We start from the raw sequence: 115343 nt of genomic DNA, 5'->3' as shown, positions 1-115343 counted from the left end.
CCGAGAAGAGCTACCAGATCCGCATCCACGGCACGACCGTCGCTTCCAATGCGCTGCGCGTCGGCGAGGTTCTTGTGGTCACCGGGTCCGGCCGCAAGCCGAGCGTGCCGGGCGACGAGATCCGCGAGCCCGCCTTCGGCATGCCGGCCGTTTCGATCCTCGAAACCTTCACCGAGGACCTGAAGCGCGAAGGCTTCCACCCGATCGACAACGTATCGGTCGTGCTGACGCACCTGAGCGAGGTCATCCGCAACAACCTGCCGCAGCTTCTCTCCTACAAGGACGTGAAAATCCTCATCGATCGTCTCGACCCGGAATACAAGAAGCTTGCCGACGAGATATGCTCGTCGCACATGTCCTATTCCGGCCTGCAGGCGGTGCTGAAGCTGCTGCTTGCCGAACGTGTCTCGATCCGCAACCTTCATCTCATTCTCGAAGCCGTCGCCGAACTCGCACCCCATGTCCGCAAGACCGAGCAGATCGTCGAGCACGTCCGCGTCCGCATGGCCCAGCAGCTCTGCGGCGACCTGACCGACAACGGCGTCCTGCGCGTTCTGCGACTCGGCCCCAAGTGGGATCTCGTCTTCCACCAGGCGCTGAAGCGCGATCCGAAGGGCGAAATCGTCGAATTCGACATCGACCCGCGGGCGCTTGAGGAGTTTTCCGAGCAGGCAAGCAAGGTTATCCGTGAATTCATGGACCGCGGACTGCCCTTCGTGCTTGTCACGTCGCCGGAAACGCGCTCCTATGTGCGCATGATCATCGAGCGGTTGTTCGCGACCCTTCCGGTCCTGTCGCATGTCGAACTGGCCAAGGGCATCGAGATAAAGATTCTAGGCTCCATTTCATGATAAGCGACCCCGAGGGGACGGTTCTGGCCCTGTTCATCGCCTTCTGCCGGATCGGCGGATGCATGATGGCTTTGCCGGGTTTCTCCTCCGCCAGGTTGCCGATGCAGATCCGCTTCTTCGTTGCCTTCACCGTTTCGCTCGCGGTCCTGCCCGTGCTCTGGGATTCCATCTATCCCCGTGTCACGGGCGGCGATCCGACCGTCTACATGAAACTCGTCTTCGGCGAACTGATGATCGGCGTGATGTACGGTCTGATCGCCCGGCTCTATACGCTCGGTTTGCAGTTCACCGGCTCGATTCTGGCGATGTCGATCGGCTTTTCGGCGCCCGGCGGTGCCGACATCGTCGAAGACTCGGCCGAAAACCCGCTGACGAACACGATCACCTTTGCCGGTCTGATGGTCCTCTTCGTCCTGGATTTCCATCATATCGTCTTCAAGGCGCTGATCGATTCCTACACCGCCATGCCGCTCGGCGGCTTTCCCGATCCCCAGCGGCTGCTGATCACCATGACCGATACGCTGTCCGAGGTCTTCATGATCATGCTGCGGCTCGCCAGCCCGTTTCTCGTCTTCGGCCTGATGTTCAACGTCGCCGTGGGTCTCGTGAACAAGCTGGCGCCGCAGATACCGCTCTACTTCGTCTCCACCCCCTATCTGCTGATCGGGGGCATCTTCCTCCTTTACCTCTCGATCGCCGCGCTCCTCAGGCAGTTTGCCGACGGCTTCGCTGCGATCTTCATGGGCTGACGCGATGGCCGAAAAGAGCAAGTCAGACAAGCTGAAGCGCCTTGTGACGGTCCAACGCCATATCGAGCGCATGGCCGAAAGCGATCTCGCCGCCACCGCCCGTCAGCGCGTCGAGGTGGGCGAGGCGATGGATGTGGTCATGGATGCGATCGGCTCGCTCGATCCCGTGCACCGCCTGTTCGCGCAGAGCTACGCCGACCGGTTCGACAGGCTGGCAACCGCCGAAAAGCAACTCGCCGGCCTCCAGCAGGTTCAGGAGACCCGTGTCTTGCGGGAAGGCGCCAAGGCAGACCGGCTGGAAGACAATATGAAGGAAGCCCGTCTCGCCGAGCAGCGCGAAAAGGAGGACGAGGCCGTCTACGACGTCGTCGACATGCGCTTTGCCACGCCAGCCTCCGACAAGCTTCGGGAGCCATAGTCCTCGCATTCAATCAAAAGAGGATCATGTAAGTGGCTATCTCCCCTCCGAGCGATCTCGTTCTTGATGTGGTGCGTGCCGCCAATCCGCTGGAAGTCGCTGCTGCCCAGGAGAAGCTCCAGGCCAACCGTGCGGCTTTTGCCGCCACCAGCCTCGCCGAAAAGGGCGCCGGTTTTGAAACGGCCGTCGGCATTCTCAATGACGCGGCCTCTAAGGCCGGCCTCGGCAATGTGCAGCGTACCAGCACCTCGGAGATTCCCAAGGTCTATAAGCAGTTCGAATCCGTCGTGCTCAACACCTTCGTTAAGGAGATGATGCCGGAGGATACCGAGTCCGTTTACGGCAAGGGCAATGCCGGCGAGATCTGGAAGAGCATGATGGCCGAACAGATCGGCGAGGTCATTTCCGAGCGCGGCGGCATTGGCATCGCCGAGCAGATGTATTCCGACATGCTGGCGTTGAAGCGTCGCGAGGCGATGGTCAATCCGACCACAAACGAGGACGACCGCAATCGCGCCATCAGCATGATCACCGAGATCGAACGGCAGACCCTCGGTCTGTCGCCTGTAGACAATAAAGACATTTAAGCTTCGGGGTGGCAGCAATCATGGAAATCATTTCCAGCGACTATCGTATAAAGACGGTTCTCGGTCGGCTTGAGCGGATCATCGACGACGAGAACCAGCGGATCGGCCGCGATGCGGAATTCGATCTCAAGGTTTCAAACGCTCACAAGAGCCGTTGCCTCTATGAGTTGACGATGCTGTTCCGCGACACCGACACCAAGGAACTTGCCGCCGGCTATATCGAGCAGATGCACGAGCTCAAGAAGAAGCTGGCGCTCAACGCGCGGCGCGTCGAGGCGCATCTCTCGGCGGTTCGCGCCGTGGCCGACCTGCTGAAGAATGCGATGCAGCAGGCCGACGCCGACGGCACCTATTCCCAGGAACAATTCCTCTACTGCGAGTCCTGATGGTCAAGCTCCTGATCGCCGGCGTCTGGGTTTGCCTCGTGACGCTCGGTTCCGTCTATGTCGCGGTCTACATGGCGACGGCCCCTGTCGAGGTCAGCGAGGAGGAGGCGCGCAAGGCGCAGCTCCAGCTGGTTCGCGGCGAGTCCGTCACCATACCGTTGATTGCCGACGGCAAGGTGAAGGGCTACTTCCTCGGCCGTATCTCCTTTATGATGGACAAGGAGAAGATCAAGGATGTCGAACTGCCGATGACGGAGATGATGACCGACGAGTTGTTCACGCTTCTCGTCGGCAATCGCATGGTCGATATCGCCAATATCTCCGCCTTCGACGTCGAGGCCTTCCGGACCACGGTCAAGGAAGACTTGAACAAGCGTCTCGGCGACGCGATGATCGAGGAAGTCCTGGTCGAGCAGCTCGACTATCTCTCCAAGGAAGACGTCCGCGCCTCGAGCGAGGGCACGCCGACGGTCGCCAACACGCCCGTCAAGATCGTCGAAGGCGTCGCGGTCGAAGCGCCCGCAGCAAGCGCGGGCCACTGACGTTTCCGTCCCCGTTACCACCTTTTCCGACCCTTCCGCCACCAGGAAGGGTCTTTGCATTGGCGCATTATGGTAAAGCGAGCCTTACTCTCCCGCGTGCAACTTGAGCGTTTGGTTTAAGCGGGATGTGAGACTTCTCTGATAGACACTGTTCATCTGGTACTGAGTTGTGTTGCGTCATGCGAGTCTTGAACTGCATCCCCCCGTTCCGCGCTCCGTCGCGCCTAAGTCCCGTCGCCTGGACCGTCGGCTCGCCTGCTTACGGGAAAATGCGTCCGCTCCTGCCACCGACAAATGCCGTGGAGGAGGCTTGCGCATGAATAACACCCTGATCCTGCCGTTGATCGCGTCGCGCCGGTCGATTTTCGGGGTTCCGGTCTACGACCTCGGTTGGGAAAGCGCCTTGTCCTTCGTCTCCGACCTCGCGTCGCTGCCCGTCGGACAGGTCCACGTGTCCTTCCTCAACGCCAACAATGCCAACATTCTTCATTCGGATCGCCGCTACCGGGAAATCGTCCGGGACCACGTCATCCTGCCGGATGGCATAGGCATCGACATCGCCTCCTGGTTCCTGAACGGCAAGTCCTTCACCGCCAATCTGAACGGCACCGATTTCGTCCCGGCATTGCTCACCTACATGGCGAGCCCGAAGCGCATCGGTCTGATCGGCGCGCGACAGGACGTGCTGGATGCCGCGGTGGCCCGCTTTCGTCAGCATGCGCCATGGCACACCTTCGTGCCGGTATCCGACGGCTATTTCCAGCGTCGAGGCGTGGAGTCCGTCGTGACGGAACTCGCCGATCTCAAGCTCGATATCCTGATCGTCGGTATGGGCACGCCGCTCCAGGAAAAATGGATTGCCGAGCATATCCGCGAAGATCATGCTCGCCTGGTGATTGGCGTCGGTGCGCTTTTCGATTTCGTTGCCGGCGTTGTGCCGCGCGCGCCTGAAGCGGTGCGGCGCCTGCGATTCGAATGGGCGTACCGCCTGATTCTTGAGCCGCGCCGCCTTTGGCGTCGCTATCTCATCGGCATCCCGCTGTTCATGTGGCGCGTTCTGCAAAGCCGGCTTTCCGGTCACGACCGCGTCCGCACGCCTCCGCGCTTCGGCGCCAAGCCTCCCGCGAACGGCATCGGCCGCTTCTGACAGCTCGTCCCTACCTGTTGTTTTTGCTGTTGCATTGACCTGCTTTTGACACCATACGGCGGAAGCAGGCAATTTCCGGAATGGAGCTGGCGCTAGATTGCCGGCACTCGACAGCAAAACGCGGGGGAATGCGCATGACGACTGTAATCGACGGCAAGAAGGTGGCTGCCTCGGTCATCGACAAGGTGAAGGCGGCGGCGCAAGGCCTGGAGGAGGCGAAGGGCGTGAAGCCTGGTCTCGCCGTGGTGATCGTCGGAAACGACCCGGCAAGTCACGCTTATGTCGGGGCTAAGGGCAGGATGGCCAAGGAATGCGGCTTCAATTCCGTCCAGCACACCCTGCCCGAGGAGACCTCGCAGGAAGATTTGATGCGGCTCGTCGCTTCGCTTAACGACGATCCCTCTATCCACGGCATCCTCGTTCAACTGCCGCTTCCCAAACACCTCGATTCCGAGCCCGTCATCCAGTCCATCCTCCCGGAAAAGGATGTCGACGGCCTCCATGTCGTGAATGCCGGCAAAATTGCCGCCGGCGATCTCGAAACCGGGCTTTTGTCCTGCACGCCGGCCGGCTCCATGGTGCTGGTCCGTGAAATCCACGGCAAGGACTTGTCCGGCCTGAACGCGCTGGTGATCGGCCGCTCTAACCTGTTCGGCAAGCCTATGGCGCTGCTGCTGCTCGCGGCCAATGCCACCGTCACGGTGGCGCACTCGAAGACGAAGGACATCGCCGCGCTCGCCCGCAACGCCGACATCCTGGTTGCCGCCGTCGGTCGCGCCGAGATGGTCAAAGCCGGCTGGGTCAAGCCGGGCGCCACCGTCATCGACGTCGGCATCAACCGCGTTCCGGCCCCGGAAAAGGGTGAGGGCAAGTCGAAGCTGGTCGGCGATGTTGCCTATGCCGAATGCGCGCCCGTCGCCGGCGCCATCACACCGGTTCCCGGCGGTGTCGGTCCCATGACCATCGCCATGCTGATGGCCAATACTGTCATCGCCGCCAGCCGCAAGGCCGGCCATACGGTTCCGAGTTTCTGAAACTGGCGGCTATGGTCGCGGTGCCGGGCCTGTCGAGGCCCGCACCACCAGATCGGCCTGCCACAGTTCGCGCCGTGGCGGTTGCGGCTCGCTCTTCTTGATCTCGGCGATCAGCCGTTGCGCCACCCGGATGCCGGCAGCCCGCAGCGACGAGCGCGTCGTGGTCAGCGGAATCGTGAAGTTTTCGGGTTTCAGCATAGGCAGTTCGTCGTCATGCGCGATCAGCGAGATGTCGCGGCCGAGCGTCAGTCCCGCGCGCATGATCGCCCGAACGGCTCCGAGCGCCAGCACGGTGGAGGCGCAGAGCACCGCCGTTGGCGGATTGTCACCCTCCAGAAGCTCCACCATACCGCGATGGCCTTGCTCGTCGGTCATCAGCATGTGCCGGATATTCTTCGGATCCAGCGTGAGGCCCCGCTCCGCTAGAGCGGTCTCTACGCCCTGGCGACGCCTGATCGCGAAGTCGAGGTCCTCCGGGCCGTTCAGAAGGGCCAATCGCGTATGCCCGAGGTCGAGCAGCAGCCGCGCCGCATCGCGGAAGGCGCCCAGATTGTCGACGTCGAGATAGGGATAGTCGGCATCGATCCCGATCGATCGCCCGTGCACGATGAACGGCACGTCGAGCGACAGCGCCATGGCAATACGCGGATCGTTCTCGCGCAAATAGGCAAGGTAGTAGCCATCGACATTGCCACTCGCCACCATCCAGCAGATCGCCTGCTCCTCGTCGCGCGGATTGGCCGGCGTGATAACGAAATGGAAATCGTGGCGCAGCGCTTCCTCCGCCAGCCCCACCTGGAACTCCCCGAAGTGCACGTCCGAATACTGCCCGGCGGCGATCGGCATCACCAGTCCGATCGAGCCTGAGCGTCCGGTCGCCAGTCTCTGAGCGGCCCGGTTCGGCCGGTATCCGGTCTCCTTCGCCGCCTGCAGCACCCGCTGGCGCGTTTCCTCGTTCACCTCCGGATAGCCGTTCAGCGCGCGACTGATCGTCGTCTGCGACAACCCCAGAAGATGTGACAGTTGCTTTAGGTTCACGATACTGCAATCCTCCCCGTATCGCCCTGGCCAGACTCCGCCTCCCGGCCCAAAGCGTTTTGATTATTTCACAGGGCCGGCGCCCGAAACAATTGGAAAATGTGACAATCGGGGGCCATGATGCGGAACGACTATTCAGGGTGCGGCGTTTTTCGCCGCCGGGACAAAAGGACTTGACTCTTTTTCGCTCGGAATGGGAAGTAGACAGCTGTCAAAGCGCTTTGGGTTGCCCTACTTTCTCGGTCCCGGGCAAGCTGCTACGGTCAACAAATGTGATGGGAGGTAAATCACATGAAGAAGACGTTTCTACTGACGGTCGCCGCCGCCGCACTTCTCGCCGGCTCCGTTCACGCCGCCGAACTGAAGTTCGCGCCGGGCGAGGATTCCAAGTTCAACTGGGCAAGCTATGAGGAGCTGAAGAAGACTCAGCTCAACGGCGAGCAGATCACCATTTTCGGCCCCTGGCTCGGTCCGGACCAGGAGCTGGTCGAGAGCGTTCTCGCCTACTTCGCCGAAGCCACCGGCGCTGACGTCCGCTACACAGGTTCCGACAGCTTCGAACAGCAGATCGTCGTTGACCTGGAAGCCGGCTCCGCTCCGAACATCGCCATCTTCCCGCAGCCGGGCCTGGCGTCCGACATGGCCAAGCGCGGCTTCCTGACCGATCTCGGCACCGAGAACGCCGATTGGCTCAAGGAAAACTATGCTGCCGGCCAGTCCTGGGTCGATCTCGGGACCTATGCCGGCAAGGACGGCAACACCGCCTTCTACGGCTTCCCCTTCAAGACCGACCTGAAGTCGCTGGTCTGGTATTCGCCGGAGAACTTCGAGGATGCCGGCTATGAAGTGCCGAAGACCATGGAAGAGCTGAAGGCGCTGACGGAGAAGATCGTTGCCGATGGCGGCACTCCGTGGTGCATCGGTCTCGGCTCGGGCGCTGCCACCGGCTGGCCGGCCACCGACTGGGTCGAGGACATGATGCTGCGCACCACCTCGCCGGAAAACTACGACAAGTGGGTGACGAACGAGATGAAGTTCGACGATCCGGTCGTCGTCAATGCCATCGAGGAATTCGGCTGGTTCGCGAAAAACGACAAGTTCGTCGCTGGCGGCGCCGGTGCAGTTGCCTCGACCGACTTCCGCGACAGCCCGAAGGGCCTCTTCGCGTCGCCGCCGCAGTGCTACATGCACCGTCAGGCGTCGTTCATTCCGTCCTTCTTCCCAGAGGGCACGGTTGTCGGCGAGGACGCGGACTTCTTCTACTTCCCGTCCTACGCGGAGAAGGATCTCGGCAACCCGGTTCTCGGCGCCGGCACCACCTTCACGATCACCAAGGACAGCAAGGCCGCCCGCGCCTTCATCGAGTTCCTGAAGTCGCCGATCGCCCATGAGATCTGGATGGCCCAGAAGGGCTTCCTCACTCCTTACAAGGGCGTCAATCCGGAAGTCTTCACCGATCCGACCGTCCGCAAGATGAACGACATCCTGCTGCAGGCCACCACCTTCCGCTTCGATGGTTCCGACCTGATGCCGGGTGCCGTCGGTGCCGGCAGCTTCTGGACGGGTATGGTCGACTATGTCGGTGGCAAGTCCGCCGAGGAAGTCGCCAAGTCGATCCAGACCTCCTGGGATGGCCTGAAGTAAGCGATCGCCTTAAGGCATCGAATGATGATCGTCCGGGTCTCGCACCCGGACGGTCCCATAAAAAGAAAAGGCAGGCGGAGGGGACATCAACATGAATCCAGCATTGCAGGCCCTGATCACCATCATCGTCGGCGTCGGCGGATGTGTCGGTTATTTCTACCTGTCGAACATGTTCCTCGACAGGGTTCTGTTCCCTGCCTCCGGCCCCAATGCCGGCCGCAACATCAACCGGGCCAATATCGTTCGGCCGTGGCTCTTTCTGTTTCCCGCGATCTTCGCCCTCGGCCTCTATCTCGCCTATCCGGTGGTCGCCACGCTCTGGCTTTCGGTCAGCGACCGCAGCGCCGGCGGCGCCTTCGTCGGGCTTGCCAATTACGAGCGCATGGTCAGCGAGCCGAAGTTCTGGGAAGCGATCTACAACAACATGCTGTGGCTGATCGTCGTGCCGGCGGCCTCGACCGCGGTCGGGTTGCTGGCCGCCCAGCTCACCGACCGGATTTCCTGGGGCAGCATCGCCAAGTCGCTGATCTTCATGCCGATGGCGATCTCCTTCGTCGGCGCCTCGGTCATCTTCAAGCTGGTCTACGACACCCGCGCCGCGGATCAGCAGCAGATCGGCATCCTGAACGCGCTGTGGCTTTCCTTCGATGGCGGCTGGGAAACGGTCCTCGTTCTGCGCATTCTGCCGGCGCTGATCCTTCTTTCCTTCACGGCCTTCGTGCTCTACGGAATCTATCAGGCGCTGCACCCGCTCGTCTGGGGCGTCGGCCGCCGCGGCGGCAGCAGCGCTTGGGGCCTCGTGGTCCGCATCGTGCTGGCGCTCTTTGGCGTCTGGCTCTGCTATCTGTCGCTGCATTCCGTCTATTCGGTCTTCACCTTCGACTTCCCCTATGGCGAACCGCAGACCTGGCTTACCATTCCGTTCTGGAACAACTTCTTCCTGATGGTCGTGCTGATCTGGATCCAGACCGGGTTCGCCATGGTCATCCTTTCGGCCGCGCTGCGCGGCATTCCGGAAGAGACCATCGAGGCGGCCGTCATCGACGGCGCCAACGACTTCGAGATCTTCTTCAAGATCAAGGTACCGCAGATCATGGGAACGGTGGTCGTCGTCTGGACCACGATCACGCTCGTGGTGCTCAAGGTCTTCGACATCGTCTTCGCCATGACCAACGGCCAGTGGGAGACCCAGGTCCTCGCCAATTACATGTACGACAAGCTGTTCCGTTCCAACGACTGGGGCGTGGGCTCGGCGAGCGCCATGGTCATCATGCTGCTCGTCCTGCCGATCCTGGTCTGGAACGTCTACAACGCACGCAAAGAAATGCGCTGAGGGGAGGGCGGAAAAATGGCTACCATCGTCGGCAAGAAATCCGGTCTCGTCTGGGCGGTTCACATCTCCGTCGTGGCACTGGTTCTGCTGTGGCTCCTGCCCACGGCCGGCCTCTTCATCTCCTCGTTCCGCACGGCGGACCAGATCGCGACCAGCGGCTGGTGGACCGCGCTCTTCCCGCAGGAGCAGAACCTCGTCGTTCGCGCTGCCGCCCCTTCGACGCAGACGCAGGAGGGCAACCTCTTCGTCATCCAGGGCAATCTGCTGGCTGAGAACGGCAATGCCGCGGAAACCACGATCTCCGCCTGGGGAACCTCCTCGCAGGCGATCGGCGCCTACGCGCCGGGCGATACCGCCGACATGGGCGAGGACGGCCGCGTCACGGTCCAGGAAAACGGCGATTACCGACTTGAGAACAATGTCGAGTTCACCGGCAGTCGCGGTGAACGCCTGTTCGTCACGGCCACCGTCCCGCCGAAGTTCACGCTCGACAACTATTACACCGTGCTGTTCTCCGGCTCGACGACGGACTCGATGTCGAAGGCCTTCTTCAACACGCTGACGGTGACGATCCCCGCCACAGTGATCCCGATCCTGATCGCCGCCTTCGCGGCCTATGCGCTTGCCTGGATGGAATTTCCGGGACGCGCATTGCTGATCGCCGCAATCGTCGCGCTGCTGGTCGTGCCGCTGCAACTCGCGCTCATACCGCTGCTCCGGCTTCATCTCGCCATCGGCATCGGCAAGGGCTATCTCGGTGTCTGGCTTGCCCATACCGGGTTCGGCCTGCCGCTCGCGATCTATCTGCTGCGCAATTATATGGTCGGCCTGCCGCGCGACATCATCGAATGCGCTAAGGTCGATGGCGCCACCGATTTCCAGATATTTACCCGCATCATCCTGCCGCTCTCCTTCCCGGCGCTCGCCAGCTTCGCAATCTTCCAGTTCCTCTGGACCTGGAACGACCTGCTGGTCGCCAAGGTCTTCCTGATCGACGCGACAGGGGAGACCACGGTCATGACCAACCAGATCGTCGAACTGCTGGGCACGCGCGGCGGCAATTGGGAAATCCTCGCGACAGCCGCCTTCGTGTCGATCGCGCTGCCGCTTCTCGTCTTCTTCTTCATGCAGCGCTATCTCGTGCGCGGTCTGCTCGCCGGCTCCGTCAAGGGTGGATGACGGATCAGAAACTCAAGAATGCCAATAGGAATCTCTAAATGAATGCTGTTTCCCAGACCGTCATGAGCCCCGACAAGGACTGGTGGCGGGGCGCCGTCATCTACCAGATCTATCCTCGCTCCTACCAGGATTCGAATGGTGACGGCATCGGCGATCTCAAGGGCATCACCGCCCGTCTTCCGCATATCGCGGCCCTCGGCGCCGACGCCATCTGGATTTCGCCCTTCTTCAAGTCGCCGATGAAGGATTTCGGCTACGATGTCTCCGACTATCTGGACGTCGATCCGATGTTCGGCTCGCTCTCGGATTTCGACGGCGTCATCGCGGAGGCGCATCGTCTCGGCATCAAGGTGATGATCGATCTCGTCATCTCCCACACCTCCGACCAGCATGCCTGGTTCGTCGAAAGCCGGTCGAGCAGGACCAATCCCAAGTCCGACTGGTATGTCTGGTCCGACCCGAAGCCGGATGGCACGCCGCCCAACAACTGGCTGTCGATCTTTGGCGGCTCGGCCTGGCAGTGGGACCCGACCCGCATGCAGTATTATCTGCACAACTTCCTGACGTCGCAGCCTGACCTCAACCTCCACAATCCGGACGTTCAGGACACGCTGCTGGAGAGCGTTCGCTTCTGGCTGCGCCGCGGCGTCGATGGCTTCCGCCTCGACACGATCAACTTCTATTTCCACGACAAGGAATTGCGCGACAATCCGGCGCTCGCCCCGGAACGGCGCAACGCCTCGACGGCGCCGGCCGTCAATCCCTACAATTTCCAGGAACACATCTACGACAAGAACCGCCCGGAGAATATCGCGTTCCTGAAGCGCTTCCGCGCCGTGCTTGATGAGTTCCCGGCGATCGCAGCCGTCGGCGAGGTGGGTGACAGCCAGCGCGGTCTCGAGATCGTCGGCGAATACACCTCCGGCGACGACAAGATGCAGATGTGCTACGCCTTCGAATTCCTGGCGCCGGATGCGCTGACCCCGGCCCGCGTCGGCGAGGTGCAGCAGGCTTTCGCCGATGCCGCGCCGGAAGGTTGGGCTTGCTGGGCGTTCTCGAACCATGATGTCGTGCGCCATGTGAGCCGCTGGGGCCTCGATGTCGTCGATCGCGACGCCTTCGCCAAGCTGCTGGCTTCGATACTTCTCACCCAGCGCGGCTCGGTCTGCATCTACCAGGGCGAGGAACTCGGACTCACCGAGGCCGACATCGCCTTCGAGGATCTGCAGGACCCCTACGGCATCCAGTTCTGGCCGGAATTCAAGGGCCGCGACGGCTGCCGCACGCCGATGGTCTGGGACAGCCGCTCGCAGAATGCCGGTTTCTCGACCGCCGACAAGACATGGCTGCCGATCCCGGTCGAGCATGTGCTGAAGGCTGTCGACACCCAGGAAGGCAAGCCGGAGACGGTGCTGGAACACTATCGCCGCTTCCTCGCCTTCCGCCGCGAATTTCCCGCCTTTGCCAAGGGGGGTATCGCCTTCAATCCGGTAGAGGGCAGCGTCCTGACCTATCGTCGGACCATGGGCAACGAAACCATCCTCTGCATGTTCAACATGTCGGCCGAACCTGCCGTCGCTGGCATGCCGGAAGGGGAGTGGCAAACCTTGAGTGGCCACGGCTTTGACAGCACGATAGAAAACCAAAAGGTGCATCTGCCGGCCTGGAGCGCCTATTTCGCGCGCCACGCCTAAAGGGAGGAAAGAGCATGACGGGACTCGTTCTGAAGGACATCCGCAAGTCTTACGGCCAGGTGAAGGTCATTCACGGGGTCGATCTGGAGATCAGGCAGGGCGAGTTCGTCGTGTTCGTCGGCCCGTCGGGCTGCGGCAAGTCCACGCTGTTGCGCATGATCGCCGGCCTCGAGGACATCACTTCGGGTGAAATGTGGATCGACGGCCAGAAGGTCAACGACGTGCCGCCCTCGAAGCGCGGCATTGCAATGGTTTTCCAGTCCTACGCGCTCTATCCGCACATGACGGTCTACGACAACATGGCCTTCGGCATGCGCATCGCCGGCGAAAGCCGGGAAGAGATCGACCGCCGCGTCAAGTCGGCGGCCGCCATCCTGCAGCTTGAGCCCTATCTCGACCGTCTGCCGAAGGCACTCTCCGGCGGTCAGCGCCAGCGCGTCGCGATCGGTCGCGCCATCTGCCGCGACCCCAAGGTCTTCCTGTTCGACGAGCCGCTGTCCAACCTCGACGCGGCACTGCGCGTTGCAACCCGCATCGAGATCGCCAAGCTCAACGAGTCGATGCCCGACACGACGATGATCTACGTCACCCACGACCAGGTCGAGGCGATGACGCTTGCAGACCGGATCGTCGTGCTCTCCGCCGGCAAGATCGAACAGGTCGGCCCGCCGATCGAACTTTACGAGCGCCCTGCCAACCTCTTCGTCGCCCGCTTCATCGGCTCGCCGGCCATGAACATCATGCCGGCCACGATCGAAACCGCCGGCGCGAGCACCGCCATCACTCTGAAGGACGGCAGCCGGGTGATGGCCGATGTCGCGACGGAGGCGTCGGAAAAGGGCAAGAAGGCGAGCTTTGGCGTTCGCCCGGAAGACCTCACCATCGCCAAAGGCGACAACGCGCTGTTCGAGGGTACGGTGTCGATCGTCGAGCAGCTCGGCGAGGTCACGCTGCTCTATGTCGACGGCCCGGTCGAGGACGAGCCGATCGTCGTCAAGCTGCAGGGCATCGCGGATGTGAAGAAGGGTGAGAAGCTGCGCTTCGCAGCCGATCCTCATCGCCTGCACCTGTTTGACGAGGCGGGCCGAACCTATCGCCGGTGAATTCCGGTAACGGATTGTTATCCATGTTGGATTCTGCCGCGCCGCAAGGCGATTTCTGGCCGTATGCTCATACCAACTGTTAAATCTCATCCGCTATTTTGGCGGTGTGGTTCAACAAGAAATATGGGGCAAACACATGGCCACGGCGAATCGTCCGTCGACGACCTATCTGCAGCGCGAGGAGTCCTTCATGTACGACCGGGAGAACCGGTTCCGCATGGAAGACACGATGAACGCCGGCCGTCTCGAATACACCGAAAACGGCATGACCCACATGGCGGCCCGCCGTTGCGATGTTATCCGTATTTCCTTGAGCGGCGCGATCGTCGCCTTCATCACCAAGGTCGATCTGCCCAAACAGTTCTATTTCGACATCCCGGATGCCCGCATCAGCAAGGTCGGCGCCATCCTGATGAAGACCTTCGCCAACAACACTGCTGAGATCCGCTTCCTGCGCCTGCTGACGCAAAAGGAGCTCGACCGCATCTTCGTCTTCTCCACGCATCCGGCTCACAAGGACCGCGTGCTCGACGTCCGCAGCTGGTAAGCGCGTCCGACAGTCCATTCCGGTGAAGCCGGCGCGACGAACCGCGCCGGCTTCACTTTTTCTGACTCGACAATCCGCCACCCGGTCGAAATGATCGCGCTCTCAAATAAGCAGGGAGAATGCGGAATGTCGGATAAGGTCGCGATCGTTACGGCGGGTGGAAGCGGAATGGGCGCGGCATGCGCCAGGCGTCTTGCCGCCGACGGTTACAAGGTCGCGATCCTCTCGTCCTCCGGCAAGGGCGAGGCGCTGGCCGTCGAGCTCGGCGGTTTTGGCGTCACCGGCTCCAATCGCTCGCCCGAAGACCTCCAGCGTCTCGTCGACGGCACCATGGAGCGCTTCGGCCGCATCGATGTGCTCGTCAACAGCGCCGGCCACGGTCCGCGCGCCGCCATTCTCGATATCACCGACGAGCAGTGGGCGACCGGCATGGAGGTCTATCTCCTGAATGTCATCCGCCCGACCCGCCTCGTCACGCCCGTCATGCAGGCGCAAAAAGCCGGCACGATCATCAACATCTCCACCGCCTGGGCCTTCGAGCCGTCCTCGATGTTCCCGACCTCGGCCGTCTTCCGCTCGGGTCTTGCCGCCTTTACCAAGATCTTCGCCGACACCTATGCTGCCGACAATGTCCGCATGAACAATGTGCTGCCCGGCTGGATCGACAGCCTGCCGAAAACCGAGGAGCGGCGTGAGGGCGTGCCGATGAAGCGCTACGGCACCAGCGAGGAGATCGCCGCCACCGTCGCCTTCCTCGCGTCCGACGGTGCCGGCTACATCACCGGCCAGAACATTCGTGTCGACGGCGGCCTGACCCGCGCGGTCTGACCCAAGTCACTCCCCGTCGTTGAAGATGATCGTGGCATAGGCCCCACGGTCGGGCCTGTTGCCGACCTCCAGCCGCTCCGGCCATGTCTCCGGCCGGCGCGTGACCGTAACCACCAGCCTCGACCACGCTGCCCGATCACTTTCCTGCGACAATTTGGACGCAAAACGGCCATCGCGGCCGGGTATCCGCATCCCTAAATTAAGGTGGGATGCGTTTAGGACTTGGTTACCAAGTTCTTTCATACTTTAGAGCATCCGGTTTGGGGGCTCATGTCTTTCGATCATAACCGGAGCGGTTCGGGCGGTTGGAGTTCCAGCGTAACCCTCGGCCGAGTGACCTGTCTGGGTACGAGTGAGAGTATGGCGTCCTCGAAGAAGTCCAGCCGTGACGGTATTGCCGCCGGCCGTTCCGCACCCCTGTTGTCCCGCTTCACAGCCGGTGGCCTCGTGCTTGCCGCTGCCGCCTCCGGCGTCGTCGTTGTCGGCGCCGCCGTTCTGGCGCTCGGCACGTTTTCGGCACGCCCGCTCGACGGCAGCAGCACCGGACCGCTGGTCGCCGCCGTCGAACAGCGGCCGGCAGCTATCTCGTCCGGTCCGCAGAAGGCCGGACGCTATGTCGAGATCGCGGACGAGCATTCCTTCGAGGAAGCGCATGAGCGGATGATGGCCGCACTCGCCGTCACCGAGGATCCGGCGATCGCCGTGCTTCCCGGCGACCTGACGCTCGCATCCGTCGACAAATCCACCCGCCCGCAGCGCCCCAGCGTGATCGGCGACGAGACCGCTCTCGCGATCCTGAAGGAGGCGATGGAAGATGCGGCCGACCAGCGCACCGCGCGCCTGGCGCTGGCGAGCGAACTCGGCAAGCAGAATTTGAAACTTTCGAGCGAAGCGACAAGAATGGCCTCGCTGCGGACCGGTGGCGACGCGGATGCCGGTGAGACCGCCTCCGGCACCATGCTTGCCTACGCGCCTTCGCAATCCTCCGCCGACGTCATGAGCGATGCGGCCGAGGACGATCCGTTCAACCGCGTGCTGTCAGGTGTCGATGAGGCCGAGGCCGGACTCATCGAGGACATTCCGGTCCCGTTGACGAAACCCGAGATTCCGGCGCCGCGCAAGCTCGTGCCGAGTACGACGAAGCCGAGCAAGCTGGCGCTCGCCAAGCCGGACAGCCCGATCGTCGAGGAAGACGACAAGCGCCCGTCGCTCTTCGGTCGCAAGACAGCGAAGCTTCCCGGACGCGGCAGCCGCATCGCCGTCTATGACATCACCGCCGGCATCGTTTACATGCCGAACGGCGAGAAGATCCCGGCGTCGTCCGGTCGCGGCCAGTATCGTGACAATCCGAAATACGTCCACGTCAAGAACCGTGGTTCGACGCCGCCCAACGTCTACAAGCTGCGGATGCGCGAAAGCCTGTTCCACGGCGTCGAGGCGATCCGCATGCTGCCGGTCGGCGACGCCAAGATGTACGGCCGAGACGGCTTCCTGACCCACAGTTATCTGCTGCGCGTTCCCGGCGACTCGTCAGGCTGCGTCGTCTTCCCCGACTACAAGCGGTTCCTCAACGCCTTCAAGCGCGGCGAGGTCGCGACCCTGATCGTCGTGCCGCGCATGGCCGAACTGCCGCGCTACCTCGCGATGCTCTGACGAACCAGTCATGCATGACGCGATGAAGGAGCCTGCGGGCCCCTTTTTCATGCGCGGTTTCCTGGTTGGTTTGAAGGGTACGGCGGCGGGGCGCCAAAGCGTGCTGCGGCTGCTCCCAACTGGCTGGTGCTCCGGCCCGCTCTCCACACGCCTGGCGAAACGGTACCGGGCGAGATTGCCGCGACGTCGTTCCGCAGTCCGAAAATGAGAAGAGGCCGACTCCTAAGGGCCGGCCTCTTGCCTTGAGGAGGAAGAGAAAGTGTCGCGACGGGGAGGACGCCGCGGTTCACGCGGGCAGGTCAGAATTCCTGCCAGTCCTCCTGCTTGAGGGCAGTATTGCCGGCGACCGCCGGCCGGGCGCGCGGCGCGGCCGCGGCGGTTGCGACGACCGGGCGATCCTGTCCGGAGGAGGGGATGTCGAAGCGCGCCACCAGACCCCGGAGCCGTTCGGTTTCGCGGGCGAGCGTGGCGCTGGCGGCCGAGGCTTCTTCCACCATCGCCGCATTCTGTTGCGTCGTCTGGTCCATCTGGTTGACGGCGGAGTTGATCTCGGAGAGCCCCGTCGACTGTTCGCGCGCAGAACTCGCGATGGCGTCCATGTGGTTGTTCACCTCGACGATGTTTTCCTGGATCGTCTTCAGCGCCTCGCCGGTCTCGCTCACCAGCTTCACCCCCGTCTTGACCTCGTTCGAGGAGTTCTGGATCAGTTCCTTGATCTCCTTCGCCGCCTGGGCCGAGCGCTGGGCGAGTTCGCGGACTTCCTGCGCGACGACGGCAAAACCCTTGCCGGCTTCACCGGCACGCGCAGCCTCGACGCCGGCGTTGAGCGCCAGAAGGTTGGTCTGGAACGCGATCTCGTCGATCACGCCGATGATGTTGGAGATCTGGTGCGAGGATCCCTCGATCCGCGCCATGGCATCGACGGCCTCCGCCACAATCTGACCCGAGCGGATCGCGTTGGAATCGGCCGCCTGCGTCGCCTTGCGCGCCTCGTCCGTTCGCTGCGAGGCGTTCTTGACGTTGACGGTGATCTCGTCGAGCGCCGCCGCGGTTTCCTCGAGCGCCGCCGCCTGCTGTTCGGTGCGCTTGGCGAGATCATTGGAGCTGTGGCTGATCTCGCGCGAGCCGCTGTCGATCTGGTCGGTCGACCGCGACACGTCGGCCATGGCCTCGCCGAGCTTCTTGACCGCTTCGTTCATGTTGTTGCGCAGCGGTTCGAACTCCTTGGTGAAGGCCCGGTCGAGGTGAACGGTGAGATTGCCGCCGGCGAGTTCGACAAGCGCGTCGCCGATGGTGTTGACCGCCTGCACGCGACCGCTCACATCGGTGGCGAACTTCACGATTTTCACCACCTTGCCATGTTCGTCGGTGATTGGGTTGTAGGAGGCATTGAGAAAAATCTGCTGGCCATTCTTGTGATAGCGCACGATGTCGCCGATCCGCGGCTGGTTGTTGCGGAGATCAGCCCAAAGCTCGTCATACTCGGCATCGCCTTCCGGCCCCTTGGCGACGAAGATGCGGTGGTTCTTGCCGATGATCTCGGCGGTCGAATAGCCTGTTGTCTTCGTGAAATTCTCGTTGGCGGTCATGATCGTGCCATCGGTCTGAAATTCGATCACCGCCTGCGCCCGGCTGATCGCCTTGAGCTGGTTGCAGAAATCGAGATTGAGCAGGCGCTGGGCGGCATTCGCCCACTCCACCACGAAGCCCTCGATCTTGTCGCCCTTCTTGAGCGGGGTCACGATCAGGTCGAACGCATGATGGCCGACCCAGATGGTCGCCCTGTGCTGGTTTCTGAGCGCCGACAGCATGCCGCGCTGATGGGTGGGGTTTTTGTGGAAGATGTCGATATTGCTGCCGATCAGGGTTGCCGTGTCGAAGCGCGGCAGTTCCTTCTTGAGATCGGCCTCCGCCTCTTTCAGCAGAGTCCGGACGGCCGGATTCATGTAGGTGATATTGAGCTTGGCATCGGCGATCATGATGTTCGCCGACACGGTTTCGAGCGCCTCGAGCCGGGCGTTGGTAAGCTGAGATGAAAGGCCAAACATGGCAGTGTCGTCCTTCGTTGTGATCCAGATCGACGGTCTTGTGACCGTCGGGTGCGGACATCGCGCCTGGCCGAGGACAAATTTCGGTGGTAGCGGATTTCGCGTATAACGAGAGTAAAATATTAGTGATATACGAAGCGTTAATTTCCGATAGGGTGACACCGGATTTCACCTCCCCCTTTCGTACGGGACGCTTCGGCCTGTTGTCATCGCGCGCTGCCCCCCTCATCCGTCTGCCGCCACCCGGCCGGCCTTTCGCCAGAGCTCAAGGCGTTCGTTGCCGCCCTTTCTCCAGCCTCATGCTGAGGTGCGCCGCAGGCGCCTCGCAGCATCGGGGCTGGCCGCGTTAGTGCCGGTGTCGTGCCCCGCATGATCCTTCGAGGTCCTCGCGTTCGCGAGGGCACCTCAGGATGAGGGCGTGCCGGGTGGTGCTCCGCCAGCTTGGTCATCGCCCAGTGCCCCTCATCCGGCTGCCGCCACCTTCTCCCCGTGGGCACGGGGAGAAGGGACTCGTGGTACCGCCGGCGCTCCATCCTTCTTCTCCCCGCGAGCGGGGAGAAGGTGCCGGCAGGCGGATGAGGGGCATGCGCTGCCATCTCCAAGTGTCGCTGCATCATCCATCTCCTCAATCCATCCCCCTGCGAGACATTCGCCCCTTCAAGCTCGGCAAGGCGGCAGAACTCTAACCGTTGATCCACCACGGACTTCGTCTCCCAAGTCATCGCCACCTCCCAGAATCAATCCGGAAAGTGTCAGGCATGTCTATGAACACCTGTCAGCTATGTATCAGGGCCGAACATCAAGCCCGAGGATGACGGAGTGTGGGGTGGGTGTTGGTGCGACAAGAGAGGTTCCCGCAGATTAGAGGCCTCTTGTGGCACCGGTCGCCTCCTCATCCGGTCGTCATCCTCGTCCTCGGGTTAAACCCGAGGATGACCCGAGGATCCAGAGCCAAGCCAACCAACGTCGCTCAGGGCCAAGCCTCAAATTTTGCAAGAGAGGGCACCACCAGCGGCCAGCCTCGTGCTTCGAGGCGCCTTTGGCGCGCCTCAGCATGAGGCTGGAGGAAGATGGGCGTCCTCGGCTGACGGGAGGGGGCGCTGTGCCGGCCTTGGTATGGGCCCTCACGCCAAACCCTTACTCCGCCGCCGCCAATATCGAATCCCGCGTGGTCGAAAGATCGGTGATCAGGCGCTGTAGCGTCTCGGGGGAGAGGCCGGTGGCGGTGCCGATGCAGGGGGGGATGGATTTGGCTGTTTCCTTCAGCGCCTTGCCGCTGTCGGTGAGGCGGACGCGGACCTGGCGTTCGTCGACGGGGTCGCGCGTGCGGGTGACATAGCCCAGCCCTTCCAGTCGCTTCAAAAGCGGGGTCAGCGTGCTGGATTCCAGAAAGAGCGTCCGGCCGATTTCCTTCACCGTCACGTCATCCTGCTGCCATAGGGTGACCATGACAAGATACTGCGGATAGGTGAGGTCCAGCGCGTCCAGGAGCGGACGGTAGATCTGGTTGAAGGCATGGCCGGCGGAATAGACCGCGAAGCACAGGAACGTGTCGAGGTCGAGCGGCGTCTTTTCGGGTTCGGCGGTGGTGTCGGACATGGGCGGTTTTTGCTCGTTCATCATGTGACATATATAATCGTGCACGATTTAATCGCAAGCGCTTGACATCGGGAAAAACGGAGCTCATATAGATCGCACACGATTAGATCGTGAACGATTTAAATGCCGACCGGCCGGATGCCGGATTGAAACCGAAGGAGTTTTGCCATGACCGAGACTTTCGTGAAGACCGCAGACGGCGTCGACATCTTCTACAAGGACTGGGGCCCGAAGGACGCCCAGCCGATAGTGTTCCACCACGGCTGGCCGCTGTCGAGCGACGACTGGGATGCCCAGATGCTCTATTTCGTCGGCAAGGGCTACCGCGTGATTGCCCATGACCGCCGTGGCCATGGCCGCTCCGCCCAGGTTTCCGACGGCCACGACATGGACCACTATTCGGCCGACGTCTTAGCACTTACCGAAAAGCTGGACCTGCGGAACGCCATCCATGTCGGCCATTCGACTGGGGGTGGGGAAGCCGCCGCTTACGTTGCCCGTCATGGCGCCGGTCGCGTCGCCAAGCTGGTCATGGTCGGCGCTGTTCCTCCGATCATGCTGAAGACCGAAAACAACCCCGGCGGCCTGCCGATGGAAGTGTTCGACGGGTTCCGCTCCGCACTCGCCGCCAACCGCGCGCAATTCTATCTCGACGTGCCCTCGGGTCCGTTCTACGGCTTCAACCGTCCGGGCGCTCAAGTGTCCGAAGGGGCGATCCGCAACTGGTGGCGCCAGGGCATGATGGGCAGCGCCAAGGCCCATTACGAAGGCATCAAGGCCTTCTCCGAAACCGACTTCACCGACGACCTGAAGGCGATCGACGTGCCGACGCTTGTCATGCACGGCGACGACGACCAGATCGTGCCGATCGACAACACCGCCAAGCTCGCCGTCAAGCTTCTGAAGAACGGCGCACTGAAGGTCTACGAGGGCTATTCGCACGGCATGCTGACCGTCAATGCCGACGTGCTGAACGCCGACATGCTGGCCTTCTTCAAGGCCTGACACAAACCAGTCCGAAACGGGAAGGGCGCGGGATCGATCCGCGCCCTTTTTCCGTTCAGGCGCCGCGTGCGGCGGCAGCGGCGATCGCCAGCGTATCACGTCGTTCGCTCGCCAGCAGCCGGGAGCCGTCATCCGGCCCGCCGCCGAGCAGCCCTGCCGCACAGGAGGAATAGATCGACATCAGCATGGCCGGCTGGAACGGCAGGAGCGGGAGTGTCGACAGTCGCTGCCGCGCCTCGGCGAGCGTCGAGGGGCGATAGGCGACGCCGAGCTTGCCCGCCAGATCGGCCATCGTCCAGTCCGCCCGGCCGGGAAGATCATAAGTGACATTCCGGTGCGCCGGCGGATCCGAGAGAACGGCGACGGCGATATCGGCCAGATCCTCGCGTGCGATGCAGGGCAGGGGCGCTTCCCCGAATGGCGCCTGGATGATGCCGTCGACCGGCGCGGCCAGCGCGCCGACCAGCTCCGCGTAAAGCCCGTTGCGCAGGATGGTCCACGAGAGCGAAGCCTTGCCGAGCCGCCGCTCGGTCCAGCGATGCGCGAGCGCGAAGCCGAGATGGTCGCCGGTGCCGGTCAGGCTGGTATAGACCACGTGGCCCACGCCCTGGCGTTCCGCCGCGCCGATCACCGCATCGTGGCGCCGGATGACCACGTCGTCCTCGCCATAACCGGCGGAGACCAGGAGCAGGGTGTCGATACCGGTGAAATCGAGGCTGGCGGGATCGTCGAAATCGATCCATCGCCGGTCGGGATCGCCGGGGCCGGCCTTGTGGCTGCCGACGACGATGTCGAGACCGGCCGCCTTTGCCTTTTGGGTGACGAGGGTGGAGAGGTGGCCGCTGCCGCCTGTGATCAGAATCATATCTTGCGTCCTCCGTGTTGGGGCCGCATCTATCTATTGGGACAGGTCGCCGGGCGTAAGGAGGCACATCAATGTTCGCTGACAGAGAGATTGCGACGGGCGAGTTGGAACCGTGCGGACTGCCGGAGCACGAGGATTGCGGGCTGCGGCTGGTGCTCGACCGGCTTGGCGAGCGCTGGACGGTGATGACCGTGGCCGAGCTCTCCGCCGGACCCAGGCGATATCGCGAATTGCAGCGAGGTCTCGACGGCATCACGCAGCGGATGCTGACGCTGACGGTGCGGCGGCTGGAGCGCGACGGCTATGTCAGCCGCGTGGTCGAACCCACCAATCCGCCCTCCGTGACCTACGAGCTGACGCCGCGCGGGAAAAGTTTCGCGGCAATCGCCGGCCGCCTCGTCGACTGGGCGCGCGTGGAAAAGCCGTTCATCGAGGCGTCGAGGCGGGCGTTCGACAGCCGGAATTGATTCGATCTTCCGGGCAAGCGAACCGTCACAGTGTCGGCAGCATCGTGCGGATGTGCTGCGCGAACGCCCTTGTGATCGGCGAGGCGCGCTGGTCGTCCATGCGCACGGTAAGGCCGATGGTCGGCAGCTGGGGCAGGCCGTTGCCGGAGAGGATGGCGAGGTCGTCGGGCACGGCGGCGCGGGTCAGCACCGCGATCGCCTGGCCGGAGCGAACGACGGCGAGCAGGCCGGCGAGGCTGCCGCTCGCATAGGCGAGCTGGTAGGGTCGGCCGATCCGCTCCAGCGCGGCGATCGCGGCGCGATGGTCTAGCGTATCGGGATCGCCGAGCGCCAGCCGCAGCGGCCCGGAAGCATGGCCGCCGCCATCCCGCGCCCCAACCCAGACGATGTCTTCATGGCGCAGCACCGCGCGCTCCGGCGCGAGCGGCACGGAGGTCAGCGCGAGATCGAGGCTCTTGCGGTCGAACTGGGCCAGAAGCCGGGGTGTCGAGGCGCAGACCACCTCGATGAAGGCCTGCGGGTGCAGTTCCGCGAAGCTGCGCAGCAAGGGTGGCAGGAAGGCATCTGCATAATCGTCCGGGCAGCCGAAGCGCAGCGTGCCGGAGATGCTGCGGCCCGAAAGCTCGGCGAGCGCGTCGTCATGCGAGCGCAGAATGCGCCTCGCATGGGTGAGCAGACGTTCTCCGTGGACGGTGAGCGAGACGCCTCGGCCCGAGCGGTTGAGCAGGGTCTGGCCGACGACCTCCTCCAGCCGTTTCATCTGCATGCTGACGGCTGCCTGGCTGCGGCCGACGCGATCCGCCGCGCGGCTGAGCGTGCCCGTCTCGGCGATGATCGAGAAGCAACGCAGGAGATCGATATCGAGATGAATTGCCATAAGTTTTCCTGAAGCCCCGGTTCAGAACTATAAGCTACCATGGGGGATGTTCTGTCCATAGTCTGATTTGGATGTCACCAACCGGGATCAACTCCATGAGCAAGAACGCCGATGCCAATTTCTGGGCCAAGGCCGACAAGCACCTGATCCGCTATGGCGGAACCTTCGAGCGCATGATCGTGGAGCGGGCCGAGGGCAGCTTCGTCTACGACGCCGACGGCCGGCCGATCCTTGATTTCACCTCGGGCCAGATGAGCGCGATCCTGGGCCACGGGCATCCGGAAATTGTCGAGGTGGTCTCGCACCATGTCCGCAATCTCGACCATCTCTTCTCCGGCATGCTGAGCCGTCCCGTGGTGGAGCTGGCGGCCGAACTGGCGCGGGTCGCACCGGGAGGGCTGGAACGCACCATGCTGTTGACCACCGGCGGCGAGGCCAACGAGGCGGCGCTGCGCATGGCCAAGCTCGTGACCGGCGGCTGGGAAGTGGTGAGCTTCGCCCAGTCCTGGCACGGCATGACGGCGGCGGCGGCGTCCGCCACCTACAGCCACGGCCGCAAGGGCTACGGCCCGCCGACGGTGGGCTCCTTCGCCATTCCGGTACCGAACGCCTATCGCCCGGCCTTCGAGAAGAACGGTGCGCCGGACTGGCGGGCCGAGCTCGACTATGCCTTCGCGCTGATCGACCAGCAATCGACAGGCAATCTCGCCGCCTTCATCGCCGAGCCGATCCTGAGCTCCGGCGGCATTATCGAACTGCCCACAGGCTATCTGGCGGCGCTGAAGCAAAAGTGCGAGGAGCGCGGCATGCTGCTGATCCTCGACGAGGCACAGACGGGCGTCGGCCGCACCGGCCTGATGTTCGCCTGTGAGCGGGATGGCGTGACGCCCGATATCCTGACGCTGTCGAAGACGCTCGGCGCCGGACTGCCGCTCTCGGCCGTGATGACGACGGCGGAGATCGAGGCCCGCTGTCATGAGCGCAAGTTCCTGTTCTATACGACGCACGTCTCCGACCCGCTGCCGGCGGCCGTCGGGCTGAAGGTGCTGGAGATTGTCGAGCGGGACGGACTTGTAAACCGCGCGGTGGAGGCCGGCGCGCGGCTGGCCGACGGTTTGCGCGCGCTGCAGCAGCGCTTCGACTGCATCGGCGACGTGCGCGGGCGCGGTCTCCTTCTCGGCATGGAGATCGTCGCCGACCGGCAGACGAAGACACCGGCGCCGGAGCTCGGCGGGCGCATCACCAGCCGCTGCATGGAACTCGGCCTGTCGATGAACATCGTGCAGCTGCCAGGCATGGGCGGCGTCTTCCGCATCGCCCCGCCGCTGACGGTGAGCGATGCCGAGATCGACATGGGCGTCGAGATTCTGGGGCAGGCGATCGCCCAGTCCGTGTGAGGAAATTCAGGCGGCAGCCGCGGGCGTGCGGCTTGGCGGATGCCCGACCACGCGCTTGAAGGCGCGGCTGAAGGCGGCCTGCGAGCCGTAACCGAGCCGGAGCGCCGCCGTTTCCACCGGCACGCCATCGCGGGCGATCCACTGCGCGGCGAGCCGCATGCGCATTTCGGTCAGGTACCGCAGCGGCGGTATGCCGGTGGCGGCGACGAAACGTTCGGCGAAGACGGAGCGGGACACGCCCATCTGCCGGGCAAGCTCGGCAAGCGTCCAGGTGCGGCCGGGTTCCCGATGCAGCGCCACCAGCACGCGGCCGAGTTTCGGATCGCGAAGGGCGGCGATCCAGCCGGTGGCGTCGCCGCAGCCGCATTCCACCCAGGCCCGCACGATCGAGGCGGCGACCACGTCGGCGAGACGGGCGAGGATGCCGGCATAACCGGCCCGGCCATCGCGGGCTTCGCGCGCCATGGCCTCCAGCATCGGCAGGATCTCCGGATAGCGGTTGACCAGGGTGTCGACCCGCATCACCTCCGGCATCATCGAAATCAAGGGATGCATGCTGCCGAGATCGAAATCCATGCAGGCGGAGAACAGGAGCACCCGGTCGGCCGGCGGGCAGGCGAAGTCGTCGCAGGCCTTGATGTCGCTGACCAGCGTGCAGAGCGGTGACTTGCTGAGCTTGCCGAGATCGGCGCAGGGCTGGGAGAGGTGCTCCGACGAGCCGAGGAGATGCAGGCCACCGCGCGGCAAAAGCGCCGCGTCGCCCGCCGTCATCCTGTGCAGCACGCCTGACGGAGAGCGAAGAATGACCACGCCGCGCGCCACGAACAGGAATTTCGCCCGCGCATCGCCCTCGCCGAAGGCATAGGAGAAGGGCGGGGAGAGCTCGACGCGGCGGTAATCGACGCCGACGAGGCGCATGCCGAGCAGCAGCTCGCTCACCAGATCGGTGTCGAGCGGCGCGGACTGGGGAGCATTTCCGGACGGACGATCAAGCATGGAGGATTTTGTGACATAGAAAGTCCGGCCCGTCCAGTCTACTTGTTGTCTCGTCTTTTCCTCCCGATCCAAGGACAACACCGATGCTTTCCAACACCACGACAGCCGCCGACGAGAGCGCGGCGAAGGCGCCCGCCTGGGCCGCCGTCGCCTCGATGACGCTCGGCGCCTTCAGCCTGGTGGCGGCCGAATTCCTCCCCGCCAGCCTGCTCACCCCGATCGCCGCCGACCTCTCGATCAGCGAGGGCGCCGCCGGACAGGCCGTCACCATGACCGCCGTCTTCGGCTTCCTCGCCGGCCTGCTGATCGCCACCGCCGCCCGCACCGCCGATCGCCGGCACCTGTTGATGGGCTTTTCGCTGGCGCTCATCGTCTCCAACCTGCTCGTCGCCTTCGCGCCAAGCCTGCCGCTGCTGCTGCTCGGCCGCATGCTGCTGGGCGTCGCGCTCGGCAGCTTCTGGGCGCTCTCGACCGCCGTCACCATGCGGCTCGTGCCACAGGCTTTGGTGCCGAAGGCGATCGCGGTGCTGATGAGCGGCGTTTCGGCCGCGACCGTCTTCGCCGCCCCGCTCGGCAGTTTCCTCGGCGATATCGTCGGCTGGCGCGGCGTCTTCCTGCTCGCCTCGCTGCTGGGGCTCGTCGCCTTCGCCATGCAATGGCGCAGCCTGCCCTCCATGCGGCCCGCCTCCAGCGCCAAGCTCGGCACCATGGTCGAGGTGCTGATGCGGCCGGGTACCGGGCTCGGCATGGTCGCCGTGCTGCTGGTCTTTGCCGGCCACTTCATCTTCTTCACCTATCTGCGCGCCTATCTCGAAACCGGCAGCGGATTCTCAGTCGAGGCGATCTCGTCGATCCTGCTCGGCTTCGGCGTCGCCAATTTCCTCGGCACCTTCCTCGCCGGCCGCATGGTGGCGAAGAGCCTGCGGCTGACGCTGGTGCTCGTGCCGCTCCTGATGGGCACGCTGGGGCTCGTGATGGTCGGCATCGGTGCGTCGCCGGTTACGGATATCCTCGGCACGGTGCTCTGGGGCATGCTGTTCGGCGGCATCCCGGTCGCCTGGTCGAGCTGGATCGCCCGCAGCATTCCGGACGAGGCCGAAAGCGCCGGCGGCCTCTTCGTCGCCTCGATACAGCTTGCGATCGCGCTCGGCGCCGGCTTCGGCGGTCTCATCTTCGACCTCGCCGGCGGCACCGGCACGATCGCCGCCAGCGGCGCGGTGCTGCTGCTCGCCGCCGTCAGCATCATGCTCGGCGTGCGGACACGGGAGCCGGTGGCGGCCGCGGCCTGAGGCACGGCACGATAACGACGACATCGGGGGCGGGGGTTTCGACCTCCGCCTTTTTGCGTAGAGGGTGGCTCAAGACCGGTTGTCGAAGCGGGCCTGCGCCGTCTTGAGGTCGGCCTGATGATCGAGCGCCCAGTCGTAGAGCGCCAGGAACGGCTCCTGCAGGGTCCGGCCGAGCGGCGTGATGGAGTATTCGACCGCGATCGGCGAGGTGGTCGTCACCGTGCGCTCGATCAGGCCGTTGCGCTCCAGCCGCCTGAGCGCCTCCGTCAGCGCCTTCTGCGTGATCCCGTCCATCCGCCGCTTCAGCGCATTGAACCGCTTCGGCTCCTGGCAGAGGAAGGTGAGGATCAGGATCGACCACTTGTGCGCGATCTGCTCCAGAACCGGCCGCACCGACGGCAGCGTTTCGATGACTTGGTCTTCCGTGTAGGGCATGGCGGTTTCCTCGGCGATACCTGGGCTACTTCAAGTGCGTAATTGACACCTAGTACACAAGATATACCTCTTGTCCATGCTTTCCGTCATCAACCCCAGGAGATCGACATGACACAGCCCCGCCCCGCCACATCCGACCTGACATCCGCCTCGATACCGGGCACGGCCATCGTCACAGGCGCATCCTCCGGCATCGGCCGGGTCTATGCCGAAAGGCTCGCCGCGCGCGGCCATGACCTCATTCTCGTCGCCCGTCGCCGCGACCGGCTGGAGGAACTGGCCGGCGATCTGAGGGCACGGTTTTCGGTGAACGCCGAGGTGCTGGTCGCCGACCTCTCGACGCAGGAGGGGGTCGCCACGGTCGAACGCCGGCTTGCGACCGATGCCTCCGTCTCGCTGCTTGTCAACAATGCCGGCTTTTCGGCGCTGAAACTGCTGACCGAGACGCCGGACGAGACCATCGGCGGCATGATCGCCCTCAACATCACGGCGCTGACGGTGCTTTCCAAGGCGGCGCTCACCGCGTTCAGGCAGCGCGACGCGGGAACGCTCGTCAATATCGGCTCGGGTGCCGGCTTCAGCCCCTATCCCGGCATCCCCGTCTATGGCGCCACCAAGGCCTATGTCTTCCTCTTCACCCGCGCCTTGCAGCAGGAGGTGGCGGGAACGGCGGTGCGCGTCCAGCTTGTCCTGCCGGGCGCTGTGATCTCCGAAGGCTGGGAGGTCGCCGGCGGCGACGCGCTGGAAGCGCTGCCGGATAGTATCGTCATGACGACGGAAGACTGCGTCGACGCAGCCCTAGCGGGCCTAGACCAAGGCGAACCCATCACCGCCCCCTCGCTCCACGACGCCTCCCTGCTGGAGGAGTTTCTGGGGCTATCGGGGAGGATGCTGGAGTCGGTGTTCGATGCGCGGCCGGCGGGGCGGTATGGGGTGGGAGGGTGATGGGGGGGAAAGCAGGGCTCTTCGCTTGGCAACTGAAGTGCTCTCCTCAGCCGGGCGCCTCAATTAAAAAGAGTAGAGGAAAACGGCTGTTGTAAGCTGTTAAGCAATGGGTCGGAGAATAAAATAAAGATCGAGTCGTGAGCTGAAGGCTTAAAGGCTGTGTCAGACAATACCGCCGTCGAGGATAGGGTTATACAATTGGGCCCCGGCCTCTCGTCAATTCCAGAGCGTCTACTTCTCGCTCATGCGCGGGGAGACGTTCTCTTCATATGCGGCGCAGGCATATCGCAGCCCGCAGGGCTTCCGAATTTCCGTAGTCTTGTTCTCGAAGTTTACGCTACACTTGATGCTTCGACGCACAGTGTCTTAGTGCGATTGCCAACCGAGGCTTGCAGCCGGTGGGAAGCTGATTGCGCCGGTCTTACAGATCAGCAGGCAGCGGAAGTCAAAAGGTTCGTATTAGGTGATTACGATGTGGTTCTAGGTATGCTTGAGCGCAGACTAGATGACCAAACTCGTGGCGACAGCCAGGTCAGACGTGCAGTCTCCGCGATCCTGCGTGCAGGCGCGACCCCCGCCCCCATTCACAAGGCGCTAATTTCCCTTGCTGATCGCGGCGGAGCCAAGACCATTGTGACGACAAACTTCGATCTGTTACTTCAAACCGCCGCCCAAAGGCTTCGATCACCCTTAGAGACCTATTCTCTTGGCTCCATTCCGCGACCATCCCGTAACTCTGAATTCTCTGGGGTTCTTCACATACACGGGGCGCTGGACAAGAACCCGGAACGAAATTCTGAATTTGTTCTATCTGATCAGGATTTTGGGGAATTCTATCTTCGCCGTAGGGTAGTTCCGGATTTCATCTATGACGCTGCGCGACTTTATAACCTAGTACTTGTGGGCTATAGCGCCAACGATCCGCCTATGCGTTATCTGCTCAATGCGGTTGCAGCAGACGGCCGACGCTTTGACGACTTGAAGGAGCGATTTACATTTTTCGGCATGACCCGGCCTGACCCGGTCGTGCTTGCGGACTGGTATGGGCGCGGCATCACCCCGATCCACTATGACTCAGCGAATGAACACAACGCACTTCGGGCAACCTTGGAACGGTGGGCGACCTTATCTGCGATAAATGGTAACCAAGAAAATATCGATGCCGAACTCAGGCGAATTGTAAAAGTCGCGAGGTTCCAAGCGAGGGACTCGGACCGAGACCTTTTCGACCATTTCTTCCGTAGAAGTAATCCAGGGGAACGTGTTCGTCTTTCAGCTTTGGTTTCCGATGCCAAGGCAGAGGTTGGTTGGCTCGATGCAATTGTTCGCGTTTGCGCTGAAACCGAACGGGGACGGAGGCAGTGATCCGGCCGTGGGATGATCTATCGCTGCAAGACCGCGACTTGTTGAGAACCGTGGTCGGCTTCCTGAACAATAGGCTTGCGGAAAAAGACACGGTTGAATGGGCTTTGAAGCTAAAGCCGGGGCAGCGAATCGAACGGCTAGCGGTTGAGTACATACTGACAGGCCCCGGCGCGCGCTTCCTTCCAGAACCTTGGGCTTCGGCATGGCGGTTGATAGAAGAAAGCTGGGCTTCTTATCGTTCCGACCGACACGACGGCACAGCCCTCTATCACATTCAGCACCGGTTGAGATCGGGAGATCGATCTGGTGCAGCGGTCACCGCAATTTCTAATCGCGTAGCGCCACGACTTGAAGTTGAACCGATCGGTGAGTGGCGTTGGACCTTCATTAAGAAGCCCCGCAGGCCGAAGACTGTTGAGCACATACTTTCCGCCCGCTTGACGAGCGGAGACTTGATTGACCTGCAAGTACTCGAATTAGCTCGTCTTGATGATGTCGCTTTTCTGACCGCCTTGGCCAATGCGTTGGAGGCGGCCGTTAATCATGGTCTTGATACTGCTCGCAGGATAGGATGGGACGGCGAAAGGCGACTATGGCGACTCGGTGACTTAAATAGAGTTTACTACTTGTCTGACGCTCCAAGAGCGCGAGAGACTGGTGACCCAGATGCGTACCATCATGGTATAGCGCCGTCGGTGAAACTGCTGCACGCGGTCGTCGCAAGAATTTTAGAACTTGACGTAGGAACGGCGCGGACTTTCGTCCAACGCTGGAGGCTAAATAGTTCACCAGTGCATCTTCGTTTGTGGGCGGCGATGTCTCGGAACGAACAGGTCAGCTCTGCCAAAGCTGTTTTTACCTTCCTCGCTACACTTGATCAGGACCAGTTTTGGGATTTGCACAGCTACCCGGAAATCGCCGAGCTGCGGGCCGTCCGTTTTGGGGACATGGACGCAGAAGAGCAAACTCTTATTATCGCGAGGATCCAGAAAGGGCCCCCTCGCAACCATTGGCCGAAGAAGTTAAGCACTGCCGATGCAAAGGAAGCGCGGCTGTTTTGGTCCTTGCGAGAACTAAGGCGAATTGAAGTCGCCGGAGGTATGTTGCCAGAACGAGCAAAGGCTTGGTTTGAGTCGCGCCTGGCGCAATTTCCTGAGTTGCCTGACATGACCATCGATGAAGGGTTTTCTGAAGGTGTAACGGTCACTCGTGGCGAAATAGGACCGGACGCCAAATACGAAAATCTTTCCGGGGTAGAACGGCTGAAGGCGCTCGAAATAGCTTTAGGAACCGCGCGGGGCGGCTGGGATGACGACCCCGCAGAACGCGCAAACTCATGGATCCTCCAGCCAGGCAATGCCGACCGGGTGCTTGCTGACTTCGAGACCACCCATGACTGTGGCGACCAGTTCCCAAAAGTCTGGAACAGGTTTGGTTGGGCGCATAGACAGCGAGATCATGATGGAAACGCGAAAGACGAAGCGCATTTGGCCACACAGACTGGAAGGGTTTTGGGCCTGCTGACGCACTTATCCGATTCAACGCTTTCAAGTGCAATCGAAGGCATATGTTCATGGCTAGATGCTTGGGAGGAACAGGCCGTCAAAGACCCTATAATCTTGCCTATTTGGCTTCGCCTATGGCCGCTCGCTGTAGCGGCGACTGACCGTTCGCCGCACGAGAACGCTGACGAAGAAATGACGGTCATCACTAACGCGAGGGACGACGACCATGACCGCGATGGAAGCGCGGCGCTGAACACACCTGCTGGCAAACTGACGGGCGTTTTCTTTGCAGTTTGGCGTAGACACGTTGGGCCGAAGAAACCATTCCTTCGTGGAAGTGAGTTGCGCCAGATGCGCGACAAGTTAATCGCAACTGAAGGCCGGAGCGGATTGCTGGTCCGATACCGGATGATTGAATATCTTCCTTACTTTCTACACACTGATCCCGCTTGGGCACGTGAACACCTTATTGCACCTTTGCGCAACGATGACGGTACCGCCTTGGCGCTCTGGCGAGCTGTTGCAAGGCGCACTCTCTTCACCGAAGTGCTAAAAACGATCGGTGAGCCGATGGTGGATCGCGCAAATGATCGCCGACTTGGCCGGGAAACGCGTCGCAGGCTAGTTTTCAGCCTAGTGATAGAATCCCTTCACGCTTTCCGTGAAGGCCGTGAGCCTGCTGTGCCTAACCAACGAATAACGCAGATGCTGAGAACGCTGGATGATGAGGTGCGTGCATCGGCGGCGAACGCAGTTCAGCAATTCGTGCGCGACCTCTCTGCGAAGAAGGTGTCGAACACCAGAAAAGGTGACGTGGAGCAAGAAGATTTCGCAGCGGCAGCGACACTGTTCCGTTTAAGTGCCGCACCTTTTCTTCGAGAGGTATGGCCGCAAGAGCGGTCGCTGGCAACAGCCGGGGTTAGTAGTGCGCTCGCAGATTTACCGGCCACGTCAGGCGAGGCTTTCGCCGAAGCTGTCGACATAGTCGCCCGCTTCCTCGTGCCGTTCGAGTGCTGGTCCATGTTCGACTACGGCCTTTATGGTGACGAGGCCGGATTAAGGAAGCTTGCGATCATCAATGACGACGCGAAGGCAAGAGCTCTCCTGAAACTGCTCGATCTTACAGTTGGCACGTCAGAAGGCGCAGTCATTCCTCATGACCTTACCGACGCGCTGGATCAGATTGTGAGTGTCGATTCCTCACTTGCCAAAAACCCGGTATTCCGTCGACTCGCGACTGCAGCTAGGCGGTAGAGAAACGCCGGCCAAACTGTTGACGAATGTCGCTGGCTGATATTCTGGTTTGTAAGGATAGTATCCCCTCAATACAACACACTCGCCCCCTGATCCGCCGGCCCCGCCACGCGGCGCAAAGGCGCAAACAGCTCCCGTCCCATCCCGTATTCATTCCCCGAAAGGTCCGGCATAACCGCCGTCCGCTGGGCAAATTCCGTCGCGTCGACCATGACTTCCAGCGTGCCGCTGGTGGCGTCTAGGCGGATCATGTCGCCGTCCTTGATTTTGGCGATCGGGCCGCCGTCGACGGCTTCGGGCGTCAGGTGGATCGCCGCCGGGATCTTGCCAGAGGCGCCGGACATGCGGCCGTCGGTGACCAGCGCCACCTTGTGTCCGCGATCCTGCAGGACGCCGAGCGGCGTGGTCAGGCGGTGCAGTTCCGGCATGCCGTTCGACTTCGGGCCCTGGAAGCGCACGATCGCGACGAAATCGCGGTCGAGCTTGCCGGCCTTGAAGGCGGCCTGCAGCTCTTCCTGGTCGTGGAAGACGACGGCGGGCGCGACGATCTCGTGGCGCTCCGGCTTGACGGCGGAGATCTTGATGACGGCGCGGCCGAGATTGCCGGTCAGCATCTTGAGGCCCCCCGTCGGCTGGAAGGGCTCCTCGACCTTCGCCAGAACCTTCGGATTGCCGCTTTCCTCCGGCGCCGGGTCGCGCACCACGGTGCCGTCGTCGCCGAGCTTCGGATCGATGGCGTAGGCCTGGAGACCCTGGCCCCAGACGGTGCGCACGTCGTCGTGCACATAGCCGGCCTTCAGGAGCTGCTTGATCAGGAAGCCCATGCCGCCGGATGCGTGGAAATGGTTCACGTCGGCAAGCCCGTTCGGATAGACGCGGGCGAGCAGCGGCACCACGTCGGAGAGGTCGGAAATGTCCTGCCAGGTGAGCTGTATGCCGGCCGCGCGCGCCATGGCGACGAGGTGCAGCGTGTGGTTGGTCGAGCCGCCGGTGGCATGAAGGCCGACGACGCCGTTGACGAAGGAGCGCTCGTCGATCATCTCGCCGACGGGCGTGAACTCGTTGCCGTGCGCGGTGATGGCAAGCGCGCGCTTGGCCGCTTCCTTCGTCAGCGCGTCGCGCAGCGGCGTGTTCGGATTGATGAAGGAGGCGCCGGGCGTGTGCAGGCCCATGATCTCCATCAGCATCTGGTTGGAATTGGCGGTGCCGTAGAAGGTGCAGGTGCCGGGGCCGTGATAGGACTTGGATTCGGCCTCCAGAAGCTCGGCGCGGCCGACCTTGCCTTCGGCATAGAGCTGGCGCACGCGGGTCTTCTCGTCGTTCGGCAGGCCCGTGGTCATCGGACCGGCGGGGATGAAGATCGTCGGCAGGTGGCCGAAGGTCAGCGCTGCGATCACGAGGCCCGGCACGATCTTGTCGCAGACGCCGAGATAGACGGCCGCGTCGAACATGTTGTGGGAAAGGCCGATGCCGGCCGCCATGGCGATCACGTCGCGGGAGAAGAGCGAGAGCTCCATGCCCGGCTGGCCCTGGGTGACGCCGTCGCACATGGCCGGCACGCCGCCGGCGACCTGCGCCACGCCGCCGGCTTCCCGGGCCGCCTGACGGATCATCGCGGGATAGGTCTCGAACGGCTGGTGGGCCGAGAGCATGTCGTTATAGGAGGTGATGATGCCGAGGTTCGGGATGGTATCGCCCGAGAGCGCATCCTTCTCGGCGGGGGAACAGACCGCGAAGCCGTGCGCGAGGTTGCCGCAGGAGAGCACCGAGCGGTGCACGCCCTTGGACGCGGCGCGGCGCACGCGATCGAGATAGGGCTCGCGGGTGGGCTTGGAGCGCTCGACGATGCGGCGCGTGATCTCTTCGATGCGGCGGTCGGCGGCCATGTCCATGTCCTCCTTGGGATCTCACAGTTGGGCTCGCGGGGCATGCGCCCGGTGGCTCGGCCGGACGTTCCTCTCCGCGTTCTAATATACCGCAAAGCCTGCGGCAGGTCGCGGGCGCTTTAGGGCGCCCAGTAGATGTCGACCGGCGTCGCCGCCCGGTTGAGCGGCGCACGGACCGGCAGTTCGGATTCGTCGGTCCCGGCAAGGGCTGCGTCGAGAACGGTCTTCTTCTCCGCGCCCTCGATGTGGAGCGCCAGCAGCCGCGCGTCGGCGAGCGCCGAGAAGGAGAAGGTAAGCCGCGGTTCGCCGGCGCCCTCGGCCTCCATGGTCAGAACGCGGCGGGGCAGCGTCAGGTCCAGCGACTGCGCCAGATGATCGCCGCCGGGGAAGAACGAGGCCGTGTGGCCGTCGGTGCCCATGCCGAGAATGACGACGTCGAAGGGCAGCGCGAGCGACGCCATCTCGGCCGTCACGGCCTCCGCCGCCTCGCCGGCGGTCGCGGTGTCGCGGTAGAGCGGCAGGAAATTGGCCGCCGCCGCCTTGTTCTTGAGCAGATGGGTGGCGACCAGAAGGTGGTTCGACCGGGCATTGTCGGCCGGCACGAAGCGCTCGTCGACGAGGGTGATGGTCACCTTGTCCCAGGCAAGCTCCAGATCCGAAAGCGCCTCGAAGAAGCCCTTCGGCGTCGACCCGCCGGAGACGGCGAGCGTCGCCGTCCCCCGGGCCTGGATGCCGCTTCTCAGCGCCGCCGCGACGGTCTCGGCAAGCGTGCTGGCGAGGGTCGCCCGGTCGGAAAAGCTGTGGAAGCGGCTGGTCATCTTGGCCTCAGTCGTTTTCGTGCCAGGTGCGGCCATCCCGCTCGATCAGCGCGATGGCCTGGCTCGGTCCCCAGGTGCCTGACGTATAGCCCTGGGTCTTCTGCCCGGTCTCTTCCCAACCCTTCAGGATCGGGTCGATCCACTTCCACGCGGCCTCGACCTCGTCGCGGCGCATGAACAGCGTCTGGTTGGAGCGGATGACGTCCATCAAGAGCCGCTCGTAGGCATCCGGATTGCGCACGTCGAAGGCCTGGGCGAAGCTCATGTCGAGCGAGACGTGGCGAAGCCGCATGCCGCCCGGGCCCGGGTCCTTGATCATCAGCCACTGGCGCACGCCCTCGTCGGGCTGCAGGCGGATGACGAGCTGGTTGGCGACGACGCGGCCGGCAGCCTCGTCGAAGATCGAATGCGGGATCGGCTTGAACGAGACGACGATCTCCGACATGCGGCTCGCGAGACGCTTTCCGGTGCGGAGATAGAACGGTACGCCCGCCCAGCGCCAGTTGTTGATCTCGGCCTTGATGGCGACGAAGGTTTCGGTGTCCGAGGGACTGCCGAGCTCTTCCAGGTAGCCGCTGACGGGACCGCCGGCAGAGGCGCCGGCGCGGTACTGGCCGCGCACGGTGAGCTTTTCGACATCGCCGTCGACGATCGGCTTCAGCGAGCGCAGAACCTTGAGCTTCTCGTCGCGCACGGCTTCCGCCTCCATCGAGGCGGGCGGCTCCATGGCGACGAGGCAGAGCAACTGCAGAATATGGTTCTGCACCATGTCGCGCAGCGCGCCGGCCTTGTCGTAGTAGCTGACGCGGCCTTCGAGCCCGACCGATTCGGCCACCGTGATCTGCACGTGGTCGATATGGGCGGAGTTCCAAAGCGGCTCGTAGAGCGCGTTGGCGAACCTGAGCGCCATCAGGTTCTGCACCGTCTCCTTGCCGAGATAGTGGTCGATGCGGAAGATCTGCTCTTCCTTGAACACCTTGCCGATCGTGTCGTTCAAGGTCTGCGCCGAGGCGAGGTCGCGGCCGATCGGCTTCTCGACGACGATGCGGGTCGACTTGGTGATCAGCTTGTGGTCGCGGATCTTCTCGGCGATGTCGCCGAAGATCGACGGCGAGACGGCGAGGTAGAAGGCGCGCACCAGGTCCTTGCCGGTATCGAGCAGCTTCTTGAGCTCGTCCCAGCCCTTGTCGTCCTTGGCATCGACGGCGACATAGTGCAGGCGACCGGCAAAGGTGTTGATCTGGCCGTCGTCCCACTCGTCCTTCTTCAGGAATTCCTTCAGCGCCTTGCGCGCGAAATCCCTAAACTCCTCATCCGTCATCGGGGTGCGCGAGGCGCCGATGATCCGGGTCGGTTCCGTCAGTTGTCCCGCAAGCTGGCGATGATAGAGCGCCGGCAGGAGCTTGCGCTCTGCGAGGTCGCCCGTGGCTCCGAAGACCACGTAATCGAACGCCTCGACGGGAATGATCTGGCTGCTCATGACAGGCCTTTCCTTATCCGCAGTGTTGATGGGTGTTGTAATCTAATCGATTTAAAAAAGCCAGTGGGCAGCGCAGCAAAATGGCTGCGCCCACCCTCAGAGCCGATCTTTCAGCGCGTACCAGGTGAGCGCGAGAAACAGCAAAGGCTTGCGAAGGCTGGCGCCGCCGGGGAAGGCGGGAACCTTGAGGTCCTTGAGCAGGTCAAGCTCGGTCGAGCCGCCCAGGACGGCGTCGGCGTAGAGCTTTCCGCAGTAGTTGGAGAGCATCACGCCGTGGCCGGAATAGCCGCCGATCGCCGTGACGCCGGGCATCACCTCGCGGGCAAACGGCTTGCGCGGCAGGGTAATGCCGACGGAGCCACCCCAGCCGTGGCTGATCGTGATGTCCTTCAGCTCCGGGTAGATCTCGGTGATCTGCCGGCGGATATGCTCGGAAATGTCGCGCGGCGTGTCCGAGGTATAGGCCTCGCGGCCGCCGAACAGCAGCCGCCCGTCGCGCGTCTTGCGCCAGTAGCGCACGACGAAGCGCGAATCGGCGAGCGCCTCCGATCCGGGGATTACGCTTGGGAATTTGTCGAGCGGTTCGGTCGCGGCGATGAAGGAGCGGATCGGCATGACATGCGCCGCCATGACCGGCTCGAGGTTCTCGATATAGGCGTTGGTCGCGATCAGCACCCGGTCGGCGGTAATGGTGCCGGTGGCGGTCTCGATCATCGTCTTGCCGCCGGACTGGCGGATCGACTTCGCCTTAGTCATCTCGAAGATCTCGGCGCCGGCAGCCCTCGCTGCCTTCGCAAGGCCGACGACGAGCTTCAGCGGATGGATATGGCCGGTGCCTGTGTCGCGGGTGCCGAAATGGAAGCGCCGCGAGCCGACCCGCTCGGCCGTCTCTTCCCTGTCCATGAAGGTCATGTGCTGGTAGCCATAGCGGGTCGTGATCGCCTCGACGGACGCGCGGTACTCCTTCTCGTATCCAGCCTTGTGCGAGACGTTGAGCTGGCCCGGCAGGAAATCCATGTCGATGCCGTGCTCGGCCGAAAAGTCGAGCAGGTGCTTCTTGGCGTGTTCGGCGAGATCGAAGAGCGCCTTGGAGCGTTCGAAGCCGAGATCGTCTTCCAGTTCGTCGGGATACCAGCGCTGGCCGGTGCCGAGCTGGCCGCCATTGCGGCCCGAGGCGCCATCGCCGATGCGGCATCCCTCGATCACGACGACCGAGACGCCGGCCTTCGCCAGCCCATAGGCCGCCTGCAATCCGGTGAAGCCGCCGCCGATGATGGCGACGGACACCTGTTTCGACCCGTCGAGGGCCGGATAGTCCGGCCGCTCGCCAACAGAGTCCTGATACCAGGAAATTCCTGGCGCGATGGGGCTTTGCCAAGCCATGAGGGGATCTCCTTGAATGCGGTTCAGACGTTCAGAAGCAGGAATTCCCGCTCCCACGGGCTGATCACCTGCATGAAGGTCTCGAATTCCCCCCGTTTGACGCCGGCATAAAGGCCGATGAACTCCTTGCCGAAGACCTCGTTGAAATCCTCCTCGGCTTCCATCAGAGCGACGGCCTCCAGCAGCCCGCGCGGCAGATCGACCGATCCTTCGTTGGCCGAGCCCTCCGCCGCCGCCGTCGGTTCGATCTGCTTGATGATCCCCAGATAGCCACAGGCAAGCGAGGCTGCAAGGGCGAGATAGGGATTGGCATCCGAACTCGGCAACCGGTTCTCGACGCGCCGGGCCGCGGCATCCGACACCGGGACGCGGAAAGCCGTCGTGCGGTTGTCGTAGCCCCAGGCATTGTTGACGGGAGCGGCCATGTCCGGAGTCAGGCGGCGATAGGAATTAACGTACGGCGCCAGCATGACCAACGCGCCGGGGACATATTTCTGCATGCCGCCGATGAAGTGGAAAAACTCCTGCGAAGGCGAGCCGTCGGGATTGGAAAAGATGTTCTTCCCCGTTTTGGCATCGACCACCGACTGGTGGATGTGCATCGCCGATCCTGGCTGGCCCTGCATCGGCTTGGCCATGAAGGTGGCGTAGATGCCATGCTTCAGCGCGGCCTCGCGGATCGTGCGCTTGAACAGGAAGACCTGGTCGGCAAGCTCGATCGGATTGCCGTGACGCAGGTTGATTTCGAGCTGCGCCGGCCCTTCCTCGTGGATCAGGGTATCGATCTCGAGGCCCTGCTTTTCGGAGAAGTGGTAAATGTCGTCGATGAGCTCGTCGAATTCGTTGATGCCGGCGATCGAATAACCCTGTCCGCCGACGATCGAGCGGCCCGAACGGCCCTTCGGCGGATGCAGCGGGTAGTCAGGATCGTCGTTCATTGCGACGAGATAGAACTCGATTTCCGGCGCGACGACCGGCTTCCAGCCCTTTTCGTCGTAGAGGCGCAGCACGTTTTTCAGAACGTTGCGCGGCGTATAGGAGACGTTTTCGCCGTCGACATTGACGATGTCGCAGATGACCTGCGCCGTTGGATCGGTCTCCCAGGGAACGACCGACAGCGTCGAAAGGTCAGGCACGAGCTTCAGGTCGCTGTCGCGCGGTTCGTAGCGAAAGTTCTCGGTTTCATCAGGGTATTCGCCCGATATCGTGTGGCGATAGAGCGCCGAGGGCAGCGCCAGCGAGGTATTGGAGGTGAATTTCGACGACGGCATCATCTTGCCGCGCGGAACCCCGGCGAGGTCGGGGGTGATGCACTCGATGTCCTCGATGCCGCGGGCGCGAAGCCAGGTGGCGGCTTCCTTCCAGGTATTGACGCCACGGGTGTGCTGGATGTCTGGGGGGATGGATGCCTTCTTGGATGCCGCGCCTTTGGGTCTGAGCATATTCTTCTTTGGAGGCATGTCTCACCAGTTGGTTGTTGAATGGCCCATCATAGCCGGACTTTGCCGCTTGGCGAGGGGGGAGAGCCGATTGACTTTGCCGCAGCCATGAAAAAAGAAGGCGTGGAACAGTGCGAGACAGCTTCGTTGCAGACCTATGACGTGATTATTCTTGGCGCCGGTGCCGCGGGCATGATGTGCGCGATCGCCGCCGGACGGCGCGGCCGCCGGGTGCTTGTCATCGACCACGCGAAGGCTCCGGGCGAGAAGATCCGCATCTCAGGCGGCGGCCGGTGCAACTTCACCAATATCCATGCCGGGCCGAAGAATTACCTCTCGAACAACCCGCATTTCGCCCGCTCGGCGCTTGCCCGCTATACGCCCGCCGATTTCATCGCCTTGGTCGACAGCCACGGCATCGCCTGGCACGAGAAGACGCTGGGACAGCTGTTCTGTGACGTGAGCGCCAAGGACATCATCCGCATGCTGACCGACGAGATGAAGGCCGCTGGTGTGGCGCTCAGGCTCGGCGTCTCGGTAGATGCCGTGGAAAAGACTGCCGCCGGTTTCGAAGTGGTGACGTCTGAGGGGAAAATCCGGGCCGAAAGCCTTGTCGTGGCAACGGGCGGCAAGTCGATCCCGAAGATGGGCGCGACCGGTCTCGCTTACCGCATCGCCGAACAGTTCGGTCTCGCTGTTACGGAAACGCGGCCGGGCCTGGTGCCGCTGACGCTCGATCCCGCGCTTCTGTCGGAGCTCTCCGATCTGTCGGGGGTTGCCGTCGATGCGGAGGTCCGCCATGGCAGGACCGCCTTCCGCGAAGCCCTGCTACTCACCCATCGTGGGCTCTCGGGACCGTCGATCCTGCAGATATCGAGCTACTGGCGCGAAGGCGACGAAATCGCCGTGGCCGTCGAGCCCGACGTCGATTTCGCCGGCCTTCTGAAGACCGCCAAGCGCGACAACGGACGCCAGGCGGCGCAGACCGTTCTGGCGCAACACCTGCCGAAGCGGCTTGCGCAATACTGGACGGAGAAGCAGGCCGTGACGCGGCCGCTTGCCGACCTGCCGGACAAGGCGCTGGATGCGCTTGGCCACTCGCTGCGCGACTGGCGCATCAAGCCGGCGGGCTCGGAAGGATACCGGACCGCCGAGGTGACGCTGGGCGGCATCGACACCGACCATCTGGACCAGAAGACAATGGCGGCGAAGGCGGTTCAAGGCCTCTACTTCATCGGCGAATGCGTCGATGTGACCGGCTGGCTCGGCGGTTATAACTTCCAATGGGCCTGGGCATCGGGATACGTTGCCGGCCTTGCCGCCTGACCGTTCCGGCGCACTGGCGTGCCAACCCGGACGTGCGATATTTAATCAAATTTAATCGTTTTAAGCGAGCCTGCGACCTTTAGGAATTCCGGCTTTACAAATTTAGCATCCGGAAATGGGACGGAGGCCATATGTTTATCGACAAGCTGCTGTCGCGCTATTCTATCAGGACCAAGGTTCTGGCGCTCGTTGTGCCCTTCGTGGCCAGCATTTCCGCCGTCGGCGTTACCGGTCTCTATGCCTCGGGCATGTTGCAGCACCGGATGGATATCTCCAATGACACGATGCGGGCGCTAAGCGGTTTTCGCGATGTCGGCGAGGCCATGAACACCTATCTCGACGCCACCAGCGAAGAAAGCCGGGCAGCGGTCGTGACGCGCCTTCAGGAGCAGCAGGCCGATCTGGAGGAGAGCCTTTCTGCACTGGACGCCGCCGCCGTCGGTCGCGACAGCCTGGAACGGGCGCTCGCCGAAACGCGCGACGTTACGGCCCGCATCGACGAGATGTGGGCGCTGTTCCAGACCGAAGAGTCGTTGTCCCAGGCGCTGAACGAAAGCATCAAGGGCATGGTCTCCGCCCAGATCAAGCTGTCGGACGAAGCGCAGAAAATGCAGCGCGCCGTCGCCAACCAGGAAAACGATGCCAAGACCGCCTTCCGTGAGGCCGATCGTCTGGCATCCGGCGCGAGCTTCATCGAGACGGTCGCGGCTGCCTATCGCGCCGAGGTCTTCCCCGAGCAGCAGACCGCTGTTCTGGCCGACGCCATGCCGGAACTGGTGAAGACGCAGCGCCGCACCGGCACTGCCCTTCCGAAGGAACGTGCCCCCGTCGGCAAGGAGTTCCAGGCCATCAATTCCGATCTGTCCGCGCGCGTCAAATCCGGAGATGTCAGCCTCGAGAACATAGACGAGATCCGTCGTCTGGTGCTGAAACTCGAAGCCGTCGGCGCGGAACTGGCAGCCGGGGCGCGGGAAAAGAGCGCACTGTCGGTCGAGCGCTTCGGCGCCGTCGATACCGAGCTTGTGAAGACCAACGAAATTCTCGACCAGAGCCGCAAGCTCGTCTCGGACGTGTACGACCTGCGCATCAATGTCACCGCCTTCCTCGCCAACCGGACGGAAGAGGGGCGCTCGCCGCTCGTGCGCCAGGCCGATCTCATTGCTTCGAACATGGAAACGCTGGGTGCCTCGATCCAGAACGATGCGCTGTTCGGCGACCTGACAAAGCTGGTGACCCCGGCGCTGGCGGCACTGAAGACGGATAGCGCCGACCTCGTGGCGGCAAGCGAAAAGCGGACGGCGGGCTTCGCCGAGGCCGCTGCCGTGATCGATCGTGGCTGGGTGGCGCTCACCGAATTCGCCGAAGCCCAGCGGGACGCCGCCGGAACAGAAGGGCGCGAGGCCAATACGCTGTCGCTCGGCGCCACCACGCTCGGCATCCTGCTTGCCATCGTCGGCGGCGTGACGCTGATCCTCACGCTGCAACGTCCGATCGGCCAGATCACCGCCATCATGCGCCGGCTGGCCTCCGGCGACCTCGAAACCTCGATCGCCGGCGAGGCACGCGGCGACGAGATCGGCGCGATGGCGCGCGCGCTTGGCGTCTTCAAGGCCAATGCCCGCTCCAAGATCGAGATCGAGGCGGAAGGCGAGCGTGAACGCGCCCGCGCCGAGGAAGAACGTCGCCGCAACGACGCGGAGAAGCAGGCGCTCGACGCCGAGATCGACGAGGCGGTGACGCAGCTTGCCGCGGCGCTCGAACGTCTTGCATCGGGTGACATCTCCTTCCAGATCGAAGGGCGCTTTGCCGGACGGCTGGAGCGGCTGCGCACCGACTTCAACCTCTCCGTCTCCCGCCTGCGCGATACCATGACCCGGATCACCGACAATGTCGGCATGATCCAGAACAACGGTCGGCAGATGGCGCACTCGGCTGCGGCACTCTCAAAGCGTACGGAACAGCAGGCCGCCTCGCTGGAGGAAACCGCCGCTGCCGTCGAGGAGATCACCGCCACCGTCCGCGCCACCGCCGGGCGGGCCGAGGAGGTGAACGGGGTCGTCAGCGAAACCAAGCGCAATGCCGAACAGTCCGCCGTGGTGATGGGCGATGCCGTCTCGGCCATGGACCGGATCGAGGAGGCCTCGCGCAAGATCGAGCAGATCATCGAGGTCATCGACCAGATCGCCTTCCAGACGAATCTCCTGGCGCTGAACGCCGGGGTCGAGGCCGCCCGTGCCGGTGAGGCTGGCAAGGGCTTCGCGGTCGTGGCGCAGGAAGTGCGGGAGCTCGCGCAACGCTCGGCCACCGCCGCCAAGGACATCAAGGTGCTGATCCACGGATCGACCGAGGAAGTCGCCACCGGTGCGGCCCATGTAAAGGGCGCCGGCGAGGTGCTGTCGCGCATCGGCGGCCAGATCGGCACGATTAGTCAGTTGGTCGAGATGATCGTGACCGCGAGCCGCGAACAGTCCTCCGCGCTGCAGGAGATCAACGGCGCCGTCAACCAGATGGACCAGATGACCCAGCAGAACGCGGCGATGGTCGAGGAGGCGACGGCGGCAAGCCACGATCTCGCCGGCGAGACAGACGCGCTGGTCGAGCTCGTCCGCCAGTTCCGCCTTCAGTCCGCCTCTCCAGTCCGCGCCGACAGGGCCGCCTGAGCACACGATTTCACCGACAGGGGCGATTTTGTCGCAGGCTCACGTTTTCGTGAGCCTGTACCGTTCGCAACGAATCCGACATAATTTAGCTCTTGTTAACGGGCCTGAGTCACTCTGGTCCGATGCCGGGGTTCCGTCGTGGCGGAACCGGACATGACGTCGGACCGGACTACGCCTCAGGCATGATGAGATTTCGAACGGCCATTGCCAGGAAACCGTGATGAACAGAGACAATCGCAAGCCCCGTGCTATCGCCATCGCCAAGGCCCAGGAAGCGGACGCCGCCGCCTACCGGACCCTTGCCATCATCTGCGCAGGCGCTTGCATCGCCTTCGTTTCGCTTGCCTTCTCCCTGATCGGCTGATCGGGCGGCGGAAGGTCGAAGAACCCGCAAGGGTACCCGATGCGTCAGGCCGTGTGCCTGCACCCGTCGTGATGCCGGGACGGCATGTCCGCTTGCCCGGTTGCGATCCGCGCCTTGACGTGACGGATCAGCCGCGAGACCGCTGACAGCGGATCGCCCGCATATGCCTCGTAAAAATCATCCTCCGCTTTGGCCGGATCCGCCGGCGACTTGAGGTTTTTCCCATGCACCAACAGGGCTGCCGCGACTTCGTACATGATGGATCTCCGTCTCTTCGTTGAACCATCACACCATCTATACCTCCAAATCCGCTTCATGAAGCGACTGACACGCGCTATGTCTTTCAATTATGAAAAACGTAGCCTGGGATTCCTATCAGCTCTTTCTCGACGTCGCCCGTGGGGCCGGGCTGACCGGCGGCGCCGAAAGTTCGGGCCTCAGCCCGGCGACGCTCGGGCGGCGAATGCTCGATCTCGAGCAGCGACTGGGTGCGGTCCTCTTCGAGCGCAGCCAGACCGGCTACCGCCTGACGGGCGAGGGGCAGCGGCTGCTCGACATGCTGTCGGGCATGGAGGCCGCGGCGCGTGAGGTGGATGCCTGGCGCCAGGAACCCGCCGCTTCCGCGCTTGTCCGCATCGCCGCCGGCACCTGGAACGCCTGGCTGATCACCGAGAGCTTTCCGGCGATCCGGGGTCCGAGGGACGATTTCCGTATCGAGCTGACGGTCGCCGAGCAGCGGGCGCAGCTGGCCCACCGGGAAAACGACATCGGCATCCGTTCCTTCGAGCCGGAAGAGCGCAATCTCGCCGCCGTGCCGACGGGGGAGGTGGCCTATGCCGCCTATCGCGCCCGCCATTCCGGGCAGGCCGGCGCTGATCACTGGATCGCCGTCCACCGCGACGAGGCGATTTCCTCCTATCTGCGCTGGCCCCACGAACAGAAGGCGTCCTCGATCGTCGTGACGGTCACCCGCGCCCGCTCGCTGCGCGATCTGGCGCTCTCGGGCGCCGGTATCGCCGTGCTCCCCTGTTTCGTAGGCGATCTGGAGCCGCGTCTCGAACGCGTCGGCGCCGAAATCGCGGAACTTCGCCACCGGCAATGGGTGGTCATGAACAATGACGACCGTCATAGAAGGCCGGTACGCACGGTGGCCGACCGGCTGGTCAAGCTGATGAAGGGACACGCGGAGTTGTACGCAGGAAAACGGCCGGGTCGGTCGGTGTGATCCGGCGGGCGGTGGCGGGATCGACCACCTCGGGGTAAGGCACCATCCGAACGAAGACGGCACGGCAGGCAAGAGGGCGCGAACATGCAGGCGGACATCATACTCGAAACCGGGCGGCTCATCCTGCGCATGCCCGTCATCGGCGATTTCGAGACCTACGCGGCGCTGATGGCCTCATCTCGGTCCACCGGCATGGGCGGTCCCTTCGACAAGCGGGGCGCCTGGGGCCTGTTCTGCCACGACGTCGCGCAATGGCAGCTGCTCGGCCATGGCGCCCTGATGGTGGACCTGAAGGAGACAGGTGAGTGCGTCGGTCAGGTGGGGATCAACGGTGGCCCGCTGTTTCCCGAAAACGAGCTCGGCTGGCTTCTCTACGATGGCTTCGAAGGTCGTGGCATCGCCATGGAGGCAGCACTTGCGATGCGCGACTGGGGCCGTGACGTGCGCGGGTTGCCATCTCTTGTTAGTTATGTGAGCCCCGACAACCACGCCTCGATCGCAGTGGCGGAGCGCATTGGCGGCGTGCTTGACAACCATGCGGCTCGGCCTGAGCCGGATGATCTCGTCTTCCGCCACTTTGCCCGGTGATTGATCGCCAAACGCCGAAGGGCCCGGCTTGCGGCCGGGCCGGTTGATCGGCGAGGCGGGATCAGCGCGCCTGGGTAACGATCACGGGGATCAGGAGATCACCCCAGTTTCCCTCGCCGCCGTGATGGCGGGCGGAGCGGACGAGCTCGACGGACACGCCGGCATCGACGGCCTTCATGACCGACTGGTTGAGACGGTGCAGGTCGTTGGCGACCATGCGGATCGTCGCCTGCTGGTCGGGGCTCATGGCGGAGGACTGTTCTTCCGCGCGTTCCTTGACCCGGGTCTGGGGTGTCATGGCATTTCTCCTCTTCTATTCGGGGTTCTTGAATGGTTGATCTTCAGGGTGGTTCTGTCTGGCTGTCGCCCCTCATCCGGCTGGGGGATGAGGGGCAAGACCTTATTCCGCAGCCGGCTTGAACTGCTCGGTTTCGGTCGATTCCTTCATCGCGGTCGTCGAGGACTGGCCGGCGGTGATGGCGAGGGAGACGGCGTCGAAATAGCCGGTGCCGACCTCGCGCTGGTGCTTGGTCGCGGTGTAACCGTTGACCTCTGCCGCGAATTCCGCCTCCTGCAGCTCCGAATAGGCCGCCATCTGGCGATCCTTGTAGCCCCGGGCCAGTTCGAACATGCCGAAGTTCAACTGGTGGAAGCCGGCGAGCGTGATGAACTGGAACTTGTAGCCCATCGCGCCGAGCTCCCTCTGGAACTTGGCGATCGTCGCGTCGTCGAGGTTCTTCTTCCAGTTGAACGACGGCGAGCAGTTGTAGGCGAGCTTCTTGCCCGGATGCACCTTGTGCACGGCCTCGGCGAACTTGCGGGCCTGTTCGAGATCCGGCTTGCCTGTTTCCATCCAGATCATGTCGCAGTAGGGGGCGTAGGCGACGGCGCGGGCGATGCACGGATCGATGCCGTTCCTGACCTGGTAGAAGCCTTCCGCCGTGCGGCCGGCATCATAGTCGACGAAGGGCTGGTCGCGCTCGTCGATGTCGGAGGTCAGGAGCTTTGCCGCCTCCGCATCGGTGCGGGCGACGATCAGCGTCGGCGTACCCATGACGTCGGCGGCGAGCCGCGCTGCGGTCAGGTTGCGGATGTGGGCCGCCGTCGGGATCAGAACCTTGCCGCCGAGATGGCCGCACTTCTTTTCCGATGCCAGCTGGTCCTCGAAGTGAACGCCCGCGGCGCCGGCTTCGATGAAGGCCTTCATGATCTCGAAGGCGTTCAACGGTCCGCCAAAACCGGCTTCCGCGTCGGCGACGATCGGCGCGAACCAGGTGTCGACCGAAAGGCCCTTGCCTTCCTGGGTCTCGATCTGGTCGGCACGCTGGAGCGTGCGGTTGATGCGCTTGGCAAGCTCTGGTGCAGCATTGGCCGGATAGAGCGACTGGTCCGGATACATGGCGGACGCGGTGTTGGCGTCGGCGGCGACCTGCCATCCGGAGAGATAGATCGCCTTGAGGCCGGCGCGGACCATCTGCATGGCCTGGTTGCCGGAGAGCGCGCCGAGCGCGTTGACGAAGGGCTCCTCGTTGATCAGCTTCCAGAGCCGGTTCGCGCCCATTTCGGCCAGCGTATACTTGATCTCGACCGAGCCGCGCAGACGCTGGACGTCTTCCGCGGTATAGGGACGGTCGATGCCGTCGTAGCGGCCCTTCGGCGCATTCGGAACGAGATTGTAAAAATCAGTCATAGCAAACTCCCTGCTGGTCTGGAGGGCGGGAAGATCAGGTCGGGAACCGAAATCGTCGCGCCGTTGATGTGACTGAATTTACAGTGCGCCGCACAAACTGCCAGAATAAAAGCGATTTTTCAGAGTGGAAAGAGGTTAGGCTGTCTTGTCTTTCACAAATTCGGAATGTAAAAATGTAAATCTTGTAAAAGCGCAACTTGGTGCGCGGCGCGGACGTTTGTAAAAGGTCTGTCAAATGGCGGAAAGCAAGATCTTCGCGGGACCGAGGGTGCGGCGTATACGAAACGGGCTGGGTCTGACCCAGACGGCGATGGCTGAGGCGCTTGCCATCTCGCCCTCCTACCTCAATCTGATAGAGCGCAATCAGCGTCCCCTGACGGTGCAACTGCTGCTCAAGCTCGCCTCCGTCTACAAGGTCGATCTGGATGAACTGCAGGGTGAGGCAGGCGGCACGGCGAGCCAGCTGCGCGAGGTCTTCGCCGATCCGCTGCTGTCGGGAGAACTGCCGGGGGAGCAGGAGTTAATAGAAGTAGCCGAGGCCGCTCCCAACGCGGCAACCGGTATCGTCAAGCTCTACCGTGCCTACCGCGAACAGGCCGCTCGCCTCACCGATCTTGCCGAACTGCTGGCGCGCCAAGGCCATGAAACCTCGCTCTCCGGCGCCAGGCTGCCGAGCGACGAGGTGCGGGAGCGGTTCGAGAAGCGTCCGAACTTCTGTCCCGGCATAGAGGATGCAGCCGAAGCCTTTCACGCAAGCCTCGGTCTTTCGCCCGGCGACGATCTGGCGGTTTCACTCAAGACGTGGCTGCGCACGAAACACGGCATCGTCGTCCGCTCTCTGCCGGTGCATGCCATGCCCAACCTCCGTCGCCGATACGACCGGCACTCCATGCGGCTGTTCTTGTCCGAGCGGCTCTCGCCCTTCGACCAGTTGCGCGAAATCGCCATGGAAGCGGCGCTGCTGGCGCTGGGAGATGATATCGCCGCCGAACTCGAGGCGCTTGCGTTTGCGAGCGGCGAGGCAAACCGACTGGCGCGCTTCGAGCTCGCCCGCTACGCCGCCCATGCCCTGATGATGCCCTATGGAGCATTTCTGGCGGCGGCCCAGCGGGCGCGCTACGATATCGACGTGCTGCGAGCCCGCTTCAATGTGTCCTTCGAGCAGGTCGCCAATCGCTTGACGATGATGCAGCGGCCGGGCGCGGCTGGCGTTCCGTTCTTCATGCAGGAGACCGACATCGCCGGAAACCGGTTCCGACGTGCCGGCGCCCAAGGGTTTCCCCACGCGAAATTCGGCGGCGCCTGCCCCAAGCTCAATGTCCATGCGGCGTTCGCCCAGCCGGCGCAGGTGCTCGTCGAGGCGGTGGAAATGCCCGATGGCACCGGCTTCCTGACCATCGCACGCACGCTGGAAGGACCGCAGGCGGGGTTTTCGGAGCGGGTGCGCCGCACGGCGGTCCTGGTCGGGTGCGACATCGCCCTGAAGGATGAGATCGTCTATGGTCAGGCGCTCGCAGCCGTTCCTCCGGTGGCCATCGGTTCGGCCTGCCGGCTCTGCGAACGGCAGGGTTGTCTTGCCCGATCCGAGCCGCCGGTGACCCGTCCACTCGGCCTGGATGAAATGGTGACGGGCCTCTCCGCCTTCGATTTCCAGTGAGGCGAGGGCCTTTTTCATGATCGGGCGATCTGTGTGCGGTGCCCACATTTTGTCTTGTCGGGCGTCCAATTCCTTCTTAGTCTGTCAAAAAAAACAAAGGGAATAGGTGAAGGGCGTCCGCCCGCCTGATCAAGGAACAGGAGAAAACATGAAAGCCGATTTCATTCGCTGGGCTTCCGTGGCCGTGGCCGCGCTGGTCGTTGCCGGTGGTGCGAACGCGCAGGAACGCGTCGTCCACGTATACAACTGGTCGGACTATATCGATGAATCGGTGCTGGAGGACTTCACGAAGGAAACCGGCATCAAGGTCGTCTATGACGTGTTCGATTCCAACGAACTGCTTGAGACCAAGTTGCTCGCAGGCGGTTCGGGCTACGACGTCGTCGTGCCGACCGGTCCCTTCCTCGCCCGCCAGATCCAGGCCGGAGTCTTCCAGAAGCTCGACAAGTCCAAGCTGCCGAACCTCTCGAACATGTGGCCCGACATCATGGAGCGCCTGGCCAAATACGATCCGGGCAACGAATACGCCGTCAACTACATGTGGGGCACGACCGGCCTCGGCTACAACGTCGACAAGGTCAAGGCCGCGCTTGGCGACAGCTTCACGGTCGACAGTTGGGATGCGCTGTTCAAGCCCGAGAACGCCGAGAAGCTGCAGTCCTGCGGCATCAACATCCTCGACGCGTCCGACGAGACCTTCGCGATTGCCATGAACTACATCGGCAAGGACCCCGACAGCAAGGAACAGGCTGATCTGGAAGCCGGCGGCGACGTCTATATGAAGATCCGCCCGTTCGTGAAGACGTTCAATTCGTCGGCGTATATTGACGATCTCGCCAATGGCGATATCTGCGTGACGATCGGCTGGTCCGGCGACATCCTGCAGGCCAAGGCGCGTGCCGAGGAAGCCAACAATGGTGTGACCGTCGACTACGTGATCCCGAAGGAAGGCACCTATATGTGGTTCGACAACCTCGCGATCCCGGCGGACGCCAAGAATGTCGAGGAAGCCCACGAGTTCATCAACTACATGATGAAGCCGGAGGTGATCGCCAAGGCGTCGAACTATGTCCAGTATGCGAACGGCAACCTCGCCTCGCAGCAGTTCCTCGACGAGGAGGTTTTCAAGAACCCGTCCGTCTACCCGACCGAGGAGACGGTGAAGAAGCTCTTCACCATCTCGCCCTACGGCCCGAGGGAACAGCGCGTTCTCAACCGGGTCTGGACGCAGATCAAGACCGGCAGCTGATAGCAGGACATCAACACCGGGCGGACCTTCCGCCCGGTGTTTTCAAATCGGCATAACCGTAAAAATCATAACCGTACAATTGGGGATAACGGGTCGGGCAATGGCGAAATCACTTGGGCCGGTAAAGCGTAAATTCTCACCTTGGAACGATCCGGCCGCGCGCCCGTTCATCCGCTTCGAAAACGTCACCAAACGCTTCGGCGACTTCACCGCCGTGGAGAACCTGACGCTCGACATCTACGAGCGGGAGTTCTTCTCGCTCTTGGGACCGTCAGGCTGCGGCAAGACCACGCTGATGCGCATGCTGGCGGGCTTCGAGGACCCGACGGAAGGCCATATCCTGTTGCAGGGCAAGGACATCTCCGGCACGCCGCCCTACAAGCGGCCGACCAACATGATGTTCCAGTCCTACGCGCTCTTCCCGCACATGTCGGTCGAGAAGAACATCGCCTTCGGCCTCGAGCAGGACAACCTGCCGAAGGGCGAGATCGAGGCGCGCGTGCAGGAAATGCTGAAACTGGTAAAGCTCGAACAGTTCGCCAAGCGCAAGCCGAGCCAGCTTTCCGGCGGCCAGCGCCAGCGCGTGGCGCTCGCCCGTTCGCTCGCCAAGCGACCCAAGGTGCTGCTGCTCGACGAGCCGCTCGGCGCACTCGATCGCAAGCTGCGCGAGGAGACCCAGTTCGAGCTGATGGACATCCAGCAGAACCTCGGGCTGACCTTCCTCATCGTCACGCACGACCAGGAAGAGGCGATGACCGTGTCCGATCGCATCGCGGTCATGGACAAGGGCGTGATCGTCCAGGTCGCAACGCCCGCGGAAATCTACGAGGCACCCAACAGCCGCTACGTCGCCGACTTCATCGGCGACATCAACATCGTCGACGGCAAGCTTGAAAAGCGCGAGCAGCTTGGCGATGGCGAGATGGTCACGGTGGTCTGCGAGGGCGGCTTGAAGGTGCAGGTCGAGCAGCCGGTATGCGCCGCCGAGCCCGGCGCCGGGGTCGCCTTCGCCATCCGTCCGGAAAAGGTGCGCATCTCCGTCGACCCGCCGGCCGATACCTCGGTCAACGCGCTCCACGGCGAGGTCTGGGACATCGGCTATCTCGGCGACTTCTCGGTCTTCATCGTCAAGCTCGCCAACGGCACGATGTTCCGCGCCGCGCAGGCCAACGTCGCCCGCCTCGTCGATCGGCCGATCACCATAGACGACAAGGTGTGGCTTACCTGGACGCCGGATGCCGGCCTCGTCCTGACACGCTGAGGAGAGGGCGATGAGCGATACTGCGACAGCCCATTCCTCCTCGCCGAGCCGCTGGCTCGTCGTCCTGGTGCCCTATGTCTGGATGGGGCTCTTCTTCCTGGCGCCCTTCCTGATCATCGTGAAGATCTCGCTCTCCGACACCGCGATCGCGATGCCGCCGTATCTGCCCGTGTTCGACGGATTCGGCACGATCGGTGACTTCTTCTCCAAGCTGGATTTCGAGAACTACATCTTCCTGACGGAGGATTCGCTCTATTACAGCGCCTATCTGTCGTCGCTGCGGATCGCGGCGATCTCGACGCTGCTTCTGCTGTTGATCGGCTATCCGATGGCGCTCGCCATGGCGCGCGCCTCCGTCACCATCCGCCCGACCCTGCTGATGCTGGTGATCCTGCCGTTCTGGACCTCGTTCCTGATCCGCGTCTATGCGTGGATCGGCATCCTGAAGCCGGAAGGCCTGCTGACCATCGCCTTGCAGAGCATCGGCCTGATGGGGCCGGACGACCAGGTGCAGATCTTCCGCACCGAAACCGCGGTTTTCATCGGCATCGTCTATTCCTACCTGCCGTTCATGGTGCTGCCGCTCTATTCGGCGCTGGAAAAGCTTGATGGCACGCTTCTGGAGGCGGCGAGCGATCTCGGCTGCCCGCCCTGGAAGGCCTTCTGGCGCGTCACCTTCCCGCTGTCGATCCCCGGCGTGATCGCCGGCTCGATGATCTGCTTCATCCCGATCACCGGCGAGTTCGTGATCCCCGACCTGCTTGGCGGTCCCAACACGCTGATGATCGGCAAGACGCTCTGGACCGAATTCTTCGGCAACCGCGACTGGCCGCTCGCCTCCGCCGTCGCCGTGGTGCTCCTGCTCCTGCTCGTGGTGCCGATCATGATCTTCCAGAACCAGCAGCAGAAGGTGTGAGCGATGAAGCCCGGCAAGTTCGACGCGACCTTCCTGACCATCGGGTTCGCTTTCCTCTACATCCCGATCGTCATCCTGGTGATCTACTCCTTCAACGAGTCGAAGCTCGTGACCGTATGGGGTGGCTTTTCGCTCAAGTGGTATGCCTCGCTCTGGTCGAACCAGGGGCTGATGGACGCGGCCTGGATCACGGCGCAGGTAGGACTTCTCAGCGCCACGCTGGGTACGGTGCTCGGCACCATGGCGGCGCTGACGCTGGTCCGCTATGGCCGCTTTCCGGGACGCATGCTGTTTTCCGGCATGGTCTACGCCCCGCTGGTGATGCCGGAAGTCATTACCGGCCTGTCGCTGCTGCTGCTGTTCGTCGCCGTCGGCCTCGATCGCGGCCTGATGACGGTGATCATCGCCCACACCACCTTCACCATGTGTTATGTGGCGATCGTCGTGCAGTCGAGGCTGCTGACCTTCGACATGAGCCTGGAGGAGGCGGCGCAGGATCTCGGCTGCCCGCCGGTCAAGACCTTCTTCAAGATCACCCTGCCGCTGATCCTGCCCGCCGTCATCTCCGGCTGGATGCTGGCCTTCACGCTGTCGCTCGACGACCTCGTGATCGCCTCGTTCACCACGGGACCCGGCGCCACCACGCTGCCGATCAAGATCTACAGCCAGGTCCGTCTCGGGGTGACGCCGGAAATCAACGCGGTGTGTTCGATTCTGATCGGGTTCGTAACGATCGGCGTCATCATCGCCTCGATCACGACAAAACAGCGCGAACTGCAACGCCAGCGCGACGAGCACTACGCGGCGCAGACGCCATGAACGGGATCGTCCACACGGCTCAGTAGTCGCGCGGCGGCAGGAAAATCCAGGTCACCAGCCAGACAGGCAGGACGATGAAGGCGCCGAGCAGGACGTTCGGCGCCGCCCATGCGATAAAGCGCCGGCCAAGGTCGAGCATGCTGTCCGGGGTCTGTCCGATGAGGCCGAAGATCGTCTCCAGCGTGACGCCGAAGAAAGACAGGGCCGCGCCCGCCATCAGGGACGCGAGCAGGATCTTGAAGAGCACTGAGACGTAGTGGAACACCCAAAGCCCTCTCTGGTGATTCTTTCGACTACTCTAATGGATCGACCCGCGGCGCCGCCATCGGCGAGACGACCACATCCGGCCAGGACCCGCCGACGAACAGCCGGAGCGGTGGTTCCGCACGACTTTTTTGGTCATCATCTTCGACAGACAGCGCGAGCGCCAGGCTTCTGGTGGCAAGCGGGATGATGCCGTCGAGTGTCAGGCGGCCGGCATCGGTATCGGCAAAGGCCTCGGCGATGTCTGCGATGCCATCGTGAAGCTCCAGGTGAAGCGATGCGGCGGTGAAATCCAGTTCCCCGCCTGGTGCGTCGGCGAGGCGGAAGAACGGCCGCTCGCGGGCGAGCGCGGCGATGGCGGACAGATCGAACGGCCGGATTTCGCCTTCCGCCGCGCGGATCTGGAGGGAGCCGGAAAGATCCGCAAGGGTCATCGCGTCGACCGGGCGCGGCAGGGCGAGCACGATGTCGGCGGAGGCCCGCGTGTAGGGAAGCGGCCCAGAGAGCGCCAGGCGCCCGAACAGGGTCTCGAGATCGATGCCCGACAGCGTCGCCCGCAACTCTCCGGGCACGGACCCGCTTGCGTCGGTCAGCCGGGCGGTGACGCGACCGTTTTCGAGTGTTCCGTCCAGAAGGTCGAAGCGGCGGCTGTCGCCGACGACAACGATACTGGCGGCGAAGTCGTCGACCTGGATGGGTGCGAAAAGCGCCCTGTCAGCCGAAAGGGTCAGGTCGGTGTCCAGCCATCGCGTCAGCCCGGACGCCTTGCCATCCGGATCATGCGGGCCCGGCAGCAGGCGGAAGGCATCGAGCAGGTCGGCGAGATCGATGCGATCGAAGGCAAGCGTGCCGCTGAGACGTGCCTTGCGGTCGTCCGAGGGTGGGGTTAGCTCGATGATGCCGGTCGCATCGCTGCCGTCGAAAGATGCCTTCAGCCCATCCAGCCGGTAGCTGCCGCCGATCGTCGTCAGCTGACCTGAAACCCGCGCCTGGCGGATGTTCTCCGTGCCTCCGAGCTTGAGGCCGGACCACGTGATGAAGGCGGCGAGATCGCTCGCCTCGATTTGCAACGGCCCGTTCAGCAGATAGTCGCCCGAAAGGTTGGCGGTCCCTTCGAAACTGGTGGTGAGATTTTGCAGCCGCAGCGCCAGCCGCGTCTCCGCGTCCCTGCCGCCAAAGAGCTGGAGGGGCTGGCGCGACGCGAGGTCGAAGCCGAAGCGCCTGCCGCGGATGCTGGCGTCGGCGGACACCGTCATCGCCGAGGACAAACGTGGCCAGTCGAGCCGCGCGTCGATGTCGTCGAGCGAGAAGGATCGGCCCGTCACTGCGTCCTCGACCCGCAGGCGCCCGTCGATAACGGTCACATCGCCGATCGCTGCGTCGACGACGGCGGCCTCGCCCGTATCGGACGTGGCCGCGCCGATCGCCGTCGTCAGCCGGCCGTCGCCGTGCCAGTCGATGTTGCCCTCTTCGTCACGGCGAAGCCAGACCTCCGGCCGCAGGGCCACGAACTCGCCGAGCACCGGCCGGCCGAACATGCCGTCGATCAGCCCGAAGGAGGCCGACAGACGCTCGATGCGGGCGAGCACGACATCCTCGCCGCCCGCCCTCCTGCTGATCGTGACCGAGGGCAGGGCGATCTCGGGTTCGGGCCAGAAGGTCAGCTCCGGCGTTCCGCCGATGGTAGCCCGGTGACCACTCCACTCCGAGACGGCATCCTCCAGCGCTCCGCGCACGGCACTGGTCGAGACGAGAAGCGGCGCCAGGATGAGCAGAAGCAGATAGAGCAGGAGCGGCGCGACGACGACCAGCAGCATCGGACGCCGCCAAACGATCGCGCCGAAGCCGCGCCGACGGTCGTCGCGGTCCTGCTCGTGGATGGGAGGCTGTTCCGTCATGCGCATCGTCCACCGGCCGTGCTGCCGGTCCCTTTGGTAATCTGGCCTGCCGGATATAGGAAATGCCGCAATCTGGCAATTTCGAGGGCGTATCTGGCCGTTCGTCGCACTTCATATTGCACTGCAAGCTGCTATACAGCTTGCACGGTTTTTGGAGGATTGGAATGCATCAGGAACAGCCGCTCTGGTCGCCCTCGGAGGAATTTCGCCGCGCCACGCCGATGTACGCCTTCATGACGTGGTGCGAGGCGCGCGCCGGTCGGCCCTTCGCCACCTACGACGACTTCCACGCCTGGTCGATCGAGGATCGTGGTGCCTTCTGGTCCGCCGTCTGGGATTATTGCGACGTGAAAGGCGACAAGGGCGGGATCGCTCTTTCGAACGGCGATCGCATGCTCGAGGCCCGTTTCTTTCCGGAGGCAAGGCTCAACTTCGCGGAAAACATCCTGACCGGCGCCGGCGACGGCGATGCGCTGATTTTTCGTGGCGAGGACAAGGCCGAGGACCGCTGGTCCTGGGACCGCCTGACGCAGATGGTGTCCCGCCTGCAGCAGGCTTACCGCGCCATGGGCATCGGCGAAGGCGACCGCATCGCCGCGATGATGCCGAACATGCCGGAGACTGTCGCCTGCATGCTGGCCGCCACCTCGATCGGGGCGATCTGGTCGTCCTGCTCGCCGGATTTCGGCGAACAGGGCGTTCTCGACCGCTTCGGGCAGATCGGCCCCAAGCTGTTCATCTGCTGCGACGGCTACTGGTACAACGGCAAGAAGCAGGATGTCGCCGACAAGGTGCGCGCGGTCGTCGCAAGCCTCGGCGTGCCCGCTGTGATCGTGCCCTATGCCGGTGATGCCCCGGCGCTCGCCGCCTCGCTTCCCTCGGGCCGGACGCTTGAAGTCTTCGTCGCACCGTTCGAGCCGAAGGCGGTGGACTACGTTCGGCTGCCCTTCTCCCACCCGGTCTATATCCTGTTTTCGTCAGGCACCACCGGCGTGCCAAAATGCATCGTCCACGGCGCCGGCGGCACGCTGCTGCAGCACCTGAAGGAGCATCGCTTCCACTGCGGCCTGACGAAGGGCGAGCGGCTGTTCTACTTCACCACCTGCGGCTGGATGATGTGGAACTGGCTCGTCTCCGGCCTCGCCTGCGGCGCGACGCTCTGCCTGTTTGACGGCTCTCCCTTCGCGCCCGACGGCAATGTGTTGTTCGACTACGCAGCCGAGGAGAAGTTTGCCGTGTTCGGCACGTCGGCCAAGTACATCGACGCAGTGCGCAAGGGGGGGCTGACGCCACGGACGACGCATGATCTCTCCAACCTCCGCCTGATGACCTCCACCGGCTCGCCGCTGTCGCCGGAAGGCTTCTCCTTCGTCTATGAGGGCATCAAGCCGGATGTGCATCTGGCTTCCATCTCCGGCGGCACAGATATCGTCTCCTGCTTCGTGCTCGGCAATCCGCTGAAGGCGGTCTGGCGGGGCGAGATCCAGGGGCCGGGCCTGGGGCTCGCGGTGGACGTCTGGGACGACGAGGGCCAGCCGGTGCGCGGCGAGAAGGGCGAACTCGTCTGCTCGAAGGCCTTCCCGTCGATGCCGGTGATGTTCTGGAACGATCCTGATGGCGCCAAGTACCGCGCCGCCTATTTCGAGCGCTTCAACAATGTCTGGTGCCATGGCGACTTCGCCGAATGGACCGAACATGGCGGACTGGTGATCCATGGCCGTTCCGACGCGACGCTCAATCCGGGTGGGGTGCGCATCGGTACGGCCGAGATCTACAATCAGGTCGAACAGCTTCCGGAAATTGCCGAGGCACTCTGCATCGGCCAGGACTGGGACGACGACGTGCGCGTCGTGCTGTTCGTGCGGCTTGCCGCTGGCGTTACCTTCTCGGAGGATCTCGCAGGGACGATCAAGACGAAGATCCGCACCGGTGCCTCGCCCCGCCATGTCCCGGCCAGGATCGTTCCGGTGGCCGACATCCCGCGCACCAAGTCCGGCAAGATCGTCGAACTGGCCGTTCGGGAAGTCGTCCATGGTCGCCCGGTCAAGAACAAGGAGGCGCTTGCCAATCCGGAGGCGCTGGAACTGTTCCGCGATCTGCCCGAACTGTCGAAATAGCGAGATTTCGCACGCCAGATCTGGGGTGCCGTCCTGTCCCGCTCCGGGGCGGGTGCTAACCAAATATTAGGAAACCTTTGACATACGTTAATGCAACTTGGGTGCGCACGATGACCGTGACGCGGATCGCCATCTGGCGAAATCAAACATGATGTTGATCACTCGAGCTTCCGTTTGAACAGCATACCTCATCACGGGCGGCGCAAGCCGCCCTTTTTTTATCCGGTCGCCGGACGATCAGGACCGCCGGCGCTCGTCGAGCGTGCGTGACACGAGGAGGACCGGAACGAGACCGGCAAGGATGATGATGAGCGCTGCGACGGAGGCATCTTCCACCTGGGCCCGCGAGGCGTCCTCGTAGACCAGCGTCGCCAGCGTGTTGAAGTTGAAGGGTCTGAGCAGGATGGTCGCCGACAGCTCCTTCAGGGTTTCAATGAAGACGAGTAGCGCTGCTGTCAGCACGGCGGGGCGCAGGTTCGGCAGGAGGACGCTGGTCAGTGCCTGCCCGGTCGATCGGCCGAGCGTGCGGGCCGCCATGTCGAGATGCGGTGACAGCTTCTGGAAACCCGCGTCGATCGTTCCCTCGGCCATTGTCAGGAAGCGCGCGGTCGCGGCATAGACGATGGCAAAGCCGGTGCCGGACAGCAGAAGACCGGTCGAGATGCCGAGATTGGCCCTGAGGAATGCATCGAGCGCGTTGTCGAAAGTGGCAAGCGGTATCAGCACGCCGATCCCGAGAACCGTGCCCGGAACGCCGTAGCCAAGCGAGGCAAGCCGACCCGCCGCCTTTGTCGCAGGCGAGCGCGAGGCGCGGGCGGCATAGGCAAGCACGAAGGCGAGCACGACGGCGAGCATCGCCGCCGAGGAGGACACCACGATCGAATGTTCGAGTGCCTTCAGCAGCCGCGGTTCGGTGAAGTGGTCGAGCCGGCGGATCGCGAAGTCTCCGAGCACGAACACCGGGATTGCGAAGCCGACGATGACGGGCATCGCGCAAAATATGGTCGCGAGGAGTCCGCGAGCCGTTCCAAGCCGGGGGCGAACGATATCGTGGACGGCCGCCGTCGTCTTGTGGCTGGCGAAGCGCTGGCGCCGCCGCGCCCAGCGCTCCAGCGTCAGCAGGCCGACGACGAAGACGAGCAGCACGCAGGCAAGCTGCGCGGCACCGGCCAGGCTGCCACGGTTGAGCCAGGTGTCGTAGATCGAGAAGGTGAGCGTGTTGACGCCGAGGTATTCGACAGCGCCGATATCGTTCAGCGTTTCCATCATCACCAGCGTCAGGCCAACCGCAATCGCGGGCCGCGCCATCGGCACCTGCACCTCTAGAAAGACGCGGAGCGGACCGGCGCCAAGCGTGCGCGCGACGTCGGCGGCCGCGCGCCCCTGCATCAGGAACATCGACCGGCAGGCGAGGTAGACATAGGGATAGAGCACGGCGCTCATCACGAGCACCGCGCCGCCGAGCGAGCGCACATCGGGGAACCAATAGTCGCGCATCGACTGGTAGCCGAAGATCTGGCGGACGAGGGTCTGAAGCGGGCCGGTGAAATCGAAGAACTCGCCGAAAGCATAGGCGGCGAGATAGGAGGGAATGGCAAGCGGCAGTACCAGCGCGACCGAAAGGAAGCGACGCAGCGGAAAGTCGAAGGAGACGACCAGCCATGCTGTTGTGATACCGAACAACGCGGTCGTCAGGCAGGTGTAGAACAGCAGTTCGAGCGTCCGACCGGTCGCGCGGGGCATGACATTGCTGATGATATGCTGCCAGCTTCCGCCGTCCCCGGACAGGGCGATCCAGAGAATGGCGCCAATCGGCATGGCGACGACGGTCGCGACGAGGCACGCGGCGGCAACGAGGCCGTGCGATCGCTGACGGGCGACGGGCCGAGCGGTCAAGCCATCGGATGTGTGTGTCGACAAGCCGGTTCTCCCTCTCGCCTCTTGCCGACCCTCTAGCGCAAACGCCGCGGGAAGGAAACCGCGACGGTGGAAAGGCGATGTCAAGGGAGTCGGTGCATCGTGCTTTAAATCATATCAAAATATAATTGTTTACACTCAAAAGTAGAAGGCGGTGTCCTTCAAGGGACCAACATCGTCCGCCCGGCTGCGACAGGCCTCATGTTGACAGGAAGTCTGCTATTCTCACAAGAGAGCGCCCTGCAAACCTACACCTGCAGCTTGTAAACGGGAGAGCGGCTGGCATGGATGAACGTGCATGGATCATGGAGACGCCGGACGACCGCGAGGAACAATACTTCGACGGCGGCGGGGTGATGAATTTCGACCATGGTCCGTTTCGCGGCTTCATGGAGAAGCGGCTTCTGCGGCCGGGGATAAATCTCTACCGGGTTTCAGCAACATCCGACCGGGACTGGTCGATGACACCGGATGGCGATGCGCCTGCCGGGCATCTTGTTCTCGGAACCATGCTCAGTGGAGCCGGTACTCTCGAAGCGGCCGGCAACGAGCGCCGGATATGGCGAGGCGGTGGCCGACCGTTCGCCGTCAGCCTGGCCGAGCGTCAGATCACCTACAATGTCGGAGCCGGGGAGCAATGGTCTGCCGTCACCCTGCTGTTCGAACCCGCGACGCTGGAGGACCTGGTGTCGCGTGATGTCGTGCCGCCGCTGGTGCGGGCTGTTTTGAAGGATGGTCGACTGCCGGTTTCGGAGGTTCTCGATGCAGATCGGGCCTTGGCGCGGGCCGCCCAGGAGATATTCAACGCGCCGTATCGTGGAACGATGATGAACCTCTGGCGCGAAAGCAAGGCGCTTGAAATGCTTGCGTGCCATCTCGACCGGCTCGGTGGCGAGGAACCGCAGCGTGCCGCGCTGACGACGCGGGAATTGCAGCGGGTTCGCGAGGTCCATGAACTTCTGCTGTCGGATTTGCGGACCCCTCCCAGCCTGCAGGTTCTTGCAACTGCCGTCCGCATGTCGCCGCGTCGGCTGAACCAGTGTTTCCGTCTCGTGCATGGAGCAACGGTGTTCGAAGCGCTTCTGGAGGCGCGTATGCAGGCCGCTCGGCACATGGTGCGAGAGTGTCCGGAAGTGCCGCTGAAAACCTTGGCATGGCAGGTGGGCTACAACCAGCTCTCCAACTTCATCAACGCCTACCGCCGTCGCTTCGGCGTCTCGCCGGGCCAGCACCGACGGATGAGCGAATCGTGACCATCCGGGCACGGCGCTCTGAAGGATGCATCCCCCGGCACACCGAATCATTTTTTACCAGGCGGAAAAAAGTTATGCGCTGGCGCTCAAAGTTATGCAGATGCGCGCCAATCTGGACCGCAGCACTCAACCATAGATGGATGCCGCTGCGTTGAAGAATGTGCGAACGACGCCGCGAAAGCGGATACGTCTGTCGAAAAGTTATGCCCGACCGGCATTGATTATGCCTCGATCTCGGCCGTGTTGATCCAACCGGCGCCTCCCGCCAAGACATCGACGATCCGGCTTGGTCCGGAACCTGAGCGACACGGAGGTGACTATATGCAAGCCCTGATTCTCGCCGCGTTGATGCGTCTGGTGGTGCGGCCGATCCGCGTCATCAGCGGCAGGAAGGACACATGAAATCGTATCTCGTCATCGTCATGCTGGCGGTCTTGACCGGCTGCAGCCAGACGGGCGGTCAAGCCTCCGCCGACGCTTCGAAGAAGATGTCGGCGAATGCCGTTGAGCAGAGCCGGGACAAATCTGCGGCTTCGGCGTGCGAGGATGCCATCCGTCAGCAGACCAACTCTGCGATGATGGGGTCGGCACTCGGCATGGTCGGTAGTTTCGGAGGCTTTGGCGGACGTGGTGGCGCGGTTGCCGCCAACGTTGCTTCCTCCGCCGGGGGCATGGTCGCTCAGCAGCAGGCGGCGCGACACCAGCAGGACGTGGAACGGAACTGCTCCTTAGATTAGGACTGCGATCCCGGCATCGTCCGGTGATCTCGAGGCCCAGCCACTCGCGGCATTCGCAACGGCAGGGGATTCATCTCCCCCGCAATTTCCTGCCGCGCCGCGATGGCGGACGTGGAGCGACGGATCAAAGGCGCGTCCCGCCGGCGGACCCCGTCGCTCCACCGTTTCCTTTTTCATATCACTATCAGTCGGCGAGTACACGCGGTGAAGGGAAGGTAATTTCCACCAGCGTTCCCTCGTTCGGGGTCGACGAGATCGCGAAGGTCGCGCGGTTTGCATCCACCATCGCCTTGGTGAGCGGAAGCCCTAGACCGGTGCCATCGCCGCGATTGCGCGCGCCGGGCGACACCTGCCGGAACGGTTTCATCGCCTGCTCCAGCTCGGTTCGGCTCATGCCGATACCGGTATCGCGGATGCGCAGCACGACGCTGCCGTTCGCCTCATAAGCGGTGGATACGATGATCTGCCCGCCCGACGGCGTGAAGCGGATCGCATTCGCCAGGATGTTCAGCACGATCTGTTTGATCGATCGAAGATCGGCGACGACGCTCGGAACGGCTTGCGACAGGGCGGTCCGGATGATCACCCGCTGGCCATTGGCCTGCGGCTGCACGATCGCGACCGCCTGCGACACGGTCTCGTTGAGGCCGACGGCGGTGAAATCGAGGTCCATCTCGCCCGCCTCGATCTTCGAGATGTCGAGCAGGTCGTTGACGATGTCGAGCACGTGGCGGCCGGAGCGCACGATGTCGCTCGCATATTCGGCATAGCGCGGGTGACCCACGGGACCGAAATGCTCGTTCGCCATGATGTCGGCAAAGCCGATGATGGCATTGAGCGGCGTGCGGATCTCGTGGCTGACACGGGCGAGGAATTCGCTCTTGTGGGCGTTGGCCGTCTCGGCCGCGCGCTTGGCGCCGCGCAATTCTTCCTCTGTGCGCTTCCATTGCGTGATATCACGAATGACGGCGCAGTAGCCGTTCGAGGAGGTGAGGCGGCCGATCGTCATGAACAGGGGCAGGAAGCCGCCGGACGCCTCGCGGCCAATGACCTCGCGGCCATCGTTGAGGACGCTTGCGACGCCATGGCCGGCGAGCCCCGAGAGGTAGTCGAGGATCGCCCGCTGGCTTTCATGCGCGAAGAGCATGACGAAGGGTTTGCCCTTCAACTCCTCGCCGTCATAGTTGAACAGGGCCGACGCCGAGCGGTTCATCGAGCGGATCTCGCCCTCCGTACCGATGATCACCACGCCATCGGTAGCGGTTTCGAGGATCGACCGCATTTCCTCCGCTTCGACCCTGAGGCGTGACAGTTCGCTTGTCTCTTCCTCCACGATAGCGGGAGCAACGACGGTCTCGGGTGCCTCCACCGGTACGAGCGACAGCATCAGTGCGCTGCCGCCGGCCCAGCGGATCGACTGGAGCTTGGCGTTGACCGGAACGAGCCGGTCATCGGCACGCACCACCACGATCCGGCTACCCTTGCCTTCTGCCTCGTCGAGATCCTCGCGCTGCAGGAGCGCATCCAGCCCGCCGGCCGAGGCCAGCGCATCGAGGTCCGCATAGCCCGTGAGCTTCAGGAATTCCGGATTGCCGTGGATCAGTCTGTCCGCAACGTGGACCAAGAGGGCGACCGGCATCAGGTCGACAATATCTGCGGACAGACCGAGGTCCCGCTGCTGTGGCGTGAAGGCGGCGGCGTCGGGCACCGGGCGAAACACCGGCGGTTCCGGCGACCGGATCGCCGGTGACACGGGGGTGGGCGGTGTCGGCGCGGGCGGGATGGTGGTTGTCGCGACCGGTGTCTCCTGCACCGTTTCGTGTGTCGGCTCCGGATTGTCCTGGCTTGGCCGGATCGGGTCCAGCTTGCGGGCGATCTCGCGGAATGCCGCGGCCTCGCTGGCGCTCAGGCCGTCGCGATTGCGGGCGCGATGGTTCTCCAGCTGGATGATCTTGTCGGAGATCAGCGGAATGACGGTCGCGGCCTCTGTCTGAACGGATGCCCCGCCGTCCCCGGTCTTTGCCGTCTCGTCCTGTGCTTCCGCCTCGCCGGCATGGCCGGGATCGATCTCCGAGGCGCGTCTTGCCTGAGCTGTCATCGCATCGGCCTCGCTCAGGATATCAGGCAGCACCTCCGATGCCTCCGCATCCGGCGTCTCGTCGGAGACGGACGGTTCCTGCTCTTCGGCCGGTACGTCTGAGGACATCGATTGCGAGCCGAGCGTCAGACCGCTTTCCAGCGGATCCTCGACGGCGTCGGCCAGGCGCACGACGCCGAAGCCCCGGAAGCCATCGAATTCGCGGTTGCGGGTATAGGTGGGCAGTGCAGCAAGGTCGACGGGGACACGCAGGCTGGTGCCCTCGACCGGCCAGTAGACCGTCTTGCCGGACCATGTGTCGCGGCGGTTCAACAATTCCCCGAGCTTGCCGTCCGGATCGAGATGGAAGAGCGCGTCGATGTCGGTGAATGCCACGCCCTCGATGGCCGCGGCGCGCGGGCCGACGGCGGCGGCGAATTCGCGCGAGACGTCGGTAAACCTGCCCTCGGCGTCGATCTTCCAGACGAAGCGCGTCGCCCGGTTGGTCGGCTGAAAGACGAAGCCATCCTCCTCGGTGCTGGGCGCGGCGGGAGCGGTGTGGTTCGCCAATGGCGCGACCGGTTCATCCGCAGGTGCCGCGACGGGTTCGGCGCTCTCCGCGGCTGTAGCCTGCGGTGTCTCCGAAACCGGTTCCGGAGACGCGGGCGTCTCCATGGCCGGGGCAGCCTCTTCCTCTTCCATGTCGGACGGGGATGCCGCCGCGGGCTCCTCGTCAGCCGGGAACGATGCGCTTGGTTCCGCTGACGCGTTGATCGAATCTGCAGGAGCCTCTTCGGAGGAGATGGTGGCGGCCTCCGGCAGGGGCAGGGCCGCGACCGGTTCGGCGGGCGCCGACGCCACATCAGCGGTTGGGCTGGCGTCCGCGGGACGGAAGTCGCCGAGAATGGTTTCGACCGCCAGCAGCAGGTAAAGGTCCGGGGAGTCCGAGACCTTGCCGATCGCCGCCGGCAGATGGCCGCGAACAGTCGACAGCGGGCGCTTCAGAAGATGCGCCGGCTCGTTTTCGACCATGGTGATAAAACCGCGCGCCGAGGCCGCGCCGATGCCAAGCCCGGCAAACCCCGGCGAGGCCGCGACGATTTCGCCAGAGGAGTCGAGGACCGCCATATGCGTATCGGGATCGTCGAACCCGGTCAGCATCCGCTTTGCCAGCGCCTCGGTCGAGGTCGACTGGCCTGCCGCCGGAAGACAGAACAGCACAGCCCGCTCGCCGCGAATGTCGATGAGTTCGACCTCCGCCTGCACAGGAACGCTGCGGAAACCGGAGGCTATGCGGATGACCAGCGTCCGGCTGTCGCCGATTGCCGACAACTGGCCGGCGCTCGCCGCAAGCTGCCGGAACGAAAGCTCGCTCCGGTCCGGACCCTGGTCGAGGAAATCGTAGATCGATGCATTGCCGAAATGGGCTGCACCCGGTCCGTTGGCCCAGAGCACGGTCTGCATGTCGGCTGAAAACAGCACAAGCGCTTCGCCCCGCGCGAAGCGCGCCCGCACGGCATTGTGCACGGCGACATCTATGAACGGGTATTGAGCTGCGGGCATGTTTGACAACCTGTAGCGCCTGGCACCTTCATGGACCGGCAAATTAACAGAATTTTAATATCTGCGCACCGGTTTCGGGTCCAGCGTTGGGCGACGGTTTCGCCAATCAGGGTTAACCCTAGAATTTTAATTATTGTGCACCGCACAATGATATTGCAATGCACAATAAAATGCTCTATATAGAGTTCATCTAATGCACTCAGGGGCTGCAAGGCCCGAACCGAACAGGAGCATATCATGGCTGCAAAAACCGCCGACGTCTTTTCTTTCGCCGCCTTCGACCCGTCCAAGCTGTCGGAAGGTTTCCGTGAATTCGCCGAGAAGGGCGCTTCCCAGTCCAAGGAAGCCTACGCCAAGATGAAGGCTGCCGCCGAAGACGCGACCAAGACCATCGAGACCACGATGGAAACCGCCCAGGCCGGCACGGTCGAGCTCGGCCTCAAGGCCATCGACGCCCTTCGCACCAATGCCGACATGTCGCTTTCCCACATGGAAGCACTCCTCGGCGTCAAGTCGGTCGCCGAACTCGTCGAACTGCAGACCGCCTTCATCCGCAAGCAGGCCGAAATGACCGTCGAGCAGGCCAAGGCCATGCAGGACACCGTCAAGAAGGTCGCTGAGACCGTCGTAAAGCCGGGCAAGGACGCCGCCGAAAAGGCGATGTCGACCTTCAAGGCCGCCTAAGCAATCCTTTCCTCCCAAGGAAGACTGGGTCGGAACGTCACGTTCCGACCCTTTTTTGTGGGTCAGCAGAAAGGACTTGAAAAAAATCCCGTCTGCCCGTATTTGACCCCAACGCGGCGCATGGCGCTGCTTGTGCGGTTGTAGCTCAGTTGGTTAGAGCGCAGGTTTGTGGCACCTGAGGTCGTAGGTTCGATTCCCACCAACCGTACCATTTTCCCTTTGCAGGCTTATCCTCCGACAACCGGCAGTACTTCGCCGGTGATGTAGCTTGCCATTTGCGGCGAGGCGAGGAAGACATAGGCTGGTGCCAGTTCCTCCGGTTGCGCCGGTCGCTTCATTGGCACCTGGCTTCCGAATGTCGACACATCATCCGCCTCGCGATCCGAGGGGTTGAGCGGCGTCCAGACCGGCCCCGGCGCAACGGCGTTCACGCGAATGCCGCGCTCAATCAGGTTTGAGGCGAGCGCCTTGGTGAAGGCGTGGATGCCGCCCTTGGTCATCGAATAGTCGAGCAATTCCGGACTGCCCTTGAGGCCGACGACCGAGCCCGTATTGATGATCGAGGAGCCGTTGCGAAGATGCGGCAGTGCGGCCTTGGCCATGTTGAAATAGCCGTAGAGATTGGTCTTGATCGTTTCGTCGAAATGCTCCTCGCTCAGGTCTTCCAGTTTCTTCGTATGCACCTGGAAGGCGGCGTTGTTGACGAGGATGTCGAGCTTGCCGAATTCGTCGACCGTGTTCTGCACGAGCCTCTTGCAAAATAGCGGATCGCGCACGTCGCCCCGAACCACGAGGCAGCGGCGGCCTTCCTTCTCGATGCATTTGCGCGTCTCCTCGGCATCCTCCTCTTCCGCGAGATGAGCGATTGTGACATCGGCACCTTCCCGGGCAAAGAGGATGGCGACGGACCGGCCGATACCCGAATCGCCGCCGGTGATGAGCGCCACCATGCCTTCGAGCTTGCCGGAGCCCCTGTAGAACGGAGCGTCGTACATGGGCGCCGGATCGATGTCGGCTTCGTGGCCCGGTTTCGGATGATGCTGCTTCGGGAAAGGCGGCTCGGGGTATGCCCGCGCCCCCGCCTGCACGGCGCCCTTCTTGTCTCCGCCCTGCTGCTTCTGGTCGTTTTCGGCAACTTCCTTCTGGATGTCGCGCTGTTCCTCGACGGTCTTGTCGGGGCGGGATGATCCGTGGTCCATGGTTCGGCTCCTTGAGGTGAGTGACGCGTGGGTGGTTCACTCGTCCGAACGTGTCGCGGTCCCTTCCTGTTCCCGCTTTTTCCGGTCCTTGAGGTCCAGCCGGAATTCAACCCGTCGCAGCAGCGACAGCACGATCACCGCAGCAATGGTCGCGAGCGCCGCCACCTGCCAGAAGCCGAGGCCGCAGGCGAGCCCGATCGCACCGGCAAGCCACATGCCGGCACCAGTGGTCAGGCCGAGCACGCGGCCACGATTGAAGACGATCATGCCGGCGGCTAGGAACGCCACGCCGCTCGTCACCGCCTCGATCAGGCGGATCGGGTCGATCCGGATTTCGGTGCCGCCGAAGGTCGGCAGATGCGTGATCTCGATCGCCACCAGCGCGATCACAGCGGCCGCCATGCTGACCAGGATATGGGTTCTAAGCCCGGCCGCATGGCTCTTGTATTCGCGCTCGAACCCTACGACCGCACCGCAGACCAGCGCCAGCAGCATGCGGGCCGCCATGGCAAGCGGATCGAGAAAGGTGGGATGGGTAAAGTCGGCGATGAGTGCATCCATGGCGTGAAAACACGTGACTCTGCAAAGTGTTCCTGCCGCTTGCCTCAGCCGAAGATCGCCCGGCTTTCCAGCACCTCTTCCTGCAGGAAGGCGACGACGGCGCGCACGCGAGCAAGCTCTCGGGCGCTCTCGTGGAAGGTTGTCCAGTAGGAGCGCTGGATTGCGATCTCGGGCAGAACGCGGACCAGTTCCGGATACTGCCGGGCGATGTAGCTGTGCAGGATGCCGATGCCGGCACCGGATCGAACCGCCTCGGTCTGGCCGGTCGCCGAGGAAATCTCGAAGGCGGCGTCCCAGTTGCGCATCACCTCGCCGGTGAAATTGAGCGACGGGGAGAAGATCAGGTCCTCGACATAGCCGATACGGCGGTGGCCGGCGATATCCTCGATGGTCGCCGGCGTGCCGGCCTTTTCCAGGTAGGCGCGCGAAGCATAAAGCGCCAGCGTGTAGTCGGTGAGCCGGGACGAGACGAGTCGCCCCTGCTCAGGCCGCTCGATGGTGATCGCGATGTCGGCTTCGCGCTGCGACAGGGAAAAGGCTCGCGGCACGGGCACGAGCTGGATCTTCAGGTCCGGGTACCGCTCGGTCAGCCGGCCGAGCCTTGGTGCGAGGAAAGCGACACCGAAACCATCCGGGGCGCCGATGCGCACGGTCCCGGCGACGGCGCGGTCGATGCGGCCGATGTTCGACTGGGCGGCGAGCATCTCGCTCTCCATCCGCTCGGCGGCGTGCAGGAAGATCTCCCCCTCCGGGGTCAGTTCGCAACCGTTCGTCCGTCGCGTCAGCAGCTTCGTCTCAAGCGTTTCCTCGAGGGCGGTAACGCGGCGCGAGAGCGTCGCGTGGTTGACCCCGAGACGCCGCGCGGCGGCGAGGAACTGGCCGGAACGTGCGACGGCGAGAAAGATGCGAACGTCATCCCAGTTCATCGGCGGGGCTTTCAGCGATGGCGGGAGGGTAAACGGGTCCGAAGCGCATGGAGGTCAGTGGTTGAAATTGCACACACCAAGCGTAGCGGCATGAAGCTCGTTGTGCAAATTTCCCTCATCAAGTCTTGCGGCATTCCCCTGTATCCCGGTGCGGCGTAAGCCCAAGCTCCGTCATCTTGCGTTCGAAATCGTCGGCGATGTCGGAAAGTCGGATCGCTGAAAAGCGCGAGAGAATGAGCGCCTCCGCTTCGCGACGGGCGTTCTCGAGCGCCTCGTTGACGGCGATCTCGACGAGGCAATGGGCGTGGTCGGACGAGGGGACGAGGCAGAAAAGTTCCGGCCGGTCGAGTGCCTCGTAGACGTCGAAGAGGGTGATCTCGCTCAAAGGTCGCGAGAGCGTCCAGCCGCCGCCGTGACCCTTTTCCGAATGCACATAGCCGCGATCCCTCAGACCCGCCATCGTCCGGCGGACCACCACAGGATTGGTGCCAAGCATCTTGCCGATCATCTCTGAAGTCATAGGGCCGCCGCCGCGCTCCAGATGGATCAGAACGTGCAGCATCCGCGAAAGCCGGCTGTCACCGCGCATCGATTACCTCATTGGTTCCGGCAACAGCTATCACATGTCCACTCACGGAACAAATCATGTTGCGTGTGTTGACGGCGTCAAAGATTCGTAACATAAAAAGATACGTAAAACGTCTGGAGTATCGACATGGATGAAATTCGTGATGTGATCATTGTCGGCGGCAGCTTCGCCGGCTTGTCCGCTGCGATGCAATTGGTCCGCGCCCGACGTAGCGTCCTGCTCATCGACGCGGTTCGGCCGCGCAATCGCTTAGCGCAGGCCTCGCATGGATTCCTCGGCCAGGATGGCGTGGCGCCAGCGGAAATCAGGCGGCGGGCGCTAGAGCAGCTTGGCCGCTATCCGACCTTCGAACTGCTCGAGGAAACGGTGTCCGCCGTGGATAAACGGGAATGCGGGTTTGTCGTGGGGCTCGATTCCGGCAGGGCCGTTGCCGCCAAACGCGTGATACTCGCGGTCGGCGTCACCGATACGCTTCCAGAGGTCGAGGGACTGGCCGCGCTCTGGGGCAGAAGCGTCTTTCACTGCCCCTATTGCCACGGTTACGAGATCGGCGGCGGTCCGATCGGCATCCTCGCATCCATGTCGCTCGCGCATCATCAGGCGGCGATGCTGCCGGATTGGGGTGAGGTCACGCTGTTTACGGAGCCCGGCGTCACCTTCTCCGACGACGAGAGATGGATGATGGAGGGCAGGGGCGTTGCCATCGAGCCGTCACGGCTGGTGCGTTTGCTGGCCGACGGAGAACACTTGAAGGCCGGTGAATTGGCCGATGGCCGGCAGGTACCGCTAAAGGCCTTGTTTGTGCAGCCGAAGGTGAAACCGGCCTCGCCGCTGGCGGAAATGCTCGGAGCAGCGATGGAGGTGGGGCCGCAGGGGCCTTACGTGAAGGTCGACGACTGGGGCGCGACGAGCATTCGCGGCCTCTTCGCTGCCGGCGATGCCGCAAGCCCGGCTCACAACGCCACCTTCGCCAGCGCCGCCGGCGTCAAGGCCGGCGTCATGGCGCACCGGTCCCTGATGATGGGAGATTGAGAGCTCGCAATACGGATGCTGCCACGTTTTGGCGGGAGCGATGCTAGCGTGCCGACGTCACGGCGGAACAGGTCGCAGATGTGACGGGTTCCGGACCGGTGTCGATGCAACGGGAGGACATGCCATGCATATCGCCAAGAATACCATCTGCCTCTGGTACGAAAAAGGCGCCGAGGAGGCGGCCCGTTTCTATGCATCGCTCTTTCCGGACAGCGAGGTGACGTCGGTGTTTCACGCACCTTCCGATTTTCCCTCCGGCAAGGCAGGCGACGTACTGACGGTCAACTTTACGGTCGCCGGCATCCCCTGCATGGGGCTCAACGGCGGGCCAACATTTGTCCAAAGCGAGGCCTTTTCCTTCCAGATCGCCACCGACGACCAGGAGGAAACCGACCGCTACTGGGATGCCATCGTCAACAACGGTGGGCAGCCGAGCGCCTGCGGCTGGTGCAAGGACAAGTGGGGCGTCTCCTGGCAGATCACGCCGCGCGTGCTGACCGAAGCACTGGCGGCCGGTGGCGGCGAAGCCCAGCGCGCCTTCGAGGCAATGATGACGATGGGCAAGATCGACGTGGCGAAGATCGAAGCGGCGCGAAGGGGATGAGGTTGGGCCAGCAACTTCGTCACGGTCTATCAGCGGTGGTTTGTAGCGCTTGCGGCTGTCCGAAGCGAAGCAGACACACGATCACCGCCGCAATCGCGTAAAATACGATTACAAGCAGCCAGATGCCGCCCGGCCACTGGTTACGTATGGCAAGGTAGGCGGTGGAGAAAATGAGCGGTCCTACGATCGAAGCCAGACTGACGATAGAGGCGAGCACGCCTTGAAGCTGGCCCTGCCGGTCGTTGTCGACCTGGCGCGTGGCGAGCGATTGCAGTGTTGGCGCGCCGATACCGCCTAGCGCAAAGAGCGGCATCAGCGCAAAGACCATCCAGCCGTGGCTGGCGAGGGCCATCAGCAGCAACGCCACGCTGACGCCGAAAATCCCGAACAGGACCGTGCGGCGCTCGCCGAACCAGCGAATGGCCGGCCCCGGAAGAAAGGCCTGGGCCGCCGTCTGGCAGATGCCGAAGGTGCCGAGCGACAGGCCGATCCAAAGCCCGTTCCAGTGAAAGCTGTCCTGACCCCAAAGAGCCCAGCAGGTGCCATAGGCCTCACCGGTTGCGCTGAAGATGAAGAAGAGCAGCAGGAATGGCTTAAGATTCTTCTCGGCGATGGCCCATTCCAGGGGCCGCAATGGATTGAGCGACGCAAGCCGGATCGGTTGCGTGTCCTGAGCCCGGCTTTCCGGCAGGAACACGAAGGCGAGTAGCAGATTGATGCCGTTGAGCGCCGCGGCCGCGAGGAAAGGAAGACGCAGCCAGTGATCGCCGAGCGCGCCGCCAACAACCGGTCCGAGGATGAAGCCTGCCCCGAACATGGCGCTGACGACTCCAAAGCGCTTCGCACGTTCGCTTTCGGCGGAAACATCGACAATATAGGCGCCGGCAACCGCCATATTGGCGCTAGTCACACCGGCGATGGCGCGCCCGAGAAAGAGCATCCACAGGACGGGCGCGAAAGCGAGAAAGAGGTAGTTTATCACGGCTCCTGCCATCGATAGCAAGAGGATGGGCCGCCGGCCATAACGGTCACTGAGCATGCCCAGCAGCGGAGAGAAGAGGAATTGCATGGCTGCATAAAGCGCGGCCATGGTTCCGATGAGCGACGCGACCTCTGCGCTACCGGCGACACTTTTCAAGAGGGTGGGGAGAATTGGAAAGATCAGGCCGATGCCGATGGAGTCGAGCATGATGGCGGCATAGATGACTGTCAGGGATCGTTTCATGAGGTGGGCTCCTGCCGAACGCAGGTGCCGCCATCGCGCATAGTGCGAGATGCGACCAGCCTGCCCGGCTAACGGGTTCAAGTTTTCAGGGAGCGCTGGTCGGTCCCGCGCGAAAGCGAGGCCGACTTGTACTTGACCGCCTGGACGCCAATTCGTCCACCGTCTTACTCCGCCCGGGGGGCGGCTCATGGAAAGCGGTCGCTTTTCGCGACCGGAGAACGTTACGCCAGAGCGGGCGGGAGGGCAAGACCGAGTGGCGGTCGTGATGAACGCGGCTCGGTTGCGCTTTTCTCTTTGTCACGTTGAGGGTGAACAGGTGCACGCTGCATTGCAGACAATAACGATTTCTGCACAACCGATCCTCAAATCATCGCCTTGCGTTGTGCGTTGAAAAGCGGACATAGTGGTTTCATTCAAATCCTGGAGGAACACCCATGCGTCAGATCGGTCACTTCATCGGCGGCAAGCAGGTTGCCGGCACCTCGGGCCGCAAGCAGCCCGTCTACAATCCCGCAACCGGAGAAATCCAGGCAGAAGTGGCGCTGGCCAGCGACGCCGAGTTGAACGCCGCTGTCGAAAACGCCAAGGCCGCCCAGCCGAAATGGGCGGCAATGAACCCGCAGCGCCGCGCCCGCGTGTTCATGAAGTTCGTCGAGCTTCTGAACAAGAACATGGACGACCTGGCTGTCATGCTGTCGAAGGAGCATGGCAAGACCGTCGAGGACTCCAAGGGCGACATCGTTCGCGGTCTCGAAGTCTGCGAATTTGTCATCGGCATCCCGCACCTGTCGAAGAGCGAGTTCACCGAAGGCGCCGGTCCGAACATCGACATGTATTCGATCCGCCAGCCGGTCGGCATTGGCGCCGGCATCACGCCGTTCAACTTTCCGGCTATGATCCCGATGTGGATGTTCGCGCCGGCGATCGCCTGCGGCAACGCCTTCATCCTGAAGCCATCCGAGCGCGATCCGTCGGTTCCGATCCGCCTTGCCGAACTGATGATCGAGGCCGGCCTGCCGGAAGGCATCCTGAACGTCGTCAACGGCGACAAGTCGGCGGTCGACGGCCTGCTCACACATCCCGACATCGGCGCAATTTCCTTCGTTGGCTCAACGCCGATCGCCCGCTACGTCTACGGGACGGCGGCATCGAACGGCAAGCGCGCCCAGTGCTTCGGCGGCGCGAAGAACCACATGATCATCATGCCCGACGCCGATCTCGATCAGGCAGCCAATGCGCTGATGGGCGCAGGCTACGGCTCGGCCGGCGAGCGCTGCATGGCGATCTCTGTCGCCGTTCCGGTGGGCGAGGAAACCGCTAACCGCCTGATCGAGAAGCTGACCCCGATGGTCGAATCCTTGCGTATCGGTCCCTATACCGATGACAAGGCCGACATGGGCCCTGTTGTCACCAAGGAAGCCCAGGCCCGCATCAAGTCGCTGATCGACTCGGGCGTCGAAGCCGGCGCCAAGCTCGTGGTCGATGGCCGTGATTTCAAGCTGCAGGGCTACGAGGACGGCTATTTCGTCGGTGGCTGCCTGTTCGATCATGTCACGCCTGATATGGACATCTACAAGACCGAAATCTTCGGTCCGGTTCTCTCGGTCGTCCGTGCCAAGAACTACGAAGAAGCCCTCGATCTGCCGATGAAGCACGAATACGGCAATGGCGTTGCGATCTACACCCGCGACGGCGATGCCGCCCGTGACTTCGCAAGCCGCATCAACATCGGCATGGTCGGCATCAACGTGCCGATCCCCGTTCCGCTCGCCTACCACTCCTTCGGAGGCTGGAAGTCCTCCTCCTTCGGCGACCTGAACCAGCACGGCACCGACTCGATCAAGTTCTGGACGCGCACGAAGACTGTCACCAGCCGTTGGCCGTCCGGCATCAAGGACGGCGCCGAATTCGTCATGCCGACGATGAAGTAAGCGAATACGTTTCGCTGACGTCCGCGCCACCCTGCCGAACGGCGGGGTGGCGTTTTCTTTTGGGCGTATCGGCCGTAACGGCGCACCGCTTTTGCGCGTGAAGGCTTGAGGTTGGCGATCACTCGTGATCATTGTTGGCGGCGCCATGGGGATAGGCGCGCGGTATACGACCTAACGAGGGACACTTCATGCAGGAGACATCATTCGGACGCGCGTCCGCCCTGACGCGCGGCGAATTTCGCGGCAGCGCGTCGGAATATTTCGGCATCTGGATCGTCAACATCCTGCTGACGATCGTGACATTCGGCATTTACTCCGCCTGGGCCAAAGTGCGCCGCAACCGCTATTTCTACGGCAACACCTTCGTCGACGACCACTCCTTCGACTATCACGCGCGCGGGCTGCAGATCTTCATCGGCCGCGTCATCGTCCTCGTCATCCTCATTGTCATCAATCTTGTCACCACCTTCGTTCCACCGCTGGCGCTCGTCGCACCGGTGATTTTCATGATCGTCCTGCCCTTCCTGGTGGCGCGGGGCCTTAGATTTTCGGCCCGTGTGACCAGCTACCGCAATGTCCGCTTCGACTTCACCGGCACCACATGGGGCGCCTTCAAGTCGATTATCCTTGGCGGCCTCGTCGCGCTGTTTTCGCTCGGCATCCTGGCGCCGCTCGCGAGCCGATGGACCTATCGCTACATCTTCAACCATCTGCGATACGGGGATCGACCCTTCTCTGCCGATCCCCGCCTTGGAAAGCTCTACAGGGCCTGGTGGCCTGCCTTCGCGATGATGCTGATAGGCCTGCTGATCTCGATCGGCATCGGCATCATCATCTATATGGCCGCGACACCCGACCCCTCGGGAACGGTGGAGGACGAACAGCTGATGCAGCTTGCCGCGCTGTTTTACGGTTCGGTCATTCCGTTCGTGCTGCTCTATTCCATCGCCGCGATCGTTTACCGCGTCGGCGTGCGCAACGTGGTGATGAATGCCGCGGCTCTCGACGGGCGCCATCGCCTGTTCAGCGACATGGGCCGCCGGCGCTATCTCTGGATTGTCATCTCCAACCTGTTCGTCACGATGATCAGTCTCGGTCTGATGCGGCCTTGGGCGGCCGTGCGCGAGCGCCGCTACATGGTCGAGCATTCCGGCATCACCTTCGATGGCGATATCGGGGTGGTGCTGGCCTCGATGGAGGAAACAGGTTCGGCCGCGACGGCCGAATATCTCGACATGGAGGGCTTCGACTTTGGATTCTGATCATCGGAGCAACGCCCCGCAACTGATTGCGAAAGGACGTTGGCATCCCGCCGGCTCCAGCCAAAGCGAGGCGGCGACTCTCGTCCTCAGGGATCGCATGCTGACAGTCGGGCTGGACCAGCGACCGGGCGATCCTGTCGCCTTCAACGACCTCGGCACGGTCACGATCTCGGATCGTATCGGCCGGGTGCCGCGTCGCATCACCTTTGCCAACGGGTCGCTGTTCGAGACCGACGACAACGATGCGATCGATCGCCTGTTGCGGGGTCGCCGCGCAAATCGCACCGGCTGGATCCACGAAATGGAGCGATTTCATCCACGCCTGATCGTGGTGGTCCTGGCTGTCGTGCTGCTTGCCGGCGCAATCTACCGCTATGCCATCCCGGCCATGGTGGAGGTTGCGGTCCTCGTCACCCCACCGGCCGCCACACGGGCGCTCGCCGCCGGAACGCTGCAATCGCTCGACCAGGCTGTGTTCGAGGAAAGCGAGCTTCCCGAGGCTCGGCAGAAGGAGATCGATACGGCGTTTCGCGCGCTTGCCAGTCACGCGGAGCGCGGCCCGGATGGCTATTCGCTGAATTTCCGCAAGGGCGGACCGATCGGTCCCAACGCCTTCGCCCTGCCGGACGGCACCATCGTGCTGACCGACGAGCTGGTCGAACTGGCCGACAAGGATACCGACGCGATCCTCGGCGTGCTGGCCCACGAGATCGGCCATGTCGACAAGGAGCATTCGCTGCGCCAGCTCTATCGGGCAGCCGGAACGGCCGGCCTTATCATGCTGGTCGCTGGCGATATCGGCTCGGCGGGGGAAGAAATCCTTACCAATGGCGCGGCGCTGCTAACGCTGTCCTATTCCCGCTCGGCCGAAAGCGAGGCGGATCAGGTTTCCGTCACCCTGATGCGCAAGGCCGGCCGCGATCCGGCGGCGATAGGCAGGTTTTTCGCGCTGATCGAGGAGAAGTTCAAGCTTGAGGACGACGAGACCTCGTTCCTCTCCACCCATCCGGGACTCGGCGAGCGCCGCGAGCAGATCGACAGGCTGATCGAAGAGAGCAAATGAAAACGGGCGGCTTGGGAAAAGCCGCCCGCCGATTCTCACGATGTTGTGCCGAGGCTTACATCGACGGGCCTTCGTTGAGGCCGACCTTGTCGACGAGCTCGGACGCGATCTTGCGGTTCGCCGCGATGTCGGCGAGCGGAAGTGCGTCAGGCTTGATCTCGCCGAAGGCCTTGACGATGTCAGAGGGTTCGGCGCCGGGCATGACCGGGTATTCGAACACCTGCTCGGCATAGATCGTCTGGGCCTCGCCGGACGACAGGAATTCCATCAGCTTGACGGCATTGTCCTTGTTCGGGGCATTCTTGGCGAGCGCCATGCCGGAGATGTTGACGTGGGTGCCGCGGTCGGCGGTGTTCGGGAACAGGATCTTGATGGCGTTCGCCCACTCCTTCTGTTCCGGTTCCTTTTCGTTGGTCTGCATCAGGCCAACATAATAAGTGTTGCCGAGCGCCAGGTCGCATTCACCGGCCATGATCGACTTCGCCTGGCTGCGATCGTTGCCATCGGGCTTGCGGGCAAGGTTTTCCTTGAAGCCTTTCAACCAGGTTTCGGTGTATTCGGCACCGTGATGGGCAACCATCGAGGCAAACAGGCCGATGTTGTAGGAGTGCTGGCCGTCGCGAATGCAGATCTTGCCCTTCCACTTGGGATCGGCGAGTTCCTCGTAGGTGATCGTGTCCAGCGAGACGCGATCCTTGGAGGCGTAGACGACGCGCCCACGCGTCGTCAGGCCGAACCAGTCGCCGTCGGGGTCGCGATACTGCGCCGGGATATCCTTGTTGACAGTTTCGTTCTGCAGCGGCTGGGTAACGCCGCCTTCCTTTGCCTCGACCAGACGCGCGATGTCGACGGTCAGGATGACGTCCGCCGGAGAGTTGGCACCCTCGGCATTGATTCGTTCGACCAGGCCCTTGTCGAGGAAAAGGACGTTGGTCGTGATGCCGGTTTCCTTGGTGAAGGCATCAAGCAAAGGCTGGATCAGCTCGGGCTGGCGATACGAGTAGATGTTTACTTCGCCGTCCGCCCAAGCCGCCCCGGCGCCCATAACGGTTGTCGCGGAAAAAACGGCAGCCGCGCGCAACATGTTGATCCGGGTCATTGATTTCATCTCCCTCACTACCCATCGTTATAGTTGAGTTGGATATTCATGAATTGGCATGTAGTGTCAACGTGCGGTCCCGAATCATCACAGACACGTGAACTGTTAACTTGAGTATTTTGGAATTGTTCAAAACTGCGAAGAGCGTTATATAAGGGTTGAAACCCATCGAGGAGTGACGCATGCGTTTGACGAAACAGACAAATTATGCCGTGCGCATGCTGATGTACTGCGCTGCCAACAAGGACCAGCTGAGCCGTATTCCCGAGATCGCGAAGGCCTATGGCGTGTCTGAACTGTTCCTTTTCAAGATTTTGCAGCCGCTCAACAAGGCCGGCCTGATCGAGACTGTGCGAGGCCGCAATGGCGGTGTGCGCCTCGGTCGCGCAGCTGACAAGATCACCCTGTTCGATGTCGTGCGTGTCACGGAAGACAGCTTCGCAATGGCGGAATGCTTCGAGGATGACGGTGATGTCGACTGTCCCCTGATCGACAGCTGCGGCCTGAACGCCGCGCTGCGCAAAGCGCTGAACGCCTTTTTCGACGTCCTTACACAGTACACGATCGACGACCTCGTGAAGGCGCGCCCGTCGATCAACATGCTGCTCGGCATCGACGATCTCGCACCGCGCCGCACGGTTGCAGCGCCGGCCGCCTGATAACGGCAGCCATCTGACAAAGCCCCGTCGCCGGAGAAGGCGGCGGGGTTTTTTGTTGCCTGTTTGACAGAAAAAGTCAGTCGGCCAGCGGCGCTTACCCCTTGAGCGGCAGGACTCTCCGCCGTACGCTTACGTAAAAGGAAGATTGTGACGGGTGCCGGGAGACACCGCGTCCATCTTCCCGTCGGGTCTCGGGGAGGATGCCTGGCATGTTTGACTATGTCATCGTCGGCGGCGGTTCGGCGGGCTCGGTTCTGGCGGCGCGACTGAGCGAGGATCCTGATGTCCGGGTCTGCCTGCTGGAGGCAGGTGGCGACGGTCGGAACATTTTTATCCGGATCCCGTCCGGCGCGGCGGCGATCGTGCCGGGCCATATTAGGTCCGCCAACTGGGCATTTGAAACCGTTCCACAGGCAGGGCTCGGCGGGCGCAAGGGTTTCCAACCACGTGGACGCGGCCTCGGCGGCTCCAGCAACATCAATGCCATGCTCTATGTGCGCGGCCATCCCGGCGACTACGACGACTGGGCGGCGGCAGGTTGCGCGGGCTGGTCCTACGCAGATGTGCTGCCGTGGTTCCTGAAGGCCGAGGACAACAGCCGCGGACCGAGCGACCTCCATGGCGTCGGGGGACCGTTGCAGGTCTGCGATCCGGACTGGGCACGTCCGGTCAACGAAGCCTTCCTTCGCGCAGCCGAAAGCAGGGGCGTACGCCGCAACGACGACTTCAACGGCCTCGACCAGGAGGGCGCCGGCTTCTTTCAGGTCACCCAGTTCTGGCACGGAGACCGCAAGGGCGAGCGATGCAGCGCCGCGGCCGCCTATCTGCACGGCCGCGAAAAGCCGAACCTGACGATCATGACGGGAGCCCATGCGACCCGAATCCTGTTCGAGCGCGGTCGCGCCACCGGTGTCGCCATACGCCAGTCGGGCAAGGAACTCGTCGTGCGGGCCGAGCGGGAGGTTCTCCTGTGCTCCGGTGCGCTACAGTCCCCGCAATTGCTGATGCTCTCCGGCATAGGCCCCGCCGACGAGTTGCGACGACACGAGATCGATGTCGTCGCGGATAGCGGAGGCGTCGGCGCCAACCTCCAGGACCATCTCGACTACACCTTCATTTATCGCTCCAACGACCGGGACATGATCGGGCTCGGCCTGTCCGGCCTCTCGGATATCATTCGCTCGGCGAGGGAATGGCGCCGCGAGGGCATCGGGCATCTCCGCTCGACCTTTGCCGAATCCGGGGCGTTCGTGAAGACCGATCCGGCGCTGGCCCGACCGGACGTGCAACTGCATTTCGTGGTCGCGATGGTGGAGGATCACGCCCGCAAGCTCCGTCTCGGTTACGGCTATTCCTGCCACATGTGCCTGCTGCGGCCTCAATCGCGCGGCAGGGTCTCGTTACAAAATGCCGATCCTTTCCGGCCGCCGCTGATCGATCCTGCCTATCTCTCCGCTCCCGAGGATATGGCTGGCATGGTAGCCGGCGCGAAGATCACGCGCGCGATCATGGAAAGCGGCCATTTCTCGTCCTATCGTCGGCGTAACCTGCATCCTCTCGCCGATGGCTCCGATGCCACATTGGCTGCGGCGATCCGTGCGCGCGCCGATACGATCTACCATCCCGTCGGCACCTGCCGCATGGGCGTGGACGGAGGCGCTGTCATCGATCCCGACCTGAGGGTGCGCGGCGTGGATGGTCTTCGCGTCATCGATGCTTCCATCATGCCGATGCTGATCGGCGGCAACACCAATGCAACTGTCATTATGATGGCGGAAAAGATTGCCGCCGCCATGCGGGCCGCCTGACATGGCGGTGTGATTGGAGCGCGCCAGATCAGTCGTTGACAGGCGCGGTCGCATCTGGTCAGGCATGCCGCGTATCGATCAGCGGAGACAGGGCATGCAACGTGCAATCATCGTCATGGGCGTCAGCGGCTGCGGCAAGTCCTCGGTGGGGGACCTGCTTGCGAGGCGGCTGAAGCTCGCCTTCGTGGAGGGCGACAGCCTGCATCCGGCCGCCAATGTGGAGAAGATGGCGAAGGGCATCCCGCTCACCGACGAGGACCGCGGGCCCTGGCTGGAGACGATCGGCGCGCTGATGGCGGACAAGCTCGCGAAGGGCGAGGGGATCGTCGTCTCGTGCTCGGCCCTGAAAAAGGTCTATCGCGACCGCTTGCGCAATGCGGTTGGCGGGAACCTCGCTTTCGTCTACCTGTCCGGCTCCTACGAACTCCTGAAGGACCGCATGGGCGCCCGCACCGGCCATTTCATGCCGCTTTCGCTTCTCGATTCCCAGCTGGCGACGCTGGAAGTGCCGACCGGTGAGCCGGGCGTGGTGACTGTCGATATCGACCAGAGCGTCGAAGGGATCGTCGACGAGGCGATGCGGGGGCTTTGAGGCCGGCCCGCGTCGCGTCACGGCATTAACAGATACCGTCCATCGACATTAGCGGCCTGTAAAGCTCCGGCCGGCGATCGCGGAACAGGCCCCAGGCAGCGCGCTGCTTCGCGATCCCGTCGAGGTCGAAGGTTGCCGTCAGCACGCTCTCGGTCACCCGGTCGGCCTCCGCGACTTTCTCGCCCGTCTGGCCGGCGATGAAGGACGAGCCGTAGAAGGTGAGTTCGGTACCCTTGCGGCCGGCCTCGACGCCGATGCGGTTGGAGGCGATCACCGGCACGATATTGGCGGCCGCATGACCCTGCATCACGCGCTGCCAATGCGCGGCGCTGTCGATGGTCGGGTCCTGCGGCTCCGAGCCTATTGCTGTGGGGTAAAACAGGAGTTCGGCGCCCTTCAGCGCCATGGCGCGCGCGGCCTCCGGAAACCACTGGTCCCAGCAGATGCCGACGCCGATCGTCGCATGCTTCGTCTTCCAGACGCGGAAGCCTGTATCGCCCGGCGAGAAATAGTATTTCTCCGTATAGCCGGGACCATCCGGGATATGGCTCTTACGGTAGTTGCCGAGCACCGTGCCGTCGGCATCGACGATCGCCACGCTGTTGAAGAAGGCTGACCCTGCCTTCTCGAAATAGCTGATGGGCAGAACCACGCCGAGTTCGGCAGCGACTTTCGAGAAATGTGCGACGAGCGGATTGCCCTCGAACGGCTTTGCCATGTCGAAGAACTCGCTGATCTGGTCCTGGCAGAAATACGGCGCCTCGAACAGCTCCTGGATCAGCACGATTTGGGCGCCGTCGGCGGCGGCCTTGCGGATCAGGTTTTCGGCCCGGGCGATATTGCCTGGAATGTCCCAGGTGCAGGCCATCTGGGTGGCGGCGACGGTGACGTGACGCATGGTGGTCTCCTCAGATGCCGAGCTTGTCGCGCATGCCGTACCACCAGGCGCCGAGCACGGTCAGCGGCACGCGGAAGGTCTTGCCGCCGGGGAAGGGGTAGGCGGTGAGCGAAGACCAGACGTCGAAGCGCGAGGCATGGCCGTTGACGGCTTCGCCGAGGATCTTGCCGAGCAGGTGCGTCGTGGTGACACCGTGGCCGGAATCGCCATGCGAGAAATAGACATTGTCGGCCAGCTTGCCCATGTGCGGGATGCGCGTCAGCGTCAGCGCGAAATTGCCGCTCCAGGCGAAATCGATCTTCACGTCCTTCAATTGCGGGAAGGTTTTCAGCATGTTCGGCCGGATCACGCCCGTCAGGTTGGCCGGGTCCTGTCCGCCATAACCGATGCCGCCGCCATAAAGGAGGCGGTTGTCGGCGGTGCGGCGATAATAGTCGAGCACGTAGTTGGCGTCCTCGACGCAGTAGTTCGCCGGCAAGAGTTCCTCGATCAGCGCCTTGTCGAGCGGCTCCGTCGCCATCACCTGGCTGGAGACGGGCATCATCTTGTCGGTGATCTTCGGCAACATCGAGCCGAGATAGGCATTGCCGCAGACCAGCACGTATTTCGCTGTAACCTGGCCCCCTGAGGTCTTCACCACCGGATTGGCACCCATCTTCAGGTCGATCACGCGGCTGTTTTCGAAGATCTTGCCGCCGAGGCTTTCGACCGCGGCAGCCTCGCCCAGCACCAGGTTGAGCGGCTGGATGTGGCCGCCGAGCCGGTCGATCATGCCGCCGGCATAGCGGTCGGCCTTCACGTATTTGCCGACATCGGCCTTCGACACCATTTCGAGACCGGTATGGCCGTGCTTTTCCCAGTGAGCCTTCACATGCGCCATTTCGCGGATCTGCTTGTCGGTGAAGGCCGCGAAGAAGCCGCCGTCGACGAGATCGCACTGGATGCCATATTTCGCGACCCGCTCGCGGATGATCGCGCCGCCTTCCAGCGACATTTTGCCGAGCGCATTCGCCTTGTCCTGGCCGTAGCGTTTGGCGATCGTTTCCAGGTCACGGCTGTATCCGTTGACGATCTGCCCGCCATTGCGCCCTGAGGCGCCAAAGCCGATGCGTTCGCCTTCCAGCACGATCACCTTGAAGCCGGTCTCGGCGAGCTGAAGGGCCGCGGAAATGCCTGTGAAGCCGGCGCCGATGATGCAGACGTCGGCGTCATGCTCGCCCTGGAGTGTTTCGCGCACGCGCTTGTCGTTGGCGGAAAAGGCGTACCAGGTATTGGCGTGGCCGGGATTGGTGGGCGAGGTCGTGTTCTGGCTCATGATCATACCGTCCGGATATAGGCGTCGTATTCGACATCAGTGACGCGCAGCGAGAATTCGGAGATTTCCTGATGCTTGCAGGCCGTATAGAGGCTGCGGAATTTCGGCCCGAGCGCCGCATAGGCAAAGCTCGACTTGCCGAAGCGCTGGATTGCATAGTCCCAGTTGGTGGGCAGCGGCTCGTGATTGATGGCGTGATCGTCGCCGGTGATCGCCCCGCCCGGCGCCAGTCGCTCGCGCAGGCCGGCAAGCGCCGCCGACAGGATCATCGCCACCACCAGATAGGGATTGGTATCGGCCCCGGCGACGCGGTGCTCGATGCGGGTGGCGGGCTTGGAAGCGGTGATGACGCGCACGGCGGCGGATCGGTTGTCGAAACCCCATGAGGCATAAGTCGGCGCGTGCTCGGAGGGGCGCAGGCGACGGTAGGAGTTCTGGTGCGGGGCGAAAATCGCCATGCTCTCGCCCATGTTCTCCAGAAGCCCGCCGACCGCATGCATCAGCTTCTCGGTCGGTCCGTCCTCGCCGATGAAGATATTCTTGCCATTCTCGTCAAGGATCGAGAAATGCACATGCATGCCGCTGCCGGCCTGGGTGCCGTAGGGCTTGGCCATGAAGGTGGCGTCGAGATCCTTAGCGCGGGCCACGCCCTTGACGATGCGCTTGAGCAGTACCGCGTAATCGGCGGCGGCGAGCGCGTCCGGCACATGGTTGAGATTGATTTCGTACTGGCCGGGACCGTTTTCCCGCAGGGTCGTGTCCGCGGGTACGTTCTGGGCGCGAGCGGCGGTCGAGATGCCGTGGAACACCTCCTCGAAATCCTGGAGTTCGGAGATCGACAGAACCTGCGTCTGGCCGGTGTGCCACCGACCGTCGCGCGTATTCGGCGGACGCACCGGATCGAGCGCGGAGCGCACCGGGTCGATCAAGTAGAATTCGAGTTCGGTCGCCACGACGGGCGTCAGCTTCATCGCCTTGAAGCGCTCCAGCACATTGGCGAGCACCTGGCGCGGATCGGCGTAGAACGGCTGGTCCTCCACCTTCATCTGCAGCAGGACCTGTGCGGTCGGACGTTCGAGCCAGGTCACGCGCGACAGCGTGCCGGGTACCGGAAAGCAGATACCGTCCGGATCGCCCGTTCCTTCGGCAAGACCGGCGGCGTTCACGTCGCGGCCCCAAACGTCGAGCGCGTAGACCGAGCGCGGCATCGCCATGCCCTTGGTCAGCACGTCGAGCGCGCGTTCCCGGGGAATCCACTTCCCGCGCGGCACGCCGTTGACGTCGATGACGAAGGCTTCCAGCACTTCGATATCGGGATTGGCTTCGAAAAAGGCTTTGGCTTGGCTTTCAATGTCCATGAGGCACCGGCAGTGGTTTCGACGATCTGATCCTCGCACGGCCGACGCCATGCGCAAACGTGGAAACGGGCGACGCTAACGGTCGCCGACATCCGCGTCGTAGGTCAGAAAACGAACCATGCCTTCGCCTCTACACTCTCCGGCCGGGCGCAACTCACGCTGCGAAAGGACCCAGGGTCCGGCCCGGCTACTCCACCTTCCGATGGAAAATTGGTCATATGACTAAAAATCGTCGTAACACGAAATGGCCGCATTTGCCAGCCCGCGGCCATGTTGGTGTTACCATTGCAGCAGTTCGCTAGGCCTTGAACCGCTCCGGCCGCCAGGCGCTCATGTCGAGGAAGGGCTTTTCGCCCGTCATCGCCTCGGCGATCAGGCGTCCGGTCACAGGCCCTAGCGTCAGGCCGTGGTGAGCGTGTCCGAACGCGAACCAGAGGCCGTCGTGGCGGGGTGCCTTGCCGATGATCGGCATCATGTCCGGAGTGCACGGGCGGGCGCCCATCCAGGGTTCGTCGTCCAGCCGATCGCCGAGCGGGAAGATGGTGCGGGCCACCTTTTCGGCCCGTTCCAGCTGCACGGGCGATTTCGGCGCGTCGCGATCGGCGAATTCGGCGCCTGTTGTCAGCCGGATGCCCTTTTCCATCGGCGCGAGGAAATAGCCGCGCTCCTTGTCCATGGTCCAGTTGTTGAGCACGGCATTGCCGGAGGCCGCGTAGTGCATGTGGTAGCCGCGCTTGACGCCGACGATGAAGCTGTAGCCGAGCTTCCGCGTCACGTCCTCGGACCAGGGCCCGAGCGCCAGCACGACGTCCTTCGCCTCGACAATGCCGTCGGCGGTGCTGACCTGCCAGCCCTTGCGGTTCGCCGACAAGGTGGTGGCGTCCCCGTTGACGAACTTGCCGCCGAGGCTTTCGAAATAGGCGAGATAGGCCATGGTCAGCGCGTGCGGATTGGTCACCGACCAGGGGTCATTCCATTTCAGAGCGCCGACGAATTCGTCGGTCAGGTGCGGCTCGACGCGGGCGAGATCCTCGGCCGTCAGCACCGTGAAGCTGATGCCGGCGACCTTGCCGAGACGTTCGGCCTCGGCGACTTCCGTGTCCATGGCGGCCTTCGTCCGAAACGCCTCCATCCAGCCGTCCTTGCGGATCAGGTTGTCCGCCTTGGCGGCCTTTATCAGGTCCGCATGTTCCGAGATCGAGTTCTCGATCAGCGGGGTATAGGCGTTGGCGATCGCCTTGTGCCGGACATTGTTGGAATGCCACCAGTAGCGCGACAGGAACGGCACGAGCTTCGGGATGGCGCTGGCGTGATAATGCGCGTCGATCCGGTTGTTGAGGCCGTAGCGCACGAGCATGCCGACCTCCTGCGGGAAGCCGTAGGGCACGATGCCCTCGCGCTGGATCAGGCCTGCATTGCCGAACGAGGTTTCCTCGCCGGCTCCGCGCCTGTCGACGAGAACCACCGAGCGACCCCGGCGCGCGAGGTGGATTGCGGTGGAAACGCCGATGATTCCGGCGCCGAGGACGAGCGTATCTGCAGACATGATTTTAGATTTCCATGCGAAATGTGACGCTACGCAAGATGCTATCGCCAATGATGCGGCGCAAACGAAAAAATGCCGCAAGTCACGGAAATCACGCGCGGCGTTGCAAAAATGCGGGAGACCTCACCCCTGGATGGGTGGAGCGCCGTGGGCGATGAACGACGGATTGCCGAAAGCCCGCTCCGGCGCCTGATCGCGCTTGCCGTAGCGGAGCGCTTCACCATCGAGGCCTAGCGTTCTTCCCCCGGCAGCGCGCAATATTGCATCGCCGGCGGCGGTGTCCCATTCCATCGTCGGCGAGAAGCGGGGATAGATGTCGGCCCGCGCCTCGGCGACAAGACAAAACTTCAGCGACGAGCCGACGGCGCAATATTCCGTCACGCCGGCCGCAACGAGATAGGCGTCGGTTTCCGCATTGCCGTGGGAGCGGCTAGCGACCGCGACGGGCGGAGCTACTGCGGGCCGTGCCCGGATCGGTTCGCGTGTCGCGATCGAACAGTCGCCGCCGATCGTCAGCTTTTCGGCGTGACCGTTTTCCCCGAGATAGGCGACGCCCTTTGCCGGCGCGACGACGACGCCGGCAATTGGTACGCCGTTTTCGATAAGTGCGATGTTGACGGTGAAGTCCGCGCGTCCGTCAATGAATTCACGGGTACCGTCGAGCGGGTCGACGAGAATGAAGCGGCCGCCAGAAATGTCCGGCACACAGCCTGCCGCGACGGCTTCTTCCGCGACGACGGGGATGCTGGGATGGTGCACGGCCAGCCTATCGAGAATGAGCGTCTCGGCACGACGATCGGCCTCCGTGACGGGGCTGCAATCCGCCTTCAACTCGACTTCGGGGCCGGTTTTGCGGACCGAAAGTATGATCCGGCTCGCCTCGAGCGCTGCCTGCAGAAACGACTCCACCATCACCAGTTTACGGACTCCCCTCCGTATCGTTTGTATTGCTCAAAGCCTTAGCATCGACCGTCGCCCCTTGTCGCCTCGCTTTTTGAGGTGGCCGCGTCTCGCCGCCGGGTCAGTCCGGAACAAAGCCTCTCAGGCCGGGTTTGCCAAACAAGGACATTTTCCCGAACCGGAAGGAAAGATGATGATCGATTATCTCTGGCTCCTCGCCGTTGCCGGTGGACCGTTGCTTCTCGCGGGCGCCTTCATCTACGCCATTCTCCGCCAGCGCAGGCTGACCACGAAAGAGCGGGCCGACCAGGTGGACGCGGAAGACAAGCTCTACGGCCGCAAGGACCCGTAAAGGAGCGGCGGCATCAGCACATCGTCAGCCAGGCGACCCCGACAAAGCAGAAGGTGGAGATGACGGCCGCCAGATTGGCGAGGTTGACGATGCGGGCGAGAAGTCCTGTCTCGCCCGCTGGCCGAAGCCGCAGCCGGATCACCAGCAGCGTGCCGATCGTCGCTATCAAGCTCACCAGCAATAGGACCCGCAGCAGCGAAATCCCGCCAAAGTCGACGGTGTGCCAGCCGAGATGGCATCCGGTGGCCTGCAAGCCGTAGAGGAAGAGGAAGGCGGCGGACCAGACGACAAAGCCTGCAAGAAGGGCGATGAACGGATTTCGCGTCACGGACTTGCTCCCACAGCCGGCAGCGCCTGAAGAATGAATGGAAAGGCAAGCGCGATGAGGCCCGCGAGGGCGGTGAAATCATGCCAGAGCCTGCCCAGTCGCAGATCGAGGCTTCGTTTCGGCGAGACGAAGCCGGTTTGAAGCCGCCATAGCCCGTAGAGGCCGTAGACCATCCCCATCAGCGTATGAAGGGCGGCGTGCGTCCAGACCGCCAGGATGCTGGCCGGCGAGGCATGCCGGCTGGCAAGATCCGAGATATCCGCCACCATGAACACCAGAATGGAAAGGGCGCCGGCCTGGCAGAGGGCGGTCAGCCAGAGTTGCACCGCGGCTCTCGGACCGGCCGAACTCGCCGCGCGGCCGAACAGGCTGGCGCCGATGAGGAGAAGGCCTGCCATGCCTGACAGGAGAAGGTTTGGCTCCACCATCTCGCGGGCATCCCAGTTCGGCGCCGATAGCCAGAGGAAGAAGGCGCCGAACAGCAGCGAGATATAGAGCGTCGCATCCGCCGCGAGCGTGAAGGTCAGCGCCCAGAATGCTGGCGGCTTCTCCGTCTGGACATGCGAAGGAAGCGCGACACCTTGACCGATATCGAGATCGTTCTCATCCTCTCGGAGACCGGTTGTTCGGGTCCACAGGAGAAAGAGGCCGATGACAAGAAGCATGGCGAGCGGCGCCATCCAGTAGAGCTTCAATAGAAAGAGTGCGAAAAATGTGCCGGTCGCGACCGCCGTGACGAGTGGCAACCAGGTCTGCGGGGGAAGGATGATCAACTGGTCCGGCTTCCCGGTGACCATATCGACCCCGAGTATCTCCATGCGCTCGCGACGGACGAAACCCAGATAACCTTCTCCCGCCGCGAGCTTCGGCCCAAGGCTGTCAGGGTCGAGGCGATCGGCACGCGCGGTGATCTCTGGCAGCGAGGCAAAGGCGTAGGCGGTTGCGGGCGTCGGGGCCGCCCATTCAAGTGTGCTGGCTTTCCAGGGATTGCGTCGGAACGGTTTTCCGAACAGCGCGAGCAACAGCAGATCGAGCGCGACCAGCGCAAAGCCGATCGACATTACGAAACTGCCCATCGATGAAATGAAGTTGAGCGTTTCCCAGCCGGCATTGGCCGGATAGGTATAGATGCGCCTCGGCATGCCCAACAGCCCCGTCAGGTGCATGGCGAAGAAGGTCGTGTTGAAGCCGATGAAGATCATTGCGAAGGCGGCGTGAGACAGGTGCTGCACGGACTGTCGGCCGAAGATGTGCGGCATCCAGTAATAGGCTGCCGCGAGCATCGGAAAGACGAAACCGCCGACCAGAACGTAGTGCAGGTGGGCGACGACGAAGTGGGTGTCATGCGCCTGCCAGTCGAACGGCACCATGGCCAGCATCACGCCGGTGAGCCCGCCGAGCACGAAGACGAAGAAAAAGCCGAAGACATGCAGCATCGGGATCGACCATCGCGGGCGACCATGTGCCAGCGTCGCGAGCCAGGCGAAGATCTGGATGCCGGTCGGGATCGCCACCAGACCGCTGGCGGCCGAGAAGAAGGAGAGCGCCACGTGCGGGATGCCGACTGTGTACATGTGGTGCACCCAGAGGCCGAACGAGAGGAAGCCCATGGCGAGGATGGCGGCGACGACGATCTCGTAGCCTTCCAGCGGACGCCGGGCGAGGGTCGGGATAATCGTTGAGAGAGCGCCCGCCGCCGGCAGGAAGATGATGTAGACCTCCGGGTGGCCGAATAGCCAGAACAGATGCTGCCAGAGAAGCGGATCGCCGCCACGCGTCGGATCGAAGAAGGGCAGGCCGAAGGCACGCTCGGCCTCCAGCAGAATGGAACCGAGGATCAGCGGCGGAAAGCCGATCAGCATCATGCCGGCGACAACAAGCATGTACCAGGCAAAGATTGGCATGCGGGTGAGCGACATGCCCGGTGCCCGAAGCTTCAGGATCGACACTAGGATTTCGATCGCCGCCGACAGCGCGGAGATTTCGACGAAGGTGATCCCAAGCAGCCAGACATCGGCATTGACGCCGGGGGAAAACACGCGCGACGATAGCGGCGTGTACATGAACCATCCGCCATCGGGCGCGATGCCGGCGATGAGCGCGATGATGAGGAAGGTTCCGCCGAACAGATAGCACCAGTAGCCATAGGCGGACATGCGCGGGAAGGCGAGGTCGCGGGTTCCCAGCATTTTCGGCAGCAGATACATCGCCAGCCCCTCGAAGAACGGAATGGCGAAGAGAAACATCATCACCACGCCATGCATGGTGAAGACCTGCGCATAGGCGGCGGCGTCGAGGAAGGCGCTGTCCGTGGTGGCGAGCTGGGTGCGGATCAGCATCGCCAGTACCCCGCCAATGGCGAAGAAGACGAGCGCCGTCAGCATGAACCGCTTGCCGACGACCGTGTGGTTGACCGCCTTGAATTGGCCGAAGCCGGGGGGCGTGCCCCAGATCGCCGTGAGTTCGCGGTGTAGGCGAATGGCCTTGCTGCCTCGTGCGGGTGTCAACGTGCCTCTCCCTGTCTGAGGGCGTCGAGAATGCCCGCGAAGTCTTCCGCCTCATGCGCCTGAACCTCGAAGCGCATGCCCTCGTGTCCCGTGCCGCAATATTCCGCGCAGATGCCGCCATAACGTCCGGCCCTGTCGGCCAGCAGCCGGACCTTGGCGGCGTGGCCCGGAATGGCGTCGATCTTGCCGCCGAGGCGCGGCACCCAGAAGCTGTGGATCACGTCGTCGCTGGTGGCGGTCACCTCGACCACTTGGCCGACGGGAATGTGTAGCACACCCGGGCTGGAGATGACGTCGCCAGCATCGGCGTATCGAAACTCCCATTGCCACCGTTGCCCGTGCGCTTCCACCCGGAGCATGGCGCTGTCGTCCTCGCCCTTCAGAAGGTATTCGCCCTGGATCAGGCCATGGAAGATCAGCGCGACGAGCACGGTGAGTGGCAGCACGAACCCACCGGCCCAGATCCAGGAAGATGGCGAGAAGCGGGAGCCGGTTCCACGCCGGCGCATGACGATCAGGAAGAGGCTGAGGACGAGCACGAAAATCACGGTGGCGCCCGCAAACATGAGCCACCAGAGCCGCGCGATCGCGCCAGCGAACGGTCCGGCAGGATCGAGCGCTGACAGGTCACCCGTACATCCCGCAAGCATGGGCAAGAGGCTGAACGCTACCACCCGATGGAACTGGAAGCACCCACCGCGGATTACGGTGGGAAAAGGAGACCGCAGATGGAAGAAACCGAAGACAAAGGCAATCCTGTCATAGAGCAGCTTGAAGAAAAGGATGTCTCTTCCTTCGTCGCGGTCGGAGGGCACCCGCTGCATGCGATGAGCGTGCATTTCCCCATCGCCTTCGTCTTCGCAACGTTCGGCATCGATATTCTCTATTGGTGGACCGGAGATCCCTTCTGGCTGCGCGTTACTGTTTGGAGCACCGGCGCTGCTTTCCTGTTCGGCGTCGCGGCGGGGGTGGTCGGGACGGTCGAACTGCTCGCGGTTCCCGGCATCCGCGCACGCGCCGCAAGCTGGGCCCACGCGATCGCCGCCATGACCCTGATCTCGGCGATGGGCATGAACTGGGGCATTCGGCTGGTCGACCCGGCGGTCGTTCTGCCGCACGGGCTTCTTCTGTCGTGCCTTACCTGCGTCCTCGCGGGCATTGCCGGCTGGCATGGGGGCAAGCTGATCTTCGATCACGGAGTCGGCCTCATGGTGTCGGCCAAGGACTGATGCGGTCGTAGAGCCGCTTCAGTCCGCCGGGTTCAAAAAGGTCGGCAGGCAGCGAAGTCGCGATATGAGGCTTTGCCAATACGATGAACAGAATGGCGAGAACGACCGCGCAACTGATCGCCGTGGCCATGACAAACCGCCAGACCGGATAGACCTCTCCCTCCCGAAAGAGACGGATGACCACTAACCCCGTCATAACGTGGATGATAGCGAGTATGGCAACGAACCCCAGCTTGGCGGAAAACCAGGGTTCGAACGTCTCGCGCAGGAAGATGAGCGCGGTGCCGCTCATGATGGCGAGAAAGGCCGCGGGCGAGATGATCGCGACGAAGGCGAAGCGCACCAGCGTCTGCAGCCGGTAGAGGTCGTTGCCGCTTTTGACATGCGCACGCTGCACATAGAGCCCCGGCAGGCTGATGATGCCCGCCGCCCAGATCGAGATGGCTGCGATGTGCACGAACTTCACGATGCCGATCATGGGGTGCTATTACCCTCCGCCTCGTCCTGGAGAAGCGTGCGCAGTCGCATAAGTGCCACGATCAGATAGGGCAGGGCCGCAGGTACCCACATGAACACGCCGGCCAGTTGCTGGTCCTGCAGCGGGGTGAGGCCGAAAGCGACCGTCGTCATAAAATGGGCTTCGTAGAGCGGCCCGCGCGAAAAGGTCAGCAATGCGGCGAGCATGCCCATCTGCAGAACGCTGCCGAGAAGCAGCGTGAGTGCTGTGCCGGCATGGCAACTCGGCGACAGGATGATGGCCCAAACCCAAAGCGCCGAACCAAGAAGGCTCCCCTGCATCAGCCAGTAGGCGGGATCGGAGGAGAGCGCGAAGGCATAGGCAACTGGCGAATGCCAGAACCAGAACAACAGCGTATGGATCGCCAGAACCAGGCCGGGTGACAACATGCGCGGAACGGCCAGGGTTTTCGAGGGAAGTGCGGCGGCGAGAAACGGTGCCGCACCCGCGACCAGAAGAACGTGATGGAGGACGCGAGCGGAAAACAGCGCCGAGGCGAGCGCGCAGAGCGGTGAGACGAACGCTGCGAACAGCAGGAGCCACCCGGTCATACCCGAAAGAATAGCGGTTCTTCCGTTCGAACGCCTCAGAATAACGACCGCAAGAAGTCCTAGCGCCAGCAACACCGGTGGATCGAAATTCCACCGCCACAACCATGTCGACGGGTCCGGTGCCGGACCGCAATAGGGATCTGTGATCGGGGTGGGCGGCATCACGTCTCCCGCGCCGTCTGGATCAGTCTCATGGTCGCCCCTTCCTGACTGCCTCGCAGCGAAATCGATGGGAGACGATTTTGTTCCCCAAAAAATGGAGAACGATGATTTTCGCCGGATTGACAGTTTAAATATATCCATTATTCTGGATATATGGATGAGAAAACCACTATTGACGCGCTGTCCGCCCTCGCCCAGCCGACGAGGCTGCAGACATTCAGGCTTCTGGTTTCGCACGAACCGAATGGAGTGCCGGCGGGCGAACTGGCCCGACTGATCGGGGTGCCGCAGAACACCATGTCGGCGCATCTCGCGACGCTGTCCCAAGCCGGCCTTGTCGCGGGAGAGCGGCAGGGCCGCTCGATCCTCTACCGTGTCGACCTCGACCGGTTCCGCACCGTCGCTCTTTATCTGCTCAAGGACTGCTGCGGCGGCAATGCCAGCCTCTGTCAGCCGCTCATCGACGATCTCACCTGCTGCACTCCGTCCCTTCAATCGCCCAGAGCCAACTGAGAGGCCCGCCATGTCCGAAAAGACCTGCAATGCGAATGGCGGTTGACTGAAATGGCCGATCTGTCCCGCCGTCTGGCAGCCGAGGCCCTCGGCACCGCCATGCTTGTCGCAACCGTCGTCGGTTCGGGCATCATGGCGGACCGGCTCTCCGACGACGTCGCCGTCTCCCTGCTCGGAAACACCATCCCGACTGGCGCGATCCTCTTCGTGCTGATCACGATCCTGGGGCCGATCTCTGGTGCCCATTTCAACCCCGTGGTCACCATGGTCTTTGCCTTGCGCAAGGAACTGGAGAGGCTCGCCGTCCTGCCTTACATGCTCGTGCAGATCTTCGGCGGGATTGCCGGCACGCTCGTGGCCCACGCCATGTTCGACTTGCCCGTCTTTCAGGTCGCGGAAACGGTTCGGTCAGGCGCGTCCCAATGGACGGCGGAAATGGTCGCGACGTTCGGACTCCTACTGACCATCCTGGGCGGGTTGCGCTTCCGGACGGAGGCCATCCCAATGCTGGTCGGGCTCTATATAACCGCCGCCTACTGGTTCACCGCCTCGACCTCCTTTGCCAATCCGGCCGTGGCGATCGCCCGCAGCCTGACCGACACCTTCGCCGGCATCCGCCCGATCGACCTTACAGGCTTCATCCTCGCGCAAATCGCCGGCGCGCTGGTCGCCGCTGCCGCCGCCGGCTGGCTCTTCGCCGAGAACCGCAACGAAATCCCTCCGATCGTACCCGAAGGAACGGAACGTCCATGAACGTCACCATCTACCACAACCCCGCCTGCGGTACCTCGCGCAACACGCTGGACCTCATTCGCCATGCCGGCATCGGGCCTGTCGTGATCGAATATCTGAAGACGCCGCCGAGCCGCGAGACGCTGGTGAAGATGATTGCGGACGCCGGCCTGACCGTGCGCCAGGCGATCCGGGAAAAGGGCACGCCCTATGCCGAACTCGGCCTCGATGATCCGGCCTTGACCGATGATCAGCTTATCGAGGCCATGCTGGCCAATCCGATCCTGATCAACCGCCCCTTCGTCGTCACCCCGATGGGAACGCGGCTGTCGAGGCCCTCGGAAGTGGTGCTCGACATCCTGCCCGCCGATGCCTTTAAGGGGCCGTTCGTGAAGGAGGACGGCGAGGCGGTGCTGGACGCGGAGGGCAAGCGCATTGTCTGATCTCCCGGCGGCCGATGCCGCGCATCTTCGCAAGCCCGACCTGACACTGCTTCGTCCCGTCTTCTCCACGCATGCGCCCCGTATCCTGATCCTCTACGGCTCGCTGCGGCAGGTCTCCTACAGCCGTCTTCTGGCGGAGGAGTCCGGGCGATTGCTGGAGCATTTCGGCGCGGAGGTCCGGTTCTTCAATCCGTCGGGCCTGCCGCTTCCCGACGATGCGCCGGCCAGCCATCCGAAGGTCGCGGAGCTGCGCGAACTGTCGGAATGGTCGGAAGGGCAGGTCTGGGTCAGCCCGGAACGCCACGGAGCGATCACCGGCATCATGAAGGCGCAGATCGACTGGATCCCGCTGTCGATCGGGGCTATCCGCCCGACCCAGGGCAAGACGCTCGCGGTTATGCAGGTCTCCGGTGGGTCCCAGAGCTTCAATGCCGTGAATGCGATGCGCCTTCTCGGTCGCTGGATGCGGATGATCACGATTCCCAACCAGAGCAGTGTCGCCAAGGCCTTTCAGGAATTCGACGGAAACGGACGGATGAAACCGTCGTCCTATTATGACCGCGTCGTCGATGTCTGCGAGGAACTTGTGAAGTTCACCCTGCTGACGCGGGACTGCTCCGCCTACCTGACCGACCGCTACAGCGAACGGAAGGAAGAGGCCGCAAAACTCGAAGCCCGGGTGAATCTGAAGGAGTCGACATGACGGCGCGCTATTTCGATGTTGGTAGAAATAGCGATTGACGCCCGCTGCGCGTGTGGCTACGTTATTTCCATGAACGTGGAAAGAGCTGCATCCCAACTGGAAGCCCTGGGCAATACATCCCGCCTGAAGATCTATAGGGCGCTGGTGAGGGCTGGCCATGGCGGACTTCCGGTCGGGCAGTTGCAGGAGCGTGTCGGCATCCCGGCCTCCACTCTCTCGCATCATCTGAAGCGGTTGGTGGAAGCGGGGCTCGCCTCCCAGGAACGGCAGGCGACGACCCTCGTCTGCCGTGCGGACTATGAAAGCATGCAGGGCCTGATCGGCTTTCTCTCGGACGAGTGCTGTATCGAGGAAGGCTGTGGGAGGCTATGAAGGATAATCGAGTGTTCGCTGGTCCATTCCAGGTGCCCATTGTGGCGCCCCCCCGCCCTGACGGCTCGCCAAACGATGTCTGATGCTGTCAATCGCAAACTGCCCTTGTGGGCGCTGGCCGGACTGGGGGCAACCCAGGTCATCGGTTACGGCACACTCTATTATTGCTTCAGCATTCTCGTGCCCGCTGTCGCACGCGATTTCGCGACTTCGGAGCAGTGGGTGTTCGGCGCGTTTTCGCTGGCCCTGCTGATTGGCGCCTTCGCCGCGCCAACTGCCGGTCGCCTTGCGGACCGATGGGGGGCAGGGCGCCTGATGGCGTTCGGCTCGATAGGCTCGGCGCTCGGCCTTTTCCTGCTGGCGTCGGCGCCGGAACGCATAAGTTTCGCGGTCATCCTCGCTGCCGTCGAGATTGTCTCCACCGGCGTGCTTTATTCGACGGCATTCACCGCGATCGTCCAGGCCGGCGAGCCGACGGCGCGGACCTCCATTGTGCACCTCACCTTGATCGCCGGCTTTGCCTCCTCGTTGTTCTGGCCGCTCACGAGCTGGCTTCACGGCATGATGTCCTGGCGGGAGATCCTGTTCGCCTATGGCGCTCTGCACGTCATTGTCTGCCTGCCGGTACACCTCGCCCTGTCGCGATTGACGACAGGGGCTGTCATAGCCGATCGGCAGGCGCCGCCGGTGGAGTCCGATACGGCGACGTCGCACGGCGGATCGCTGCTCTTCACCCTCATGCTGCTCGGGTTTGCGATCGAGGGTTATGCGCTCTCGGCCATTCTCGTCCATATGGTGCCGTTGACCCAGGCGCTCGGTCTTGGCGCGGCCGGCCTCGTGGTCGCCTCGCTGTTCGGGCCGGCGCAGGTGGCCAGCCGCTTCGTCAATCTGATCTTCGGCAAGGGGCTGTCGCAGGCCTGGCTCGCGGTGATCGCGTCCATCCTGATGCCGCTGGGGCTGGTGATCCTGTTGTCGACCACGCCCTGGTTTGCTGGCGCGGTTCTTTTCGCGATCTGCATGGGGCTCGGCTCCGGCCTCAACAGCATCGTTGCCGGCACGCTGCCGCTCGAGCTGTTCGGTCGGAAGGGGTATGGCAGCCGGCTCGGCTGGTCCACGGCCGCCAAGCAGGTGATGTCGGCGGTGGCGCCGCTCGGAATGTCGATCTCCATGGCCGGCCTTGGAGTCGAACATTCGCTGTGGGTCGTCGTGGCGACCGGACTTGCGGGCGCCATGGCGTTCGTCGGCATTCTCATTGTGACGCAGCGCCGACGCCTGCGGATGGCGGTGGATGCGTTAGGCTAGACGGTGCCGTGGAAGCGTAATCGAGCTCTAACGATACCGACGTAGGAAATCGGTATCGTTCCTGTGTTTCCAGGCGGAAACCCATTGGCCTGAAGCCGCGAGCCCCCACTTGTCGGCCACGGCCCGGCCGTCCGCCAAGGAGATGAGCGCGAGCCAGGCACGTTGCGGCCGGTAATGAAGCAGTGGCTGCCCGGCGATCGTGCGGCCGATGTTTTCGGCCAGGATCGGTCCCTGACGGACGGCGAAGACGCCTGCCTTGGGCCGTGGATCGGGTAAGGATGCAATGTCGCCGGCGGCGAAGATTTCCGGGTGTGAGACGGAGCGTAGAGTCTCGTCGACCCGGATGAAGCCGGCCGAGTCAAGCGACAGCCCCGTCTGGGTCAGCCAGCCCGCCGCGCCGCTCGAGGTCGTCCAAACCACCTCATCCACGGAAAGCCGCCGGCCGTCGCGTGCCGCGAGTTGCCCCCGGTCGAAGCCTACGACATCAAACAGCGGGTGATGCGCAATCCCGGCCTGCTCCAGCGCGCGCGCTATGATCCGCCGTGCCAGCGCCCCGCGTTCCGGAATGAGCACCGGCGCCCGTCCTACGAGGGCAATCTCTACGGGATGTTCCGTCAGCCCATCCAGCCGATGCTTGAGTGCCAGCGCCACCTCGACGCCGGCCACGCCCTGACCGATCACGGCAAGCCGCAGCGGTTCATCCTGCCTGGTGGCCAGAGCATCCAGCCGGGCAAGCCGTTCCGTGAAACTGGCGATCGGCTTGACGGATACGCCGCCCGAGACGCTTTCGGGAAGTGACGGCGTCGAACCGATGTCGAGCGACAGCAGGGCGTAATCCAGAATGCGCCCATCCGGGAGCGAAACGCGCCGATGGGCGGGATCGATGCCTGTGACGGCGGCTTCGAGAAAGGACACGCCGCATCGCTCGCAAAGCCCGGCGAGATCGATATGGAAGTCCTCGAACGTATACTGCCCGGCGATGTAGCCTGGCAGCATGCCGGAATAGGGAGTGTGGCGCGATGGTGAGACCAGGACGATCTCCCGGTCGAGTGCCAGAGAGCCCAACTGCCTGACGACCTCGACATGGGCGTGGCCGCCGCCAACGAGAACGATTGCCCCTTCGGTTGCCTCATTCATGGCCTGACACCGGCGTTTCCACACGATGGATTGGTCCGGCGGCAGCGACGGCATCCGCTTCGTCATGGGTGACAAGGATCACCGGCAGCCGAGCCTCCCGGGCCTTGGTAAAGACCAGATCGCGCATTTGGGTGCGAAGCCCCATGTCCAGCTTCGAAAACGGTTCGTCGAGCAACAGCAGCCGGGGACGGGAGACGAGGACCCGGGCGAGCGCCACCCGAGCCTTCTGCCCGCCGGACAGCGTCGCCGGGTCGCGGGTCTCGAATCCATTTAGTTCCATTTCCACAAGAATCTCGGCTGCGATCCGATAACGCTCCTTTCGATCCGTGAGGCTGGCCGGCAGCGCGAACGCCACGTTGGCACCGACGGACATGTGCGGGAACAGCAGCGCATCCTGAAACAGGATGCCGGCCCGCCGCGCTTCGGCTGGCAGGGAAAGCAGGTCGGTATCGCCGATCGACACCGCGCCGCTGGCCTGGAAGGCCGGATCGAGAAACCCGCCGATGAACGACAGCAGGGTCGATTTCCCCGAGCCCGACGGTCCCATGACAGTGAGGACCTCGCCCGGCGCTATGCTGGCGGACAGATCGATGAGGATCGTTTCATTCAGGCGAATGACGACGCTCGACAGGCGCAGGTTCCGGTTCGGATCGGCTTGAGGCACGGATCAAATCCTCATGGCGCCGCGATTGCGGTGAAGGACAGCGGGCAGAAGGGCGGCCAAAGCGAAGGCGACGAACGGCAAGAGGGTCTGCAAGAGGGCATAAACTCCGATGACACGGCGATTGTTGCCTGACGCGAGAGCGACTGCCTCCGTCGTTATGGAGGTCAACCGACCCTCGCCAACAAGCAGCGTCGGCAGATATTGCCCGACCGAGACCGCGAAGCCAACGGCCGAGGCTGTCAGAAGCGGCCGCAGCAGCATTGGCAGGCGGATGCGCAGCAGAACCGTGAGCCGGGATTTTCCGAGCGCTGTCGCGATAACCTCATAGCGGCGATCGAGCGAGCGCCACGGATCGGCGAGCGAGAGAAAGACATAGGGCAGCACGAAGACGAGATGAACGAGGACCAACGCGGCAAGGCGATGCTGGCTGCCGCTGCCGATGAACAGCAACTGCAGGCCAAAGACGAAGGTGATCTGCGGCACTATCAGCGGCAGATAGAGGATCAGCAGGCCTTTATCTCTGCCTGTCCGTCCCGTCTGCGTCTCCCGTTCCAGACACCCGATTGTGAGAAAGAGAGCAATGAGGGTCGAGACGAAACCGGTCGAAAGCGTTGTGACCAGCGGCTCCATGATGCGCGGCAGCGCGGTCTGCCAACTGCGAAGCGTCAGGGATTGGGGCATGAGATCGGGAAACTGCCAGAGGCCTGCCACGGACCAGACGGCCAGGATGCCGATACCGGCAAAGACGGTCACGCCAATGGTGCCGATGATGAGCGCGGAGAGGCTTCGCAGGGTGCCGTCGCGGACGGCGCGGTACCCGCGGTCCCGCCAGAGACAAACCAGTGTCCCGCAAAGGCGCTCCAGCAAATGCCAGAGAAGCAACGCCGCAAGCGTCACGGCGAGCTGCAGCAAGGCGCCTGCCGAGGCGAGAAACCGGATGGAGAGGTCCGGGTCGTTCATCCACTGTACGAGCCGGGTGGCCAGCGTGCCCGGAAGGTTGGGCCCGAGGATCAGCGCCACGTCCACCACCGAGGTGGAATAGGCAATGACCGCATAGACCGCAAACCGGATCTGTCGGTAAAGCGAGGGCCAGATGAGGTAGACGAAGCCGGCGATCCGCCCGTAACCGAATGACGCGGCAAGCCTGCGAGTGGCGGCGAGATCCACCTGGGGCAGGGCCGCAAGCGTTACGAGAAACAGGAATGGCGTTTCCTTGATCACCAGCCCCGCGATCATCGTCAGCCCCATCGGATCATGGGGGATGAGGATGTCTGGCGGCCGGTCGATACCGAAGAGAGGGGCGACAAGCCGGATCAGGTAGCCGGAGGGGGCAATCAGGAAGGCCAGGCCGAAAGCAGCGGCGGCGTGCGGCACCGCCAGCAGCGGCGAGAGCAGATGCTGCAGGCGCGAGAGTGCCGGCGTGCCAGCAAATCCCGCGACGAACACCAGCGTGATCGAGAGCGAAAGCGCTGTTGCCACAATCCCGGACGCGAGGCCCAGGATCGCGCCTTCTCCGACGCCGGGTGTTTCAGCCAGCCGGCCGAACGCCTCCAGTCCGAACGTGTTGCCGCCAAGCGCCGGAAGGTAGCCGAAGGCGGGCAATATGGTACCGGCAAGACCAAAGGTTATAGGCAGCACCAGAAGCGCGAACGTGAGAAGAACCGCCGCCCTTGCAAAAAGAGCGACGGCTTGGCCGGATCCGGTTGTCGAGATGCTGTGGCCGGGCACCGATCAGTTGCCGCTCGCGTAGCGCCGGCGCCACTCGCTTTCGATCCGCTCCATCCAGCTTGCATGCGGCTCGGCGATGACCGGGCCGAGCTTGTCGGGCGACAGCGTAGCGACGCCGAGATCGAGCGACTGAAAGGCGGTCCGGTCCGCCTCGGGCAATTTGGCGAGCGAGAGCACGGTCGGGTCGCCCCAATAGGTCGGATCCTGCTTGCGCAGTTGCGCTTCCGGCGAAATCAGGAAGTTGGCCGTTAGCAGGGCCCCTTCCTTTGCATTGGCGTTGTAGGGGATGGCGACGAAGTGGGTATTGCCGAGAGTCCCGCCGGAAAAGGAGAAGGACCGGATCGTCTCCGGCAGTTCTCCGGCCTTGATGCCTGCCGAGGCCTCGGCCGGATTGAACGCGAAGATGATATCCAGTTCCCCGTCGGCGAGTTTCTGCTTCATGTCCGGGTAGTTCTTCGGGAAGGCCTTGCCAGACCGCCAGGAAACCGGATGCAGTTGGTCGAGATAGGCAAAGAGCGGCTCGACATCGCGTTCGAACGTTTTCTCGTTCACTGGCTTTGCAAGTTTCGAAGGATCGTCGATGACCTCGCTCAGTAGCTGCTTCAGGAAGGAGGAACCGATGAAATCAGGTGGGGCCGGATAGGAGAAGCGCCCAGGATTGGCCTTCGCCCAGTCAAGCAACTGCGCTGCGTTGTCCGGCATTGCCGAAGGATCTGTCCGGGCGCTGTCGTGAAAGAACACCATCTTCGCGCCGCCCCACGGGCTCTCCAGACCCTCGGTCGGCTCAGTGAAGTCGGTGAGGATGGTCGGCTGGTTTTCCGTGTCGACATATTGCCAGTTGGGCAGCGACGTCGCCCAGCCGGGCGTCAGAAGCAGGCCCTGCTTCTTCATCGACACGAAGTTTTCGCCGTTGATCCAGATGAGGTCGACCGATCCGCCCTCGTCCTTTCCGGCCGTCTTTTCCGCCACCACCTTGGAGACCGCGCTTGCGGTATCGTCGAGCTTTACCTGGACGACGGTGACGTCATAACGCTTCTGCATCTCCGAACCCACCCATTCGAGGTAGGCATTGATGTTTTCGGAGCCGCCCCAGGCGTTGAAGTAGACCGTCTGACCGGCCGCGGCCTTCTCGATGGCCGCCCAATCCTTGGCGTCAGGTTCGGCCGCCATGGCGTTGAAAGCCGCAAGGCCGGCAACAATGCCGGCGGCAAAAACTGTCTTGGCGAATCCCATTCTCATTCATTCTCCCATGTTTCGTTTTTGTCGTTCGGCACTGTCGGTGCTTGCCCTGTCGGCACTGATGCCGCCTGTCCCCGGTCTCGTCGAATATGCCTGAGCAAGGTAGGCACGGCGGCGATCACGGCCAGTCCCAGGAACGCAAGCGTGATGTCCCGGGTCACCAGGTCGGCGATCTGTGCCTCGCGTCCCGCCGCCTGCGCCGCGATCAGCACACTGTCGACGCCTTGCCCAAGGTAGGCGTAGGCGAATGTGCCTGGCAGGATGCCGATGAAGGTTGCAGCAACGAACCGCGTCAGACTGATATCGAAGAGCGCGGCAGCGATATTGACCACGAAGAACGGGAAGACGGGCGCCAGCCGGATCACCAGCAGATAGCCGAAGGCGTTTTGCCTGAAGCCGTCGGTAAGCCGCTTCACGACACCATCGACGCGGTGGCGCAAAAAGCCGCCGAAGGCCGATCGCGTTGCCAGAAAGAGAATGGATGCGCCGACGGTTGCCGCAATCGCCACCAGAGCGCCCCCCATCAGCCATCCGAACAGAAATCCGCCGAAGATGGTCAGGATAGACGCCGCGGGAAAGGAAAACGCGACAGCAAGAACGTAGATCACGACGAACACTGTCGCGGACCAGACCAGATGTTCATCGACGTAGGCACGCAAGGCCTCGCGCTGATCGGCGAGATAACCGAGGCTGAGATAGTTCTGCAGGCCGAAAAGGTAGCCGAGCAGCAGCCCTGTCGCGATGAGCAAAAGCGGGAGGTAGCGGGTTGCAGCGTCACGGCTTGACATCATTCGCTCCGCTCGCCCGAGAATACCACCCACGCCTGCCGCCAGCGGATCAGGGTGGTAATGCCGCACAGCAATGCAAACGCGTAGGCGATGGCTGGAAAAGCCGTCGGGAAAAGGCAGATCGCGACAAAGACCGCGATGGTTTCGAAACCTTCCGCCAGTCCCCCGGCATAGTAGATCCCTTTCGTGGGAAATTCGGGTGCCTTTCTGCCAAGCCTTGAGGCAACGGCGGAAAACGCCAGGAATGAAGAGCCCGTGCCGACGAAAGAGACGATCAGCACCGCCGCCGGCAGCGCATTGAACTCCGGAGACTGGACGGCAAATCCGAGCGGGATCAGCGCGTAGAACACCATGTCGAGTGCGATGTCGAGAAAGGCACCCCGATCGGTCGGGCCATGGATCCGGGCCACGGCGCCATCAAGCCCATCAAGCAGTCGGTTGCCGAGGATCAGCGCCAGCGCCGCAAGCCAATAGCCGAAGGCAAGAGCGGCGAAGGCGCCGACGCCAAGCGCGAAGCCGGAGAGGCTGAGCGTGTCGGCTTTGACGCCGCGCCGTGCGAGAAATTCGGCGATCGGCTGCAGCACGCTCCGTTGTAGCGGCAGGATGCGGGCGTCGATCATCCGCGCCTCCAGGTCTGGAACCGCTTCAGCAGCGACAGCAGAAAGCCGTTGATGTGGTTGCGACGCCACGTGCCGGCGACCATCTTGTTGGCTTCGGCGAGTGTCGGATAGATGTGGATCGTGCCGAGGATCTTGCCGAGCCCGTGCCCATGCTTCATGGCGAAGACGAATTCCGCCAGCAGGTCTCCCGCATGGTCGCCAACGATCGTTGCCCCTAGGATGCGATCCTTGCCTGGAACCGTCAAAACCTTCACAAAGCCGCGCGCCGAACCGTCGGCGATAGCGCGGTCGAGATCGTCGATCCCGAACCGGGTGACCTCGTACGCAACCTTCCGTTCCGTCGCCTCGGTCTCTGAAAGGCCGACGCGCGCGACCTCGGGATCGGTGAACGTGGCCCACGGGATGACGCTGTAATCAGCCTTGAAGCGTTTCAGATCGCCAAACAGCGCATTGACCGCCGCAAACCATGCCTGATGGCCAGCAACATGGGTGAACTGGTACGGACCCGCGACATCTCCCGCCGCCAGGATGTTTGGATAGAGGGTCTGGAGATACTCGTTCGTCTCGATGACCCGATCGACCTTGACCCCGAGTTCCTCGAGCCCAAAGCCCGTGAGACGTGGCGAACGGCCGACCGCTGCGATGATCTCGTCAAACGCAATTCGGGTCTTCCCGCCATCATGGTCGACATCGATCCATTTCTCTCCGTCGTCGACACCGCAGGCGACGGCCTTGTGCTTCGTCAGCACCCTGACGCCGTCTGCCACCAGGGAGGCAGTCACGAGCTCCGCCGCATCCTCGTCCTCGCGCATCATCAGCCGTAGCGCCATCTCGATCTGGGTCACCTCCGAGCCGAGCCGGGCAAAACTCTGCGCCAGCTCGCAGCCGATCGGCCCGCCGCCCAGTACCACCAGCCGCCGCGGCACTTTCGACCGGTCCCGCAACCGGTCCCAGAGCGTGTCGGAGGTGAGGTAGCCGACCTCCTCGATGCCGGGGATCGGTGGAACGAATGGCCGCGCTCCAGTGGCCAGGATGATCGCGCGTGTCGTGAGCCTTTGGATGCCGCCGTCGTTCAGTGCGATCTCCACGGTCCAGGGATCGATCAGTTTCGCGTAGCCCTTCAGCACCTCCACGCCCAGATCGGTGTAGCGCTCGACGCTATCATGCGGCTCGATGTCGGCGATCACCCGGTGAACGCGTTCCATCACGGCGGAGAACGGCACCTCTGGCTCGACGGCCTTGAGGCCGTAGTGGTCCGCATGACGCATCTGATGCGCAACCCGGGCGCTTTTGATCAGAGCCTTGGACGGGACGCAGCCGAAATTCAGGCAATCACCGCCCATCTTGTGGGCTTCGACCAGCGTCACCTTGGCCTTGGCGGCGGCTGCGATATAGGCCGAAACAAGGCCGGCCGATCCCGCGCCGATCACCACCAGATTTCTGTCGAACCGCTTCGGGCGGGTGAAGCTGCCCTTGCTCGGCTGGAGGGTTTCATCGGGCGATACCATAAAGGCTCCTGGTCGGTTCGGCGGCCTCGCAGGCGCCAACAATTCAATCGAAGTCTTTGCCTAATACGCTCGCAAAACAAGGATGGTTACGCCGAGGCGCAGTTTTTATGTCAAACCAACGTCCAACGCGGCGGAGGATGCCAATTCGCGCTTCGACCCGCCGACCGATCTCCAGAGGCTTTCTCATCGTGCCGCTGGCATCCCATGCGCTTCCCGGATAATCAGGTCGACGATCCGGGACGTCTGCTGATAGAGCGCGAGTTCGCCTGCGTCGCGAAGAGGCTGCATTCTGATGCGCTTGTTTCGGTTCTCGATCTGCCGAAAGCCAGCCTCGTCAAAGACGCCATCCTCCGTTGGCGCAAGCCAGGTCAGGGGTATCTTCAGCGCCTCGACCGCATCGTCGATGTCGGAACGCGCCAGGATAAGCTCGCGGACGAAAGTGGAGTGTCCCTGGGCGAGCAGGTGCGCGCAAGCGTTGCGGATGAACGGTGTGAGGTTGGCATCGGCACAGGTCGAGTAATCGAGAGGACGGGTGCGGTAGGCACGCTCGATATACCAGTCGACACCATAGGTCTGGATCATGCGGTGAGCCTGTTTGGCCATGAGATCCACAAGCCACGGCATCATCCCCGCCAGACGCATCATGGCTTGCTGGGTGGGTTGCAGACGGCGTATTCCGCTGCGGTCCAGGACCCCTGTGTAGCCGATCGCGATAAGGGACCGGAAGCGATCGGGGTGTGTTTGCGCTTCGGCGAGGAGGGGCACCAGTCCGTTGCTCAAACCGATGCCGACACAAGGTTCACCGACCACCTTGTCGAGGAAGCCACGCAGCGCGGCGAGATTGTCCTCAAGCGGTGACAACTCGGCATGCTGACTGGAGTTGCCAAACCCCGGACGCGAAAGCGCCAAGAGCTTCACACCCGCCTCCGTGAGTTGGTCCTCGATGTCGGGTGGAAGAAGGTAACACATCGGCAGTCCGCGACAGAGAATGACGGGTCGCCCATCGGGATGACCGAGCCACGTCCAGGCGATCGCGCGTCCGCCGGGCAAAGTCAGGATTTCCTCGCGTCCGAGGGGATCGCGCCAGGAATCCGTTTTGCCCTGGCGGTCCTGGATTGCGCGCCCCGCCGTCATCGCCAGAAGGCGCATCAGGTCCACCTGCGAAGGCGCTTCCGTCTTCGCCATGATGCTCTTCAACTGTGTCCTTACCGTCAGCAGCGAGACGCCCCGCTTTGCCGCGATCTCGGCGACATCGCGGACCTTGAAGAAAAGTCGGGCGATGTCGATTTCTGCCACGGAGAGGCCGAACGCCTGTCCGAGCATGTCGGAGGCGCGTTCCGTCCATTCGATCTCAAGGGAGCGGATGACCACGAAATCGGCGTTGTGCCCGTCGCGGGACAATAACCAGGCTTCCGCGAGGATGGTATGATTACCTTGCAATGGCATAAGGCGCAGGATTGCCTGGGAGCGGTTGGCACGCTTGTTGGCGGCGCGCATCAGGGTCCGATACGTTTCGAGGGAGCGCGGGTCGATCCTGTCGGCGTCAAGGAAGCTGCCCTGTCGCGCACCCAATGCCGACGCCGCCTCGGTATTCGTGACAGCAACTCGCCCCTCGGGTGAAAGGACCAGAGCCGGGCCGGGAACCTCCTGAACGGCGCGGACGAGAGGATCATTCTCCGTCGGCAGGTCAAGGCTTTCGAGGGTGTTACGTGCAAGGGCGAGCTGGGCAAGAAGCGCCGGGGACAGGCGCCGCGACCCATTCTCATCATCGGGGATGCGCCGGAGCTTCGTCTGCCAGCTCGCAATCATCGCGTCGAACGCTTCCTGATCGATGATCGCCCGATAGGTATTGGATATGATGTCCAGGTCGACGTCCGGATCTATTTCGCCCGCCGTCGATCCGTTCGCGCCGTCGGAACCGCTTCCATTTGCCTGCACTTTGATATCCCAATGCCTGGACTGCGAAGATAGTCGTTTGATACCCTATTTGGTGTATGCGCCAAAAGGCGATTGTTACTAGGACTGCAGCTGTCACGGTTTGCGGAAGGGTAGCTACATGACGATACTGTCGATCAAGTCGAGAGATTTCAGCCGCGCGCAGCGGGTCGAGGAGTTTCGCAATGTCGTCGCCAACATGACCAAGGTGGACTTCATTCCGGACGATCGGCAGGACTTCCATTCGGAAACGTCCATAGCCGTCCTGCCTGGAGTGATTGTGGGTCATGGGCGTCATTCCGCGTCCACGGCGATCCGTAGCCGGATGCATGCCGCCGATTGCAGCGACGACGTCATGTTCCATATCCCGCTCGCCGGTGGTGGCTCCATTACTCAGACAGGTGGTCTCGAGGAGGTTCTGCGTCCCGGCGTTGTCTATGCCGATCCGGGCGATGTCCCGGGAACTGTGCGTTTTGGCGGGGAGTACATGGAGGGGATCTATGTGTCCATTCCGCGTGCCCATCTCGGCCCGGCGGCGGCGGGACTGGAGGCGATGCTGAAGCGCGCGAGCCCGATGACGCCCCAATGGCGGTTGTTCCTGAACTATGCACGCACGCTCCATGCCGAACTGCCCGCTCTCGCCCCGGAAGAGGCGGCGCAATGCGTGACGCACGTCCAGGATCTAGCGCTGATGGCGCTAGGAGCGACGCGCGAAGCTGCCGAGATCGCCGCGGGGCGAGGTATCAGGGCCGCCCGGTTGAAACAGGTGAAGGCCGAGATCGAGCGCAGCCTCGTTTCACCCGGACTCAGCGCCGATGGTGTGGGTAAGCTGCTTGGCCTTTCATCTCGCTATGTCCGATCCCTGTTCGAGCGCGAGGGCACGTCCTTTCGCGACTATGTGGCGGGCCGCCGCCTCGCGCTGGCCTATCGCATGCTGGCCGATCCGTCCTTCCAGCACCTCAACATCGCCCAGATCGCCCTGGAGGCCGGCTTCGGCGACCTCTCCTGGTTCAATACCCGCTTCCGGCAGACCTATGGCATGACGCCGAGGGATGTGCGGCCTCGGAAGCCGTAACGCCTTTCCGGCAGGCGACCTTGTCTGTGCCATCGGCCCCGTAACTCGGTGCCGCCCAGCCCAAGACCCTGACATTGCCCAATCCTAATCTCCACGCAGCAGGCACTCCCTCGCCCGGGAATGCCGCTACTTGACCGTCAAGGATGCTCCTTCATGTGGAATTTCAGCCTTTCAGGTGCTCTGGCGCTCATGGCCCGCACCGCTCCTTTCCTTCTTTTTCGCATGGCCGTCTATTTCGGCATCGCCTGCGCCTATGTCATCGCCACCGGCACGGGCGCGGCGATGGGCTATGGCGTCGGCCACTTCGGTGACGCCGACTTTCTGGCCACCAGCACGGTCATCGGCGGCGTGACAGGCTTCGGTCTTGTCGCGGCTGCGCTCTATCTGCTTCGGGAATATATCCTCTACATCGTCAAGGCCGGGCACATCGCGGTTCTCGTTGAACTTATCGACGGACGGCCGTTTCCCGACGGCGAAGCGCAGGTGGCCTATGGCGGCCGGATGGTGCGCGAGCGTTTTGCCGAGGCGAGCGTGCTGTTCGGCGTCGACCAGCTCGTCAAGGGGGTGATTTCGGCCATCACCGGCCTGATCGAGGGGATTGCATCTATCCTGCCTATCCCCGGCCTTGAAACAGCGGCGGGTATGCTGCGCAACTTTCTGAAGGTTGCTGTCGGCTTCACTGACGAAGTCATCCTCGCCCATGCCCTGCGAACTCGAGCCACCAATCCCTGGGCCTCGGCGGAGGAGGCACTCGTCCTCTATGGCCAGAATTACAAGGTCATGTTCCGCAATGCGGCCTGGCTGGCGATCATGATCTACGGGCTTTCGTTCGTCGTGTTCCTGCTGGCGCTCGCCCCTGCGGCGGCGCTTGTCTATCTCATGCCCGGCGCGCTGAGCGCAGGCGGCTTCGTTTTTGCCATCCTTTTCGCCTGGGCGTTCAAGGCGGCGCTGCTCGAGCCGCTCGCCATCACCTGCATGCTGCAGGTTTTCTTCAAAACGACCGAGGGACAGATGCCGGATCCGGAATGGCGGACACGCCTCCAGGAACTTTCCGGCAAGTTCAGAGACATCGGCAGCAAGGCCGCGGCTTGGGCATCGGGTCGGAAAACACCTGTCCGCCCGGTTGCGGTATCGGCTTGAGAGGGACGAATTCATGAAAAACGCTTTGCTGAAAATCGCCGGTCTCCTTGCCGGCGTGCTGCTTGCACCGATCCCGACGGGGCACGCCGAGGAATCACCACGCACGATCATCGTCATGGATGGATCAGGCTCCATGTGGGGGCAGATCGACGGTCGGCCGAAACTCGAAATCGCCCGCGAGGCTGTGGCCGACGTGGTGACCCGTCTGCCGGCGGAGCAGGAACTCGGGCTGATCGCTTATGGTCACCGCTCCAAGGGCAATTGCGGAGATATCGAGCTCCTCGTGCCGCCGGGGAAAAACACTGGTCAAACGGTCGTCGGTGCGGTCAATGCCATGCGCTTTCTCGGCAAAACGCCTCTCTCGGCTGCCGTGCGGCAGGCCGCCGAGGCTCTGCGCTATGGTGAGGAAAGTGCAACCGTCGTGCTTGTGACTGACGGATTGGAAACCTGCGAGGCGGACCCTTGTGCGCTGGCTTCGGAACTGGAGGCGGCAGGCGTCAATTTCACCGCCCATGTGGTCGGTTTCGGGCTGTCAAAGGAAGAGGGCGCCCAGGTAGCTTGCCTCGCAGAAAACACAGGAGGGCGGTACATTGAAGCGGCAAATGCCGGCGAGCTCAGCGATGCACTGAGCGAAGCGATCACCATGGCTCCGCCGCGAGACACGACCCATTTCCCGGGCCGCCCACTCATGCCCAGAATTCAACTTCAGCCGACAGGGCAGTCGATCGGGCCTGAAGTTGCAACCCCGCAGCAGCCCGATTTCCCCCGTGACGGTACAGCCGAAGATTGCCGCGCTTTGGCGGAAGCCGATGCGGCAACTGCAGCCTGGATGTTCGAGCCGCCCGGAAGTTACTTCGTCGAAGAACCTCGCTGCCGTCTTTTCAGCTATTCGTCGGAAATGGATTGGGCGGAATTGCCGCCGGAAGACGGCTGGGTTTCCGGTTTCAAGACGGATGCTATCCTTTTTGTGCGCCCTATCGAGGAGGCGGCAATTGAGCACGGCAAGGCCGGCATGGTCAATCGGGGACCGTATACGGTCGGCGTTGCGCAGATTGAGCTCGGCGTTATTGAAGCTGGAAGCGAGACGGGCGGCGCAGCGCTGGCCTTGAGGCTCTACCCGATCGGGAACGCCAGTCCGGAAACTGCGATCACCTATAGTACGGTTGAAGGAACCGAAGGCGCCAAGGACGCTGCAATCGAGCTTGCCGCGCCTGGTTCCTATCTTCTCAGACTGGAAACCTGGGGCGGCGACAAGCTGGACGAAATGGAAATCCTTGTCGAGACGGACCCTGTCGTAACGCTCAAGGCTCCATCTGTCGTAGCACCGGGCGCCCCGATCGTGATTGAAACCAGCGGCAGTCAGTTGCGCAGCGACGGAATCGAGATCTGGCAAGGCGAAAACCAGATCGACTGGGGCCGAACACTCAGCGAACTTGCTGCTGGCCAGCCTCTGACTGCGCCGGCCGAACCAGGCACCTACGATCTGGTCTACAAGGGTTACGATTCGTCTGGTGAGCGCAGGGAGAAGGCGCGTATCCCGTTGGACGTCATAACGCCGGGTGCGACGGGATCGGCAGGTAATCTGCCGAGACAAAAGGCGGACGCTGGCCCCGGCGCAACCAACGGTTTGGGCGAAGATGTTGCCTATTCCTGCGACGGTCCGTCGCCCTGCCAGATCGGCGACGCTGCAACCGGGCTGTCCTTCATGCTGCCAGCTGGCTGGTGGACGGATTATCCCTCGACCGATCCGTATACTGCTGGGGCGCAGTCGGTTGGAGAAAAACTGCCGCCGCACGTCAATTTCTTCAGAAATGGCACAGATGATTCGCTGGTCCTTGGCCCACGCCAGTGGGTTGCCATGAACGGCCCATGCGAAAATGTGGGCGCTCTCGGCCAGTTCTGCATGTTCCAGAGCGATGATCCGCAGGTGCTCGCGGCCTATCAACTCGTCAAGGCGACGTTGAAATGGGAGCAGCAGCAGGCGACACAAAAGCAAGGTGGACAGCCTGGCTTTACAGATGGCTTGACGCCCGTCTCGTTCCGCGTGCCTTCGGAATATTCTCAAATTCCGCGCGAATGGTCAGTCGTACCGGCTGGAAACAATCCTGCGGGTGATGCTGCATGGACGTTTGAACCGGAGACTGTTTTCAACACCGAGCTGACACCGGGGCAATGGGAGGTCACCGCCTCGGAAGTAGGGACGGCTAACAAGGAATTCCGTGCGGTCATTGAAGTCGTCACTGGGCAGCCAAAGGATTTCATCATTCCACCTGCCGACGAGAATACGGCACAGGCTGAAACAGGTTCTCTGCCGGATTTCGCAGCAGGCGTTCAGCAGGGCCTTGCCGGGCAGGAGCCGCAGACCAAAGCGATGATCGGTGCGCTTTTGGGGGCGGTACAAAATGTCGGGCCGAATGGAGAGATTGATCAAAAAGCCATCATGGACGCATTACTTGGTGCCATGCAGGACCCGACTCCGGGCGCGGCGCAGGGTTGCGATGATGGTCAGGGTCACGGACCGGACAGTTGCGAAAATGGCAAGGAAGAGGGCAAGGCCTGGACCGATTATCCTCATCGCTGTCTGCCCGGTGATCGAACGGTGGAAAATTGCGACATGCGCGATGTGGCCACGGGCCTGTTCTTCCACCTCCCAGAGAACTGGGTTGCCGATGTTGCATCCGATGCAGGACGGCCGCGCGCCGAGTTTGCCGAGCAGGCCGGCTCGGCTCACTCGATCTGGCTCAATCCGAAGGAGTGGCCGCTCGGCGAGCGTGGCTGTCTCCTGACACGGGTCGGACAGTTGTGTGCCGATCCGGACAGGGGAGATGAACAGCTTGCTCGTGTCCTGCAAACGCTTCAGTTCACGCTGACCACGGGTCAGGTCCTGCGCCGCTGCGGCGACGAGGATTGCGACTTTTCCCACCCCAATCCCGTTCTTTCTGGCAAGCTGCCGGCGCTCTGGTCGGTCGAAGTCGGGCGTTTGCTCCCTGATGGCCGGATCTCGACCTGGTTCTGGGATCGCGATCCCGCCGGCAATGTCAAGCTCATCGGTCTCAATCAGCCGGGCGGTGACAATTGCATTGAGGCCGGGCAGGGGCAGATGCTCTGCGAGTTCACACCCTACATCTCGACGGAAGAGCTGGACCTCATTCGCAAGAGCCTGAAGGTCGGCGCATCCGCATCATCCGGTTCCAGAACTCTTGCGCCTGCCGAATTCGACCGCGCCATTTCGATTATCAGAGGCATATGAAACATGCGCCACCAAATTGTTGCGACAACTTTTTTCCTTCTGGCAACTGCCTCGGTTTCCTATGCTGCGGATTGCAACACGCCTGTCATTTCCATTGACGCAAACGGACGGGCGGAGTTTATCTCCCCTGAACGGGACGTGACACGCGACATGGAGAGCTTCTTTGGTGAGGCGCCGGGGCCAGACGTAATCCTTGTTGTCGACGCCAGGGCCCGTCAGGGCACATGGATAGCGCGAACGGAACTACCCGGAGTTCTGGCCGGTTTCGGTGCTACAAGCGATGGCTTCCTCTATTCGGGTCCAAGCCACTGCCTGCCGCCTGGCTTGCCGGTTGATCTGCCGGAAAACAATCGCCAGCCGGAAGAGCTTCCGCCCGGAAAGCCGCCGATCGACCTTTTCCCTGGCGTCGAGCCGCAATCTGGCCTCTGGCAGGTGCGGCTTGGCGATACACGGCTGGAAGGATGCCCGCCGCTGATGCAGCAGGTCTTCCCGAAATCAGCCGGCGCGCTGCCGGCCGAATGGCTGGCGCCGCGGCGACTGGATTTCGAGGCGCCGTTCCATCCCGACCAGCTTGAAATGTCCCGCAAGCTTGCCGCTGAAGGCCTGAGCCAGATCGACTGGCGCGCTGCCGGGGAGGATGCATGGCAAGCGGAGATATTTTCGAACCTTTTCGGGCAAATTCCGGCAGGGCAGGGCGCAGGCAGCAAGATGACCTGGCGGCTCACGCTGAAGAGCGAGACGGAGATCGAACACGTGGCGACCGTCCATATCGTTCTTCCGATCGAAGCCTCCGCCGTTCTCGGCGGAAGCGAAAACTGCCGAATGGTCAGCCGCAACCAATGGGTCAGGGTGTCCGATTGATCAGTCTGTGGGATCTTTTCCCGGAGAGCCACATGGGTGGGGCAGCCATTCTGATGGCCCCTTGACGTCGGATCCAGCGCCCCCGGCTGTGCGCGACCGGTCATCGGGGCGCTGACCCAAGATTCGATCTCATTGATCCCGGCCCCGGGCAACAGGTCGCCGATGACGCCAAAACGGGATCAGGCACGACGGAAAAACGTAGGAATCATGGTTTTTTGAGGGAATTGGCTGGGGAACCTGGATTCGAACCAAGATTAACGGAGTCAGAGTCCGCCGTTCTACCATTGAACTATTCCCCAACAGGCGGCGGATCGTGTCCGCACCGCGTCGGTGTGGCGGGCTTATAAACAAATCGCCGCGGCTTGCAAATAGGGTTTCGGAAAAAAATAGAGGCCTGGCGCTGCCTGTATCAGGGCAGTGGTGCCGGTCATGAGGCAATGTCGCGTGGGAAAAACCGGTTGGCGAAGCGGTTGGTCGCTGGTATGATCGTGGCAACGTAAAACAAATCGTGCCTGCAGCATGCTTTTCTCGGCTTTGCGCGGCACGGAGGAATAGTACAGTGACTGACCCCGAAGGCGGCAACAAGCCGCAACCCGAGGGGGCGTCGGCGCAATCGCGCAGGGATGGCAAAACCACCCGGCGCGGCAGGAGCAAGAGGAAAGGATCACGGCCAGCGTCCGTGACATCCGGCTCCGTGGAAGCCGGGGCTGCTTTGCCCCCAGGCCATGCCGAACGTTCCGATATGACGGGCGGACAGCCCTCTCGCAAGCGAAAGCGTCGCCGTCGTGGTGGTGGTCATGCCGCCGAGCCGCAGACGCGGCCTGTGCAGGCGCGGGAAAATCACTCAGCCAACGCCGCCGGTGCTGTCTCCGAACCCGGCAAGGCCGGAAAGTCCGGCAAGAGACGGCGACGCAACCGCAATCGCCGTCACCATACGCCGCAACAGGTCGCCGCAGTCGCTACCGTCGTCGAGGCGATTCGTCCTGTTGCGCCGCCGATGCAGGCGCGTGACGTAGCACGAGAATCCGGACACCACGCGCCGCGCGTTCCCGCGTCTCACAGCGGTCCGGTTGACCTCTACGCCGCGCTCGATCTCGGCACCAACAATTGCCGCCTGCTGATCGCCCAGCCAACCCGGCCGGGCAGCTTCCGCGTTGTTGATGCCTTCTCCCGGATCGTCCGTCTCGGCGAGGGACTGGCTGCGAGCGGAAGGCTCTCGGAAGAGGCGATGGACCGCGCCGTCGAGGCATTGAAGGTCTGCTCGGTCAAGCTCGCCGGGCGCGATATCCGCCGCATGCGATTGATCGCGACAGAGGCTTGCCGGGCGGCCGCAAACGGCGAGGACTTTCTCTCCCGCGTGACCACCGAAACCGGTTTGAAGCTGGAGATCATCAATCGCGAGACCGAGGCGCGGCTTGCCGTATCGGGCTGCTCGTCTCTTGTGGGTCGCGAAGCCCGTTCCGTGGTTCTGTTCGATATCGGTGGAGGGTCCTCCGAAATCGCCGTTATCCGCATTGGCGAAAATCGCTCCAGCCGACTTGCCAACCACATTACCCACTGGACCTCGCTGCCCGTGGGTGTCGTGACATTGTCCGAGCGCCATGGCGGCCGCGACGTGACGCCCGATGTCTTCGAGGCGATGATCAACGAGGTCGAGATCATGCTCGGGCGGTTTGAATGCCCGCCGCTCCAGGAAGGTCATGATTTCCATCTGATCGGCACATCCGGAACGGTGACGACGCTTGCCGGCGTCCATCTTGACCTGCCGCGCTACGATCGTCGGCGCGTAGATGGCCTGTGGCTGAGCGACGCGGAGGTGTCCGCAATGCAGGCCAAGCTGCTGTCGTGGGGATATTCCGAGCGCGCGGCCAATCCCTGCATCGGCCCAGATCGAGCCGATCTGGTGCTGGCAGGCTGCGCTATTCTAGAGGCGATCCGTCGCCGCTGGCCGGCGGGGCGAATGCGGGTTGCAGATCGCGGTCTTCGCGAGGGTCTTTTGACCGACATGATGGCCGATGACGGCGTCTGGCGTCGGGGTCGCGGCCGTCGCCCGCCGCGCGAGAGGGAACACGCATGACGAAGCCGCCGATCGGCCGCAAGCTCGGCCAGAAGGTCAAGAAGGGCAAGCTCAAGGCGTCGTCCCGCCGTTGGATCGAGCGCCATATCAACGATCCTTATGTGCAACGCGCCAAGCTGGAAGGTTATCGCGCCCGCGCGGCTTTCAAGCTGCTGGAGATCGATGAAAAGCACCAGATCCTCAAAGGCGCCAGGCGCATCATAGACCTCGGCGCCGCACCCGGCAGTTGGTCGCAGATCGCCGCCAAGGTCACCGGTTCGACGGAGGAGGATATCCGCGTCGCCGCGATCGACTTCCTGGAAATGGCGCCTTTGCCGGGCGTGAAGATCCTGCAGCTCGACTTCCTCGATCCGACGGCGCCGGAGAAGCTGATGGAAGCGATTGGCGGCGCGCCGAACCTCGTCATCTCCGATATGGCGGCGCCGACGACCGGGCACCAGAAAACCGACCATCTGCGCACCATGCACCTCTGCGAGGTCGCCGCCCATTTCGCCGTCGAGGTGCTGGCGGAAGGCGGACACTTCCTGGCGAAGACGTTCCAGGGCGGAACCGAACGCGACCTGCTCAACATGCTGAAGCAGAATTTCCGCCAGGTTATCCATGTGAAGCCTGCCTCGTCGCGGGCGGAATCGGTCGAAATGTTCCTGCTTGCCAAGGGGTTCAAGGGCCGCAGGGCCGAAGAACAAGTCGATGACGACGATGCCAGCTGAGGATGTCGGACCATGCTTCTCTATCTGACGCTTGGAACGAACGATCTCGCCCGCGCTATCCGGTTCTATGATCCAGTAATGGCAACACTCGGTTATGACAGGTTGCGGACCGAACCGGTGGAAGTAGGTTATGCCCGCGTCGACGACACCCGTTGCAGGCTCTGGATAACGGAGCCGTTCGACGGCAATGCCGCCACTTTCGGCAACGGTACCATGCTGGCGCTCGATGCGCCCGATCGCGCTGCCGTCGATGCTTTCCATCGGGAGGCGCTTGCCCATGGC

General features: G+C 63.0%; 103 protein-coding genes and 2 tRNA genes (2 of these 105 only partly in view). 61 read left to right on the top strand and 44 right to left on the bottom strand.

Going from position 1 to position 115343, the window contains the following annotated elements:
* From flhA to folD, 8 genes are all read left to right on the top strand, one after another.
* On the top strand, positions 1–851 hold the final stretch of the coding sequence (gene flhA / locus J5J10_RS14935) for a flagellar biosynthesis protein FlhA (RefSeq protein ID WP_208547893.1). It extends 1237 nt beyond the left edge of the window; 851 of the gene's 2088 nt are visible here — the last part of the coding sequence; its start codon lies off the left edge, out of view; its stop codon occupies positions 849–851.
* Positions 848–1600 (top strand): flagellar biosynthetic protein FliR, encoded by a 753-nt coding sequence (fliR, locus tag J5J10_RS14930; RefSeq protein ID WP_208547892.1) that lies wholly within the window; start codon positions 848–850, stop codon positions 1598–1600. Before flhA ends, fliR begins: the two co-directional genes overlap by 4 nt.
* Positions 1601–1604: 4 nt before the next feature.
* A complete protein-coding gene (locus J5J10_RS14925) occupies positions 1605–2018 on the top strand; it encodes a hypothetical protein (RefSeq protein WP_208547891.1) in 414 nt (137 codons plus the stop codon).
* A 32-nt stretch (positions 2019–2050) separates the two neighbouring features.
* Positions 2051–2605: a rod-binding protein gene (locus tag J5J10_RS14920; RefSeq protein ID WP_211930482.1), complete on the top strand. Its 555-nt coding sequence runs from the start codon at positions 2051–2053 to the stop codon at positions 2603–2605.
* Positions 2606–2625: 20 nt separating this feature from the next.
* Positions 2626–2991, top strand: coding sequence for a hypothetical protein (locus J5J10_RS14915; RefSeq protein WP_208547889.1), 366 nt, complete (start codon positions 2626–2628; stop codon positions 2989–2991).
* Positions 2991–3533: a hypothetical protein gene (locus tag J5J10_RS14910; protein WP_211930481.1), complete on the top strand. Its 543-nt coding sequence runs from the start codon at positions 2991–2993 to the stop codon at positions 3531–3533. Before J5J10_RS14915 ends, J5J10_RS14910 begins: the two co-directional genes overlap by 1 nt.
* Before the next feature lie 316 nt (positions 3534–3849).
* Entirely contained in the window at positions 3850–4680 is an 831-nt protein-coding gene (locus J5J10_RS14905; protein WP_211930480.1) for a WecB/TagA/CpsF family glycosyltransferase, read from the top strand.
* A gap of 134 nt (positions 4681–4814) precedes the next feature.
* Entirely contained in the window at positions 4815–5714 is a 900-nt protein-coding gene (gene folD, locus J5J10_RS14900; protein ID WP_211930479.1) for a bifunctional methylenetetrahydrofolate dehydrogenase/methenyltetrahydrofolate cyclohydrolase FolD, read from the top strand.
* A gap of 9 nt (positions 5715–5723) precedes the next feature.
* Here folD and J5J10_RS14895 read toward each other — a convergent pair whose 3' ends face one another.
* Positions 5724–6752, bottom strand: coding sequence for a substrate-binding domain-containing protein (locus J5J10_RS14895; protein ID WP_211930478.1), 1029 nt, complete (start codon positions 6750–6752; stop codon positions 5724–5726).
* Between the two features lie 291 nt (positions 6753–7043).
* Between J5J10_RS14895 and J5J10_RS14890 the strand changes: the two genes are divergently transcribed.
* From J5J10_RS14890 to J5J10_RS14855, 8 genes are all read left to right on the top strand, one after another.
* Positions 7044–8396 carry an ABC transporter substrate-binding protein gene (locus tag J5J10_RS14890; RefSeq protein ID WP_208547884.1) on the top strand — a complete coding sequence of 451 codons (1353 nt, stop codon included), beginning with the start codon at positions 7044–7046 and terminating at the stop codon, positions 8394–8396.
* Between the two features lie 91 nt (positions 8397–8487).
* Positions 8488–9729, top strand: a complete 1242-nt coding sequence (locus J5J10_RS14885; protein ID WP_211930477.1) for a sugar ABC transporter permease — start codon at positions 8488–8490, stop codon at positions 9727–9729.
* A gap of 15 nt (positions 9730–9744) precedes the next feature.
* A complete protein-coding gene (locus J5J10_RS14880) occupies positions 9745–10908 on the top strand; it encodes a carbohydrate ABC transporter permease (protein ID WP_211930476.1) in 1164 nt (387 codons plus the stop codon).
* A 38-nt stretch (positions 10909–10946) separates the two neighbouring features.
* Positions 10947–12602: an alpha-glucosidase gene (locus J5J10_RS14875; RefSeq protein WP_211930475.1), complete on the top strand. Its 1656-nt coding sequence runs from the start codon at positions 10947–10949 to the stop codon at positions 12600–12602.
* A gap of 14 nt (positions 12603–12616) precedes the next feature.
* The gene (ugpC, locus tag J5J10_RS14870) at positions 12617–13705 is read left to right on the top strand and encodes a sn-glycerol-3-phosphate ABC transporter ATP-binding protein UgpC (protein WP_211930474.1); all 1089 of its coding nucleotides are present in this window, start codon (positions 12617–12619) and stop codon (positions 13703–13705) included.
* Between the two features lie 136 nt (positions 13706–13841).
* A complete protein-coding gene (locus J5J10_RS14865; protein WP_208547879.1) occupies positions 13842–14252 on the top strand; it encodes a hypothetical protein in 411 nt (136 codons plus the stop codon).
* 126 nt (positions 14253–14378) lie between these two features.
* Positions 14379–15080 carry an SDR family oxidoreductase gene (locus J5J10_RS14860; protein WP_211930473.1) on the top strand — a complete coding sequence of 234 codons (702 nt, stop codon included), beginning with the start codon at positions 14379–14381 and terminating at the stop codon, positions 15078–15080.
* A gap of 360 nt (positions 15081–15440) precedes the next feature.
* Complete coding sequence (locus J5J10_RS14855; RefSeq protein ID WP_249116751.1) at positions 15441–16733, top strand: DUF2778 domain-containing protein; 1293 nt, start codon at positions 15441–15443, stop codon at positions 16731–16733.
* Between the two features lie 299 nt (positions 16734–17032).
* Here J5J10_RS14855 and J5J10_RS14850 read toward each other — a convergent pair whose 3' ends face one another.
* Positions 17033–18781 carry a methyl-accepting chemotaxis protein gene (locus J5J10_RS14850; RefSeq protein ID WP_211930472.1) on the bottom strand — a complete coding sequence of 583 codons (1749 nt, stop codon included), beginning with the start codon at positions 18779–18781 and terminating at the stop codon, positions 17033–17035.
* 1137 nt (positions 18782–19918) lie between these two features.
* Positions 19919–20380 (bottom strand): MarR family transcriptional regulator, encoded by a 462-nt coding sequence (locus J5J10_RS14845; protein WP_211930471.1) that lies wholly within the window; start codon positions 20378–20380, stop codon positions 19919–19921.
* 168 nt (positions 20381–20548) lie between these two features.
* On the opposite strand from J5J10_RS14845, the gene J5J10_RS14840 reads away from it, so the two are divergent.
* The gene (locus tag J5J10_RS14840; RefSeq protein ID WP_211930470.1) at positions 20549–21385 is read left to right on the top strand and encodes an alpha/beta hydrolase; all 837 of its coding nucleotides are present in this window, start codon (positions 20549–20551) and stop codon (positions 21383–21385) included.
* 55 nt (positions 21386–21440) lie between these two features.
* Here J5J10_RS14840 and J5J10_RS14835 read toward each other — a convergent pair whose 3' ends face one another.
* A complete protein-coding gene (locus J5J10_RS14835; RefSeq protein ID WP_211930469.1) occupies positions 21441–22250 on the bottom strand; it encodes an NAD(P)H-binding protein in 810 nt (269 codons plus the stop codon).
* A 71-nt stretch (positions 22251–22321) separates the two neighbouring features.
* Between J5J10_RS14835 and J5J10_RS14830 the strand changes: the two genes are divergently transcribed.
* On the top strand, positions 22322–22717 hold the full coding sequence (locus J5J10_RS14830) for a helix-turn-helix domain-containing protein (RefSeq protein ID WP_211930468.1): 396 nt from the start codon (positions 22322–22324) through the stop codon (positions 22715–22717).
* Positions 22718–22742: 25 nt separating this feature from the next.
* Here J5J10_RS14830 and J5J10_RS14825 read toward each other — a convergent pair whose 3' ends face one another.
* Positions 22743–23594, bottom strand: a complete 852-nt coding sequence (locus J5J10_RS14825) for a LysR family transcriptional regulator (protein WP_211930467.1) — start codon at positions 23592–23594, stop codon at positions 22743–22745.
* Between the two features lie 95 nt (positions 23595–23689).
* Between J5J10_RS14825 and J5J10_RS14820 the strand changes: the two genes are divergently transcribed.
* Positions 23690–24991 carry an aspartate aminotransferase family protein gene (locus tag J5J10_RS14820; protein ID WP_211930466.1) on the top strand — a complete coding sequence of 434 codons (1302 nt, stop codon included), beginning with the start codon at positions 23690–23692 and terminating at the stop codon, positions 24989–24991.
* Positions 24992–24997: 6 nt separating this feature from the next.
* Here J5J10_RS14820 and J5J10_RS14815 read toward each other — a convergent pair whose 3' ends face one another.
* Positions 24998–25987: an AraC family transcriptional regulator gene (locus J5J10_RS14815; protein WP_211930465.1), complete on the bottom strand. Its 990-nt coding sequence runs from the start codon at positions 25985–25987 to the stop codon at positions 24998–25000.
* An 83-nt stretch (positions 25988–26070) separates the two neighbouring features.
* Here J5J10_RS14815 and J5J10_RS14810 point away from each other — a divergent pair, with 83 nt between their 5' ends.
* On the top strand, positions 26071–27276 hold the full coding sequence (locus tag J5J10_RS14810) for an MFS transporter (RefSeq protein WP_211930464.1): 1206 nt from the start codon (positions 26071–26073) through the stop codon (positions 27274–27276).
* Between the two features lie 69 nt (positions 27277–27345).
* Here the strand turns inward: J5J10_RS14810 and J5J10_RS14805 are convergent, their stop codons facing one another.
* On the bottom strand, positions 27346–27711 hold the full coding sequence (locus J5J10_RS14805) for a helix-turn-helix domain-containing protein (protein ID WP_211930463.1): 366 nt from the start codon (positions 27709–27711) through the stop codon (positions 27346–27348).
* Positions 27712–27819: 108 nt separating this feature from the next.
* On the opposite strand from J5J10_RS14805, the gene J5J10_RS14800 reads away from it, so the two are divergent.
* The 3 genes from J5J10_RS14800 to J5J10_RS14790 all read left to right on the top strand — a co-directional run bounded on the left by J5J10_RS14800 (position 27820) and on the right by J5J10_RS14790 (position 32780).
* Entirely contained in the window at positions 27820–28656 is an 837-nt protein-coding gene (locus J5J10_RS14800; protein ID WP_211930462.1) for an SDR family oxidoreductase, read from the top strand.
* A 486-nt stretch (positions 28657–29142) separates the two neighbouring features.
* Positions 29143–30021: an SIR2 family protein gene (locus J5J10_RS14795; RefSeq protein ID WP_211930461.1), complete on the top strand. Its 879-nt coding sequence runs from the start codon at positions 29143–29145 to the stop codon at positions 30019–30021.
* Positions 30018–32780 (top strand): hypothetical protein, encoded by a 2763-nt coding sequence (locus J5J10_RS14790; protein WP_211930460.1) that lies wholly within the window; start codon positions 30018–30020, stop codon positions 32778–32780. The genes J5J10_RS14795 and J5J10_RS14790 overlap by 4 nt, the downstream gene beginning before the upstream one ends.
* Before the next feature lie 68 nt (positions 32781–32848).
* Here the strand turns inward: J5J10_RS14790 and edd are convergent, their stop codons facing one another.
* The 5 genes from edd to J5J10_RS14765 all read right to left on the bottom strand — a co-directional run bounded on the left by edd (position 32849) and on the right by J5J10_RS14765 (position 39807).
* Positions 32849–34666 (bottom strand): phosphogluconate dehydratase, encoded by a 1818-nt coding sequence (gene edd, locus J5J10_RS14785; RefSeq protein WP_211930459.1) that lies wholly within the window; start codon positions 34664–34666, stop codon positions 32849–32851.
* Between the two features lie 119 nt (positions 34667–34785).
* A complete protein-coding gene (gene pgl, locus J5J10_RS14780; protein ID WP_211930458.1) occupies positions 34786–35484 on the bottom strand; it encodes a 6-phosphogluconolactonase in 699 nt (232 codons plus the stop codon).
* A 7-nt stretch (positions 35485–35491) separates the two neighbouring features.
* Positions 35492–36964 (bottom strand): glucose-6-phosphate dehydrogenase, encoded by a 1473-nt coding sequence (gene zwf, locus J5J10_RS14775; protein ID WP_211930457.1) that lies wholly within the window; start codon positions 36962–36964, stop codon positions 35492–35494.
* 96 nt (positions 36965–37060) lie between these two features.
* The gene (locus J5J10_RS14770; protein WP_211930456.1) at positions 37061–38347 is read right to left on the bottom strand and encodes an FAD-binding oxidoreductase; all 1287 of its coding nucleotides are present in this window, start codon (positions 38345–38347) and stop codon (positions 37061–37063) included.
* 23 nt (positions 38348–38370) lie between these two features.
* Entirely contained in the window at positions 38371–39807 is a 1437-nt protein-coding gene (locus J5J10_RS14765; RefSeq protein WP_208548406.1) for a glutamine synthetase family protein, read from the bottom strand.
* Between the two features lie 87 nt (positions 39808–39894).
* Here J5J10_RS14765 and J5J10_RS14760 point away from each other — a divergent pair, with 87 nt between their 5' ends.
* The 3 genes from J5J10_RS14760 to J5J10_RS14750 all read left to right on the top strand — a co-directional run bounded on the left by J5J10_RS14760 (position 39895) and on the right by J5J10_RS14750 (position 44136).
* Positions 39895–41112 carry an NAD(P)/FAD-dependent oxidoreductase gene (locus tag J5J10_RS14760; RefSeq protein WP_211931257.1) on the top strand — a complete coding sequence of 406 codons (1218 nt, stop codon included), beginning with the start codon at positions 39895–39897 and terminating at the stop codon, positions 41110–41112.
* A gap of 131 nt (positions 41113–41243) precedes the next feature.
* Positions 41244–43772: a HAMP domain-containing methyl-accepting chemotaxis protein gene (locus J5J10_RS14755; protein ID WP_211930455.1), complete on the top strand. Its 2529-nt coding sequence runs from the start codon at positions 41244–41246 to the stop codon at positions 43770–43772.
* 220 nt (positions 43773–43992) lie between these two features.
* Complete coding sequence (locus J5J10_RS14750) at positions 43993–44136, top strand: hypothetical protein (RefSeq protein ID WP_208548408.1); 144 nt, start codon at positions 43993–43995, stop codon at positions 44134–44136.
* Between the two features lie 44 nt (positions 44137–44180).
* Here the strand turns inward: J5J10_RS14750 and J5J10_RS14745 are convergent, their stop codons facing one another.
* Positions 44181–44393, bottom strand: a complete 213-nt coding sequence (locus J5J10_RS14745) for a hypothetical protein (protein WP_208548409.1) — start codon at positions 44391–44393, stop codon at positions 44181–44183.
* A gap of 92 nt (positions 44394–44485) precedes the next feature.
* Between J5J10_RS14745 and J5J10_RS14740 the strand changes: the two genes are divergently transcribed.
* Positions 44486–45361: a LysR family transcriptional regulator gene (locus tag J5J10_RS14740; protein WP_211930454.1), complete on the top strand. Its 876-nt coding sequence runs from the start codon at positions 44486–44488 to the stop codon at positions 45359–45361.
* An 84-nt stretch (positions 45362–45445) separates the two neighbouring features.
* Positions 45446–45949, top strand: coding sequence for a GNAT family N-acetyltransferase (locus J5J10_RS14735; protein ID WP_211930453.1), 504 nt, complete (start codon positions 45446–45448; stop codon positions 45947–45949).
* Positions 45950–46010: 61 nt separating this feature from the next.
* On the opposite strand, the gene J5J10_RS14730 is transcribed toward J5J10_RS14735, so the two are convergent.
* On the bottom strand, positions 46011–46247 hold the full coding sequence (locus J5J10_RS14730) for a hypothetical protein (protein WP_208548412.1): 237 nt from the start codon (positions 46245–46247) through the stop codon (positions 46011–46013).
* Between the two features lie 102 nt (positions 46248–46349).
* The gene (gene aceA, locus J5J10_RS14725; protein WP_211930452.1) at positions 46350–47639 is read right to left on the bottom strand and encodes an isocitrate lyase; all 1290 of its coding nucleotides are present in this window, start codon (positions 47637–47639) and stop codon (positions 46350–46352) included.
* A gap of 235 nt (positions 47640–47874) precedes the next feature.
* Here aceA and J5J10_RS14720 point away from each other — a divergent pair, with 235 nt between their 5' ends.
* The 5 genes from J5J10_RS14720 to J5J10_RS14700 all read left to right on the top strand — a co-directional run bounded on the left by J5J10_RS14720 (position 47875) and on the right by J5J10_RS14700 (position 53541).
* Positions 47875–49296: an XRE family transcriptional regulator gene (locus J5J10_RS14720; RefSeq protein ID WP_211930451.1), complete on the top strand. Its 1422-nt coding sequence runs from the start codon at positions 47875–47877 to the stop codon at positions 49294–49296.
* A 148-nt stretch (positions 49297–49444) separates the two neighbouring features.
* Positions 49445–50545, top strand: coding sequence for a polyamine ABC transporter substrate-binding protein (locus J5J10_RS14715; RefSeq protein ID WP_208548415.1), 1101 nt, complete (start codon positions 49445–49447; stop codon positions 50543–50545).
* A 100-nt stretch (positions 50546–50645) separates the two neighbouring features.
* Positions 50646–51806, top strand: coding sequence for an ABC transporter ATP-binding protein (locus J5J10_RS14710; protein WP_208548416.1), 1161 nt, complete (start codon positions 50646–50648; stop codon positions 51804–51806).
* Positions 51807–51816: 10 nt separating this feature from the next.
* Complete coding sequence (locus tag J5J10_RS14705; RefSeq protein WP_211930450.1) at positions 51817–52722, top strand: ABC transporter permease subunit; 906 nt, start codon at positions 51817–51819, stop codon at positions 52720–52722.
* Between the two features lie 3 nt (positions 52723–52725).
* Positions 52726–53541 carry an ABC transporter permease gene (locus tag J5J10_RS14700; protein WP_211930449.1) on the top strand — a complete coding sequence of 272 codons (816 nt, stop codon included), beginning with the start codon at positions 52726–52728 and terminating at the stop codon, positions 53539–53541.
* Positions 53542–53560: 19 nt separating this feature from the next.
* Here J5J10_RS14700 and J5J10_RS14695 read toward each other — a convergent pair whose 3' ends face one another.
* Together J5J10_RS14695 and J5J10_RS14690 are read right to left on the bottom strand one after the other, a co-directional pair.
* Positions 53561–53806 (bottom strand): DUF6460 domain-containing protein, encoded by a 246-nt coding sequence (locus J5J10_RS14695; protein ID WP_349252072.1) that lies wholly within the window; start codon positions 53804–53806, stop codon positions 53561–53563.
* Between the two features lie 28 nt (positions 53807–53834).
* On the bottom strand, positions 53835–55703 hold the full coding sequence (locus J5J10_RS14690; protein ID WP_211930448.1) for an AsmA-like C-terminal region-containing protein: 1869 nt from the start codon (positions 55701–55703) through the stop codon (positions 53835–53837).
* 164 nt (positions 55704–55867) lie between these two features.
* Between J5J10_RS14690 and J5J10_RS14685 the strand changes: the two genes are divergently transcribed.
* The gene (locus J5J10_RS14685) at positions 55868–57820 is read left to right on the top strand and encodes an acetoacetate--CoA ligase (RefSeq protein ID WP_211930447.1); all 1953 of its coding nucleotides are present in this window, start codon (positions 55868–55870) and stop codon (positions 57818–57820) included.
* A gap of 237 nt (positions 57821–58057) precedes the next feature.
* Here J5J10_RS14685 and J5J10_RS14680 read toward each other — a convergent pair whose 3' ends face one another.
* Positions 58058–59638, bottom strand: coding sequence for an iron ABC transporter permease (locus tag J5J10_RS14680; RefSeq protein ID WP_211931255.1), 1581 nt, complete (start codon positions 59636–59638; stop codon positions 58058–58060).
* A gap of 383 nt (positions 59639–60021) precedes the next feature.
* Between J5J10_RS14680 and J5J10_RS14675 the strand changes: the two genes are divergently transcribed.
* Together J5J10_RS14675 and J5J10_RS14670 are read left to right on the top strand one after the other, a co-directional pair.
* Positions 60022–60990 carry a helix-turn-helix domain-containing protein gene (locus J5J10_RS14675; RefSeq protein WP_211930446.1) on the top strand — a complete coding sequence of 323 codons (969 nt, stop codon included), beginning with the start codon at positions 60022–60024 and terminating at the stop codon, positions 60988–60990.
* Positions 60991–61388: 398 nt separating this feature from the next.
* Positions 61389–61727: a hypothetical protein gene (locus J5J10_RS14670; protein WP_211930445.1), complete on the top strand. Its 339-nt coding sequence runs from the start codon at positions 61389–61391 to the stop codon at positions 61725–61727.
* Positions 61728–61911: 184 nt separating this feature from the next.
* On the opposite strand, the gene J5J10_RS14665 is transcribed toward J5J10_RS14670, so the two are convergent.
* Complete coding sequence (locus tag J5J10_RS14665; protein ID WP_208548423.1) at positions 61912–65367, bottom strand: ATP-binding protein; 3456 nt, start codon at positions 65365–65367, stop codon at positions 61912–61914.
* A gap of 237 nt (positions 65368–65604) precedes the next feature.
* Here J5J10_RS14665 and J5J10_RS14660 point away from each other — a divergent pair, with 237 nt between their 5' ends.
* Both J5J10_RS14660 and J5J10_RS14655 read left to right on the top strand, forming a co-directional pair.
* A complete protein-coding gene (locus J5J10_RS14660) occupies positions 65605–66051 on the top strand; it encodes a phasin (protein WP_210387937.1) in 447 nt (148 codons plus the stop codon).
* A 134-nt stretch (positions 66052–66185) separates the two neighbouring features.
* Positions 66186–66262 (top strand) — tRNA-His (locus tag J5J10_RS14655).
* Positions 66263–66278: 16 nt separating this feature from the next.
* Here J5J10_RS14655 and J5J10_RS14650 read toward each other — a convergent pair.
* From J5J10_RS14650 to J5J10_RS14635, 4 genes are all read right to left on the bottom strand, one after another.
* Complete coding sequence (locus J5J10_RS14650; protein ID WP_211930444.1) at positions 66279–67250, bottom strand: SDR family oxidoreductase; 972 nt, start codon at positions 67248–67250, stop codon at positions 66279–66281.
* Between the two features lie 36 nt (positions 67251–67286).
* On the bottom strand, positions 67287–67811 hold the full coding sequence (locus J5J10_RS14645; RefSeq protein WP_211930443.1) for an MgtC/SapB family protein: 525 nt from the start codon (positions 67809–67811) through the stop codon (positions 67287–67289).
* Positions 67812–67855: 44 nt separating this feature from the next.
* Positions 67856–68737 (bottom strand): LysR family transcriptional regulator, encoded by an 882-nt coding sequence (locus J5J10_RS14640; RefSeq protein ID WP_211930442.1) that lies wholly within the window; start codon positions 68735–68737, stop codon positions 67856–67858.
* 118 nt (positions 68738–68855) lie between these two features.
* Positions 68856–69326: an Rrf2 family transcriptional regulator gene (locus tag J5J10_RS14635; RefSeq protein WP_211930441.1), complete on the bottom strand. Its 471-nt coding sequence runs from the start codon at positions 69324–69326 to the stop codon at positions 68856–68858.
* A gap of 126 nt (positions 69327–69452) precedes the next feature.
* On the opposite strand from J5J10_RS14635, the gene J5J10_RS14630 reads away from it, so the two are divergent.
* Both J5J10_RS14630 and J5J10_RS14625 read left to right on the top strand, forming a co-directional pair.
* Positions 69453–70358: an NAD(P)/FAD-dependent oxidoreductase gene (locus J5J10_RS14630; protein ID WP_211930440.1), complete on the top strand. Its 906-nt coding sequence runs from the start codon at positions 69453–69455 to the stop codon at positions 70356–70358.
* A gap of 124 nt (positions 70359–70482) precedes the next feature.
* Positions 70483–70962, top strand: coding sequence for a VOC family protein (locus J5J10_RS14625; protein ID WP_211930439.1), 480 nt, complete (start codon positions 70483–70485; stop codon positions 70960–70962).
* Between the two features lie 19 nt (positions 70963–70981).
* Here J5J10_RS14625 and J5J10_RS14620 read toward each other — a convergent pair whose 3' ends face one another.
* Positions 70982–72187, bottom strand: coding sequence for a TCR/Tet family MFS transporter (locus J5J10_RS14620; RefSeq protein ID WP_211930438.1), 1206 nt, complete (start codon positions 72185–72187; stop codon positions 70982–70984).
* 434 nt (positions 72188–72621) lie between these two features.
* Between J5J10_RS14620 and J5J10_RS14615 the strand changes: the two genes are divergently transcribed.
* The 3 genes from J5J10_RS14615 (at position 72622) to J5J10_RS14605 (ending at position 76443) form a co-directional block, all read left to right on the top strand.
* Positions 72622–74118 carry a CoA-acylating methylmalonate-semialdehyde dehydrogenase gene (locus J5J10_RS14615; RefSeq protein ID WP_211930437.1) on the top strand — a complete coding sequence of 499 codons (1497 nt, stop codon included), beginning with the start codon at positions 72622–72624 and terminating at the stop codon, positions 74116–74118.
* 188 nt (positions 74119–74306) lie between these two features.
* Complete coding sequence (locus J5J10_RS14610; protein ID WP_211930436.1) at positions 74307–75380, top strand: DUF898 family protein; 1074 nt, start codon at positions 74307–74309, stop codon at positions 75378–75380.
* Positions 75381–75477: 97 nt separating this feature from the next.
* Positions 75478–76443 (top strand): M48 family metallopeptidase, encoded by a 966-nt coding sequence (locus J5J10_RS14605; protein WP_249116750.1) that lies wholly within the window; start codon positions 75478–75480, stop codon positions 76441–76443.
* 55 nt (positions 76444–76498) lie between these two features.
* Here J5J10_RS14605 and J5J10_RS14600 read toward each other — a convergent pair whose 3' ends face one another.
* The gene (locus tag J5J10_RS14600; protein ID WP_249116921.1) at positions 76499–77527 is read right to left on the bottom strand and encodes a Fe(3+) ABC transporter substrate-binding protein; all 1029 of its coding nucleotides are present in this window, start codon (positions 77525–77527) and stop codon (positions 76499–76501) included.
* A gap of 197 nt (positions 77528–77724) precedes the next feature.
* Between J5J10_RS14600 and rirA the strand changes: the two genes are divergently transcribed.
* From rirA to J5J10_RS14585, 3 genes are all read left to right on the top strand, one after another.
* Positions 77725–78201 carry an iron-responsive transcriptional regulator RirA gene (gene rirA / locus J5J10_RS14595; protein WP_208548434.1) on the top strand — a complete coding sequence of 159 codons (477 nt, stop codon included), beginning with the start codon at positions 77725–77727 and terminating at the stop codon, positions 78199–78201.
* A 209-nt stretch (positions 78202–78410) separates the two neighbouring features.
* On the top strand, positions 78411–80009 hold the full coding sequence (locus tag J5J10_RS14590; protein ID WP_211930433.1) for a GMC family oxidoreductase N-terminal domain-containing protein: 1599 nt from the start codon (positions 78411–78413) through the stop codon (positions 80007–80009).
* A 94-nt stretch (positions 80010–80103) separates the two neighbouring features.
* Complete coding sequence (locus J5J10_RS14585) at positions 80104–80601, top strand: gluconokinase (protein ID WP_249116749.1); 498 nt, start codon at positions 80104–80106, stop codon at positions 80599–80601.
* A gap of 25 nt (positions 80602–80626) precedes the next feature.
* On the opposite strand, the gene aguB is transcribed toward J5J10_RS14585, so the two are convergent.
* The 5 genes from aguB to cysQ all read right to left on the bottom strand — a co-directional run bounded on the left by aguB (position 80627) and on the right by cysQ (position 86630).
* Positions 80627–81499: an N-carbamoylputrescine amidase gene (gene aguB, locus J5J10_RS14580; RefSeq protein WP_211930431.1), complete on the bottom strand. Its 873-nt coding sequence runs from the start codon at positions 81497–81499 to the stop codon at positions 80627–80629.
* Positions 81500–81509: 10 nt separating this feature from the next.
* Positions 81510–82814, bottom strand: coding sequence for an FAD-binding oxidoreductase (locus J5J10_RS14575; RefSeq protein ID WP_211930430.1), 1305 nt, complete (start codon positions 82812–82814; stop codon positions 81510–81512).
* 2 nt (positions 82815–82816) lie between these two features.
* Positions 82817–84172, bottom strand: coding sequence for a glutamine synthetase family protein (locus tag J5J10_RS14570; protein ID WP_211930429.1), 1356 nt, complete (start codon positions 84170–84172; stop codon positions 82817–82819).
* 298 nt (positions 84173–84470) lie between these two features.
* Positions 84471–85718, bottom strand: a complete 1248-nt coding sequence (locus J5J10_RS14565; RefSeq protein WP_211930428.1) for an FAD-binding oxidoreductase — start codon at positions 85716–85718, stop codon at positions 84471–84473.
* Positions 85719–85841: 123 nt separating this feature from the next.
* The gene (gene cysQ / locus J5J10_RS14560; protein WP_211930427.1) at positions 85842–86630 is read right to left on the bottom strand and encodes a 3'(2'),5'-bisphosphate nucleotidase CysQ; all 789 of its coding nucleotides are present in this window, start codon (positions 86628–86630) and stop codon (positions 85842–85844) included.
* A gap of 181 nt (positions 86631–86811) precedes the next feature.
* On the opposite strand from cysQ, the gene J5J10_RS14555 reads away from it, so the two are divergent.
* The gene (locus tag J5J10_RS14555; RefSeq protein ID WP_211930426.1) at positions 86812–86970 is read left to right on the top strand and encodes a hypothetical protein; all 159 of its coding nucleotides are present in this window, start codon (positions 86812–86814) and stop codon (positions 86968–86970) included.
* A 13-nt stretch (positions 86971–86983) separates the two neighbouring features.
* Here the strand turns inward: J5J10_RS14555 and J5J10_RS14550 are convergent, their stop codons facing one another.
* Genes J5J10_RS14550 through coxB form a run of 3 tightly spaced genes read right to left on the bottom strand, consistent with a single transcriptional unit; the run spans position 86984 to position 90455 of the window.
* Complete coding sequence (locus J5J10_RS14550; RefSeq protein ID WP_211930425.1) at positions 86984–87298, bottom strand: hypothetical protein; 315 nt, start codon at positions 87296–87298, stop codon at positions 86984–86986.
* Entirely contained in the window at positions 87295–89805 is a 2511-nt protein-coding gene (gene ctaD, locus J5J10_RS14545; RefSeq protein WP_211930424.1) for a cytochrome c oxidase subunit I, read from the bottom strand. The genes J5J10_RS14550 and ctaD overlap by 4 nt, the downstream gene beginning before the upstream one ends.
* Entirely contained in the window at positions 89802–90455 is a 654-nt protein-coding gene (gene coxB / locus J5J10_RS14540; protein WP_211930423.1) for a cytochrome c oxidase subunit II, read from the bottom strand. The genes ctaD and coxB overlap by 4 nt, the downstream gene beginning before the upstream one ends.
* Before the next feature lie 78 nt (positions 90456–90533).
* Between coxB and J5J10_RS14535 the strand changes: the two genes are divergently transcribed.
* Positions 90534–91034: a DUF2231 domain-containing protein gene (locus tag J5J10_RS14535; protein ID WP_211930422.1), complete on the top strand. Its 501-nt coding sequence runs from the start codon at positions 90534–90536 to the stop codon at positions 91032–91034.
* Here J5J10_RS14535 and J5J10_RS14530 read toward each other — a convergent pair.
* Both J5J10_RS14530 and J5J10_RS14525 read right to left on the bottom strand, forming a co-directional pair.
* Complete coding sequence (locus tag J5J10_RS14530; protein ID WP_211930421.1) at positions 91012–91512, bottom strand: CopD family protein; 501 nt, start codon at positions 91510–91512, stop codon at positions 91012–91014. The genes J5J10_RS14535 and J5J10_RS14530 overlap by 23 nt on opposite strands.
* Entirely contained in the window at positions 91509–92264 is a 756-nt protein-coding gene (locus J5J10_RS14525; protein ID WP_249116748.1) for a cytochrome c oxidase assembly protein, read from the bottom strand. The genes J5J10_RS14530 and J5J10_RS14525 overlap by 4 nt, the downstream gene beginning before the upstream one ends.
* 153 nt (positions 92265–92417) lie before the next feature.
* Between J5J10_RS14525 and J5J10_RS14520 the strand changes: the two genes are divergently transcribed.
* The 6 genes from J5J10_RS14520 to arsK all read left to right on the top strand — a co-directional run bounded on the left by J5J10_RS14520 (position 92418) and on the right by arsK (position 96329).
* Positions 92418–92777, top strand: coding sequence for a metalloregulator ArsR/SmtB family transcription factor (locus J5J10_RS14520; RefSeq protein WP_211930420.1), 360 nt, complete (start codon positions 92418–92420; stop codon positions 92775–92777).
* A gap of 51 nt (positions 92778–92828) precedes the next feature.
* On the top strand, positions 92829–93530 hold the full coding sequence (locus J5J10_RS14515; protein ID WP_211930419.1) for an MIP/aquaporin family protein: 702 nt from the start codon (positions 92829–92831) through the stop codon (positions 93528–93530).
* On the top strand, positions 93527–93952 hold the full coding sequence (gene arsC, locus J5J10_RS14510) for an arsenate reductase (glutaredoxin) (RefSeq protein WP_211930418.1): 426 nt from the start codon (positions 93527–93529) through the stop codon (positions 93950–93952). Before J5J10_RS14515 ends, arsC begins: the two co-directional genes overlap by 4 nt.
* A complete protein-coding gene (gene arsH, locus J5J10_RS14505; RefSeq protein ID WP_211930417.1) occupies positions 93945–94655 on the top strand; it encodes an arsenical resistance protein ArsH in 711 nt (236 codons plus the stop codon). The genes arsC and arsH overlap by 8 nt, the downstream gene beginning before the upstream one ends.
* Before the next feature lie 69 nt (positions 94656–94724).
* On the top strand, positions 94725–95027 hold the full coding sequence (locus J5J10_RS14500; RefSeq protein ID WP_211930416.1) for a metalloregulator ArsR/SmtB family transcription factor: 303 nt from the start codon (positions 94725–94727) through the stop codon (positions 95025–95027).
* 75 nt (positions 95028–95102) lie between these two features.
* Positions 95103–96329: an arsenite efflux MFS transporter ArsK gene (gene arsK, locus J5J10_RS14495; RefSeq protein ID WP_211930415.1), complete on the top strand. Its 1227-nt coding sequence runs from the start codon at positions 95103–95105 to the stop codon at positions 96327–96329.
* Positions 96330–96356: 27 nt separating this feature from the next.
* Here the strand turns inward: arsK and J5J10_RS14490 are convergent, their stop codons facing one another.
* The 8 genes from J5J10_RS14490 to J5J10_RS14455 form a co-directional block, all read right to left on the bottom strand.
* Positions 96357–97466 carry an FAD-dependent oxidoreductase gene (locus J5J10_RS14490; RefSeq protein ID WP_211930414.1) on the bottom strand — a complete coding sequence of 370 codons (1110 nt, stop codon included), beginning with the start codon at positions 97464–97466 and terminating at the stop codon, positions 96357–96359.
* On the bottom strand, positions 97459–98103 hold the full coding sequence (locus J5J10_RS14485) for an ATP-binding cassette domain-containing protein (RefSeq protein WP_249116919.1): 645 nt from the start codon (positions 98101–98103) through the stop codon (positions 97459–97461). Before J5J10_RS14485 ends, J5J10_RS14490 begins: the two co-directional genes overlap by 8 nt.
* 30 nt (positions 98104–98133) lie before the next feature.
* On the bottom strand, positions 98134–99768 hold the full coding sequence (locus J5J10_RS14480) for an ABC transporter permease subunit (protein WP_349252092.1): 1635 nt from the start codon (positions 99766–99768) through the stop codon (positions 98134–98136).
* A 93-nt stretch (positions 99769–99861) separates the two neighbouring features.
* Entirely contained in the window at positions 99862–101091 is a 1230-nt protein-coding gene (locus J5J10_RS14475; protein ID WP_211931252.1) for an ABC transporter substrate-binding protein, read from the bottom strand.
* Positions 101092–101093: 2 nt separating this feature from the next.
* Positions 101094–101885, bottom strand: a complete 792-nt coding sequence (locus J5J10_RS14470) for a TVP38/TMEM64 family protein (protein WP_249116747.1) — start codon at positions 101883–101885, stop codon at positions 101094–101096.
* On the bottom strand, positions 101885–102505 hold the full coding sequence (locus J5J10_RS14465) for a CDP-alcohol phosphatidyltransferase family protein (protein ID WP_211930411.1): 621 nt from the start codon (positions 102503–102505) through the stop codon (positions 101885–101887). Before J5J10_RS14465 ends, J5J10_RS14470 begins: the two co-directional genes overlap by 1 nt.
* Positions 102502–104013 carry an FAD-dependent oxidoreductase gene (locus tag J5J10_RS14460; RefSeq protein WP_211930410.1) on the bottom strand — a complete coding sequence of 504 codons (1512 nt, stop codon included), beginning with the start codon at positions 104011–104013 and terminating at the stop codon, positions 102502–102504. Before J5J10_RS14460 ends, J5J10_RS14465 begins: the two co-directional genes overlap by 4 nt.
* 183 nt (positions 104014–104196) lie before the next feature.
* Entirely contained in the window at positions 104197–105951 is a 1755-nt protein-coding gene (locus tag J5J10_RS14455; RefSeq protein ID WP_211930409.1) for an alpha/beta fold hydrolase, read from the bottom strand.
* A gap of 118 nt (positions 105952–106069) precedes the next feature.
* On the opposite strand from J5J10_RS14455, the gene J5J10_RS14450 reads away from it, so the two are divergent.
* The 4 genes from J5J10_RS14450 (at position 106070) to J5J10_RS14435 (ending at position 112274) form a co-directional block, all read left to right on the top strand.
* Positions 106070–107023, top strand: coding sequence for an AraC family transcriptional regulator (locus J5J10_RS14450; protein ID WP_211930408.1), 954 nt, complete (start codon positions 106070–106072; stop codon positions 107021–107023).
* A gap of 153 nt (positions 107024–107176) precedes the next feature.
* Complete coding sequence (locus J5J10_RS14445) at positions 107177–108163, top strand: hypothetical protein (RefSeq protein WP_211930407.1); 987 nt, start codon at positions 107177–107179, stop codon at positions 108161–108163.
* A gap of 13 nt (positions 108164–108176) precedes the next feature.
* Positions 108177–111413 (top strand): VWA domain-containing protein, encoded by a 3237-nt coding sequence (locus tag J5J10_RS14440; RefSeq protein ID WP_211930406.1) that lies wholly within the window; start codon positions 108177–108179, stop codon positions 111411–111413.
* Between the two features lie 3 nt (positions 111414–111416).
* Complete coding sequence (locus tag J5J10_RS14435) at positions 111417–112274, top strand: hypothetical protein (RefSeq protein ID WP_211930405.1); 858 nt, start codon at positions 111417–111419, stop codon at positions 112272–112274.
* Positions 112275–112499: 225 nt separating this feature from the next.
* On the opposite strand, the gene J5J10_RS14430 is transcribed toward J5J10_RS14435, so the two are convergent.
* Positions 112500–112573 (bottom strand) — tRNA-Gln (locus J5J10_RS14430).
* A 260-nt stretch (positions 112574–112833) separates the two neighbouring features.
* Here J5J10_RS14430 and J5J10_RS14425 point away from each other — a divergent pair.
* The 3 genes in view from J5J10_RS14425 to J5J10_RS14415 are tightly spaced (at most 12 nt apart) and all read left to right on the top strand, a layout consistent with a single transcriptional unit that may run on beyond the window.
* Positions 112834–114351 carry a Ppx/GppA phosphatase family protein gene (locus tag J5J10_RS14425; protein WP_211930404.1) on the top strand — a complete coding sequence of 506 codons (1518 nt, stop codon included), beginning with the start codon at positions 112834–112836 and terminating at the stop codon, positions 114349–114351.
* Entirely contained in the window at positions 114348–115061 is a 714-nt protein-coding gene (locus J5J10_RS14420) for an RlmE family RNA methyltransferase (RefSeq protein WP_211930403.1), read from the top strand. The genes J5J10_RS14425 and J5J10_RS14420 overlap by 4 nt, the downstream gene beginning before the upstream one ends.
* A 12-nt stretch (positions 115062–115073) precedes the next feature.
* Positions 115074–115343 carry the 5' portion of a VOC family protein gene (locus tag J5J10_RS14415; RefSeq protein ID WP_211930402.1) on the top strand. It continues 114 nt past the right edge of the window, so the window shows 270 of its 384 coding nt (coding positions 1–270); it begins with the start codon at positions 115074–115076; its stop codon lies off the right edge, out of view.

Source organism: Ciceribacter sp. L1K23 (assembly GCF_018122705.1).
GTDB lineage: Bacteria > Pseudomonadota > Alphaproteobacteria > Rhizobiales > Rhizobiaceae > Allorhizobium.
This window is presented reverse-complemented; position numbering and strand designations above follow the sequence as displayed.

Coding starts and splice junctions, on each gene's coding strand:
- fliR (WP_208547892.1), top strand. CDS start 848: ATGATAAGCGACCCCGAGGGGACGGTTCTGGCCCTGTTCATCGCCTTC.
- J5J10_RS14925 (WP_208547891.1), top strand. CDS start 1,605: ATGGCCGAAAAGAGCAAGTCAGACAAGCTGAAGCGCCTTGTGACGGTC.
- J5J10_RS14915 (WP_208547889.1), top strand. CDS start 2,626: ATGGAAATCATTTCCAGCGACTATCGTATAAAGACGGTTCTCGGTCGG.
- J5J10_RS14910 (WP_211930481.1), top strand. CDS start 2,991: ATGGTCAAGCTCCTGATCGCCGGCGTCTGGGTTTGCCTCGTGACGCTC.
- J5J10_RS14905 (WP_211930480.1), top strand. CDS start 3,850: ATGAATAACACCCTGATCCTGCCGTTGATCGCGTCGCGCCGGTCGATT.
- folD (WP_211930479.1), top strand. CDS start 4,815: ATGACGACTGTAATCGACGGCAAGAAGGTGGCTGCCTCGGTCATCGAC.
- J5J10_RS14890 (WP_208547884.1), top strand. CDS start 7,044: ATGAAGAAGACGTTTCTACTGACGGTCGCCGCCGCCGCACTTCTCGCC.
- J5J10_RS14885 (WP_211930477.1), top strand. CDS start 8,488: ATGAATCCAGCATTGCAGGCCCTGATCACCATCATCGTCGGCGTCGGC.
- J5J10_RS14880 (WP_211930476.1), top strand. CDS start 9,745: ATGGCTACCATCGTCGGCAAGAAATCCGGTCTCGTCTGGGCGGTTCAC.
- J5J10_RS14875 (WP_211930475.1), top strand. CDS start 10,947: ATGAATGCTGTTTCCCAGACCGTCATGAGCCCCGACAAGGACTGGTGG.
- ugpC (WP_211930474.1), top strand. CDS start 12,617: ATGACGGGACTCGTTCTGAAGGACATCCGCAAGTCTTACGGCCAGGTG.
- J5J10_RS14865 (WP_208547879.1), top strand. CDS start 13,842: ATGGCCACGGCGAATCGTCCGTCGACGACCTATCTGCAGCGCGAGGAG.
- J5J10_RS14860 (WP_211930473.1), top strand. CDS start 14,379: ATGTCGGATAAGGTCGCGATCGTTACGGCGGGTGGAAGCGGAATGGGC.
- J5J10_RS14855 (WP_249116751.1), top strand. CDS start 15,441: ATGGCGTCCTCGAAGAAGTCCAGCCGTGACGGTATTGCCGCCGGCCGT.
- J5J10_RS14850 (WP_211930472.1), bottom strand. CDS start 18,781: ATGTTTGGCCTTTCATCTCAGCTTACCAACGCCCGGCTCGAGGCGCTC.
- J5J10_RS14845 (WP_211930471.1), bottom strand. CDS start 20,380: ATGTCCGACACCACCGCCGAACCCGAAAAGACGCCGCTCGACCTCGAC.
- J5J10_RS14840 (WP_211930470.1), top strand. CDS start 20,549: ATGACCGAGACTTTCGTGAAGACCGCAGACGGCGTCGACATCTTCTAC.
- J5J10_RS14835 (WP_211930469.1), bottom strand. CDS start 22,250: ATGATTCTGATCACAGGCGGCAGCGGCCACCTCTCCACCCTCGTCACC.
- J5J10_RS14830 (WP_211930468.1), top strand. CDS start 22,322: ATGTTCGCTGACAGAGAGATTGCGACGGGCGAGTTGGAACCGTGCGGA.
- J5J10_RS14825 (WP_211930467.1), bottom strand. CDS start 23,594: ATGGCAATTCATCTCGATATCGATCTCCTGCGTTGCTTCTCGATCATC.
- J5J10_RS14820 (WP_211930466.1), top strand. CDS start 23,690: ATGAGCAAGAACGCCGATGCCAATTTCTGGGCCAAGGCCGACAAGCAC.
- J5J10_RS14815 (WP_211930465.1), bottom strand. CDS start 25,987: ATGCTTGATCGTCCGTCCGGAAATGCTCCCCAGTCCGCGCCGCTCGAC.
- J5J10_RS14810 (WP_211930464.1), top strand. CDS start 26,071: ATGCTTTCCAACACCACGACAGCCGCCGACGAGAGCGCGGCGAAGGCG.
- J5J10_RS14805 (WP_211930463.1), bottom strand. CDS start 27,711: ATGCCCTACACGGAAGACCAAGTCATCGAAACGCTGCCGTCGGTGCGG.
- J5J10_RS14800 (WP_211930462.1), top strand. CDS start 27,820: ATGACACAGCCCCGCCCCGCCACATCCGACCTGACATCCGCCTCGATA.
- J5J10_RS14795 (WP_211930461.1), top strand. CDS start 29,143: ATGCTTGAGCGCAGACTAGATGACCAAACTCGTGGCGACAGCCAGGTC.
- edd (WP_211930459.1), bottom strand. CDS start 34,666: ATGGCCGCCGACCGCCGCATCGAAGAGATCACGCGCCGCATCGTCGAG.
- pgl (WP_211930458.1), bottom strand. CDS start 35,484: ATGACCAGCCGCTTCCACAGCTTTTCCGACCGGGCGACCCTCGCCAGC.
- zwf (WP_211930457.1), bottom strand. CDS start 36,964: ATGAGCAGCCAGATCATTCCCGTCGAGGCGTTCGATTACGTGGTCTTC.
- J5J10_RS14770 (WP_211930456.1), bottom strand. CDS start 38,347: ATGGCTTGGCAAAGCCCCATCGCGCCAGGAATTTCCTGGTATCAGGAC.
- J5J10_RS14765 (WP_208548406.1), bottom strand. CDS start 39,807: ATGCCTCCAAAGAAGAATATGCTCAGACCCAAAGGCGCGGCATCCAAG.
- J5J10_RS14760 (WP_211931257.1), top strand. CDS start 39,895: ATGAAAAAAGAAGGCGTGGAACAGTGCGAGACAGCTTCGTTGCAGACC.
- J5J10_RS14755 (WP_211930455.1), top strand. CDS start 41,244: ATGTTTATCGACAAGCTGCTGTCGCGCTATTCTATCAGGACCAAGGTT.
- J5J10_RS14750 (WP_208548408.1), top strand. CDS start 43,993: ATGAACAGAGACAATCGCAAGCCCCGTGCTATCGCCATCGCCAAGGCC.
- J5J10_RS14745 (WP_208548409.1), bottom strand. CDS start 44,393: ATGTACGAAGTCGCGGCAGCCCTGTTGGTGCATGGGAAAAACCTCAAG.
- J5J10_RS14740 (WP_211930454.1), top strand. CDS start 44,486: ATGAAAAACGTAGCCTGGGATTCCTATCAGCTCTTTCTCGACGTCGCC.
- J5J10_RS14735 (WP_211930453.1), top strand. CDS start 45,446: ATGCAGGCGGACATCATACTCGAAACCGGGCGGCTCATCCTGCGCATG.
- J5J10_RS14730 (WP_208548412.1), bottom strand. CDS start 46,247: ATGACACCCCAGACCCGGGTCAAGGAACGCGCGGAAGAACAGTCCTCC.
- aceA (WP_211930452.1), bottom strand. CDS start 47,639: ATGACTGATTTTTACAATCTCGTTCCGAATGCGCCGAAGGGCCGCTAC.
- J5J10_RS14720 (WP_211930451.1), top strand. CDS start 47,875: ATGGCGGAAAGCAAGATCTTCGCGGGACCGAGGGTGCGGCGTATACGA.
- J5J10_RS14715 (WP_208548415.1), top strand. CDS start 49,445: ATGAAAGCCGATTTCATTCGCTGGGCTTCCGTGGCCGTGGCCGCGCTG.
- J5J10_RS14710 (WP_208548416.1), top strand. CDS start 50,646: ATGGCGAAATCACTTGGGCCGGTAAAGCGTAAATTCTCACCTTGGAAC.
- J5J10_RS14705 (WP_211930450.1), top strand. CDS start 51,817: ATGAGCGATACTGCGACAGCCCATTCCTCCTCGCCGAGCCGCTGGCTC.
- J5J10_RS14700 (WP_211930449.1), top strand. CDS start 52,726: ATGAAGCCCGGCAAGTTCGACGCGACCTTCCTGACCATCGGGTTCGCT.
- J5J10_RS14690 (WP_211930448.1), bottom strand. CDS start 55,703: ATGACGGAACAGCCTCCCATCCACGAGCAGGACCGCGACGACCGTCGG.
- J5J10_RS14685 (WP_211930447.1), top strand. CDS start 55,868: ATGCATCAGGAACAGCCGCTCTGGTCGCCCTCGGAGGAATTTCGCCGC.
- J5J10_RS14680 (WP_211931255.1), bottom strand. CDS start 59,638: ATGCCGATTGGCGCCATTCTCTGGATCGCCCTGTCCGGGGACGGCGGA.
- J5J10_RS14675 (WP_211930446.1), top strand. CDS start 60,022: ATGGATGAACGTGCATGGATCATGGAGACGCCGGACGACCGCGAGGAA.
- J5J10_RS14670 (WP_211930445.1), top strand. CDS start 61,389: ATGAAATCGTATCTCGTCATCGTCATGCTGGCGGTCTTGACCGGCTGC.
- J5J10_RS14665 (WP_208548423.1), bottom strand. CDS start 65,367: ATGCCCGCAGCTCAATACCCGTTCATAGATGTCGCCGTGCACAATGCC.
- J5J10_RS14660 (WP_210387937.1), top strand. CDS start 65,605: ATGGCTGCAAAAACCGCCGACGTCTTTTCTTTCGCCGCCTTCGACCCG.
- J5J10_RS14650 (WP_211930444.1), bottom strand. CDS start 67,250: ATGGACCACGGATCATCCCGCCCCGACAAGACCGTCGAGGAACAGCGC.
- J5J10_RS14645 (WP_211930443.1), bottom strand. CDS start 67,811: ATGGATGCACTCATCGCCGACTTTACCCATCCCACCTTTCTCGATCCG.
- J5J10_RS14640 (WP_211930442.1), bottom strand. CDS start 68,737: ATGAACTGGGATGACGTTCGCATCTTTCTCGCCGTCGCACGTTCCGGC.
- J5J10_RS14635 (WP_211930441.1), bottom strand. CDS start 69,326: ATGCGCGGTGACAGCCGGCTTTCGCGGATGCTGCACGTTCTGATCCAT.
- J5J10_RS14630 (WP_211930440.1), top strand. CDS start 69,453: ATGGATGAAATTCGTGATGTGATCATTGTCGGCGGCAGCTTCGCCGGC.
- J5J10_RS14625 (WP_211930439.1), top strand. CDS start 70,483: ATGCATATCGCCAAGAATACCATCTGCCTCTGGTACGAAAAAGGCGCC.
- J5J10_RS14620 (WP_211930438.1), bottom strand. CDS start 72,187: ATGAAACGATCCCTGACAGTCATCTATGCCGCCATCATGCTCGACTCC.
- J5J10_RS14615 (WP_211930437.1), top strand. CDS start 72,622: ATGCGTCAGATCGGTCACTTCATCGGCGGCAAGCAGGTTGCCGGCACC.
- J5J10_RS14610 (WP_211930436.1), top strand. CDS start 74,307: ATGCAGGAGACATCATTCGGACGCGCGTCCGCCCTGACGCGCGGCGAA.
- J5J10_RS14605 (WP_249116750.1), top strand. CDS start 75,478: ATGCTGACAGTCGGGCTGGACCAGCGACCGGGCGATCCTGTCGCCTTC.
- J5J10_RS14600 (WP_249116921.1), bottom strand. CDS start 77,527: ATGTTGCGCGCGGCTGCCGTTTTTTCCGCGACAACCGTTATGGGCGCC.
- rirA (WP_208548434.1), top strand. CDS start 77,725: ATGCGTTTGACGAAACAGACAAATTATGCCGTGCGCATGCTGATGTAC.
- J5J10_RS14590 (WP_211930433.1), top strand. CDS start 78,411: ATGTTTGACTATGTCATCGTCGGCGGCGGTTCGGCGGGCTCGGTTCTG.
- J5J10_RS14585 (WP_249116749.1), top strand. CDS start 80,104: ATGCAACGTGCAATCATCGTCATGGGCGTCAGCGGCTGCGGCAAGTCC.
- aguB (WP_211930431.1), bottom strand. CDS start 81,499: ATGCGTCACGTCACCGTCGCCGCCACCCAGATGGCCTGCACCTGGGAC.
- J5J10_RS14575 (WP_211930430.1), bottom strand. CDS start 82,814: ATGAGCCAGAACACGACCTCGCCCACCAATCCCGGCCACGCCAATACC.
- J5J10_RS14570 (WP_211930429.1), bottom strand. CDS start 84,172: ATGGACATTGAAAGCCAAGCCAAAGCCTTTTTCGAAGCCAATCCCGAT.
- J5J10_RS14565 (WP_211930428.1), bottom strand. CDS start 85,718: ATGTCTGCAGATACGCTCGTCCTCGGCGCCGGAATCATCGGCGTTTCC.
- cysQ (WP_211930427.1), bottom strand. CDS start 86,630: ATGGTGGAGTCGTTTCTGCAGGCAGCGCTCGAGGCGAGCCGGATCATA.
- J5J10_RS14555 (WP_211930426.1), top strand. CDS start 86,812: ATGATCGATTATCTCTGGCTCCTCGCCGTTGCCGGTGGACCGTTGCTT.
- coxB (WP_211930423.1), bottom strand. CDS start 90,455: ATGCTTGCGGGATGTACGGGTGACCTGTCAGCGCTCGATCCTGCCGGA.
- J5J10_RS14535 (WP_211930422.1), top strand. CDS start 90,534: ATGGAAGAAACCGAAGACAAAGGCAATCCTGTCATAGAGCAGCTTGAA.
- J5J10_RS14530 (WP_211930421.1), bottom strand. CDS start 91,512: ATGATCGGCATCGTGAAGTTCGTGCACATCGCAGCCATCTCGATCTGG.
- J5J10_RS14525 (WP_249116748.1), bottom strand. CDS start 92,264: ATGCCGCCCACCCCGATCACAGATCCCTATTGCGGTCCGGCACCGGAC.
- J5J10_RS14520 (WP_211930420.1), top strand. CDS start 92,418: ATGGATGAGAAAACCACTATTGACGCGCTGTCCGCCCTCGCCCAGCCG.
- J5J10_RS14515 (WP_211930419.1), top strand. CDS start 92,829: ATGGCCGATCTGTCCCGCCGTCTGGCAGCCGAGGCCCTCGGCACCGCC.
- arsC (WP_211930418.1), top strand. CDS start 93,527: ATGAACGTCACCATCTACCACAACCCCGCCTGCGGTACCTCGCGCAAC.
- J5J10_RS14500 (WP_211930416.1), top strand. CDS start 94,725: ATGAACGTGGAAAGAGCTGCATCCCAACTGGAAGCCCTGGGCAATACA.
- arsK (WP_211930415.1), top strand. CDS start 95,103: ATGTCTGATGCTGTCAATCGCAAACTGCCCTTGTGGGCGCTGGCCGGA.
- J5J10_RS14490 (WP_211930414.1), bottom strand. CDS start 97,466: ATGAATGAGGCAACCGAAGGGGCAATCGTTCTCGTTGGCGGCGGCCAC.
- J5J10_RS14475 (WP_211931252.1), bottom strand. CDS start 101,091: ATGGGATTCGCCAAGACAGTTTTTGCCGCCGGCATTGTTGCCGGCCTT.
- J5J10_RS14470 (WP_249116747.1), bottom strand. CDS start 101,885: ATGTCAAGCCGTGACGCTGCAACCCGCTACCTCCCGCTTTTGCTCATC.
- J5J10_RS14465 (WP_211930411.1), bottom strand. CDS start 102,505: ATGATCGACGCCCGCATCCTGCCGCTACAACGGAGCGTGCTGCAGCCG.
- J5J10_RS14460 (WP_211930410.1), bottom strand. CDS start 104,013: ATGGTATCGCCCGATGAAACCCTCCAGCCGAGCAAGGGCAGCTTCACC.
- J5J10_RS14450 (WP_211930408.1), top strand. CDS start 106,070: ATGACGATACTGTCGATCAAGTCGAGAGATTTCAGCCGCGCGCAGCGG.
- J5J10_RS14445 (WP_211930407.1), top strand. CDS start 107,177: ATGTGGAATTTCAGCCTTTCAGGTGCTCTGGCGCTCATGGCCCGCACC.
- J5J10_RS14440 (WP_211930406.1), top strand. CDS start 108,177: ATGAAAAACGCTTTGCTGAAAATCGCCGGTCTCCTTGCCGGCGTGCTG.
- J5J10_RS14435 (WP_211930405.1), top strand. CDS start 111,417: ATGCGCCACCAAATTGTTGCGACAACTTTTTTCCTTCTGGCAACTGCC.
- J5J10_RS14420 (WP_211930403.1), top strand. CDS start 114,348: ATGACGAAGCCGCCGATCGGCCGCAAGCTCGGCCAGAAGGTCAAGAAG.